A 115,343-nucleotide genomic window follows, 5' to 3' on the forward strand; every position below is an offset into this window, starting at 1 on the left:
GTCGGAGGACGAATCCGGCCGCAAAATCAAAATCGTTCGCGGCGGCGGCGCTTTTATACTCCCCGTGTTTCAGCGATCCGAATTCGTATCGCTCTTATCTCATAAACTGGATGTCATGACGCCGGAAGTGTACACGGAGCAAGGCGTGCCGGTTATGGCGGATGGGGTGGCCATCATTAAAGTGGGAAGCTCGATCGAAGATGTGGCGACCGCAGCCGAGCAATTCATGGGCAAGCCCATTGAAGCGCTGAAGGGTGAAGCCCAGGAGGTGCTGGAAGGCCATCTTCGTGCCATTCTCGGTTCCATGACCGTAGAGGAAGTATATCGTAACCGCGACAAGTTCGCGCAGGAAGTTCAGGGGGTTGCAGCAAGAGACCTGAAGAAGATGGGTCTGCAGATCGTCTCCTTTACCATTAAGGACGTTCGCGATAAGCACGGATATCTGGAAGCGCTTGGTAAACCGCGGATCGCTACGGTCAAACGGGATGCGGAGATTGCCGAAGCCGAAGCGATGCGGGATGCGCGGATTCAGAAGGCGCGCGCCGAAGAAGAAGGACAGAAGGCCGAGGTCGTACGCGATACCAATATCGCGGAAGCCGAGAAGGAACGTGAGCTGAAAGTCGCGTCCTTTAAGAAGGAGCAGGATACGGCGAAGGCCGAAGCGGACCAAGCTTATCATATTCAGGAAGCCCGAGCCAGACAAACGGTGGTTGAGGAGCAGATGAAGGTTGAGCTCGTTCGAAAGGAACGCGAAATCGACCTGCAGGAAAAAGAAATCATGGTTCGCGAGAAGCAGTATGATGCGGACGTGAAGAAAAAAGCCGAAGCGGATCGCTATGCCGTTGAGCAGGCCGCCGAAGCGGATAAAGCCCGGAAGATGCGCGAAGCGGATGCTGTGCAATACTCCATCGAAACGCAGGCCAAAGCGTCTGCCGAGCAGAAGCGCCTAGATGGTATGGCGGTTGCGGATGCCGAGCGCGCGAAAGGTACGGCCGAAGCCGAAGTCATCCGTCTGCGCGGTATTGCCGAAGCTGATGCCAAAGAGAAGCTGGCCGAAGCGTTCCAGAAGTTCGGCGAGGCTGCTGTGCTCGATATCATCGTGAAAATGCTGCCTGAGCTTGCCGGCAAGATTGCTCAGCCGATCTCGTCCATCGACAAGCTGACGGTTGTCGATACGGGCAAGGGCGAAGGAGCGGCTCGCGTGAGCAATTATGTGACCGAGCTGATGTCCACGGCGCCTGAGATGCTGAAAAGTGTGTCCGGGATTGACGTGGAGGATCTCATTAAGGGATTAACAACGAAGAAATCCGCCACGGCTCAAAAGCCGGTGTCAATCGAGCAGGAACTTGTACCAGTCCCTGTAGAGACAAGTGCCGCTAAGGAAGAGTAGATCAAGCCCTAGGCAGGGCCGGAATACATGGTGGCAGGCAGCGGTACGGCACCTTGAAGACTTTGGCAACCACAAATGATTTTGCCGCGCTCTTATATTTCTGATAAGATATCCGAGTATACGCGTATGAATCAAAAAGAGGTGCGAACGTGAGCAGCTTACAAGTGGCTAAAGTGTTGAACAATAATGTAATCATAGCGAAACATCCTCAACATGGCGAGGTTGTTGTTATCGGCAAGGGCATTGGCTTTAACCGGAAGAATAAAGACCGTATCCCTGCCGCCGCTGCCGAGAAGATGTTCATTTTGACCAAACCGGAGGAGCAGGAGCAGTATAAGCAGCTGGTGCCTCACATCGATGAGAAGCTGATTGAGGCGATGAATGATATTATTATGAATGCCGCCAAGTCCAGCGACGCTCCTCTGAATGAGCATATCCACATTGCCTTGACGGATCATATCGCATTTGCCATTAAACGCCATGCCCAAGGTCTCTATATCCACAATCCTTTTTTATACGAAACCAAAGAGATGTACCCAGAAGAGTACGAGATGGCTGAATATGCCGTCCGTACCATTCGGGAGAAGCTCGGTGTTGACTTAGGCCAAGAAGAAATCGGATTCATTGCCCTGCATTTTCACGGTGCCCTTACGAACCAGCATATCTCCGAGGTCCGCAAGCACTCGGAACTGATCGCGGACCTGGTTTATACCGTCGAGCAGCAGCTGGAGTACGCCATCCCGAGGGATACGCTGGATTATTCCCGTTTGCTGACGCACCTCCGATTTGCCTTGGAGCGGATACGGCGGGGAGAAGCGGTGAACGAGACGAGTTCGCTTGACGGCCTTCTGAAGCGTGAATATCCCGAGACCTATTCCTTGGCATGGAAGTTGACCAAGATGATGGAGCAGCGGCTGAAGAAACCCGTCTATCCCGCTGAGGCCGGTTATTTGACCATTCATTTGGAACGGTTGGTCCAGCGTAAAGAGCAGGGCGAGCAAATGTGAAGATTTTATTAAGTCCATTACCATGTGGTTGCAACGATAAATGAACGGTGTTACAATACGAACAGTTACGAACCATAAAACTTCAAATCCAACGTGTAACTGATTCGATCAGGCATGAGTATTGCAGGAATTTGGTTGTTATTACCCATTTTTGGGTAATCTAATCCATGAGATTAGCCATCCATTTACCTGTGGTTGCTCATGCCTTTTTTGATTTGATGGTTTTATGATGATGCTACCTACAGCTTGTGATAACAACTAGAGACAGAGGGTGAGAATTTTCATGTTTAAGCGGCTTTTTGGCGTACTGCAAAGGGTCGGTAAAGCTCTGATGCTGCCAGTGGCCATATTGCCGGCGGCCGGACTATTGCTCGGTCTTGGAAATATGCTGGTCAACCCCGATTTCCTGCAATATGCACCTTGGCTGGATGCGGCCTGGGTTCAAGCGGCTGCCACGGTCATGATGAATGCGGGACAAATCGTATTCACGAACCTATCCTTGCTGTTTGCAGTGGGGGTTGCGGTCGGTTTGGCCGGAGGTGAGGGCGTTGCGGGACTGGCCGCGATCATCGGTTACCTTGTCATGAACGTCACCATGGGCAGCGTGATCGGCGTGACGCCGGCCATGGTCGGCACGAATTACGAATATGCCAGCGTGCTTGGCATTCCGACGTTGGCTACCGGGGTATTCGGCGGAATTATCGTCGGTATATTGGCAGCCAGCATGTACCGACGGTTTTTCAAAATCGAGCTTCCGTCCTATCTGGGCTTTTTTGCAGGAAAACGTTTTGTTCCGATTATGACGGCCGCAACGTCCGTTTTGCTTGGTCTGTTGATGGTGTTTATATGGCCGCCGATCCAGTCGGCGCTTAACACGGCGTCGCATTTCATGCTGGAACAAAACCTGACGCTGTCCGCTTTTGTGTTCGGCGTCGTGGAACGCGGATTGATTCCGTTCGGTCTGCACCACATTTTCTATTCCCCGTTCTGGTTTGAATTCGGGGAATATCTGAACCAGGCAGGACAATTGGTTCGAGGGGACCAGAACATATTCATGGCCCAGCTTCGGGACGGCGTCGAGTTTACGGCAGGCACATTCATGACGGGTAAGTATCCATTCATGATGTTCGGTCTCCCTGCGGCAGCGCTTGCCATCTATCATGAGGCAAGACCGGAGAACAAAAAGTTCGTGGCCGGCATCATGGGGTCTGCGGCGCTGACTTCCTTCTTGACCGGGATCACGGAACCGCTTGAGTTCTCGTTCCTGTTCGTAGCACCGATCCTGTTCGCCGTGCATGCGCTGTTTGCCGGTCTGTCCTTCATGACCATGCATATTTTGGGCACCAAAATCGGCATGACCTTCTCCGGCGGCCTGATCGACTACATGATCTTCGGTGTCATTCCGAACCGGACGCCATGGTGGAATGTTCTCATCGTGGGTGCTATTATGGCTGTAATCTATTACTTCGGCTTCCGGTTTGTCATTCGGAAATTCAATCTAAGGACGCCGGGACGCGAGGAAGCTTCGACGACCGAGCCGGAATCAGGCGCCGGGGCAACGGGCGCTGGCAGTAAAAATGATCTGCCGCATAATATCCTGACTGCACTGGGCGGCCAGCCTAACATCGCGCATCTGGATGCATGCATCACTCGTCTTCGCGTAGAGGTAAAAGACAAGGGCCATGTCGATAAGGCAAGGCTGAAGCAGCTGGGTGCGTCAGGCGTGCTGGAGGTGGGGAATAATATCCAGGCGATATTCGGAACCCGTTCCGATACGATCAAATCGCAGATTCAAGACATCATGTCGGGAATCACGCCGACCACTGCACCTCAAGCAGCGGCTTTGGAGACGATGCCGACGGCTCAAGAGGAACTGCAGGCCGGACAGGACGGGGAAACGCTCGTTAAGGAGGAAATCGTATCCCCGGCCGATGGAGAGCTTATGGATATTTCCCATGTGCCTGACCCCGTGTTTGCCGAACGGATGACTGGGGACGGATTTGCGATCGTGCCTCATAACGGAACGATTGTGTCTCCCGTTAACGGCACCGTGTTCAATGTGTTCCCCAGCAAGCATGCCGTCGGCATTATGTCGGATGGCGGCAAGGAAGTGCTTGTCCATATCGGCGTCAATACCGTTAAGCTGAAAGGGCAAGGATTTGAAGTCCTTGTGCAAGAGGGGGACCTGGTCTCCACCGGTCAACCGATCATGCAAGTGGATCTGGATTATGTGAAGGAGAATGCCAAATCGATCATTTCTCCTATAATCTTCTCGAATCTGCCGGAGGGAGCTTCCGTGAAGCTGAACAAGACCGGTGAAGTAAAAAGCGGCGAGGAAGGGATCATTACCCTATTGAAACCTTAACCTCGCGATGGTTTCCAGGATTCTAAAAATTAAAATATACGAAAGTAGGATGATGAACATGCAACAAACATTCAGAATTATTGACGAAGATGGAATTCACGCACGCCCGGCAACCGCATTGGTGAATACGGCTAACAAATTCCAGGATACCAATTCTTTTGCCGAAGCTAACGGCAAAAAAGTAACGCTGAAGTCGATCCTGGGCGTTCTGTCCCTCGGATTGGAGCAAGGCGACACATTGACACTGATCACGGAAGGCAGCAATGAAAGTGAAGCGCTGACAGCATTGCAAGAAGTGATGGTGAACGAAGGGCTAGGCGAGCTTCATGAATAATCTGAAAGGTATCGCGGCTTCTGCAGGTATCGCGATAGCACGTGCTTTTAAGCTGGAGCATCCGGATTATTCCGTCACGGAGAAGCAGGTAACGGACACGGATGCGGAGCTCGCGAAGCTGGATGCCGCGCTGGCCCAGTCCCAGGCTGAGCTGGAAGCGATCAAAGCCCGCACGCTTCAGGAACTCGGGGAGAAGAAGGCTGAGATTTTCGAATCTCACCTTCTCATCCTGAATGATCCCGAATTGATTGAACCGGTCAAGGCGAAAATCGCTTCGGAATCGGTTAACGCGGAATATGCGCTGAACGAAACGGCAACCCAGTTCATTCAAATGTTCGAGAACATGAAGAGCGCCTACTTGCAGGAGCGAGCAGCGGATATGCGCGACGTCACCAAACGCATCCTGAAGCATCTGCTCGGCTTGAATTATGTCAGCCCTTCGGAGATCAGCGAAGAAGTGATCGTGGTTGCAGAGGATTTGACTCCGTCGGATACGGCGCAGCTGAACCGGAACTACGTTAAGGGTTTCACGACGAATATCGGCGGACGTACCTCGCACTCCGCCATCATGGCCCGTTCACTTGAAATTCCGGCTGTCGTCGGGACCAAGAACGTGCTCTCTGCGGTCAAAAACGGGGATATGATCATCGTTGACGGATTGGAAGGGGATGTCATCGTTAATCCTACGGAAGCCATCGTAGAACAATACCGTGCGAAGCAAGACGCCTATGCCAAGCAGGTGGAGGAGTGGAAGAAGCTGCGCTCCGAACCGACGGTTTCCAAGGACGGAATCCATGTGGAGCTGGCTGCCAACATCGGGACGCCGAATGATGTGGCCGGCGTGCTGGAGAACGGCGGAGAAGCCGTAGGATTGTACCGTACGGAATTCCTGTACATGGGCAGAGACAAACTTCCTTCCGAAGAGATCCAGTATGTTGCTTACAAATCGGTTCTGGAGAAAATGGAAGGCAAGCCGGTTGTTGTTCGCACGCTCGATATCGGCGGGGACAAGGAGCTGCCGTATCTGGATCTTCCCAAGGAAATGAATCCGTTCCTCGGATTCCGTGCCGTCAGATTGTGCCTGGAACGCCAGGATATTTTCAGAACACAGCTTCGGGCACTGCTGCGTGCAAGCGTCCACGGCAACCTGCGTATCATGTTTCCCATGATAGCGACACTGGGCGAGTTCCGCGAAGCCAAAACGCTTCTGGAGGAAGAAAAGGCTAAGCTTATAAGCGAAGGCATTTCGGTTTCCGAAGACATCCAGCTGGGCATCATGGTGGAGATTCCATCCACTGCCGTGCTTGCCGATCAATTTGCCAAAGAGGTGGATTTCTTCAGCATCGGAACCAATGACCTGATTCAATACACGATGGCCGCCGACCGCATGAATGAACGGGTGGCGTATCTATACCAGCCATACAATCCGGCGATTCTGCGACTGGTTAAAATGGTCATCGATGCCGCCCATCGCGAAGGCCGCTGGGTAGGCATGTGCGGCGAAATGGCCGGCGACGCGACTGCTATTCCGATTCTGCTCGGTCTGGGGCTGGATGAGTTCAGCATGAGCGCCACCTCCATTCTGCCGGCTCGCAGCCAGATCGGGAAGCTGTCCCGCAGCGATATGCAGGCACTTGCAGCCAAAGCGCTTGAAATGGGTACCGCAGAGGAAGTAGTGGCTCTGGTGGAATCCATTGAGGCTGCAGCCGAGTAAGAAGGAAGACAACGTACAACTTGATCGATCCCTGCAGTCGTATTACGTTTGTTTCTGGGGACTCTACCAATCTTTTTCCACGATAGCATCACATTGACAACATCTGTCCATAGCGGACAGATGTTTTTTTGTCAAAAGAAAGACACCGGGCATATTTGCTAGTATAATAGCCTAAATATATAGTGAATTGGCTTGGAACCCAAACCAATTCAGGGCTTTTGGCATACCATGATATATGAAAGCGTTCTAAATTCATGTGCTAGAGGTCTGTCTTATGATTCAGGCGCCCATACTAGGAAGTAAATCTACTATAAGTGACGGTGACGATGAGTATGGACATGATCAAGAGCTGCACAAGCGTTAAGCTGGGAGTGACCTACCGAAGAGAGGGAACGGCCTTTCAGGTATGGGCTCCGGATGCGGTTAATGTAAAGCTGGCTTTATATGAGGGTCCGGGAGAGTATAACGAGCAGGGTCTTGTGACGGATCACGAGGGCGGTACGCTGTATGCGATGGTCCGGAATGAGGACGGCGTATGGTCGGCTCAGGTAAACCGTGATCTCCATGGAACTTATTATATGTACCGAATCGAGTCTGCAGAGGGGGGCGTCTGTTATGCCGTTGACCCTTATGCAACCGCTGTGTCGGCGAATGGCTGCCGCGGCGCGGTTGTCGACCTGGCGAAGAGCAATCCGCCGGGGTGGGAGCAGGATGTTAGACCGAACCTGCTAAAGCCTACGGATTCGGTGCTCTATGAGCTGCATGTACGCGATTTCTCGATCCACACGGATTCGGGAATGAAATATAGAGGAAAATACAAGGCATTTACGGAGGTCGGTCTGCGAGACTCCGAAGGAAACGCCCTTGGTCTGGATCATCTTGAAGAATTGGGTGTGACCCATGTGCATCTGCTGCCGGTATTTGATTTCCGGACGGTCAATGAGCTGGACGGATATGCAAGCGGGCGCTTAAGCCGCGAGTATAATTGGGGCTACGATCCGCAGAATTACAATGTGCCTGAAGGTTCGTATGCAACAGATCCCATGGATCCGATCGTGCGCATCCGGGAGCTGAAGGAGATGGTTTTGGCCCTCCATGCAAGGGGAATCCGCGTCGTCATGGATGTGGTTTATAACCATACGTATACGGTGGACGACGGCCCGTTCGAACGATTGGCGCCGGGGTACTTCTATCGCAAGGACGGATACGGGAATCTATCGAACGGTTCGGGCGTAGGGAATGAGCTGGCCACGGAGAAGCCGATGGTGCGCAAATACATCAAGGATTCGTTAAAATACTGGGCCGAGGAATATCATATCGACGGATTTCGGTTCGATCTGATGGCACTGATCGATACAACGACGATGAAAGAGATCGTAAGCGAGCTGCGCCGAGAGGTCGACCGTTCTCTCTTGTTCTATGGTGAGCCATGGACGGGAGGAATGAGCCCGTTAACGGAACAAACCGTCAAGGGAAGCCAGAAGGGCCAAGGCTTCGCCGTATTTAATGATCATTTCCGGCATGCCATTAAGGGGGACAATGACGGGCGCGGCCGAGGGTTTGCTACGGGCGAGCCATGGTACGAAGGGGCCGTCGTTGAAGGAATGATGGGCTCGATCCATGATTTTGCGCTCCACCCGGAGGAAACGGTGAATTATGTCACCGTGCACGACAATTTGAATCTGTGGGACAAAATTTTAGTGGCACAAGGCATGGAAGAGCAGGCAGGGCTTCTCCGTTTGACGGATGGGAAGCTGGTTAACGAAGGAGATGTATGGCAGGCAACCGCTGCGTCCACACCCTATGCCGGCATACCCGATGAAGATGTGATGTCGGCTGCGGCCGTGCGCCGGAGCTTGCTGGCTAACGGCATCGTGCTGCTCTCCCAGGGGATTCCGCTGCTGCATGCGGGCGATGAGCTGCTACGCACGAAATACGGCGATCATAACAGCTACCGCAGCGGGGACGCCATCAATGCCATTCGCTGGTCCAATAAGCGACGCTTCAAACCGGTGTTTGATTATTACAGAGGTCTTATCGCCCTGCGAAAAGCCCATCCGGCGTTCCGGATGGCATCAAGAGAAGAGATCGAAGGCCATATGGAAGTGCTGCGAAGCAGCGATCGGATCATCGCTTACCGCCTTACGAAGCCAGCCGAACAAGGCAGCTGGGGCCAAATCGTCGTCATCGTTAACGGCAATGAACATGAAATGCCGGTGGATCTGCCGCCTACCCCTTACCGCTGGAACATCGTGGTGAATGATCGTCAGGCGGGGACGGATACGATCCAGACGCTGGATCAAGGGAAGGCAGTCATTCCAAGTCTGTCGCTGATGGTGTTATATGAGGATCTGGCCCATATGAAACAGGGGCTGACGGCCGTTGAGATCGAATATGAGAGACGCGACCAAGCATACGAGGGATGGAACGTATGGGTATGGGGAACGGGCGTGCAGGATGGCAGCATTCCATTCTCCCGCACGGACAGCGGCAGGGCACGGGCCGTCTTCTACGCGGCTTCCGGAACCGATCGGATCGGCTGTATCGTCAGGCTGAATGAATGGGAGGACCGGGAAGGCGAGAACGATTGGTTTATCGATATTCCGCCGGATGAAGCAGAGGTTCGGATAACGCTGCGAAGCGGCCAAAACGAAGACAGCGACACTAAAGAGCAGCGGGATATCGCCAGTTAGAATAGGATGAAACAACAAGGAGCCCTTTCCATGGTGGAAAGGGCTCCTATTTACATATTTTCAAAAGGGGTACTCTTTATTACCCGCTGCATTGTCATTTAAAACATCGAAATTCCATGATTAGTTAGCAGGTAAATAGGGTAATAATGAGATAGACTTTGTTTTCGATAAAGGAGGATGTCACTCATGTCAAAAGGAAACACAGTTCAACTGAAAGCCAATGTGCGTGATGAATTTACCCGGGCTTCTCGCCGAGAGCTTCGCGAAAGCGGCGGACTTCCCGGTGTTGTATACGGTGCGGGCGAGGAAAGCATCCCCGTAGCTGTTGATTTCAAGGATACGGCGAAGCTGTTCCACACCGGGCGTTCCGAGGTGTTTCAGCTAGATATTCCGGGCTCTGGCAAAGTGCCGGTGTTGATTAAGGATATTCAGAAGAGACGCGGCAACGTATCCCATGTGGACTTCCTGCGCATCTCCATGAACAAGCCGGTTCGTGTCAGCATCCCGGTGGATTATCAGGGCACTGCTGCCGGAACGAAGTCCGGGGGCATCCTGCAAACCCAGGTCACGGAAATCGAAGTGGAGGGTTTGCCGGGCGATCTGCCTACTACCCTGGAAGCGGATGTATCCGCGCTGGAGATTGGGGACAAGCTCACGGTAGCTGATCTTAAGGTGCCGGAGGGTATCACATTACACGCTTCGGAAGAGGAAATTCTCGCCACGGTCATCGTGCCTCGCGCGGTGGAGGCGACGGAGACCGAGAGTGAAGCGGACGCTGAGGAAGCGAATGCGGAAGAGGCCACAACCGAAGAATCATAATAAGCATGATAAAAAGGCGCTTGCTTTGCTGGTATCCAGCAGAGCAAGCGCCTTTTTTTGGCGCAAGGCAGGAATGGCTTTATTTAACCTTGCGGTCATGAATGCCTTTGTAACTGATCGGAGCGTCCCCGAAGTATTTGTTCCATATGGTCAAATACGTTCCGTCCTGCTGCATGGTAGCCAGGGCATTATCCACGGCCGCCACGAGATCCGGATTCCCTTTGACGAAGGCCGCGGAAATCTCGGATACTTGATCGGCGGATTCGGCGGCAGCGACCGGTATATCCGGGAACTGCTGCTTTAGGTTGGTGACGGATAGCTGGTCCGAAATGACGGCATCCAGGTCTCCATTTGCGAGCTTGTTAGCGGCGTCGGATATATATTTAATCGGGACCACTTCCGCTCCGTACCGCTTGGCCATATCCTTATAGATTCCGGTTGGGTTCAGGCCGACGCGCTTGCCCTTGATATCCGAAAAGGTACGGATCTGAGCTTTGCCCGAGGAATGAACCAGGAGGACGGGGGTAGAGGATAAGTAAGCGACGGAAAAATCATAGAGCGCCCGCCGGTCCGGCCGGTCTTCGATCTGGTTGAAGACGGCGTCGTATTTGCCTTCCGTCAGCCCAGGCAGCAGATTCTCCCACCCGGTCTCAACGAATTCGGCCTTTAGCTCCATATGACGGGCAACCTCTTCAGCAATTTCCACATCGAATCCCGTAAGTATTCCGCCTGTACCATGGTAACTGAAAGGGGGATAATCCCGTTCCGTGGCGATTCGCAGGGTTCCGCGTTCCACGGCATTCCGAAGCAGGAAGCCGGTGTTCACCCGGTATGGATTAACGCCCATGTTCGGGGACGGGACCCGGTCGTTGCTGTTCACCGTACATCCGCTAAGCACAATGGAACCGAAGAGAGAAAGCAAGCAGGCAAGACTGACATAACGTATCGATTTTGTTCCGCGCATGACTCCAAAAACCATCCTTTCTTTATTCACGGTCCTTCGAGGCCCATTTCGTAAAGTTAGCATGTCCCAAAGGATGGTTCGTATATTCGCGAAATGTCAGTGCCCGGCCATAATAAAGTGTACTAATTCAACGTAAGAGTAAACGAACAAAAAGAGGCCATGCCTCCTCCGGCTGCGGCAGCAGCAGAAAGCGCAAGGCCTCTTATCGCTAGAATCGGTTGGAGCTCACTCCGGCAAGACTTAAAGCTAACGCCGTTTCTTGGTTAACGGGCCATCCATCCGCCGTCCACGCATAACACATGCCCGTTCATGTAATCCGAAGCGGGGGAAGCGAGGAACACGGCAGGGCCTCCGATATCCTCGGGCTTGCCCCAGCGTCCGGCCGGAATGCGGTCCGTAATGGATGTACGGCGATCCTCGTCCTGACGGATGGCTGCCGTGTTATCGGTTTCGATGTAACCGGGAGCAATGCCGTTCACCTGGATGCCGCTGGCTGCCCATTCGTTGGCCAAAGCCTTGGTTAAGCCGGCAACGCCATGCTTGCTCGCCGTGTAACCAGGCACATTGATTCCGCCTTGGTAGGACAGCATGGAGCAAATGTTAATGATCTTGCCGCTGCCGCGTTCAATCATATGTCTTCCGGCCAGTTGGGACAGCAAAAAGACGGTGTTCAAATTCAAGTCGATCACGTCAAGCCAATCCTGCACGCCGTGATCCTTGGCCGGGGTCCGGCGGATAATGCCGGCATTGTTTACCAGAATGTCCACATGCCCGGTCAGCTCCAGCGCTTGATCAAAGGTCTGCTGAAGTTTGCTTTGGTCGCTTAAATCGACCCGAATCTCGGAGGCTTTTCTGCCGAATCCCTTGATGGCTTCAATCGTTTCGGCGCTTGTATTCATGGACACGGCAACGATATCCGCGCCGGCCTCGGCCAGCGCTATGGCGATGCCTTGCCCCAGTCCGCGGGCCGAGCCGGTGACGATCGCCGTTTTGCCTGATAAATCAAACCTGTTCATGCTCCGTTATCCCCTCTCATATGTTCGCTAAATGGATGCAGTACGAAACTAGGCCGTTCGTTATAGAGGTAAGAGTCTCAAGCGGGCGGTTACAGTAGGGTAACGCCGGCTCCCTCGTATTGCTTTACCGTCTCGGGAGACAGTCCCGCATCGGTCATGATGCCGCTGATCTCCTGCAAGGATGAAAAAGTCCGTAAGGCCGTCTGACCGAATTTATGATGATCGACGACGGCATAAACCTCCGCCGAGGTTTCGATTAAGGCCCGTTTGAACGGAATCAAATCCCCGGTATAGATGGACAACCCATGGTCAAGATGGACGCCCGTGGCGGATATGAAGGCTTTTTGAATGTTCAGCTGCGTTACGTACGCTACGCCTTCCGGGCCTGCGAGCATGTTCCGCACCCGGTAGCCCCCCGGAACGACCAGCCGGATATGATTCTTGGTTGCCAGCTCGCTGATGATATAGACATCGTTCGTAATGACCGTTAACGGCATATCCTCCAGCCTGCGGGCGATCTCCAGCGTGGTGCTGCCGCCGTCAAGGGCAATGATGTCGTCCGTGTTGATATGCTTCAGTGCCTTCTGCGCGATTTCGGTCTTCTCATCCGGGTGCTTGGCCAGCGGTTCTTTTGAGGGCAGGATGCCGAATTGGTCGCTGTGTGCCAGCACGGCTCCGCCGTGCACGCGGACGATCAGACCCTGCTCCTCGAGCTTGGTCAAATCCTCGCGTATGGTTTTTCCGGTTACCTGAAGCTGCTGGCTCAAATCGGCGACGGTCACTTCTTTATGGGTTAGAAGGTACTCCATTATTTTTTCATAACGTCGTAACGGGTTCATATGGTTCTCAACTCTTCCGTGGGTTAATGGATATTCCCCTCTATTTTAAATCCTTCATGGACACGGGGTCCATATCATCATAACGTTTGTTGTCCCCGGCCATGCCCCAGATAAAGGTATAGTTGCTTGTGCCCACTCCGCTGTGGATCGACCAGCTAGGCGAAATCACGGCCTGTTCGTTGCGCATGACGATGTGGCGCGTTTCGCTTGGTTCACCCATCAGATGGATGGCGACCGCATCCTCCGGCAAGTCAAAATACAGATATGCCTCCATGCGTCTTGGATGCGTATGGGCAGGCATCGTGTTCCACATGTTCCCTTCCTTCAGCAGGGTCATGCCCATGACAAGCTGGGCACTTTGAATGCCTTTTTGATGAATGAAGCGATAGATCACGCGATCATTGGAATTTTTAATGTCGCCCAAAGCGCTGGAATCGGCTTCTTCAAGGGTGGCTTTGGCCGTCGGGAACGATTGGTGGGCCGGGGCCGAATTCAAATAGAATTTGGCAGGATTGGCCGGATCGGTGCTTTGGAAAATGACCTCTTCGGTCCCCATGCCAACGTACAGGCATTCTTTGTTGTTCAGCTCATGCTCCGTCCCGTCAACCAGGACGGTACCGTGTCCGCCGATATTGATGATGCCAAGCTCACGGCGCTCAAGGAAAGAGGAAACGCCCAGCTCTTTAAGGTCGGTATCCAGCTTGACCTGCTCCCGTACGGGTGCGGCACCCCCGATAATCAAACGGTCTTCATGCGTCAGGACCAGCTCCAGCTTGTCGGGCGTAAACAGGACGGGAATATGGAATTCCTTGCGAAGCCGTTCCGTGTCAAATTGTTTCACTTCATTCGGATGTGAGGCATAACGTCTTTCCATTGCATGTCATCTCCTTAAGAGTCATTTTATAATCCATTCATAATGTTCATATAAGTACAAATTACTCCATTTACGTTCATATTACAATAGCCAAAATTCAAAATGAACGGATTGTTGAGTCTTGAAAAGCCGTTTTCCTCCATTTTTACCGACTGAAAAGGGGGAGGAAAGGGAAGAATTAGCTTGAGAAGATATGACAAAGGATGAGCGGACGAACGCTAGTTAGGAAGTTATAAAGCGAACAAAGCAGGACTAGGAGATGGGAAGCCCTATGAAAAGAATGATGGTTATCTTTGCTGCTCTGCTGGCAGTAACCGGTTCCCAGACGGCAGCCGACGTGCCTCATTATCCATTTCATCATGCCAGGGAACGAGAGGCCTGGATCAGGTCCGGGGATGAACGCGACGAGTCCTGGGTCAATATCGCCCATCGGGGGGCGTCGGGTTATGCGCCTGAGAATACGATGGCTTCGTTTGTCAAAGCGTTTGACATGGGAGCGGATATGCTGGAGCTGGATGTTCAGCTGAGCAAGGATGGAGAGGTCGTGGTGATCCATGATTCCACGGTTGAGCGAACCACCGACGGGCAAGGTGAAGTGGGCGGCCTAACCTTGGAGGAGCTGCGGCGGCTGGATGCGGGTTCGTGGTACGATTCGTCGTTCAAAGGAGAAGTCATTCCGACATTGGCGGAAGTGCTTGAGCATTTCGGGGGACGGATCGGATTGCTGATCGAATTGAAATCGCCCTCCCGGTACCCGGGCATTGAGCAAAAGGTTGCTGGCGATTTGAGAAGATATGCCGCCCAGACTGATGGATTAAGGTACAAGGACCTGATTATCGTTCAGTCTGCCGATATGGACTCGCTGGTTCGGTTCCGCCAACTGATGCCCGATATCCCGCTTGGCGTGGTTATCACCAGTGCGGGCGACTTATCCAAGCAGCGGCTGGATAATATGAAGGCGTACGCGGACTACGTGAGTATATCGATGAGGCTCGTCTCCAAGGGTCTGGTCCAAAAGATCCATCAATCGGGGATGAAAACGATGGTGTGGACCATTCGGGATATGCTGCAAATACCTTACGTGCTTCAAATTAACGTGGACGGTATCATTACGGATTATCCGGACCGGGTGCCGATTACGATTTCGAACAGGAACATGACCAGATGAATAATGAACGACGGCAGTCTCTTGAGAAATCAAGGGCTGTTTTTTATTTTACGTCAATAAAAATAACACATCATAAAGAAAATTCATTCTATCATGATATAATCACAAACTTAATGTTATTTTATATAACACAAAATAGGGGATTCACACGTCGATTTTACTAAAAATGAAAAAATGAAATAAAATTATGTAAGAATTATTGACACAGGAAATATAAGGCAACTATAATGTGGAATAACGAACAGAGTAGAGAGGTTATAGACGGAATGTTCGGAAACGGAAAAAGGGAGTGGGGAACCAATGAAAAAACAAAGCGTAATCGTTAAAGGATGGGCCTCGTTTGTATTATGCGCCATTTTAATGTCAGGCTGCGTGACGGAAAAGGAAACCGCTCCAACCGCCGGAGCAGGTAACGGGAGCCCACCGGTAGAAGCCGCAGGCGATTCGATCAAGGTCGGCATTCTTCACTCGCTCAGCGGAACGATGGCGATCAGCGAGGTATCCGTTAAGGATGCCGAGATGCTTGCGATCGAAGAGATCAATGCGGCCGGCGGCGTGCTCGGCAAGCAAATCGAACCGGTGATCGAGGACGGTGCCTCGGATTGGCCGACCTTCGCGGAGAAGGCGGGCAAATTGCTGCAGCAGGATAAGGTTGCCGCCGTGTTCGGAGGCTGGACCTCCGCCAGCCGGAAAGCCATGCTCCCTGTTTTCGAACAAAACCACGGTCTTTTGTTTTATCCGGTTCAATATGAAGGGTTGGAATCCTCACCTAACATTTTCTATACGGGCGCAACAACCAATCAGCAAATCGTGCCTTCGGTGTCCTGGCTGCTCGAGAACCGCGGCAAAAAAATGTTTCTGCTCGGCTCCGATTATGTGTTCCCAAGAACGGCCAACAAGATCATTAAGGCCCAGCTGACGGCCGAGGGCGGCGAGCTGGCGGGAGAGGAATACACGCCGCTGGGCCACACCGATTTCAGCACGATTATAGCCAAGATCAAAGAGGCGAAACCCGATATCGTCTATAACACGCTGAACGGCGATAGTAATGTGGCCTTCTTCAAGCAGCTGAAGGATGCGGGCATTACCTCCAAGGATATGACCACGCTGTCCGTAAGCGTAGCGGAGGAGGAAATCCGCGGCATCGGCGCCGATATCCTGGAGGGCCATCTGGCAGCCTGGAACTACTATCAGTCCACGGATACTCCGGAAAACAAAGCTTTTGTTGATAAATACAAAGCGAAATACGGCGCTGACCGGGTCACGGCCGACCCGATCGAGGCTGGTTATACCGCGGTGTATTTGTGGAAGGCTGCGGTAGAGAAGGCGGGAACCACGGACGTGGAGAAGGTGAAGGAAGCGGCCAAAGGCATTGAGTTCGCCGCCCCCGAAGGCAAAGTGACCATCGATGGCGACAATCAGCATATTCATAAAACGGTGCGCATCGGCGAAGTGCAGGCTGACGGACAGTTCAAGGAGCTCTGGAACTCGGGCGAACCCGTCAAACCGGACCCCTATCTGAAAACATACGATTGGGCAAAAGGTTTGAGCGGCGAATAAAACTTCATCTCATGCATGAAAGGCCTGCGGGCCTTTCGTGAAAGGAGGTTCACCCCGGATGGATATGACGATCCTGCAGGTGTTTAACGGACTGAGCGTCAGCTCGATATTATTATTGATCGCGCTCGGTTTGGCGGTAACGTTCGGCTTAATGAATGTCATTAATATGGCCCATGGCGAGCTGATTATGATCGGCGCTTATTCCACGTACGTTACCCAAGGTTTGTTCTCCGCTTATATGCCGAAATCGTGGTTCGATACCTATTTCATCGCCGCATTGTTAGTATCCTTCATGGTTGCCGCCGCGGTCGGCTGGCTGCTTGAAACGGTGCTTATCCGCCATTTGTACGGCAGACCGCTGGATAGTCTGCTCGCCACATGGGGCGTCGGGATGATGCTGCAGCAGATCGCAAGGTTCATCTTCGGCGCACCGAACGTGGCCGTAACCAGCCCTTCCTGGCTGAACGGCGGGCTTGCGATCACCTCAAGCATCATCCTTCCTTACAAGCGGCTGTTCATTGTATTGCTCGTGGCCGTCGTCCTGACGGCGATGTATCTCTATATTTACAGAACGGTTCAAGGCCGAAGAATGCGGGCGGTGATGCAGAACCGAAGCATGGCCGGTTGTCTCGGCATTTCGACCCGGCGCGTGGACGGACTGACGTTTGCGATCGGCTCGGGCATCGCCGGTATTGCGGGCTGCGCATTGACGCTGCTCGGCCCGATCGGACCCTCGATCGGAACCTACTATATCGTCGATGCTTTCATGGTGGTGGTGCTGGGCGGCGTCGGAAAGCTGGTCGGCACGGTTGCCGGAGCGCTGGGCATCGGCGTGTTCAACACGCTGTTTGAGACCTATACTTCGGCATCCATCGGCAAAGTGCTGGTGTTCGCCTGCATCGTGGCTTTCCTGCAGTGGAAGCCTCGCGGGCTCGTCGCGCTGCGAACGCGCAGTTTGGATTAGAGAGGAGGGGAATGCATGGTGCTGAAATGGTTGACAGGAAACCCCGGCGGCCGATCGAAACGGATTCTATGGAGCGCGGTGCTGCTCCTGATGTGTTTGGCCCCCTTGTTCACGACGCCTTTTCGCCTCGGATTGCTAACGAAATTTTTGGCTTTGGCGATCCTGGCGGTCGGGCTTGACCTGATCTGGGGATACGGCGGCATTCTGAGCCTTGGACATGGCGTGTTCTTCGGGCTGGGCGCTTATGCCATGGCCATGTACCTGAAGCTGGACGCCAGCGGCTCGGCCCTGCCTGATTTTATGGGATGGAGCGGGGTGGCGTTCCTGCCCTGGTTCTGGGAGCCGTTCCGATCGTTCCCGGCGGCCTTGATACTCGGGATGCTGCTGCCTGCCCTCTTAGCGTTGATACTCGGATTCTTTACGTTCCGCAACCGGATCGTCGGCGTGTATTTTACGATTCTGACGCAGGCCCTGGTCATGATCGTGGTTACGCTGTTTGTCGGCAAGCAGGAGTGGACGGGGGGCACGAACGGGCTTACGGGCTACAGCTCCATTTTGGGATTTAACCTGAATGCGCCCTCCACGAAAATAGGATTGTATTTTATTACGCTGGCCGCTTTGGCAGGAGCCTATATTCTATGCAGAAGAATTGTGAACAGCCGCGTGGGCCAGGTGCTGGAAGCGTCGAGGGATGGGGAGAACCGGGTACGGTTTCTGGGATTTGATCCTTCCCGCTACAAAACCTTTGCGTTTGCCGTATCGGGGGGCCTGGCCGGGCTAGCAGGCATGCTGTTTGTCCTTCAGGTCGGCATTATTTCGCCGTCCATGATGGGCATCGTCCCGTCTATTGAAATGGTGCTCTGGGTCGCGCTTGGCGGCAGGGGAACGCTGATCGGCGCCATAATCGGCGCCGTGCTGCTGAACGCGGCCAAGACCGGGATCAGCGAAGCTTATCCCGAAGGGTGGCTGCTGGTATTGGGCGCTTTGTTTGTCATTGTTGTGGTCTTGATGCCGAAAGGGTTGACCGGGTTGTGGAGCAAGGCGGCTTCGTCATTATCCAAAAGAGGAGGGACTGTCCATGCAGCCGTACGCAAAGAGAGCTGATGTTTCGCTAGCCGCACATGGGGAGGTCAGGGGCATCGGCATGTCGCCCACCGTGCTGTCCGCGGAAAATATAACGGTGGCCTTTGGCGGGTTTGTAGCGGTAAACGGCATGAATCTGGCGCTTCGCCAGCATGAGCTGCATTTTCTGATCGGCCCGAACGGGGCAGGGAAGACGACGATGCTGGATGTGATCTGCGGAAAGACTAAGCCTGGGGCGGGGCGGGTGCTGCTCGGCGACGGTCTTGAGATTACGAGGAAGCGGGACTATGAAATCGCGGGTCTCGGCGTGGGCCGGAAATTCCAGGCACCGTCGATATTCCCCAACCTGAGCGTCAAGGAAAACCTGGAGCTGACCGTCGATTCGGACCGAAGCGTGCTCCGGGCGCTGAAGGTCAGGAGAAATCGATGCACTACGTTTGAGATGAAGAAGGTGCTGGAATTGATCGGACTTCCCGATCGGCTTCATGTTCGGGCAGGGTCCCTGTCGCATGGAGAGAAGCAGTGGCTGGAGATCGGCATGCTGCTGCTTCAGAAGCCGCGGCTGCTGCTGCTGGATGAACCGGTAGCGGGAATGACGGACGAGGAAACGATGAAGACCGGCGAGCTCCTTCAAGGCATCGCTAAGGAATGCTCAGTCGTTGTTGTCGAGCACGACATGGAGTTTGTACGCTCTTTTGCCGCCAAGGTTACCGTCATGCATGAAGGGAAACTGCTGAAGGAAGGGTCCATGCAGGAGATTCAGCGCGATCCGCTGGTGGCCGAGGTTTACCTTGGAAAAAGGAGGGAGGCGAATGCTCAAGCTGCAGGGCATTGAATCGGGTTATGGGGAGAGTACCGTCCTGCGCGGCGTGTCCATGGTCGTGGACCCCGCAAAGATCGTATGCCTGGTTGGGCGTAACGGAGTCGGGAAAACCACGCTGATGCGAACGATAACCGGGCAATTGAAAATCCGGCAGGGGCGGATGAGCCTTGGCGAGCAGGAGGTTACCGGCTGGGATTCCGTAAAGAGAGCAAGAGGCGGGATCGGGTATGTCCCGCAAGGGCGCGAGATTTTCCCCCAACTCACTGTAAAAGAGAATCTGCTGCTCGGCCTTGAGCCATGCGTGCCTCGTACGAAGACATTCCCGGAGGATGTGTTAGCCTTGTTTCCTGTACTGCCGCAAATGTATCACCGCCAAGGCGGTGATCTAAGCGGAGGACAGCAGCAGCAGCTTGCTTTCGCGAGGGCGCTTGCCTCCCGGCCCAAGGTGCTGCTGCTCGACGAGCCGACCGAAGGAATCCAGCCTTCCATCGTGGAGGAAATTCAAGACGTCATCCGCGGGATCAAAGCCAAAGGAGAAACGTCGGTCATTCTGGTGGAGCAGAGCATCGAATTCGTCCGAAGCGTGGCCGATTATATCTATGTCATGGATAAAGGGACGATCGTAGCCGAAGGGGTGCAGGATGCCATCAATATAGAGCAGTTCGAGCATTATTTGACGGTCTAAAGAGTTTTCATGAAAGCTGGTTCGCATTTGGAGGTAGACCGTCAATGAGATTTGAATGATAGAGGTTGTCTCTATGGGTTCGTTGTTACCTATAGGGGCAGCTCTTTTTTTATTTTATTTTATTTTGATCTTGCTATTTTGGAGATGCGGGGGTAGAATGTGAGTGATTCAACTTGTACGTACATGTATTTGATTCACATTCATTTATATGTAAAGGTATGTACAAGTTAGTGAGCAATCATTCGTACAGGAGGCGTTATAATCATGAATTTGAAACCGCATTCTTTTTGGTTTGTCACCGGAAGCCAGCACTTGTATGGTCCCGAAACGCTGGAGCAGGTCGCCGAGCACTCCCGCATCGTGGCAACGGAGTTTGACAAAGATCCTGTATTTACGTACCCCATTGTATTCAAGCCGATCGTAACGACACCCGATGAAATATACAACCTGATTCTTGAGGCTAACAACGATGAGTCCTGCGCAGGCATCATGACGTGGATGCACACGTTCTCCCCGGCAAAAATGTGGATCGCGGGCCTATCCCAGTTGCAGAAGCCGCTTCTTCATTTCCATACCCAGTTCAACCGGGACATTCCTTGGGAAACGATTGATATGGACTTTATGAACCTGAACCAGTCCGCTCACGGCGACCGCGAGTATGGCCATATCGGTGCTCGTCTGGGCATCGCACGCAAGGTCGTCGTGGGCCACTGGGAAGACGGGGAGGTTCGCGGCAGCATTGCCGGCTGGATGCGGACTGCCGCGGCCTATGCCGAAAGCCGCAGGCTGAAGGTGGCCCGCTTCGGCGACAATATGCGTCAGGTAGCGGTAACCGAAGGGGACAAAGTGGAGGCGCAAATCAAGCTTGGCTGGTCCGTGAACGGTTACGGCATCGGCGACCTTGTGCAGTCCATGAACGAAGTCGGCGATGAAGAGGTCAAGGCGCTCCTGAACGAATACGCGGAGTCGTATTCGATTACCAAAGAAGGGCTTAGCGACGGTCCCGTGCGCGATTCGATTGCGTACCAAGCCCGGATCGAGATTGCGCTTCGCCGTTTCCTCGAGGAAGGCGGCTTCGGTGCATTCACGACGACCTTCGAGGATCTGCACGGAATGAAACAGCTCCCGGGACTCGCCGTGCAGCGCTTGATGGAGTCCGGTTACGGTTTCGGCGGGGAAGGCGATTGGAAAACAGCGGCCCTGACACGCGTGTTGAAGGTGCTTGCAGACAATAAAAGCACATCCTTCATGGAGGACTACACCTATCATTTCGAGCCGGGAAATCATATGATTCTCGGATCGCACATGCTGGAGGTATGCCCGACCATCGCGCTGAATAAACCCACGCTTGAGGTTCATCCGCTCGGGATTGGAGGCAAGGGGGATCCGGCGCGACTCGTGTTTAACGGCCAAGACGGCCCTGCCGTCAATGCTTCCCTGATTGATCTCGGGCACCGCTTCAGACTGCTGGTGAATGTGGTGGACGGCGTCAAGGTGGAGCAGCCGATGCCGAAGCTGCCGGTGGCCCGCGTGCTGTGGAAGCCGCAGCCATCCCTTCGCGAATCTGCGGAAGCGTGGATTTTGGCCGGCGGCGCGCACCATACCGTTCTCTCTTATGCCATGACGGCCGAACACTTAAGCGATTGGGCGGAGATGGCCGGCATTGAAGCGGTCATTATCGACAAGGATACAACGATACCGCGCTTCAAGAACGAGCTCCGCTGGAGCGAAGCCGCATACCGTCTGCGGTAACTGGTTCTGTCGGCATTCGCCTGGCCTGTGTTACAATAGCGAGATAGCTTAGGATTGTAGGGGATCCTAATATAATGAGTGCGTGAGGCTAGAGGTGAATGATGAATAATAGACGGATACCCAAATATATTGTATTAAAAAACGAACTGCTCTCGTGGTTTGAATCCGGCCGGCTTCAAGCAGGCAAACAGGTTCCTTCGGAGCATGAAATCGCGGACCAGTTCGGCGTAAGCCGCCAGACGGTCCGCCAAACCTTCGGCGAGCTGGAGAAGGAAGGCTGGCTCGAACGGATTCAAGGCAAAGGAACCTTTGCCCGCAATCCGGAGCGGCGGGAAAGCGAGCAGGTCAAGACGATCGGCATCATGACGACGTACATCTCGGATTATATTTTCCCGCATATCGTCAGGGGAGCGGAGGCGGAGCTGCGCAGCAAGGGATACCGCCTGCTGCTCTCCAGCACCGACAACAACAAGGAGAAGGAGATGGAGAGCCTTCAGCTCATGACCAGCCAGCCGCTGAGCGGGCTGATTATCGAGCCGACCAAGAGCGCGGAGGGCAATCCGAATCTGACATATTTCCTGTCCCTGCAGGAGAAGGGGATTCCGTTTCTGATGATCAACGAGAAGTATCGGGAACTGGAATGCCCTTGCCTTAAGCTGGACGATGAGCTTGGCGGTTACAAGGCCACGCGGCATTTGATCGAGAACGGCCATTCGGCGATTGCCGGATTCTTCAAGCGGGACGACCTTCAGGGCGTAAACCGGCTGAAGGGCTTCTTGCGGGCGCATCGGGAGGCGGGCATCCCCGTTTCGCCGGAACGGGTGGTTACGTATACAACGGAACAGAAGGGCCGTTTCCCTTATGAACAGGCCGTCCAATTGCTGAAGCAGCCGATCGGGCAGCGGCCGACGGGATTCGTATGTTATAACGACGAGCTGGCCGTGTCTTTGGCGGAGGCGGCCGGGGAATGCGGGCTGCAAATTCCGCAGGACGTGTCCATGGTCGGTTTCGATGATTCCACCCTAGCCGTTGCTTCCGGCGTGAAGCTGACGACGATGACCCACCCGAAGACGGAGATGGGGATCATGGCGGCCAGGCAGTTGATCAGCATGATCGAGCATCATACCGTATTTGAGGATACGGTTTATCAACCGGAGCTTGTGGAGAGAGAATCGGTGGACAAACGATAGAGAATAGGGAGTTTAAGGTCCGATATTTCGGACCCTTGCTTGCCAACTTGTACGTACAACTATATTTTCAAAGGCTGGAGAGGAGCGGTTGTTCATGTTGGAGGATTTGAAGCAGCAGGTGCTTGAGGCGAATCTGGAGCTTCCGAAGTACGGGCTCGTCACCTTTACATGGGGAAACGTCAGCGGCATCGACCGTGAACGGGGACTGTTTGTCATTAAGCCGAGCGGCGTGCCGTACGAGGATTTAAAAGCGGACGACATGGTCGTGCTGGATTTGAAGGGAAATGTCGTTGAAGGGGATTTGCGCCCTTCCTCCGACACCCCGACTCATCTGGTGCTGTATCAGAACTTTAAGGAGATCGGCGGGATTGTGCACACCCACTCGCCATGGGGAACGAGCTGGGCTCAGGCGGGTCGCGCGCTGCCTGCTTACGGAACGACGCATGCCGACTATTTTTACGGGGAGATTCCGGTTACGCGGCCCATGACCCGGGAAGAAATCGAAGGGGCCTACGAGCTGGAGACGGGCAATGTCATCGTTGAACGATTCACGGATCTGGATCCGAACATGGTGCCCGGGGTGCTTGTGCATTCCCATGCGCCGTTCGTGTGGGGCAAGGATGCCCATAACGCCGTGCATAATGCGGTGGTGCTGGAGGAGTGCGCCAAGATTGCAGCCCGGATGCAGCAGATCAATCCCGAAACCGAACCGATGGATCAGACGCTGCTGGATCGCCATTTTTTGCGGAAGCATGGAGTTAATGCTTATTACGGTCAAAAGTAACGCATATATTCATCATTCATGATTTCATCGGTAGGAGGAAATGAGATGGGGAATAAATACACCATTGGTGTCGATTACGGAACGCAGTCCGGACGTGCGGTATTGGTTAATCTGGCGAACGGGCAGGAAGTGGCGGATCATGTAACGCCTTATCGGCACCATGTTATTGATGAGTTTCTGCCGGGTTCCGGAAAGCGGCTGGAGCATGACTGGGCGCTTCAGCATCCGGGGGATTATCTGGAGGTTCTGCAGGTATCGGTGCCTGCCGTCATCCGGCAATCCGGCATTGATCCGGCGGATGTGATCGGCATCGGCATCGATTTTACGGCTTGCACCATGCTGCCGGTTGACGAGCTTGGCGAACCGCTCTGCTTCCACCCGGAGCTGGCCGATCAGCCGCACAGCTGGGTTAAGCTGTGGAAGCATCACGCGGCCCAGCCGGAAGCAGACAAGATCAACGCGATCGCCGCTGAGCGCGGAGAAGCTTTTTTGCCCCGTTACGGCGGGAAGATCTCATCCGAATGGATGATAGCCAAAGTCTGGCAGATTCTTGACGAGGCACCGGCCATCTATGAACGCGCGGATCGGTTCCTGGAGGCCACGGATTGGGTCATCTCCCAAATGACCGGCCATATTGTCCGCAACAGCTGTACGGCTGGTTACAAGGCGATATGGCATAAGCAGGACGGATATCCAAGCAAGGATTACTTTAAAGCGCTGGATCCCAGATTGGAGGATCTGGCCGATACGAAGCTGCGCGGAGAGGTCCGTCCCCTCGGGAGCAGCGCCGGCGGCTTGACCGAGAAGATGGCGGAAATGATGGGCTTAACGCCTGGCATTGCCGTGGCCGTCGGCAACGTTGACGCGCATGCCGCGGTACCGGCGGTCGGCGTCGTAACACCGGGCAAGCTGGTCATGGCCATGGGGACCTCGATCTGCCATATGCTGCTCGGCACGGAAGAGAAGCAGGTCGAAGGGATGTGCGGCGTCGTCGAGGACGGCATCATTCCCGGATTATACGGTTATGAAGCCGGGCAATCGGCAGTAGGCGATATTTTTGAATGGTACGTCGAGGAAGCACTTCCCGCGTATGTAAAAGAAGCTGCGTCCGAGGAAGGAATCGGCGTGCATCAATGGCTTGAGCGAGAAGCGGCTGCCTATAAGCCGGGTCAAACCGGATTGCTTGCACTGGATTGGTGGAACGGCAACCGCTCGGTGCTGGTGGATACGGATCTGACCGGGTTGATGTTAGGGATGACGCTGTTGACGAAGCCGCAGGAAATCTATCGCGCCTTGCTGGAGGCGACGGCTTTCGGCACGCGCAAAATCGTGGACGCCTTTCACGAGAACGGCGTGGCTGTGGACGTTCTTTATGCATGCGGCGGACTGCCGCAAAAGAATCGTCTCCTGATGCAGATTTATGCGGACGTTACCAATCGCGAAATCTATGTGGCTGATTCCAAACAGACGCCGGCGCTTGGTGCCGCGATGTTCGCCGCAGTGGCGGCGGGTCAGGCGAAAGGCGGATATGATTCCATTATCGATGCGGCCGAGAAGATGGCACGGGTGAAGGAAGAGACCTTCAAGCCGATACCGGAGCATGTGGAAGTGTATGAGCAGCTGTATCAGGAATACAGCAAGCTGCATGATTATTTCGGCCGCGGGGAAAACGACGTCATGAAACGGCTGAAGCGGGTTAAGCAGACGGCAGAATAGGCTGGCGGGGCAAGCGCAAGACCAGAAGAGGACCGGACCGCCCAGCATATAGAGGGCGGGACGTCCTTCGAGACAAATATAGACCAGATGCTTGGATCGTCAACATGGGATGGGATGAAAGGGGAGGAGCTGCATGACGGATTATTTGAACGAAGCAAAAGGTTTAATGAGCCGAATGAGGGAAGTCCGGCCGGCGTTCCGCGGACTTGAAACGATGGTGCTGGAGCCCGGCGCTATTTCAGCTGTGCCCGCGTACCTTAAACGGCAGGGCCTCAATTCACCGATCGTGGTGGCCGATGCGAATACGTATGAAGCTGCGGGTCAAACGCTGATGGAGCGGCTGGAAGCGGAAGGTCTGCAGCCCCGGCTGTGCTTGATCAAGCCTGATGAGTTAGGCGACGTGGTGGCGGATGAACGCTCGCTGACGCAGCTTTTTATCGAGGTGGAGCCAGAGCGGACAGGATGCCTCATCGCTGCCGGATCCGGTACCCTTCATGACATTACCCGCTTTGTCGCTCATCGGTGCGGGAAGCCTTTCGTCTCTGTACCTACGGCACCTTCGGTAGACGGCTTTACTTCGGCCGGCGCGCCGATCGTGGTTCGGGGGGTCAAGCAGACCTATGCGGCAACGGCTCCCATCGCCATATTCGCCGACCCGGATATCCTTGCGAAAGCGCCGCAGCCGCTTATAGCGGCGGGGTTTGGCGATATGCTAGGCAAATATACGTCGCTGCTGGATTGGAGATTCTCCTCGACCACGGCCGGCGAGCCCTATGATGGCCAAGTGGCAGAAATCACGGAGCGGGCACTGGAATCTTGCATCCAGCACGTGGAGGCCATCGGCCAGCGCACGGAGGAAGGCATCCGCATTCTGATGACGGCTTTGATTGAATCCGGGATCGCGATGCTGCTGTTCGGGCAGTCCCATCCTGCCTCCGGGGCAGAGCATCATTTGTCGCATTACTGGGAGATGGAGTACTTGCGCCGCGGCAACCGGGCGCTGCTTCATGGCGCCAAGGTAGGGGTTGCCTGCAGCGAGATATCGAGCCTTTACCATGCTGCGGCTGATCAAGGAGTGTATCCTTATGCCGAGCCCAAGCTTTGGGAGACGTATGGAGATCAGGTTCGGGAGTGGCTTCGGAAGGTTCCTTCGAAGGAGGAGATCGCCGGGCTGCTGCGGCAAGCGGGAGGTCCTTCCAGCCTGGAGGAGCTTGGCATTGATGAGGAGCTGTTCGGGGAGTGCCTGCGGGAGGCGCATAAGCTGCGCGACCGTCATACCATCCTGAGGGCACTGAACGAGGCTGACGGGGCAGGACAACCTGTGACTTCATACAGATAGCAAAGCAGAGAGCGGGCCATGTCCGTCCGCCGCCCTAAAGAATGGGCTTGCTGATAAGGTTATAGAAGGTATTCCGTTTAGCTAAAAAAGGCCTCTACATGATCGAATGACCATAGAGAGTCCTTTTTTGCGTTCGTTCCCTTATCCTTCCTTCACATCATACAGCACGCGGGCCAACAGATCTTGACTGTAGTTTCCGAAATGCTTGCCGTAAATGGTTAAGCCTCGTTTATTCACCGACTGCTCGTTAACGGCAATCCTGAAGGTAAGCTCGCTCTTGTAATCGAGCTGTATTTGGTCCAAACCGACATCCGAAATGCGGCACCCGTCGATAAAGCTGCCTTCTTTATTAATTCGGATGAGCTTCAGCATGCCGTATTGGTTCAAGTGGGGTGGCCACCATTCAGGGTTGAAGGTACCGCGTTTGTCCCCGAAATCCCCCGGACTTGTCCAGCTGCCGATTTCGATCCCGTTGACGTAAAAGAAAATATCCGACGGGTAATTATCGCAATGTCCCGGTGCTTCTGACCCCAGCTCCAAGGAGAATTGGATCTCGCGGAACGATTGGTTGGATTTCAAATAATTCGGGATCCGATATTCCAGGAAACCTTCGGTCAGCCAAATAATCTCCGAATTGATGCGCTCCGGATCGGCGAAATAGCGCGGATCGTCGAAATCCCCGATGATGCTGTCCTTGGTCGCAAGTCCGCAGGTCGGGATGGCTTGGTAGTCGCTGTAATGGCCGACCCGAATTTCCACCTCGTACAGATTATTGATATCCTTGCTTCGCAAATCGACCATCAAGGTGTCTTTATTCAGATAGCAGATCTTCTGGATGCCATGCTTCCCGCCCGTGGTATGGATTTCGATCAGGCCGCTTTCCTCCAGCTTCTTGATATGCATGGTAATGGCGCCATTGCTGAGGTTCAGCCTGTTTGCGAGATCATTCAGGTTCAGGCTTTGATTCTTGGCCAGCAGCTCCAAAATTTGAATGCGGATCTCGGAGCTGAGCGCTTTAAAGATATCAAGTCCGCTCATTAAATCTTTAATGTAGATCATCTTATTTCAAACCTTCTTCCGATTAAGGGATTTATAAGGATGGGATGTTTGCAAACGTTTATTTCAAATAATTATAAATCAATATGAGCGTGAAATAAAGATGCGTTCAAAATCTTCAGAAAACTTGTGCGTGTAACAATAAAATCGATGCTGAAAACGCTTTTATTTGAGGATTATATTAAATTAGGATTGCGAAAAACAAGTAATTTCGGCTATTTCCGACAGAAAATGCACTGTTTTTTTTGATCATGAAAATTTATTTTTTATTTATATAAATCATTTTACATTTGTATATTTACAGAGACCCCCTCATATGATATTTTAAATCTGAAAACGAATTCATTTAATTATATTTGAATTGTTTTACAATTATATCAAACGGAAGGTGAAGAACTTGGCAGCTGAGAACATGAAAGCACGAATGATCGTGGATAAGTCGTTTTGGATCGCGCAAGTTGATAACCGCATTTATGGTTCATTCATTGAACACCTAGGCCGCGCAGTATATGGCGGGATTTACGAGCCAGGCCATGAAACCGCGGATGCGGATGGTTTTCGGAATGACGTAAAGGAATTGATCAAGGAGCTGGACGTCCCGATTATCAGGTATCCCGGCGGGAATTTCGTTTCGGGGTATAACTGGGAAGATGGCGTGGGGCCTGTTGCCGAACGGCCAAAACGGCTGGAGCTGGCTTGGAGAACGCTGGAGCCGAACGATGTCGGCACGAATGAGTTTATATCCTGGGCCAAGGAAGTAGGCTCGGATGTCATGATGGCCGTGAATCTGGGGACGCGGGGGATCGATGCCGCCAGAAACTTGCTGGAATACACCAACCATCCGGGAGGCACGTATTGGAGCGACCTGCGTCGCCGCCATGGTTATGAACAGCCGCACAAGATCAAGACCTGGTGCCTCGGCAACGAGATGGACGGACCTTGGCAGATCGGACACAAGACGTCCGAAGAGTACGGCCGGCTTGCGCTAGAGACGGCAAAAGCCATGCGGCTCGTCGACCCGACCATCGAGCTGGTTTCCTGCGGAAGCTCGAGCACGGGCATGCCGACATTCCCTGAATGGGAAGCCGTAACGCTGGATCATACGTATGAGGCGGTCGATTACATATCCCTGCATCAATATTACGGCAACCGTAATAACGATACCGCCAATTACTTGGCACTTACGCTCGATATGGACCACTTTATTCATACGGTGAAATCCACCTGCGATTACATCAAGGCCAAGAAACGCAGCAAAAAGACGATGTATCTGAGCTTTGATGAGTGGAATGTTTGGTATCATTCTAATGACGCCGACAGGCAGATTGATCCATGGAGCATCGCTCCCCCTCAGCTGGAGGATGTATACAACTTCGAGGATGCGATTCTTGTGGGCAGCATGTTGATCACGTTCCTGCGCCATGCGGACCGGGTCAAGATGGCTTGCCTGGCGCAGCTCGTGAACGTGATCGCTCCGATCATGACCGAGAACGGGGGACGTTCTTGGAAACAGACGATCTTTTATCCGTATCTTCATGCTTCAAAATTTGGCCGGGGCGTATCCCTGCTGCCGATCGTCGACTCGCCGAAATACGATTCCAAGGACTTTACCGACGTTCCTTATCTGGACAGCGCGGTCGTTCATAACGAAGAAGATGAAGAAATTACGATTTTTGCCGTGAACCGCCATCTGGAGGAAGCCTTGGAGCTCGAATGCGATGTTCGCAGTTTTGAAGGTTACCGGCTGTTGGAGCATATCGTGCTGGAGCATGAGGATCTGAAAGCGGTGAACACCGCATCCGAGGAAAAAGTAAAGCCTCATCATCAAGGGGGAGCGAAACTCGATAACGGTATGGTTAACGCTAGGCTTGCCAAGGCATCATGGAACGTCATCCGCTTGAAAAAAGCCTAATAACAGCAAGGGGGCGGTTCTCGATTTGGGCTGCCCCGTCTCCCAAACACTCATATCAAATTACACATAATATGAAAGCGCTTTATTTCTGAGGAGCAGCAGAAGTACCGATGTTCGAAGTGTAGGTTTGTATGAACGAAAATTAAGGGAGGTCCAGTAAGATGATGAAAAGATGGATGATTGTATTCATGGTGTTATGTATGACGCTCTTCCTGTGGGGATGCGGCAAATCGAACAATGCCGGCGGCGAAACCTCGGTCCTGGACGGGGGGGCGGGAGAAAGCGCTACGGAGCTGTCGTATTGGACGTTTGTTGAGCTGCACGGCCAGCACTTCGAGAAAATGCTGGGCAAATGGAACACGGAGAATCCCGATCGCCAGATCAAGCTGAACGTAACGGTCATGCCTTATGACGACATGCATAACAAATTATCCATCGCGGTTCAATCGGGGACGGGTGCCCCCGACATTGCGGATATCGAGCTTGGGAAGTTTCCGGATTTCCTTGCCGGCACGCCGCAGCTTGAGCCGCTCAACGACGTCATTGATCCATACCGGGATACCATCGTGAAATCCCGTATCGACCTTTACAGCAAGGAGGATGTGAATTACGGCATCCCGACCCATGTCGGAGCTTCCGTCGCCTTCTACAATACCGAGATTTTGGAGGAGGCCGGGGTCAATTATCAGGATATCGTGACTTGGGAGGATTTTAAGAAGGCCGGTATCCAGGTGTATGAAAAAACAGGCAAGTATATGGGGACGGCCGATACAAGCGCAGCTTGGCAAGCTTCCATGCTGCTCGCGCAGCAAGGCGCGGATCTGACCGACGATTCCGGCAATCCGATCGTGAATTCGGAGCCGATGGTGAAGGCCATGACGCTGCTCAAGGATCTGCAGGACAGCAATGTCATCGCGACCATCGCCGGCGGTCAGCCTGACACCGAAGAGGCCTACGGCGAGTTTAATGCAGGAAATTATGCCACGGCTTTCATGCCGTTATGGCAAATGTCCAGATATACCAATTACATGTCCGATTTGTCGGGGAAAATAGCCATCGCGCCGATTCCGGTCATCGAAGAAGGAATGCCCCGGTCGGTTGGCGGCGGCGGAACCGGCACGGTCGTGACCAAGACGGCAAAAGACGTGCAGCTGGCAAAAGATTTTCTGGCCTTCGCCAAACTGTCCCTGGATGCCAATAAAGAAATTTGGAACACGCTTGGATTCGATCCGGTCAATATGGACGTCTGGGATATGAAGGATGTTACGCACAATGCCGAGAATCAGTTCGTGAAATATTTCGTCAATAACCCGTTCGATGTCCTGAATGAGATCCGGGATGAAATCCGGTTAATCAAATCGACCTCCGCATCGCCCACCATCAACAACGTCCTGTGCACAACCACCTTCAACGAGATTTTTGAGGACGGCAAGGACATTACCGAAGCCTTGAATGACGCCCAGAAGCAAATCGAACAGGAATTGAAATAACGTTCGCTTATACGGTACAAAAACGAAGAGCTGCTCATGGATCGTCGGTGAGCGGCTCTCATTCAAAGGAGTCGAATCATGATTAAAAAATTTCTGTACTCTCAAAAGGTTGCTCCTTACGTGTTTGTCCTGCCGTTTATTCTGGTATTCCTCGTATTCTGGGTGTTTCCGCTCGGCAGCTCATTCAGCATGAGCTTTCAGAAAACGCAGCTGGGGCAGGAAGCGGATTGGGTCGGCTTAGCTAATTACGGGAAGCTGATGGGGGACGGCGTCTTTTTGAAGGCAGGCACGAACAGCGCGATTTACATGGTGTTGACGCTCCTGATCCTGATTCCGTTTCCGATGCTGTTCGCGGTGCTGATCAACAACAAGTTCATGTGGGGAAGGGAGTTTTTCAAGTCGTCTTTTTTCTTCCCTGCACTGACGTCGGTCGTTGTGGCAGGCACCATCTTCCGGCTCATGTTCGGCGAGATGGAAGGATCCCTGATCAACAGCATCCTGGGGTGGTTCGGGATCGATCCGGTGAAGTTTCTGAAGGGACAGGTCACCGGCTTTATCGCGCTGGTGGCTCTCGCCACTTGGCGGTGGACGGGGGTCAATATGCTATATTTTTTATCGGGACTCAAGAACATTCCGGGTGAATATTACGAGGCGGCATCCATCGACGGTGCCTCGGCCTTCCAGAAGTTTACCAAAATCACGATGCCTTTGTTGAAGCCGACCACGATTTATGTGTTAACGATCAGCATTTATGCGGGGCTTGCCATGTTTATCGAAAGCATGATGCTCTGGAACGGCAACAACTCTCCGAAGAATATCGGCCTCACGATCGTCGGTTACCTGTACCGTCAAGGCATCGAGAAGAACAATTTGGGTTATGCCGCCGCTGTAGGGATCGTGCTGCTGGCAATCACCATGATCATTAACCTGACGCAGCTGAAGCTCTCCGGCATGTTCAAGAAGGAGGATTGAGGATGAGAAGAGAAACGCTGGTCAAAATAATCCTCTTGATTTTGTTCTCCATACTGTGCTTTCTGATCCTGGTGCCATTTTATGCCGTCACCATCGCTTCCTTCAAACCCGGCGAGGATTTGATCCGGTATGGCCTGAATTTGAAATTTGATCTGTCGGTGATGAGCTTGGACAATTTCGCCTACCTGTTTACGGGCGATCACTCCTACTTCATGTGGTTTTTTAACTCCTTGCTCCTCACGGTGGTGCAGGTTACGTTAACCCTGTTAGTCAGCGCAACCGTTGCCTATGGGTTTGCAGCCTATGATTTCATCGGCAAGAACTTCTTGTTTATCTGCGTGCTTTTGATTATGATGGTTCCTTTTGAAATTCTTCTTCTTCCGTTATACTCCCTGACGTACAATCTGGGCCTCATGAATACGTACTCGGCGATTGTGCTGCCGGGGATCGCAAGCGCGGCCACGATTTTCTTCTTCAGGCAGTATTTAAGAGGGGTTCCAAAAGAAATGATTGCGGCAGGTCGGGTCGACGGGGCCAGCGAATACGGGATCTATGTACGGTTGATCCTGCCCGTGATGAAGCCGTCCTTTGCAGCCATGGCGATTCTGAACGGCATGAACAGCTGGAACAATTTCCTGTGGCCGTTCATGGTGCTCAGCGATGATCGCAAGTACACGCTTCCGATCGGGTTGAAAACGCTGTTGACTCCTTACGGGAACAACTATGATTTATTGATCGTCGGCTCCTTTTTCTCGATCATCCCGATTTTCATCTTGTTCATGGCCTTCCAGAAATATTTCATTGACGGGATGACAGCGGGGGCGGTGAAAGGCTGATCGTTCGGTCGGTATGACCGGTCCTGCCCTTGCTGTCGGCACCTCAAATCCATTATGATACAAGGAAACCTGCGTATTCTGATGAATGAGGTGACATATCGTGCATCCTGTGACAAAGGCTCTACTATGGATTGGCGGCGCTCTGATCGTGATCGGGCTGCTGTGGCCTGTCATCGGCCGATTCGTCGGCCGGCTGCCGGGCGACATCGTCGTGGATAAACCCAATGTCAAAATTTATTTTCCGATCGTAACCTGCCTCGTCATCAGCGTGGTGGGCTCGTTGATTCTGTTTCTGATCCAGCAGTTTCGCAAGTAGTCGGGATTTCATAAGAAAAACGTCTATCGACGTACTTTCTCAGAAGACAGACCGCGGTTAGGGGATGTTTTTCTTGCGATATCAGGAAGGCCTAAGCTTCGGAGTTTATACTTTCTGATATCAAAAAAAACAGGCCGGTTAGGGGAAACCCTTAACCGGCCTGTTTACGTGGAACAGCCGTTTTATTTTTGGATGATGGTGATTTCGGCATTCGGATCCAGGCTAAACACGATGGATTTGAACCTGGGCATTTCCAGAATGTGAACCCGGTAGACCAGCTGCTGCGAATGGGGGGCGTCACCGTGGTTCGCGCCTTCACCCTCGGCATGTGCCGATTGGGGATCATACCCCATGATGGCTTTCATGGTGTGCCGGATTTCCGCTTCGCTGATGCTTCGAATCCGTACCTCCCGTTTAAGGGGAAGGCTTGAAGTCGTAACGCGCCCCGTCTCCAGTGCCATCAGGCACGCGATGGCGGAATACATCGCCCGCTCCCAGCCGAGGAGGAGCCCCGCCAAAGTCAGTACCAACAGATTGATCATGATATGGACGTAGGGCAGCTTCAGCCGGGTCAGCAGCTGCGATAGCTGCTGGGGGATCTTCGGCATCTGGAGCGTATCCAGGACGACGCCGTAACGAAGGCCGATGCCGATGCCGAGACCGAGGAAAATGCCGCCGATGCCTGCGCTCCCGATCTTGCTGTCGATGAGAGCGGGGATCGGAAAGAACAGGATCGAGCATACGGAAAACGTAAGCAGTCCGACGGTTGCGATGACGGCTTTTTCCCGGTTCGACCGGCGATAGGCCAGCAGAAGCAAGGGCAGATTTAATGCAAACAAAAACATGCCCGTATGAAGTCCCGTCAGATGCGAAGCGAGCGCAGAGATTCCTGTTACGCCGCCCGCGATGATTCCGCTAGGAACAAGAAATAAATCCAAACCGAACGCTGCGATCAGGCCTCCGATGGCAGCCATGCTCAGTCTTCTTCGTGTACTTGCCTTGCTTGCGGCCTCTTGTGCACCGTTCGTTGTCCGAACCGGGGCTTGAACCATAGGCAATGTACCCTCCTTTATCCGCTGGCACTTTCATCCTTTAGCTTCGGTTTAACCGGTTTCTTCTCCTTATGATCTTTAAATTTAAATATTTTGTTCAAGAAGTTATAGACGTGCTTGGACTCCTTGGTCAGCAGCGGTCCGAGTATGGCGAGTATCAGTACATACAGGGCCGCGAACGGTTGAATGAAGGTTGCAAGCCCGCCGGCTTTCCCCATATTGGCGAGAATGATGGAAAACTCCCCGCGGGATACAATCGTCAGACCGATATTGGAGGATGCTTTCGAAGACAATCCGGCGCTGCGGCCGGCAAGCATGCCTGCAATGAAGTTGCCAAGAAGCGTGATGATCACGGCGATCAGCGATAACCACACAGCTCCGCCAAGCTCGGACGGTACTATCGTTAAACCGAAGCTAAAGAAGAATATGGCTCCAAAGAAATCGCGGAATGGTAATATCAAATGCTCAATGCGTTCACGATGCTCGGTCTCGGCCAGAACAAGCCCGACGAGCAGCGCGCCGATGGCCTCGGCAACATGAATCGTTTCAGCGAATCCTGCGAGAAGGAACAACGCGCCGAATACGACCAAGGCAAACAATTCGTTAGACCGTATATTCAATGCTTTATTCAGAAGCGGTACGGCTTTACGCCCGACAATAATGACTAGCAGCATAAATCCAAGAGCGATCACGGCAGATATCAGGACGCCGCCCAGCGACGAGGAGCCGCTCAATACGAGCCCGGAAAGAATCGAGATATATACAGCGAGGAATACATCCTCAAACATGATGATCCCGAGGATCATCTCGGTCTCCGGATTCGCCGTTCTTCTCAAGTCGACCAGCACCTTGGCCACGATAGCGCTCGAGGAGATGGTCGTTATGCCTGCGACAATGAGCGTCTCCGCCAAGGGAAATCCGGCAAAGATCCCGATCATCAGTCCAAGCGTAAAGTTAATGGCAATGTAGATGCTGCCACCCACCACGATGGATCTACCCGATTTGATCAATCGGCCGACCGAGAACTCGAGTCCGAGATAGAACAGAAGGAAGAGTACGCCGATCCGCCCCATAAAGTCGATGAGCGGAGCACTTTCTATAAAACGAAAATCGAAAGATCCAAAATGAAAAGCATGAGGCCCAACCGCCATCCCCACCAGAATATAGAAAGGGACGACGGAAAACCGGAGTTTAGCTGATAGCAACCCCGCCAGGGCGATCAAGGCAATCGCCAATCCTACTTCTAAAACCAAATGATCCATTCATCAACCACGTCCGTTCATCAAGATTTGTTTAAATAGCCGCTGTTGTTGACGTTCACCCACGACGACGAGCGTCGAATCCGGTGTAATGATAACGTCAGGCCCGGGATTGATTTGTTTGCTGTTTTTGTCAACTCTTGCAATGATGGTTGCGCCTGAGGCTTGGCGTACGCCCAGATCGCCAATCGATTTACCTGCCCCGTAATAGTGGGGCTCGATGCGGTACCACTCGATGATCAATTCATCCAGCGCCATGTCGATCGTTTCGAGCGCCTTCGGTTTATACGTGAGACCGCCGACGATGGCCGCAATTTGACGGGCCTCGTCATCGTCCAGGGAAATCATGGAGATGCTTTCGTCCGGATCGTCATATTCATAATGGTACATTTCACGGCGGCCGTCGTCATGAATGATGATGACCAGTTTATCGCCACCGCGGGTATCAATTACGAATTTCTTACCGATTCCAGGCAAATCTGTTTCGCGAACATGCATAGATTAGAGTCCTCCTAAGAAAATACACTTTTTAGTTGTTTTGCACACCGATCACACGGATATCAAAAATACACGCAGCCAAATAAAACAATCCATTCACGATGAAATTGCACAGTCTTTAATAAACCCTGATGCACAGGTCAATCCGCACAGGCTTTATGTTGTTGCATGGGAAAAGAAAAATTGGCAAATTTAAGAAACCGCAGTCAGTTGGAATGCGAAAAAGTGTGGAGGACTAGACGAACTTCGATGTGTATTTAATGGGGAATAATACTAAAAGCCGGAGTCGAAGCGGAATAATCGGCCGATAGGGCAGACGTGTTTTGGGAGCCTGCTGCATCACAATGGCCGACATCAATAAGAACAGCGCTATGGTATTGCCGGCTGCCTTAAGTTTGGAGAGAATTTGAGAGTGTTTCAGAACAGCCGCTTTCAGATGATGGTCATGCTTGTAAACATACCGCTCATCTTGGGTTTCGTTGCTGTAATACTCCTGGACGGGAATGTACAGGGCAAATGCCGTAACCAGAACAAGCACCAGCATCCATGCAATTCTTGCCGTTTTTAAGAAACAGTTCACGGTTACTCCCCCCTTCGTCCCAAGCTTCTATGTTAATCATAACATAAAAATAATCGTTCTCAAAATGAGAACGATAAATTATTTTTGAACACTTTTACAGATCGATTCAATTTTTTACATTATATAGAAGCGATGCTTCTTCTATTTTTTGCGAAGCTTATCATAGTTTTCCGTATCGGGCCCGATATCGGCTTTCGCTTGATCCTTGTCTTCCAAAACGCCGAGTACAAGATCGTCGAGTTTATCGGTTGCGGCCTGATCCGGACGGTCGGGCTCGGGAATCGGGTCCACGCCGGGGAATTGACCGTCAAATTCAGGTTTCTTTTTGCTCATTAGGCTCTCATTCCTTTCTGGCAATATTGTGGCACAAAAGGATCTGTTATATGTAACGAATAAACGCGGGAGATGGAAGTGAAACAATGCAGGAACGTCGGCCTGGTAACAATTCATAACAATTCACCTTCTATATAATGTAACTCTATATATCAATCAGCTATATAAGAATATGCTAGAATAGTAGAGGAATATTATACCAGGGGGTTATTTAGGCATGAAGAAAAAATGGATAGGCTGCACCCTTGCTTTATTGCTTGTATCCGGCTCTGTCGTATCTGCGCATCCGGGACGAACGGATGCCAACGGAGGGCATACCTGCCGAACCAATTGCGAACGCTGGGGTCTGTCATATGGCGAGTATCATTATCATAACGGCGGTGGGAGCTCTTCCGGAAGCAAGTCGTCCCCATCCGCGCCTAAGTCGAAATCATCGCAAAAGAGCACGGTTAAGCCTGCAGCGCCGAAGCCTGCGGCTCCGGCTTATGCTAAGTCCGGCCTTAAGGTTTACGTCAACGGCAGCGTGGTGAAATTTGATAGCGAGCCATTGGTGTATAACAACATCAACCTGGTGCCGCTGCGGGAAATTGCGGAGGGCATGGGGGCTAAGGTCAACTGGAATCGCGATGCGGCCAGCATCGGCGTGCAGAGAGGCAATCATAAAGTCACGCTCACGATCGGAAGCAAAACCGTTTATTATAATGGCAAATCGGAAACCGTTGCGGTCGCTCCCAAAGTGATGGACGGCGTGACGTATGTTCCCGTTCAGGTGTTTGCACGGGGGCTGGGCGCTGGCGTGAACTATACCGAGCATGATAAAATTCTGAGAATATCGTTTAAGGAATAAAATAAACACGGGTTCCATTTTGCGAACAGAGAGGGGAAGAGTTTGCTTTGAGTTTTTTTGATAAATTTAAAGCCGGCGTATCGGACGCCGGAAACAAAGCTAAAACGCTGGTGGAGATCAATCGCTTAAAGCTGCAGAACAACGGCAAAAAAAGCGATATCGACGAACAGCTCCTGGAAATCGGCAAGGTTGTATTCGCTTCAACCGAAGCAGGGAAGTGGCCGCCTGATCAGGAGAGCATCCAAGACTACGTGGCCAAGATTCACCAATTGAATTTCGAAATCGAACAAAATCTGCTCCAGATTGCCAACCTTACGGATGAGAAAATATGCCGAGGGTGCGGGAACAGTTCAGCCGTGAATGCCAAATTTTGCGCCCACTGCGGCCGTACGTTCGAAGTGATTCAAGTTCAAACGGAAGAGCAGCGCAAAGAGGTTCCGCTGCTGGAGGATGGCGGCGACCAAGAGGAGCCGAAATAGAAGCTGTTTGCTTCATGAATAGCCGTACCCTGGTTCGCGAATGACCAGGGTCGGCTTTTTCTTTTTGTCCGGGGTGAAGGAAGCAGCGCTTTATTAGGAGAATGATTATTAAGGTGATCTTACTCACGACATCATCTTTATATAGTAATATTAGCTTACTAGCTGGAGGGAGTGAGGACATATGCCGAAGAACAAGGCCTGTAATGATGAATTTAGTCAACATGGGGATCGAGGGGTGTCAAGGCTGCTTAAAGGTAACGTTCTATTGCTTCCCGTATGCGTAATTTTGATGCTCCTTGCTGCCGGGTGCAACGGCCCGGGGTCTTCGGAGGAGGAGAATCCGCCGGAGAACCTCCCCAAGGGCGCATCCATCAACATCGTCATTTCCAGTCTGGGGATGACGTTCCCTGCAGGATTGGACGAGAATGACAATCCGTACCTGAATTACATTGAAGAGCGTACGGGGCTCGAGATCGGAGTCAATCTTCCTCCGCCCGAGGTATACAACGAGAAGCTCGACGTCATTATGTCCTCAGGCAATTTGCCGGATATGCTCCATACGTACGAGCCGGTGTGGTTCGACAATTACGTTAAGCAGAAGGCATTTATGCCGCTGGATGAATTAATCGACGAGTACGGCCCCCACCTGAAAGAAAAAATTCCGCCGGAGGTCTGGGATCGGGTCCGATACGGCGGTAAAATCTATGCGGTTCCGAGCTTGAATGAGGTGACGGGAGCCGAATTGATGTATGTCCGGAAGGACTGGCTCGATCGGCTCGGCTTACAGCCGCCCGAAACGCTGGAGGAATATTACGAAGTCATTCGTGCCTTCACCCTGGATGATCCTGACGGCAATGGCGTCCAGGATACGATCGGTTTAACCTTGACCTCGAGCCTGGGAAGGTCCTCGCCGTTTTTCGGCGCTTTCGGCACGCAGCGAAATACGTGGTTTGAACGGGACGGGCAGCTGGTGAACGGAAGCATTTTGCCGGAAACGAAGGAAGCCCTCGCCTTTTTTGCCAAGCTGTATCAGGAGAACCTGCTCGATCGGGAATTTCCTTTAAACCTGCAAAACAATCTGTTCGAAAAAATAGAAAACGGCACGGTCGGCCTGTTCTCCGCGGCTTGGTACGATACGCGCGGACCGATTGCGGCCAATATGAGCAAGGACCCCGAGGCCGAATGGATGCCGCTTCCGTATCCGACGGGACCGGACGGATTTAAAGGCGTTGAAGGGAAGGACATCATACGAGGTTATAACGTCATACCGGCCGAATCGGAGAAGGCTGCCGAAGTGATCCGGTTTCTGGACTTCATTGCCAGCGACTACAAGACGTTGAAGCTCGGCTTCGAGAACGAAATCTGGCGCTGGGAGGACGGGGCGATCGTTACGGATTTCGCGCTGCACGACAAGCATTTATACCGCGGCATTTACCAGTCCCTTGTCGACGTGCCGGATCAATTGCTGTTCAAGGAACGGCTTGACTCGCTCGGAGACTTCAATCTTTACAACAATCTGCAGCTGATCAATCAGCATATTATTCCGAATGCATTCTACGGAGTTCCTACCCCCGGGATGACGAAATACAACACGAAGCTTAAAAATCTGGAGGATGTGTTCACGAAAATCATCATGGGGCTAGAGCCGCTGGACGCATTCGACGACTATGTGAAGACCTGGAAGGAAGAAGGGGGAGATGAAATCACGAAGGAAGTGAATGAATGGTACTCCAAACAATAATGCTGGCGGCCAAGAGCGCGGGGGACAGAGTGATCGACTTGTTTCGCTGGATCCGGGATCGGTTTTCCCAGAACATTCAAACCCGCTTGACCGGTTATTTTCTGCTGATCCTGCTGCCGCTGGTCATTATCAGCCTCTTCGCCGTAGAGCGGTCCCGGGATATTCTCTACGAGCAGGCGGTGGGGAGGACGGAGATGGCGCTGTCGTCGGCGATGAATCATTTTGATCTGGCGCTGCAAAACGTGGAGGAGATATCGACCCTGATTGCAGGGGATCCAGGAATGAACGAGCTTCTTAACAAAAACAGCACCAACTTCTCCCCTCAATCGATCGTGGATTTCTCGCACATTTTGGAGCAGCTGTCGAATTCCGTATCGGTAAACCGGTTCGTATCCCAAATCACGGTGTATCATCGGGCTTCCAACATGTTCATTTCTACCCATTACGGCGGCAAAAAGCTGACGGGCGAGACGCAGCAGGAATGGCTGGTGGAAGCAGCGCGACGGAACGGAACGGGGATTTCCTACGTCATGTCGGAAGCCCCAGTGGCGGAGGGCATTACGTTTGGCCAGATGACCAATACGGACAGCATCTCCCTGATTCGGGCCATGGACCTGTACAACAGCGAACGGCAGTCGAACCTGCTGGTGGTGTCTTTTAATAAAAGCAAGCTGCTGAATATCATCAAGACGCTGCTTCCGTCCGAGAACAGCCGCATCGCCCTGCTGAACGAAAGGGGAGAAGTGGTGGTGGAGACCGGAAGAGTGTATGAGGAGGACATTACCGAGAAGGATATGACCGTCACGATTGATTCGGATTACTCCACATGGCGTCTTGAGCTGGTTCAGCCGAAAAGCGAGCTGTACAAAGAGACCGATCAGCTGCGCCTGTTCACGGTTGCGATCATCGGGCTGAGCATCCTGCTGGCCATTATCATTTCATGGGTGGTGTACAGCGGGATTGCCTCACCTGTGTTGAAATTGTCGCGCGGGATGAAGCGGCTCAGCAGCGGAGAGCTGAACATTCATGTCGACACCAAGCGGAAGGACGAATTCGGTTTTCTCATCCAGTCGTTTAATAAAATGGCTGTCGTGCAGAAGCATCTGATCGAGGATCATTACGAGCAGCAGCTGCGATTGACGACAACGGAGCTGAAGTTCCTGCAATCCCAGATCAATCCGCATTTTCTGTATAACACCCTCGATTCGATTTATTGGACGGCCAAAAACTACGATGCGGATGAGATCAGCGAGATGGTGATGAACCTGTCGAAGTTTTTCCGGTTGAGCCTGAACAAGGGCAGGCAGGTGTTTACGATTGAGGAGAGCATTACCCACCTGCACTACTATCTACGAATCCAGCAGCTTCGTTTCATGGACAATTTCATCGTGGATTATCAAATTTCGGAAGAGAGCAAGGGGGTTCCGATTCTCAAGCTCCTGCTTCAGCCTTTGGTGGAAAATGCCATCATTCACGGCATGGAGGGCAAATCCTCGGGAGGGAGCCTGGTCATCTCCAGCCGGATTGAAAAAGGGCATACGGTGGTTATCAGCGTACAGGATAACGGGCCGGGGATCAGCGAAGAGCGGCTGCGCTACATCCAGCATGAGCTGGAGATGATGGGCTCGCGCAGCGTGCCCGCGTCTTCCCAGGATGAAGAGCATGTGAAGGATCTGTTCGGTCTTCGGAACGTGCTTGGCCGAATGAAGCTGTATTATGGCAGAGAAGCGGATCTGACGGTACACAGCGTGGCAGGGGAAGGCACCACCGTCACGATTTCCATCCCGCTGGATCGCTGCAAGGAATTTAACCTGAAATAGACACTTATATAGAGATGCTCGAAAGGGGAACAAACCGAATGAATCTCATGATCGTGGAAGATGAACCCCGGCTGCGCAACGCACTGGCTTACAATATCCCATGGGACAAGCATGGGATTGAAGTTGTGGGCATGGCATCCAACGGCATCGAAGCCCTTGAGCTGGTTGGCCGAAAAAAACCCGATATGATGCTGATCGATGTGCAGATGCCTGAAATGGACGGGCTGACGCTCCTCGGCGAGCTGCGAAGCCGGCAAGACATCAGCCGATTGACGAAAATGATCATCCTGAGCGGACATGACAACTTCGAATTTGCGCAGCTGGCGCTGGAATACGGGGTGTCCAAATATTTATTGAAGCCCGCCGGCGAGGAAGACATTCTCGAAGCGGTGCTTGAAGCGAGGCAGCAGCTGCGGGAGGACTTGGAGCAGTGGCAGCGCAAGGCGGCTTTGGAGCAGAAATGGAAGGACAATCTGCCGCATTTGCAAAATCTCTTTTTTATCCAATGGGTCAGCGGCAAATATACAAAACAGGACGTCCTTACCAAGGGCAGGGAATTATATATTTCATTGAAGGAGAATGACCGCATCGCCGTCGCCGTGGTGGATCTGGACCCCTTGCCGGAGAGCGAGACCCGCTTTCAGCGGGGGGATGTCGAGCTGCTGCAGTTTACGATGCAGTGCCTGGCCAAGGAGCTGCTGTCCCATCCATCGCTCTGGATCACGTCGGATTCAGGCAATATGCTCCTGATGGTCCTGATCCTGGAGGAAAGCCAGGATGCCAAGGAAGCCATGCTGCGGCTGAATGCGGACGTATCCAAGCTCCTCTCCCAAACGAGGGAGGTGCTGAAGATAACGGCCAGCGCCGGCATCTGTGCATCCACCGGGACGATCGAGGAGATGAGCCTCTTGTATGCGCAGGCTTGCCGGGCGCTTCAGGAGCGCGTCGTGTATGGACACGACCTCGCGATTCCTTACCGGGAGCAGCTCCAGCGGGATATTCAGGGCGTGATCGTGCAGCAGAACCTGGAGAAGACGCTGGAGATCGCGCTGGAAACGGCGGATGAAACGAAGGCGCTGGAGGCGTTGAAGGGATTATGGGAGGAAGCCTTCTCGAGGTCCGAATCCTCGGACGAATTCCAGGAGGCGGTGCTTTACATGAACAGCTTCTTTACCCGCATGATCCAGAAGCAGGGCTGGACGGTAAAAAGAGTCGTCGGCGACGATATCGAATATTTCCACAACGTCAAGCTGCTGAGCACCAAAATGCAAACCTGGTCGCTCCTGGAGCGAACGGTGAAGCATATCATCACGTTTATGGGCGAACAGCGGAAAACGACAAGCAATCAGGTGGTAAAGGACATTCTGAACCTGCTCGAGGAGGAGATGGACCAGGAAATTACGCTGCACACGGTAGCGGACCGGCTTTACGTGAATTCTTCCTACCTCAGCCGGCTGTTCAAGCAGGAAATGGGGGTCGTCTTCTCCGCTTACGTGCTGGAACGCAAAATGGAGCGGGCCAAGTCGCTGCTGCAGGACGGTCTCAAGGTGTACGACGCCGCCCGGCTGGTCGGGTACCGCGATGTCAGTTATTTCACCAAGGTGTTTCGGAAGTATTGGGGCGTGAACCCGGGGGAATTCAAGGGATAAGGATATGGGAGAGGCCGTACGGCACTGCTGCACACATCTGAAAGCCCGCTGCGGGGCCGTATCGTTCCTCCAATCGCTGTTGTCGCCGAATTTCAGGAATGATGATGACAGCGGAAGAAATTCGGCTCCAAAGGCAACCGCTTCGCTTTTCCGGAATCGATTCGCCCTCTCCGCTGGTCCGCGTGGGGTCCAACCCCCTCCATATCCTCTCCCAATTGGTCGGGGAAGGGAGAGAGGTGGAAGCCCGCTGCGGGGCTGTATCGTTCCTCCAATCGCTGTTGTCGCCGAATTTCCTGGAATGATGATGACAGCGGAAGAAATTCGGCTCCAAAGGCGACCGCTAACGCTTTTCCGGAATCGATTCGCCCTCTCCGCTGGTCCGCGTGGGGCACCCCCCTCCATATCCTCTCCCAATTGGTCGGGGAAGGGAGAGATGTGGAAGCCCGCTGCGCGGCCGTATCGTTCCTCCAATCGCTGTTGTCGCCGAATTTCCTGGAATGAATGTTACAGCGGAAGAAATTCGGCTCCAGTCAATGCTTTCGATGGGAGTTTTCCGTTGGAAAACTTTCGGGCGAGCGCTAACGCTTTTCCGGAATCGATTCGTCCGCTCCGCTGATCCGCGTGGGTCCCCCATCCTCCCCCTATTAGGATGGGGGAGGGGGCAAAACGCAGCGCAGCAGAGCGTGCGCAGTTACATAAACCATGCAAACGAGCCGTTCGGGGCATACATCCCGAACGGCTCGTTTGCATTTACCCCCAGCCCCAACCATCGGCAGGGCGGAAGTAATCACCCGCGCGAATGGTTGAGGCTATGGAGGCCACGCTCGGCGCAGAGCAGAGGAGGCCTCGCTTGGCGACGAAGCACGGCATTGCCGTGTTTCGAATGCCAACGCCATGATTGAATCAGCTTCAACGGAGCAGGCGGAATTGTTCTGGAGAAGCGGCAGCGGTCCCCTTTATCCGCGGATTTCCACATTGTCTATCCATTCGGATGAAATCCGGGGGTAACAGGGATCGGAAGAACAATCCGCATGCGGAGTGATGTACAACCCTCTTTTTTAGCAGCGTATGCTTTGAAATCCAGTTATGAATTTCGTTGCCAACGGTTCGCCGATCATCACAAGTTAACATCCCATGAAACACCCACCGCAGCCCCATGGCATAATTACTGACGTCCGTGCCCCAACACAACATCAGATTACCATAAATAGTAATGATCCTCGCCTACTCAGTCCCTGCGCAGGGAATTACAATTTGTAATAACCAAGGAGATTGAATCAATAGAAAGGGGGAGACGAGTCGATGAAACCCACGTTAGAACCATCGCCCGCACCGCATAGAGAGATGAAGCCAAAACGAGGGTATTGGGGGCGTTTAGGGTCCGATATATGGAAAGAGTGGGATCTTTATCTGCTGCTCGTGCCGGGCATTTTGTTCATTTTACTGTTCAAGTACACGCCGATGTACGGGATCACGATCGCATTTAAGGATTTCAACATCTTCACCGGATTTGCCGACAGCCCGTGGGTAGGATGGAAGCATTTCGAGAAGCTGTTCACGTCGCCGGATTTTGCTCAGGTATTCAAAAATACGGTCATCATCAGCTTCCTGAAAATCGTGATCTTGTTTCCGCTCCCTATCATTATCGCACTGATGCTCAATGAGCTGAGGCATATGGTATTTAAACGCACGGTGCAAACCGTCATCTATCTTCCGCATTTCTTGTCCTGGGTCATCGTTGGCGGATTGTTTATCGATTTGCTCTCAACGAATGGAGGAATCGTCAACAAATTGCTGGTGTCGCTGGGCATGGAGCAGATTGCGTTCTTCCTGGACAACAGCGTGTTCCGCAGTGTGCTGATCACGTCGGCCGGCTGGAAGGAAACAGGCTGGAGCACCATCGTATACTTGGCAGCGTTTACAATGATCGATCCGATGCTGTATGAAGCGGCGAAGATCGACGGGGCCGGACGATGGAAGCAGCTGTGGCATATCACACTGCCGGGGATTGCTCCAATCATTGTCCTGATGTTTATCCTGCGGCTGGGGAATGTGCTGGAAGCGGGAACCGAGCAGATTCTGGTCATGTACAATCCTGTGGTGTACCAGGTGTCGGATGTCATTGGTACCTATGTTTACCGGCAAGGCCTAGGCAACCAGGATTACAGCTTCTCGACCGCGGTCGGCTTGTTCGAAGCGGTGATATCGTTCACGTTGGTCATCATCGGCAATGCCATGAGCAGAAAATACTTACAGCGCGGGATCTGGTAAAGAAAGGGTGGCATAAATGGATCACAAAAAAGCTTTGGAAGGAACTAACACCACCCGAGGTGTCATCAAAACGTCGTTCTCGGAAAAATGCTTCTCGGTATTCAATTATACGTTCTTTATCGTGATGGGTTTAACGACCCTGCTGCCTTTCCTGAACCTGATCGCCAAATCCTTGAGCAGCGAGGGGGCCGTCATATCGGGCAAGGTGGGGCTGCTTCCGGTCGGGGTTCAATTCGAAACGTACAAGTACGTGCTGCAGGATTCCATGTTCTTGAATTCGCTCAAGGTGTCCATCTTTCTGACGATCATCGGAACGGCTTGCAGCTTGTTTTTGACCACGCTGACGGCTTATCCGTTGTCCAAATACCGGCTGCGCGGACGGAAAGGCCTTCTGTTGATCTTCGTATTCACGATGCTCTTCAGCGGCGGACTGATTCCGACTTACCTGCTCATGCAGAATTTGAATCTGGTGAACTCCTTCCCGGTGTTATTCCTGCCGGCGATGGTGAACGTGTACAACATGCTGATCATCAAAAACTATTTCGAGGGTCTTCCGGATGAGCTGGAGGAATCCGCCAAGCTGGACGGCGCGGGGAATATCCGGATCTTGGTATCGGTCATCGTGCCGCTCTCGCTCCCCGTCATGGCAACGATCGGATTGTTCTTTGCGGTCGCTTTCTGGAACGACTATTTTGCAGCGATGATCTACATTACCGATCCGGCGATCAAGCCGATGCAGCTGTACCTGAAGGAACTGTTGGTTTCGTCCAGCGGGGATTTCCTGAAGGATAATGTAGACGCCGCGATCAACGCTACTCCGCAGTCCATACAAGCTTCCTCGATCCTGCTGGCAACGATCCCGATTTTGCTGGTGTATCCGTTCCTGCAAAAGTATTTTGTCAAAGGCGTGCTGGTGGGTTCGGTAAAAGGCTAGATTCATCAGGTTTTCTGAAGATATCAGAAAGTATAAACTTTGGAGGATCTGCCGCTTGAATATCGCAAGAAAAACTACCGCTAAACGCGGTCTATCTTCTTTGAGAGTACGTCGATAGACGTTTTTCTTAACATGATTATAATTTCCGGGGTCCCCGCAAAGTACCTGAATGGACTTCGGAGCAAGGCCCCGCTTTGTGGGGTTATCTTATAAAGGTGGTGATGCGCTTCGTATTGCTCAGCTGGCAGAATTCATTGAATTTCTCAATCACAAGGAGGGTTATCCATGATCAAGATTAAAAAATCCGCGGTACTGGCCGGGATTCTCGGATTCACGCTGGCGCTGTCCGGATGCGGCGGCGGGGGAGGCGGCACAACGAACACGCCGGCGGCTCAACCATCGGACACACCGGCAAGCACCCCGAAAGACGACGGGAACAAAGACACAACGGCTGAAAAACCGGGGCTGCGCATGATCATGCAATATGGATTGTTTGATCCGAAGACCGAATATGTAGCCAAGTACATCCAGGAGAGAACTGGATTTAATGTGGAATATGAACTGCTACCGGCAGAGAACGCGGATGAGAAGCTGAACCTGCTTGTAACCGGTAAAAATAATTATGATATCGTGAAATTAAATGCAATGCAGTTTTATAATCTCGCATCTGCAGGAGCCCTGGAGCCAATCGATGAGCTTCTTGAATCTCATGGGAATTATATCAAACAATCCATAAAACAAGAGTCCTTTGGCAGTGCAACGATCGACGGGAAAATCTTTGGTATCCCAGAGACAGGGGCAGGCGTAAGCATCGGCGAGGCACTGGTGGTCAGACAGGATTGGATGGATGAATTAGGCCTAGCTACACCTACAAACACCGATGAGCTTTACAATGTGCTTAAAACAATTAAAGAGAAGAAGAATGTTATTCCACTCACAGTGAGCAATAAGGCTCCAGCTATCTATGGCAACATTGCCGCAACATTTGGCGTTTTCACCGATTGGAAGGAAGTCGATGGCAAATTGGTGCATCGGGCTGAACTGCCTGAAATGAAAGAATATCTTACTTTTATGAACAAACTGTACAAAGAAGGATTGCTTGATACCGAGACCCCAATTAATACCGCACAGAAATCGATTGAAAAATTTTCGGGTGGTAAAGCTGCGATGTATGAACTGCCTTGGTGGAGCGCCGGGACAACGATTGAGGCACTGACGAAAAATTCCCCGGAAGCAAAAACATCCATTATCCCATACCTGAAGGGCAAAGATGGTAAGGCTGCTATTGGAGTTAAAACGAATACAACTTGGTATGTGGCTATCCTGAAATCTTCGAAGAACAAGGAAGCTGCCATGGATTTCCTCAATGCGAAGATGGAGCCTGAGACATTTAAAGGCATAGCGCTTGGTAAGGAAGGCGTACACCATGAAGTTAAGGATGAGAAATACTATCCGATTCTGCCGATATTTAACGATGAACTGAATAATGCAAGCAACTTCCTAACCGGGGTAGATGAAGAAAAGTATCCGATCTACTGGCAAGCACGTGTACGTAAAGATCCTGTTCTTCAGGCGCATTTCGAAGAGTATCAGAAAAATGCCGAAGGAATTATGGTTGTAGATCCTATGTCGACAGCTCCGCCTATTGATGCCGTATCCAAAAACCAGCTGAAATTGTCGACCATGCTCGATGACAATGTGCTGCAATTCATTTCCGGAGCGAAGCCGATTGATGCTTACGATCAATTCCTGGCTCAATGGAGAGCCGAAGGTGGAGCCGATATGGTGGCCGCAGCAAATGAATGGTTTCAATCCACGAAGTAAATGACCTAAACGAAAAAGCAGTCTGCGCAAGCAGCTGCTTTTTCAAAATTCGTAAAGGGGGTGACTGTTGAATTTATATTCACGTGATCGTTCATTCTGAATAAAAGAAGGGTGGTATTCCTTGATGTATCGTTTATTTCGCAGGCGGATCGCGCTGCTCCTCAGTTTGTCGCTGATCGTATCGCTCATCGTGCCGATTGGTTCCTCCGCGTTCGCGGATAACGAAATTCCCCCGGCTCAAAGCGCGGTTCCCGAACCGGTTACGCTGGTCTCCCAAGGCGGAACCAGTCTGGAATTCACGGATATCAACGTGGCAGGCGACGCGCTGGAGAGCAAAAATGACTACTTGGCGCTGTACACGAGCGGTGCTTCGGTTACGGGCTCCGTGTACACCGATGAGGTATGGGTTCCCATGCTTCATGTCGCGGTATCGGTGGATGCCGGCGGTCAAGTGCTGGACATTCTCGGACCGGACGTCGATCCTCCGACGGCCTGGGATCCGGGCACGCTGCTGCCGATTCCGGCCGGCGGTTATGTCGTCGTGGCAGGCGGGACGCTTCCGTGGGAGCAATCCGCTTTTCAAAAGCCTCTCTTTAATCAAAACAAAACAGGAGATTCGGTGAAGCTGATGCGCGCGGGCGTCGAAGTGAAAGCAGCCGATTTCCTGCCGGATCAGCCGGGGCCAGGGCCGGATCCGCTGCCGCCGGAGCTGCATCTGCTTACGCCAAACGATGCGACCGTGGATATCCCGGTCATTGAGATTGCGGGTTTTGTGGCGAACTATGCCGAGGACCTGGATTTAAGCGTGACCGTCAATGGCGATGAAACAGCGCTTACGGCGGATGGCGTGTTCCGCACGAATGTGTATTTGGAGCCGGGTCCGAACGCGGCTGAGGTAAAGCTGATTAAGGGAGACGGCGAATTGGCCGCCCAAACGCTGAACATCGTGTACGAACCGATCGAGAACCAGGATTATATTGAAGTCGAGGCGGCTCCGAAGGATATTACGATCGACATCGAAGGTCCGCGCAAGAAGCTGGATTACGTCGATAAGGATGTCACGGGCGTGCCGAACATCGTGGCGGTATTTACGAGAGATTACGGCAGCTCCATCACGATTCCAAAGACCAATGTGGCCGTGCAGGTGGATGCCAACAACCGCGTATTGCTGGTGGTCAATCCTTCGATCAACGGCAAGCCTCCGGTGTGGACCGGTCCGACCGATCTTGAAATACCCGAAGGCGGTTATGTGCTGATGGCACAGGACAACAGCTATGCAGGCAACAACATCAAGCGGTATTTGGCCGAGAACTTCAAGGTCGGCGACATGATCAAGCTGCGCAAGAACGGGGAAGTGGTTCAGGTGCGCGACATCATGAGCGGCAACGGCCTTATTGCACGGCTCACGCTCGATAATCAGACGATGTACACCGTAACGGAAGGCAGTACCGCCATCACGGGGCGCATTGACAACATAGACGATGTTGCGGCGATCAAGCTGCTGGTGAACGGGAACGAGATTCCGTTTGAAGCGGATGGCACCTTCACTCATAATTATACGTTGACGAACGGTACCAACTATATCGAAGTGAAAGTGATGAAGAATGACATCGAGCAGGATGTGCGTCATTTGGCCGTGTTTGCCAGACCTGGTTTTTCTCCGGAAAAAGAAGTCATTCTCTGGGTGGACCAGGCATCCAATGCAAGAAAGTTCAAAACCAGCGAGGATGTTTTGGCATTTCTGCAAAAAGCTAAGGAAACGGGCGTGACTTCGGTCGCGTTTGACGTGAAGGGCGTTGAAGGCTATGTTTCGTACAAAAAGAACGATTTGACGGGCAGACCTTACGTCAGCGAGATCAAGGCACCCGAAAAGGCGGGGGCAAGTCCGGATCTGGACCTGCTGCAGGAGTTCATTGACCATGGTCATGCCCTGGGATTAGAGATCCATGCGGCGATCAACGTGTTTGCCGAAGGATCGATCGCCCATAACGAGTATGCGGTTCTGAACGACCACCTCGACTGGGAAGAACGCGTGTATTTCCCTGAAAACAACGGCGAGATCAAGCGTCTGCGCGAAAGCAAAAAGCAGGGCCTGGTAGCTTTCGTCAACCCGTCCAATGACGAGGTCCGCGATTACCAGCTTAGAACGTTCGAGGAAATCATCAAGAATTACGACGTGGACGGGGTTGTACATGACCGCAGCCGGTATGACAACGAAGGGGCCGATTTCAGCGACGAAACCCGCGTGAAATTCGAGCAGTTTTTGCAGGCCCGGGGCAAGCAGCTTGTCAATTGGCCAAACGATATCTTCTCCTATGAAAACAATGTAAGGGTATACGGCCCGCTGATTCAGGACTGGTGGGAATTCCGCTCGGGCACGATTCAGAGCTTCTTCGGCGAAGTGAAGGCGCTGGTGGATTCCTATGAAGTCTCAGAAGGCAGAAAGATCGAGGTATCCTCTTATGTAGGATCCTGGTATGAGACGTATTATCTAAACGGCGTCAACTGGGGCAGCAAGAACTTCCGGTTCAATCCCGCACTCGGCATGCCGGACGAGTCGGTGTATACGGAGGAATATTACCAAACCGGATACATCGAGTATTTGGATTTTCTGATGATCGGGGCTTATCAAACGACCAGTCAGGAAATCCAGAAATACATTACGCTTGGCAATATCGTAACGAACGGGGAAATTCCGCTGTATGCAGGCATTGCCATGAACAACGTGCAGGCGCCAGCCGTTCAACGCGAAGTATTCCAGGCGGGGCTGAAGTCCACGAACGGCCTGATGCTGTTTGACGCATCCCAGGTCAACTGGCCGATCGCGGCTGCCGCTCTCCAAGATAAGGAGTGGGTGAAGGACTACCAGCTCGGCATGAGCTTGCCGGGAAGCCCGAATTCGTTCCTTGAAGGCAATTTCTATAATATCAACCGGATCGAGGGCAACGTTAACGTGATGACGGAAGCCTTTGGATACTCCACGGGCACGAACCGCTTCGGGGTTGAAGTGGTTGTGGATAACTCGGGTCACGTGACGCGCGTAGTCAACCGGAACCAAGCGATCAACTGGAGCTGGGGAGCCCCGGAAGAGAATAACAGCGTCATACCTGCGGGAGGTTTTGTCATTTCTGCTCTGGATCCGTCAGGCACAAGAACGCTCCGCCAGCTCGTGGCCAATGCTTACAATACGGGCGACCAGGTTCGTTCGGCCGTATTAAGCGGGCTGATGGACGACGAAGGCAAGGAAACGCGCGCCAGCCAGCTTGCGTTGACAGGGCTGGTCGAAGTTCTCGGACCCGGCCAAGCGGCCGTGAAGGTGAACGGTGCCGATGCGACCCTGTCGGCGAAAGGTGAATTTACAGCGAACGTGCCGCTGCAAACGGGGGCCAATTCGATCACCGTGGACGTATTCGTTGACGACTTCAAAACAAACAGCAAGACGTTTGAGGTCATCCGGACTTCTACGGGAGACGGCGGATCCGATCCGGGAACTCCGGGCGGAGGATCCGGTTCACCGGGTGGAGGAACGACGCCGCCACCTCCAAAACCGACCGAACCCGAGCGCTTGAACATCAAGAAAGAGACGGCACCGGACGGCAGGACGGTCATCATAGCGGATGCAAACGAGAAGTCTTTGCTCGATGATGTGGCACGGCTTAGCAAGCTGCCGGCGGCTTCACGCTTGCTTACGTATACGGTAACCGACGCTTCGGATTCCGTCGTTCTTCACTTGCCGGTTCAAGGGCTGAGCGCTGCCGTGAAAGACCTGCCGGGGGGCTCCATCGTGTTGGAATCCTCCCAAGGCCGATTGGAAATTCCGCTCCAGTCGCTGACGGAAGCTATGCAGCAGCGAGGGACGGCGGAAAGCTTGCAGATCCGCGTCGGGTTTGCTTCGAAAGAAGAAGAGGACCGGATGAAGGCAGCACTGGAGGATGGAGCCTCCATGCTGGATGCACCGCTTGCCATAACCTTGGCGTGGAAACAAGGTGACAAGTTGTCGACTCTTCCGGCACTGAAAGGACCTTACGCAAAGTTTACGAAGGTTCTATCCCGTGTCGCCAGTCCATCCCAAACGACGGTGCTGCGGATGGATCCGGCATCCGGCAAGCTGGTCTTCGTACCGGCGTTCATTCGCACATCGAACGGTACCTCCCAAGCGGAGTTCAAATGGAGGGAGAGCGGGGTTTATTCCGTTGTCTCCCATGCGAAGACATTTGAGGATTTAAGCAGTCATTGGGCCCGCGAGGACGTATCGCTGCTGGCCTCGAAAAAATTGATTGAAGGACTGAGCGATACGCGTTTTGGTCCGAACGAGCCGATCACGAGAGCACAGTTCACGGCGATGCTCGTCCGTGCGCTCGGGTTGAAGGATCAGGGAGCCGACACGGGCTTCCAGGACGTGAAGGCAAACGATTGGTTTGCGTCCGCTGTCGCTACGGCTGTGGAGAATGGGCTGATCGAAGGCTTCAGCAATGGCACATTCCGTCCGGACGAGGAGATTACCCGTGAGCAGATGAGTGTCTTGCTGCTCCGGGCGCTGAAGCTTGCCGGCAAGGATCTGGAGACAGGAGACTCCGGCTCCATATTGGAAGGGTTCAAGGATCGTGACCGCATCGCATCCTGGTCTGAAGAGGCCGTGTCGGCCATCGTCCATTCAGGTCTGATGGAGGGACGTTCTTCTGACAAGTTCGTTCCAAAGGCACATTCTACCCGTGCTGAAGGAGCGGTCGTATTAACCAGAATGCTGCAATTGGCAGAATTTATTAACCGTTAAAGCCAAAGACCCGTTCGATCCTATCGAACGGGTCTTAGTTATGTACCAGGGAGTCGCACATAAGTAACGACCTATTTAATACGGATAGATTATTATCGATCCGTATAATAGTGATTATTTTTTATTCTTTATTCTTAAGTAAACCCATCTAACTATCAACAGAATCAGTAAGGAGGTTGTTACGTACCAAGGAGTTGCGTTACCAACGAATCTGCCGAGCAAGAAAACACCGATAAATAGAAGGATGAATATAACAACGGCCAGAGACTTAACCATTATGATCGTTAATTTATCCATAAGAAACTCTCCTAGAAGAACCAATTAAATCTAATTCCAACAGCTATAAATAAAATGATCCAACCCCACAGAACCCATAATCGAAAAGGACGCGGGATAATTAAATATTCCGAATACAGTTTGAGTATAATCTTCAACCGTTTCCCCCCCTGTTTGAGCGTGAGACTATAACAGACTTTCTAAATCTAAGTGGGGTTTTAGTGCATCGCTGCGGCTATCGACCCAGCCTTCAGTTGAATAGCTTCATCATCAGTCGCGGGATATATAACACGGTATCAGATATGAGGGTAACGATGTTTGCCCAGTTTTCTATACGGGATCTTCCAAACCTGAATTTTTTCATATTAAGCACCTCGCTTCAGAATCAGATCAGCTTCTTAAAGTAAATAGTACGCTGGAATCTGTACAAAGTTCCAATAAATAGGAGGTGAGCGGATGTACCGAAACCTGCTTCGTGCATGCAGGAGGCTTGGCATGGTATGCCATGGATATTGGACTAATGCACATTCTGATCATCATTGCCAAAATGCCCTGTCTAAGGGCATCCGTTTACATAAACTGTACCATACCATCACACAAGGAGGTTTATATCGATGAGCTACGACAAATGCTGCTACGGCGGCGGGTACGGATCTTCGGTGGGCATTGTTCTGGTATTGTTTATCCTGTTGGTGATTGTATTAAGCACCTTTTGGATTTAAGTCATGGTGAGCATCCTCGTCAATCATAATGCCTTTCGGATTCGCTCCAGCATGTCGCCGGCAAACGCGACGAGTCCATCCGGTGCGGATTCCGCGGGTTTCCCGGCTCCGCCGGTATATTGATGCAGGGCATGCTCGATCATCGGGTGATACTGCGAGGGAAGTGCGCGAAGCCCCCATTCGCCTCCTTCTTTTTTGGAGGACACCACGCCTTCCCTCAGATAGTACAGCACCCGGCAAAGGTTCAGCGTGTAATACACAGGAGAGGCGGTAATATCCTGTACCGCACTCTCTACATCCTCGAGGACGGCTTGGACGTAATAGGAACGGTCCACGGGCGGGAAGACCTCGCGAACGGGTTTGCCGTACAGTGCAATGCCCCGATGATAGATCACGGTATAATGGGCGGCCAGGTCCGCGTCTTGGAATCCGCCGCATAGGTAATCGTCATCGGCCAGATACCTCTCGCGATGGAAGGCGGAGTAGTGGAATTCGAATGGTGGCGGATAAACGAGCTCCCGGAGACTGGACTCCAGGACCAGGCTCAGTTCCAATCCCTGCTGATTGGCCATTCCATCGTGGAGGGCTATGAGTTTGTTGGCAAGCCGCCTTAATTGATCCCGGGACGGCTGCCTTGCTGCCACGACCAGCAGATCCACGTCGCTTGCTTCCGGGTTGAAACAGTCCATAGCCAAGGAACCATGCAAGTAAACGCCGACCAAATGGCTGCCAAGCTCCTCCGTAAACAAGTCCACCGCTTGATCCAAAACCGATTGCGTGTCCAATCGTACCCCCACCTTCATTTAAACGATATTTTTATCCATTATGGTAGGGTGATCTTTCCGTTGTCAATGATCATTCCTTCCCCCGTATTATGAGGAAAAGGCAGCAGGAGGGCGGAAAGAAGCAGGGGAACGGAACGTACATATCGAAGTGAACACGGGACTATGTTTAGAGAAAGGGCGGAGTTATGGGCACTTTTAATGAGAATCAGCCTAGCGCTGTGGAGATCTACGCGATCCGGAATTCGGATCATATGCGCGACGAAACGTTTCGGGCCTTGTTCCAGACGCTGTCCCCTGATCGACAGGAGTATGTGTCCAAGTTCAGAAGGGCTAGCGATTACCAGCGTTCGGTGCTTGGCGATGCCTTGGCCCATCGCATGCTTCGGGATAAGCTGGGACGGGAACGGACGAATATGGAAATCATCAGAAACGCTTACGGCAAACCATTCTTGAAGGATCATGATAACCTGCATTTTAACGTCTCCCATTCCGGGCAGTGGGTCGTGTGCGCCGTCGGCTATGAGCCGGTCGGGATCGACGTCGAGAAAATGGAGAACATCGATATGGATATCGCCAAACGTTATTTCCATAAAACCGAGTTTAACGCGCTGCTTAACTTCCCTCCATCCGAACGGCTTTCCCGCTTCTTTGATTTATGGACGCTAAAAGAAAGCTACATCAAGGCCGTTGGCAAAGGCTTGCATTTGCCGCTGGATTCTTTTGTAATGGAGCGGCAAGGCGGTGAATGGGAGTGGGCACCCGTGGTTGGCGAGAACGGAGGAACCTACTATTTTAAGCAATATGCGCTGGAAGAAGGGTACAAGCTGTCGGTGTGCAGCATGGACCGCCATTTCCCCGATCAGATTCAATACGTAACGGCTGATGAGTTATAAAATGGAAAAACCAAAACCAGCTAGAGGCGTTGCCCTTGAGCTGGTTTTTGCAGCGGTTCTATAGCGGCGGCGGATCAGACGGGCCGGAGTGCCGGCCATGCCAGCTCGATGCCTTCGCTTACGAGCTTCTGCTGGAAGCTGGCGAGTCTATCTTCGTCGTTCCGAACATCCGTCGGCAGAATGTCATGATCCAGGCAATGGCTGATGCAGTATCCGGCGGCCTCGCCGATGTTCCATTCTACAGGATGCAGCCGGTAGCAGCCGTTCGTAATGTGGGTGACCCCGATGTTTTTGCTGGCCGCCAGCACATTCTTCATCCGCTTCGGTATTAAGCTGCCCAGCGGAATTTGGAATGGCAGGGAAGAGATATCAATGTAAGGACGCTCACCCGTGCTCGGGTGCAAATCGATCCGGTAACAGCCGATACCGACGGAATCGTGGAACGTTTCGGCAACGCCGTCAGGGCGCGATTCGGTTGCCACATGCTGTTCCAGGACCGTGAACTCGGCCTGAATTCTTCTGGACTCACGGATGTAAGGGTACATGGCCATTCCGTCTTCCGTTCCAACCACATCGGGACGCAGACGCAGTCCGGGATAACCCTGTCCGCCATCCGGCCGGGGCACCTCGGTTTGAAGCCAGTACAGCAGGGACAAGCTGAGCTGTTTGGCTTGATCAATATGATGGTCGGCCTCTTCCTTCGGCACATCGATAATGGAGCCCAGCCAGTAGTCGTTCTGCGGCCAGTTCACTAGCGACACCGAACTGTCGAACGTACCTTCGGCAAAATGCTTCGGGTCCAGGATTTGACGGTATTGATAAAGCGGGAACTTGCCGTGTCCCGGGAAAATCTCATACTCGATCGGCTCATTCGTCGACGGCTTGACGGCGGTCAGGCTTAACAGCTTATCCGGCCAGAAATCAGGTTTATACTCCCGCCAAAAATCATAAAGCGCGGGCTTCTCAATCGTATGGTCTTCACCCTCCAGATAGTCGACGGCAAAACAATACGTAAAGCCCTGCATGTCCTGCGGCAGCGGATCGCCGTCGACGGCGTGCGGCTCCCCTGTCTGGGATTTGGACTCCGCACCGGTGACATATTCGATGCCTGCCAGCGGAAGCAGATCCCCGAGCTCGGTGGCATCCACGAAGAACGGGGCGCGGAGGACGATTTGATCCTCGGTTTCAAGATGACGCACGGTTACGCTGTCCACGCGATCCCCTGAAACGTCGGCAGACTCCGCCGCATATTGATACAGGATCGTCAGCCGCCCGCTGTGAATGTACGGGGCCAGCATTTGGTGCAGCACGGCGAGCGCCGTGCGGGGCTCATGGCATAGCCGGCTGACGATGCCGCTGCCGGGATTCAGCTGCACGTTGGATCTGGCCTTTGGCGTCATGGGAAAATTATCGCGATAGTACTGGCGGACGCCTTCGCGGAACTGCCGGTAGCTGCGCGTGCAGCCAAAGGATTCAATCCACGGATGCTCGTCGGGCGGAACCGCCTGGCTGGTCAGCTGTCCCCCGATCCAAGTCGTTTCCTCGGTCATGATGACGGATTTTCCTGATTTGGCGGCGGCAAGCGCAGCGGCTGTTCCTCCTGTCCCGCCGCCGAGAATGACGATATCGGCCTGCATTTCTCGTATCATGGCACAGATTCTCCTTTTGGGATGGTTTCGTAAATGATCAACAATCGGCACAAAAAGTGACTATTCTAATTGTAGATGCTCATCCTCAGGAAAAGTACGGGACAGAGGTGACCTTTTTTGGTAATCTGATGCCGTTTTACAAGGCTTATGATCCGGTTTTGTATTTGCTGCGATATTGCCCGGGCGTCATCCCCTCCAGCTTGCGGAAGGACCGGATAAAGTTCTGCGAATTGTTGTAACTCAGCTTCTCCGCAATATCCTTAATGGGCATATCGGTTTCGACAAGCCATTTCTTGGACATCTTGAAGCGGTATTGGGACAGGTATTCGCTGAAGGACATGTTGGTTTCTTTCTTGAACACGCTGCTTAGATAAAAATTGTTGTAATGGAGGCGCGAAGCACATTCCTCAAGCGTAATGTTGCGGTCGAATTCCTTGCGGATCATCTCGATCATCTGCTCGGAGAGATTCTGGTATTGAGAGTCCTGGCGATCCCGGAAAACACTTACCATCGGCCGGATGATCCGGGATTTAAACCAGCTCTCGATATCGGGATTGGTGTAGAGCCGAAGAAGCTCCTCCACGAGGGAGCTGTCCCGGATGTCGAGCTGCTCCAGCATGATCCCGTTCTCCTGCATCACGATCATCAGGTCATTCAACAGACGGATGAGCGAGATTTGATACTCATGCGGCGTCCGGTCCTTGCGAAACACCTCGTCCAGCCACTGCTTCAGGAGCTCCACGGCCCGTTCCTCGTCAGCCAGTTTGATGGCATCGATCAGCTCGTTCTCCACCTGCATCGGATAGAAATAGACCCGGGTATGCTTGCCGGAGTTCAGACTGAAATAAGGGACGATGACGCCGGTTCCCAGCTTGATGCGGTGTTTCAGGGCTTCGAGTCCTTCCTGGTAGGCGCGCGACGTTTTGGACAGGTTGTCGTAAGGCAGGCTGATGCCGATGCTGACCTCCAGGTCCAGGAAATTTCGCGTCGTCTTCTGGATTTCCTCCGATAGGGTATACACATAATCGTTGAATGCCTCAGGCGTAATGCCGCCTCGTCCGATGAGCGTAACCTGCGTAAGATCGATAATGACGGAGGGGAGCCGGTGGGAGGAGGGGATCATCTCCTCAATAATATTGTTGACGGCAAACAGCAGCAAATCCCGATCTTTGCGTTCATAGCGGGTTTCGTCCAGCATGTCGATCTGGAGGGTGAAAACCGCCAGCTGTTCCCATGCGGATACTTGCTCCTTGAAGCCGAACATCTCGATCTGTTCCATCGCTTCGGGCGGATTGATCTTGCCCAGGAACAGTTTATGGAGGAAAAAGGTGCGCACCTGTTGGCTCGTCTGCCGAAGCTCGCTGCGGAGCTTGGTATTCGAATTGAACATATCCCGGATATGTTCGTCGATGACTTGCAGCTCGCTCTTTTTGTTCGCTTGGATTTCCGGGAGACGCTCCACGATATTTTCGAAAATGTGACGGATCGGCGTATACATCTTCCGCGTTCCAAGCCATACAATCAGGACGCTGAAACCGATCATCAGCAGGCAGATATACAGCGTGAACCAGCCGATGGAACGGGACTCCTTCGTGATGGCGGACATTTCGGTGAAGGAGGCATACAGCCAGCCGTTAAAATCGGAACGGACGTACGTAACCGACACTTGCCTGTTGTCGATCTTCGTCTCGAACTGCCCCGATTTGCTGTCAAAATGGTCCAGCTCCGCCTCCGCATACCCGGTATCGGTCAGATATAGTCCTAGTTTCCTTTGCTCCGGATGCACAACGATCCGGTAATTGTGGTCCAGCACCATGACCTCCCGGGATTCGGAAGGGCTGTCCATCATGGCGGCAAGACTGCAGCTGGGAATGGTGGCAAGCGCGACGCCCCGGGCGCTGGAGGAGGAGAGCGGCATTTTCTTCACAAGGGCGATCGTATAAGGGCAGGCATAACTGAGCGTATCGCTGGAGCCGAGGGATTCGGTCTCCAGCATCATCCAATTGGAGTTTCCTTGCAGCTCGAGAAGCTTCTGGAGCGTCTCTTTGGAAGCGTATTCATTAAATTCGTACATGCCCCGGTTATTGATCAGCCAGTTGCTTGTCGCATTCGCAAGAATGACGTCCGTTACTTTGGTTTCGGGAGACTGCAGCAGACTCATCTCTTCTCTCAGTTTGTTATACAGCTGGAAGTCATAATAGGACAGGGGACGATATAAGGCGCTTTGCAGCATGTTGGAATTGATGACGTAATTCAGTGTATAGTCTACGGTCCTCAGCACCTGTTCAAGATTGCTGTTCGTTTGATTCATGATCTGGATGTTGCTGCTGTTGACATGGTTTTGTACGGAGGTGGATGATTTCATGAACGAGAAGAAGCCGAGGGCCACAAGAGGAATGATGCTGATGAAGCAGCCGAACAGGACCATTTTAGAATAAAAGCTACTTTTTGGATGCAATAGGTACACCTTCCTGTTTAACAAAGTGTATAATCATTGTATGGGCAACCCCCGTTACATTCAATAATCATTTCAAAATGAATAATCACTGGATTTGATCATCCTGGTTTGTCATGAAAAAAGATGTACATATGATATGATCGTCTCAGTCACTTGGGATCCGCAAGAAACATGGGGGAACGGAGGTAGAACGGATTGATGACCCGTCTGTCAAACTATGTTGTGCTTACGCTCGCTATCCTATTGGTATCGGCTGCTTGCATCACCATGGCCCGCTCATCGGGGGCGGATGGCGGAAATGCGTCTTTTGAACGCAGTACCCGCATTTCGATGATGGCCAACCTGCACACCACCGAGATTCCATCCGATCGGATCGAGAAAGAGATCGAGGAAAAAACGGGCGTTCAGCTGGACATCCAGTGGGTGCCGGACGGCAGTTATGATGAAAAAGTGTTTGCAGCGCTTGCGACAGGGACCTTGCCGCAAGTCCTCTATCTCAAGAATGCCGCATCCTTGTCCTACTTCAGGGATGAGATACGAAGCGGGCTGTTCTGGGAAATCGGCCCGTACCTTGACGGCTATCCGAATTTAAAGCGATTGAAGCCCGAGGTTTTAAGGAATACCGCTATTGACGGGAAGCTGTACAGCCTATATCAGGAGCGTGCCTTGGCCCGCTCGGGCATCATTTACCGGAAGGATTGGGCGGATCGGCTGGGGCTTCCGGCGCCGGAAACGCTTGACGATTTATACGAAATGCTGAAAGGGTTTACATTTAACGATCCGGACAACAACGGCATCGATGATACCATCGGCTTAACGGACCGCAACGACTTGATTTACGGGGCTTTCAAGACGATCAGCTCCTATTACGGAACGCCGAATCATTGGGGATGGTACAACGATTCGTTGCAGCCGGAATTCGTCTTTCCCCAGTATATGGAAACGATGAGATTCTTTAAGAAGCTGCATAGCGAAGGACTGGTGAATGAAGATTTTCCGATTACCAGCAAGACGGACCAGCAGGAGCTGTTCATTACGGGGAAAGCCGGGGTCTATATCGGCGCGATGGGGGACGTCCTGTCCCTGCAGTCGAGGCTGCTGGCGAATGACCCTGAGGCCGTACTCGATGTTCAGAATCGGGTTCGCGGGCCGGAAGGGTTCGGGATATGGGCTTCGCAGGGATACGGAACGGTCATCTTGTTTCCGAAGTCCGCGATCGCCACGGAAGAGGAATTGAAGAATGTGCTCTCCTTCTACGATGCGCTAATGAGTCCCGAGCTTGCCAACCTGATGTATTGGGGAATCGAGGGCACCCACTATACCGTACAGGATGGCAAAGCGGTGGCGGTGGATGCTTTTGAGCTGAGGGAGAAGGACGTGAAGCCTTACCAGGCTTTGATGGCCGGAAGCTTCAGCACCATCCCGGGCATGCTGGAGCCGGTTAACACGAATAAGGTCAAGGATAAAGCCGAGCGGCTGATTTATGATAATGAAAGCTTCCTCATCTATGATCCTACCGCACCGTTGGAATCTCCGCTGTATAACGAGATCGGCGTCCGATTGAATGAACGCATGCGGGACGCCACCTATCAATTCATGCTGGGAATGATCGATGAGAAGGGGTTCGAGGCGGAGATCGACCGTTGGCTTGAAGAAGGGGGCAGCCAGATTATCGAGGAATATGAAACTTCGTATCGAAGCACGGTGGGACCGTATCTACATGAGAAATACCGCTAGGGGATTAATTTCCCCGGCGGTTTTTTTTGTTGCCGTGCCTTGCCTGGTGATCCCATTGCCTATGTAATCATTAGATTTGATTCCCCCGGCTCCTTATGCCGGGCGCGGCCGAACTCCCCATATCCAATCGAAGGATTATATACGCACCGAGCTTCCGTCATCTAAGCTGTTTCTTGTCAGTCCCTAACCCAATTATAACGGAGGTCAGATGATGAAGAAGAAAAAAGCCAGTACCATCCTGGCAATTGTAACCGCTTTATCCGTGTTGGCGGGCTGTGGAGGCGGCTCCGCCCCTGCAGCAACCGGCAGCACAAATGGAGGTCCGGCGCAAGGCGAGAAACCAAGCGAACCGGTTGCCATCTCGATCATGGCCAACCTCCACACCCCTGAAGTTCCTTCCGACATGATTGAGAAGCTGCTCGAAGAGAAAACGGGCACCAAGCTTGACATTCAGTGGGTGCCGGACGGCACTTACGACGAAAAGGTCAATGCATCCTTCGCAACCGGAACGCTGCCGCAGGTGACGTATCTGAAGAATGCCGCTTCGCTAGTGAATATGCGGGACGCGATCCGCAACGGGCAATTCTGGGAAATCGGGCCGCTGCTGGATCAATACCCGAACCTCAGCAAGCTGAAACCCGATGTGTTAAAAAACACGGCGGTGGACGGCAAAATCTATGCGTTATACCGTGAAGTGCCTTTGTCGCGCCAAGGCATCATTTATCGCAAGGATTGGGCCGACAAGCTTGGGCTCAGCGCTCCGACCAATATTGACGAGTTCTATAATATGCTGAAGCAGTTCAAGGAAAAGGATCCTGACGGCAACGGCCAAGACGACACGATTCCGTTGACGGACCGGAACGACCTGATCTACGGGGCATTCAAAACGGTAAGCTCATGGCTCGGGACACCGAATAACTGGGGCGAGAAGGACGGCAAGCTGGCCCCCGAGTTCATGTTCCCCGAATATATGGAGACGATGAAATTCTTCAAGAAACTTCATCAGGAAGGGTTGATCAATCAGGATTTCCCGGTAACCAGCAAAACCGATCAGCAAAATTTGTTCATTACCGGCAAATCGGGCGTTTATATCGGAGCGATGGGAGACGTATCGAGCCTTCATCCCAAGGTCGTCGAAGTGAATCCGGATGCGGAGCTCGATGTTCAGAATAAAATCGAGGGAGGACCGAACGGCTTTGGAATCTGGTCGGTTCCCGGCTACGGCTCGGTGATACTCTTTCCGAAAACAGCCATCAAATCGGAGGAAGAACTGAAAGGAGTGCTTGCCTTCATGGATCAGCTGATGAGCCCTGAGCTCGGCAACCTGATCTATTGGGGAGTGGAAGGACAGCACCACCAGCTGGAGGAAGGCAAGGTCGTTCCTTCGGAGGACACCAAGCTGACCGATCGTGAAGTGAAGCCTTATCAAGCGATGCAGGTAGGCGGGCCGCTAACGATCGAAGGATTCTATGAGCCGAAGCACATGCTGCCTGTTAAAGCGAAGGCCGAGGAAATGATCGTGGAGAACAATGAATACCTCATAGAGGATCCTTCGGCTTCCCTGGACTCCAAGACGTTTAACGAAAAGGGCGTGCAGCTGCAGGAGATGATCAAGGACGGCACGTATCGGTTCATGCTCGGAGATCTGGACGAGGCCGGATTCCAAGCCGTCGTGGACAACTGGCTAAAGAGCGGCGGTCAGCAAATCATCGATGAGTTCAACGTTTCCTACGAATCTTCCAAATAACGAACATGCCAGCATCCCGAACGGCCGGAGACTGCAATGCTGCATTCTCCGGCAGGCTTCGGGGCAGAAAGGAAGTCTGAGATCATGAGCGAAACCGCAGTGAAGACCGGGATGCGCAAGGACGCCCCCACAATACCGGAGTCCGGTCGAAAGAGAAGAATCGTTAAAAACCGGGCGATCTATCTCATGATACTTCCGGGATTTTTATACTTCCTGATCTTTAAATACATCCCGATGTCGGGACTGATCATAGCCTTCCAGGATTATCAGGCTTATCTGGGCGTAACGGGCAGCCCCTGGGTGGGGCTCAAGCACTTTGAGCGGCTGTTTACCGAGCCGATGTTCTTCACGATATTAGGGAACACGCTGCTGCTGTTTTTCTTGAACCTGGCATTTTATTTCCCCGTGCCGATCATTCTTGCCTTAATGCTCAACGAGGTCCGGCGCGAAGCGTTTAAACGTTTTATCCAGACGCTGGTGTACATTCCCCATTTCATGTCGTGGGTCATCATCGTATCCATTTCGTTTGTCATGCTCTCGATGGATCGCGGCATCATCAATGAGCTGCTGGTTATGGCCGGATTCGAAAAAATCAATTTCCTGATGAGCAGCGAGTGGTTCAGGCCGATGTATGTCCTGCAGATCATCTGGCGTGAGGCCGGCTGGGGGACCATCATTTATTTGGCCGCCATGGCCGCGATTGATCCGGGTTTATACGAAGCATCCCGAATTGACGGGGCCAGCCGCTTTCGGCAAATGTGGCATATCACGCTCCCTTCGATTCGAAGCGTGATCGTCGTTTTATTGATTTTGAAAATCGGCGACGTGCTGGAACTTGGGTTCGAACATATCTATCTCCTCTTAAACTCGATGAACCGGGATGTTGCGGAGATTTTCGATACGTATGTCTACACCGCGGGTCTGAAGCAAGGACAGTTCAGCTTCAGCACGGCGGTCGGGTTCTTTAAATCGCTGATCGGTCTCATTCTGGTGATGCTGGCCAATTGGCTGGCCAAAAAGGCCGGAGAAGAAGGCATCTATTAATTATGAGAAAGGTGGACCGCTATGGTACAAGATAAAACGATATCGAGCCGAATCTTCGATATCGTGAACTACACGCTGCTGTCGATCATCGGCCTCGTTACCATTCTGCCTTTCCTTCACGTCATCGCCGGATCGTTCACGACGGTGACGGAGCTGGCGCAGAAGCAGTTTGTCCTGTTTCCGACCGTATGGTCCCTTGACGCTTACAAGTACGTGTTTTCGACCAATACGGTTTTTCGTTCGCTTGGCGTTTCCGTGGGCGTCACCTTCCTGGGCACTTTGTTCAGCATGCTGTTAACCTGCCTGATGGCCTACGGGCTGTCGCGCAGGGATTTGGATGGCCGAAATTTCATCATGTTCATGGTCTTGTTCACGATGCTGTTCAGCGGGGGGATGATACCGACCTTTCTCGTGGTGAAGGAAATGGGGCTCATCGATACGTATGCGGCCTTGATTGTCCCGACGGCGATCAATGCCTTCAACCTCATCATCATGCGAAACTTTTTTCAGAACCTGCCCGAAGGTCTGGAGGAATCCGCAAAAATCGACGGGGCCGGCGATTGGGGCATCCTGTTCCGAATCGTGATTCCGCTGTCGATGCCTGCCATTGCAACCATATCGCTCTTTTATGCGGTTACTTACTGGAATACGTATATGTCGGCGATTCTGTACCTGAATGACGCGGCCAAATGGCCAGTGCAGGTCATCCTGCGGCAGATCGTCATTCTTGCCAGCGGCTTGGCGGCCGATACCTCCGGCATGGACGAATTCGTCCGCCCGCCGGAGCAGACGGTGAAAATGGCGGTCATCGTCATTGCCACGCTGCCGATACTGTGCGTATATCCGTTCCTGCAGAAGCATTTTGCGAAGGGCGCGCTGCTGGGATCCATCAAGGGATAGAGAGGAGCGAAGGAGCGTGTTGGAAAAGAAACGGTGTGTACCGATCATGGCCGGCAATTATGCGGACCCGTCGATCATCCGGGTCGGCGAAGATTATTACATGACGCATTCATCCTACAAGCTGACGCCCGGGCTCGTCATCTGGCATTCGCGTGATTTGCTGAATTGGAGCCGGATCGGGGCCGCACTGCCCCATTACGAGGGAGATGTGTGGGCGCCGGATTTCGTCGCGCATAACGGGAGGTATTACATCTATTATCCGGCAGGGCGGACGAATTGGGTCGTTACGGCAGCCAGTCCGGCGGGACCGTGGAGCAAGCCGATCAATCTGGGGATCAAGGGAATTGATCCGGGGCATACGGCAGGACCGGACGGAAAGCGTTATTTGCATATGTCGGGCGGTGATTTTGTAGAGCTTACGGCAGACGGGCTCGCGGTCGCGGGCGAAGTGAGGCATGTGTATAACGGCTGGCGGTATCCGGAGGATTGGGTCGTAGAGGCATACAGCCTGGAAGGGCCGAAGATGACCGTTCGCGACGGATATTATTATCTGACGGTAGCTGTCGGGGGGACGGCAGGACCGCCTACAAGCCATATGGCCGTATCGTCAAGATCCCGAACGCCATGGGGGCCGTGGGAGCATTCGCCTTATAACCCGGTCGTTCATACGGAATCCAAGGAGGAGCCATGGTGGTCCAAGGGACATGCCTCGCTGATCGACAGTCCTGACGGCCAGTGGTGGATGGTCTACCATGCATATGCGGGCGGATTCCATTCTCTCGGTCGGCAGACGTTGCTCGAACCGATCGAATGGACCTCGGACGGGTGGTTTCATGCTGCGGAAGGCCATGAGAGGCTTGACCGGCATGTTGGGTCGCACGACGAAGAAGAAATCGATGCGGTAAATCAAAGCGTTTCATTCAGGGATACCTTTGCCGGATCTGAACTGGGCCTTCATTGGCAGTGCGAAGGCGTGGAGCCTTCCACCCGGTTCCGTCCGGGGAATCATGAGTTGGCAGCCGAAGCAGCACCCGAGGAAGCCAAAGCTTCTCCGCTGCTCTACATGGCGGGCCATAAGCGTTATTCAGCAGAGGTCGAGATTATCGTGGAGGGTCCGGCGGAGGGCCGACTGCTGCTCTATTACAACGATGCGGCATATCTCGGCATGGGAGTCAACGAGCGCGGAGTCCGGCATTTCCGGTCATTCAAGGGATATGGTACGATGCCGAACCATACTCGCAGGGCATTTCTGCGGTTGGTTAACGATGCGCATATCGTTTCGTTCTATTACAGCTTCGAGGGGACGCAGTGGATCCGGTACGACAAGGTCGCGGATGTTTCAGGGTTCCATCATAACACGTTTGGCGGATTTCAGAGTCTCCGCGTCGGATTGGATGCCATCGGTAAAGGCAGGGTGATTTTCCGGAATTTTTCATATAACGTCATAAGCAGCTGAAAGAAGGGGTAGAAATGGCACAGGAATTAGAGGATATTCTGGCAGGCGGCGACAGGCTGTTCGAAGGCTTCTTCGAATGGCTCGAGGGGCAATACGACGCGGCTTCCGGCGGTTTCTATTATGCCCGCAGTTCACGGGATTCCGGGGCGTTCGTTCCGGACATCGAGTCGACCGCGCAGGCATTGGGCATTATCGAGCGATGCGGGCTTCTGCAAAGACTGTCCGATGGCATCAAGGCGGGGCTTGTTCGGTTTTTTCAGTCCAAACAAGACCCCGCGACGGGTTACTTTTACGATGCCGATCCCAACATGAGAACAGACGATGTGATGGTGGGACGAGCGCTTGGGTACAGCGTGGGAGCACTCCGCAAGTTGGGTGCAGCCCCCTTGCACCCGCTGCCGGGCCATCGGCATATGGCTCCGGCATACTGCCGCTCTCCCGAGGAATACGCGGAGTGGCTGCGCTCGATCAGTCTGGTGAACAGCTGGCGCGGCTGCGATCGTCTGTGTAATTCGGCCCCTTATTTATCCCAAATGCCGCAGGAAGAGAGGGAGCCGTTTTTGCGTGAGGCGCTGTCGTATTTTGCGAGCATACAAGATCCGGCGACGGGGCTGTGGGGCGAAGGCACGCCTTATGTCCGAATATCGGGAACCTTCAAGCTGCTGACGTTCTATAATCGGTTTCAAGCTCCCTTGCCGCGGATATCGGAAATATACCATTCGTTGATGCGTGCGCTGCAAAGCGAGAAGGCCGTTGATATGTGTTATATCCGGAACCCGATCAGTCTCCTCACATCGATGAAGCTGCGCATCCCGGAGCAGGATGTTCGGATCATCACTGAAATCACCTTGCAGAATATGGCGCGTCTCAAACGCGCGGACGGCGGATTTTCACGGGAAATCGATCATTCCCCACCGGCGCCGAATGTGGCCCAGGTAAAGCCGGGAGAGTATTATCCCGACATGCCGGAGGCGGTTCCGCTGGGCAATGGAGAGATAGAGGGGGATATGAATGCGGGAACCCAGGCGATTCTGATCCGCTATTCGCTGCGGGAGCTGGGCGGGCTGCAGGAGCGAAAGCTGGATGCCGCCGATTCCGCATTCTCCAATCTTCGGGCAGCTGCAGATATATAGTTGCGGGTTTGAAGGCAAGGACCTTCTCATTAAGAAAGATCCATCTTCGTGCGGACATTTCGATTTTTTTGGTGATGGCCATAGGAAAATCCATGCCCTTCGCCGAAGAAGTAAAAGCTCGTTTACGGAAGAATCGATGGTGCGAAAATAAGGCGCTTGGCACAGGAGAGGAGAAAGAGGATGGCGGAGATCGGGGTTTGGGAGCAGGCGGAGCCCGGTGTGACGAGGAAGGTATTTAAACCTGGGGCCGGTCTGATGATGATGGAGGTTCACTTTGAAGCAGGAGCGGAAGGGGCACTCCACAGTCATCCCCATGAGCAGATGAGTTATTGCCTGAAGGGAGCCATTGAATTCTATATCAACGGCGAGACGACCCTTGTACGTCAGGGAGACACCATCGTCATTCCCGGCGGAGCGGAGCATGGCGTGAAAGCACTCGAGCCATCCGTTCTTTTGGATGCGTTTACACCGTTGAGGCTTGATTTGCTTGGACCCGAAGAGAGTTGCAGCTGAAAGAAATCGATTCAAAGGACAACGACAACATATGAAGTCGGAAAGGAATGGATAGAATGAAGCTTTGGGAACAGGATACACCAGGATATGCGTCGGTGGAAGAGTCGTTCACGCCTTATATGACACCTTATCTTCTACAAAAAGAAACACCACACGGAGCCGTGCTCGTTCTGCCGGGCGGCGGATATGGACGGCGGGCAGATCATGAGGGCGATCCGGTTGCCCTGTGGCTGAATTCGATCGGCTTATCGGCATTCGTCGTTCATTATCGGGTTGCCCCGTACCGGCATCCTTATCCGCTGTATGATGCCCAGAGGGCGATTCGGCTCGTAAGGCATCATGCCAAGGAATGGAACATCGATCCGGAACGCATCGGAATTCTCGGATTCTCTGCCGGCGGACATCTCGCGGCCAGTGCAAGCACCTATTTCGATGAAGGAAATCCGGAGGCCGAAGATCACGTTGAGAGGCAGGGCTGCCGTCCGAACGCATCCATTCTCTGTTACCCGGTCATTTCATTTAAGGACTACTACCATGAGGGCTCCATGATCAATTTGTTGGGGGAGAATCCGGCGGAAGACTTAAGGAATGCAATGTCGCTCGAATGGGCAGTAAAACCGGATACCCCGCCTTCCTTTCTGTGGCATACCGCGGATGACGGCGCGGTCCCGGTCGAGAACAGCCTGATGTATGCCGGATCGCTGAGCAAGCAGCAAATTCCGTTCGAACTGCATGTTTTCCCGGAAGGCCGGCATGGCCTTGGCCTTGCGGAAGAAGATGCCAGTGTTTCGCAATGGACGCGCCTGTGCGAGGGTTGGCTGCAGAAGATTGGGTTCCTGTCGCAAGCCGTCGTGCAAGGAAGGTAGAACAAATCATATAACTTGAGAACGCTTGAACGCTCGATAAAAAAACAAGCTCATCTGAAGAATCCTTCAGATGAGCTTGTTCGTATAGCCTGAAGATCAGGACCGGCCTCGAATCTCCTGGCGGAGGAACAGGACGTAGGAGATGGCAAAGCAGATTAGCGTGGCTGCGGCCAGCCCGATAATTTGCGGCCAGACGAGCAGCAGGCTTTGGCCGAACGGCAGCGGACTGGCAATGGCTCCATACACCTGCTCCTGCGTGAGCGGACCGAGATTGCGGATGGATGGCATCAGCAGGGTGGTCGTCGCTTCATTGAACAGGGTATACGGCGACAGCCGGCCTAGCCACAGCATCAGATTCTGATAGCTCATGACATCTTGGACCGTCGCCGAGGCAGTACTGGGAGCCAGTCCCCGCGACAGCAGCTGCAGGATCATGTCAAAGAAAAAGCTGAAGAACAGCCAGACGGCGATGCTCGACAAGGCGGAGGTGGCCGGCTGTCGGAACCTTACGGAGAACGTAATGGACAGATTCAGCCAGAAGCCGACGTAACAGATCGTCACGACCAGAAAACTGATGATCCGTAAAAATTCCTCAAAGGTAGGCGGAATGCCGATAATCAGGGTGCCCAGTGCCATGGTCAACAGCCCGAGCGTGATAAACATGATGCTGATGACGATCAGGGAAGCCGCGAATTTCGCATTGAGCAGATCGTCGCGATGAATCGGCTGGGCCATGATTCGGCTGAGCGTGCCTTTGTTCCGTTCACTGTTGATGGCATCAAAACCCATGCCGATTCCGAGCAACGGACCCAGGAAACCGACAAACCCGATGAAGGTCGGAAGGGTGCCGTCCGAGATGGTGAACAGCTTCAGAATGACAAAATCATGGACCCCGTTCTCCGATCCGAGGGCTTCCCGTATGCTGTTCATGGCGGTATACAGCGAGGCTACGCAGGTTAAGGCAATGATGCCTAGCAGCAGGATGAAGCGCCAGCTGCGGATATGGTCCGCTATTTCTTTGCGGACAAGCACGCCGAATGCCGAGGGCATGGAGGGTTGGGCGGATTTTTCGGCTGCCGTTTCTCCGGGGGCCCGGGCGGGCTTGGCAGATCCCTTTTTCCTGTTTTCGAATAAGGCTTGCAGCCGGCGGCCCATGCCGGTCAGCTTAGCCGGTATGCTTGGCGTCGTTCGTTCTGCCATGCTCCTCACCTCCTGCAAAATAACGGTGGTAGATTTCGTCCAGGCCGTGCTGCTGGCGATTCAGCGAGAACAGCCGAACGCCTGCATTTACGACCGTTCGGGCAATCTCCGGGCTGCAATCCCTATCGGCCCGAATCAGAACCTTAATTGGCAGGTCTCTGGTCAGCGTGTCGTTTGATTCAGCCGGACCGCTCTCGGCAGGCGGAACTTCGATCTGGTGAACCCCTGGGATGCTGCCGATGGCATCCCGCAGTTCGGGCACAAGCTCATCCAGCTCCGCCGTGATCATAATGGGATCGTCCGCAAACAGAGTTCGGGACAGACTCCCGACATCGCCTTCGGCGAGGAGCCGTCCCCGCACGAACAAGCCGACGCGGTCGCAAATCTGCTGAACCTGGTGGAGCTGATGGGACGATAACAGCACGGTCAATCCTTGCTCGCGGCTGAGCTTCCGTATCAACCGCAGCAGCTCTTCCATACCCGTCGGATCGATGCCCAGGGTCGGTTCGTCAAGAATGATGATTTCCGGGGATTTCATTAAGACGTCGGCAAGTCCGAGCCGCTGCCGCATCCCGCGGGAATAAGCCCCCGTCTTCTTGTGGGCAGCATGCGTGAGCCCTACCTGCTCCAGCAGCTCCAATGCCCTTTCGCGGGCTTGGTTATCCGGAATTCGATTCAACCGCGCGGTTAACATCAGGTTTTCCATGCCGGTACGGTCCTCGTAAAAGCCGACGTCATCCGGAAGGTACCCAACCCGCCGCTTCACCGGAATCGGCTCTCTTGTCGGATTGATGCCAAGCACGCTTATCGATCCCGAATCCGGTTCGCTCAGCCCCAATAGCATCAGGATCGTGGTGGATTTGCCCGCACCGTTCGGACCGAGCAGGCCGAAGATCTCACCCCGCCTAATTTGAAGGGATAAACGGTCCACCGCTCTCGTGTCGTGGTAACTCTTCGTCAGTTCCTGAATGTCAATGACCGTATCCATCAGGGTCATCTCCTTCCGTATTTGCGAATGAGGACATAAATGCCTCCCAGAATGGCTAATATGACAAGCACGCCGATCCAGCCCCATAGCATGGAACCTTTGACGGCTACGCGGAATTGGGCGTCGGAGCTTGCTTCGGCCGCAGCGGCTTTCAGGCTTGTGACATAATCGCCGGCGATGGCTTTGTCGCTTGAAGTCAGCTTGGCTTCTACCGTTGTGGATTTGCCTGCAGGCAGATTCTCGATCGTTTTCGGATTAAAGCTGACCTCCCAGTCCACCGGCGTATCGGCGCTGAGATTAATGTCCGAGAGTGGTGCGGTGCCCGTATTCTTCACCAGCAGCTCAATGGTTTTGCTTCCGCCTGCATTGACATTCGTGCTGAGCAAGCCGCTTGGCGTTGTAAGCTCCAGTCCGTAAGACCCTGTAATGACGGCTTCCAGCGCAAGCTCGGAGGACGTCGATGAATTGGAGGCGCGGATCGGTATGGAAAAGGAGCCTTCCGTCACCTCCGCAGGCGGCTTGACATCGACGGTAATGGATTGGCTTGCGCCTGCCTCGATTTCGACGGAGGATACCTGCTTGCCGCCTGACGTGAACGTAACGTCCCAACCCGCCTGGGCATCGGCGCTCAGGGCATAGTTTTGCTTATTGGCCGTTCGGTTTTGCAGATTCACCGTGTAGGTGAACGTGGAATCGGCGTGGCCCTCCAGATTGGCCTGATCGGTTGTGAGCTCGGTTTGATAGGTCCCTTTTTCCGTGATATCCACGGTTAACTGCAGACTGGCCATCGAACCCGCGGATAATTGAAACCGGTAGGAGCCTTTATCTACCTTAAGCGGCACGGTTACCTCCAGGGTCACCGATTCGGATTCGCCGGGCTTCACCGATACCTCCTTCAGCTGCCAGCCTCCACCGTTTAGCTTGGTGCTCCAGCCGCTCGGGAGGCTGTTGATTTGCAGCGGAACCGTAATGACGCTATTCGTATTGTTTTTGACCTCTAGCGGGTAATTGATGACTTCTCCAGGCGGAACGGAAATCGACGTATATGGCGTGTATAACGTGATTTCTCCGGCCGCTAACGCGGTGTTCCCCCCGCCGTACAAGCAAGCACCCAGGATGAACAAGAGCATCAGGCTCAGTTGCTTGGCTCGTTGTTTACATGATTTCATGACACTACCCCTCCTAAATTTTTTTGTCACAAAGAGTACGTTGGAACGGCCGGGATTGGATTTATCGGAAAGATTAAAATTACCTAAAAAATTCATTAAAGGAACCTGAAAAGCGTCCCGGTTTATTCAAAAGCCAAGGACGGTTTGCTAAAATATTGAATCGAAAACGGCCGTATGCAGGCGAGCCATCCTTCATTTTTGGAGAGGAGATCAGGTTAGGGGGGAGTTGTGGGAATGAACGATCATTCCGCGTTATGGTTGGAGGAGATTGCCGAGGGCTCCGCCGCAGCATTCAGACGCTTCTATGATGCCTATGCCCGTCTGGTGTACCGGTTGGCTTTACAGATGACGAAGGACCCGGCCGAGGCGGAGGATGTATGCCAGGATATCTTCATGGAGGTGCTGCATAAGGCGGATCAGTACGATCCCGCCCGCGGAAGCGTCGAGGCTTGGCTGGCGGTGAGAACAAGGTGCAGGGCGATGGATCGCCTGCGCAAGCGGCAGCGCATCGCTGCGGCCGAATGGAACGGGGAGGCGCTGCCGGAGACGGTATGGAGCGAAGAGCAGGAGTCGGTTGAGCTGGCAGCCTTGCGACGGGTGGAGCTGGAGCAGGTAAAGGAGGCGCTGCAAGGCATTCCGCCCCTTCAGCGGATGGCGGTTTACGGAAGCTACGTCGAGCAGCGGTCCCACCGGGAAATGGCGGAATTGTTAAACCGGCCGGTCGGCACCGTCAAATCCTTAATCCGGTACGGGATCCTCAATGTCAGGCGGCGGCTCGATGCGATGAACGGGAAGGAAGGGGGAAGCGCGCAGCATGAAACTTTCAAAGCATAACCTTGAACATCTTGTTCAAGGTGACATCGGCTGCACGGCCTATCCCGAGGAGAAGCTTGTCGATTACGTGATGAAGCGTTTGCCGTACGCGGAGAGCAGGAATCTGGAGCTCCATCTCAAGGCATGCGAGGCGTGCTCCGGCACGGCGGCGGAATGGGCCGACCTTATGGGAGCAGAAGATCTCGCAATGCCATTCCATGAATCCGATGTCTTCGGGCAGGAGCTGTTTCGAAGCCGTGATATGGACGGCGAACAGCTCGGATCGACTCAGCCGGCAGGTACGGAGCCGGCCATACGGGGGGCCGTGCAGGATCAGGCTCTGAAGGATGGACCCGTGCCTCCCGATCGGCTGCGCCACAGGCTCATGCGAGCGGCTTATATCCGGTCCTTCCGAAGCAAGCTCCGAATCAGGAAGCATGCTGCCATGCAGGCGATATCCGGAGCGCTGCTCATCCTGTTGATAGCCGGTTTATTCACCTTGAAAGGGAACGACGTCCAGACCCAGGCGGCCTTCGAACATACCGTGAGCCAGCGGATTGCCGATATGCAGAGCGAAGATACCGAGCGGTACGTCATACAGCCCGTAGAGCCGTTTTACGGCAGCGGCTCGGTATGGCTCAAACGCGGTTCGGGAGAAATGCTGATCGTTGTGAACGGCCTGCATTCCTTGCAGGAAAAAGACTATCAGGTATGGCTGCAGGATGAGGAGCGGATGTCGAGCGCCGGCTTTATGCTGGTTCAGGGTCCGCAGGGAAAGAGTTATTATTACGGATTCGGCGCGGAGAACGCGAAGCGGATCGTGGTCAGCATGGAACCCAAAGGGGGGAGCCAGAGTCCGACCGGGCCCGAAGCCGTCCTGGTGAATATGGGGCCTTGATGCCCTGAGGTCGAGGTGCAGGGAAATGAGATGATCCAAGGAAGCACCTGGTCTACAATAGTGACTTTATCGAAGGGGGTGAGTTTTCGGATGTGGCGTGCAGATGCTTTTCTGGAATCCATGTATAACGAGGCTGTGAAAAAAACGAAAGACAGTCAGGCTGCCATGAGCGCCGAAGAGCGCAATCGGTATTTGAAGCATGCGCTTCGGCGATTGATCGGCGAGTTCGAAACCAACGAAAACCACAAGCCTGTCCTGCTCGAACGGGAATCATGCGACGGTTATATTCGCGAAAGGGTAGAATTATCAGCCGTACCGGGCGTATCCTTTGCGGCATATATCCTAATCCCGGAAGAGCAGGGGAAGCCGATGCCCGCAGCCGTCGCCGTTCATGGCCATGGATATGGAAGCCGGGAGATCGTAGGGCTGAGACAGGACGGATCCAGTGATCCGGATCCACCGGGTATTCATCGGCATTTCGCGGTTCAGTTGGTACAGCGGGGCATGGTGGTGATCGCTCCGGATGTGGCCGGTTTCGGAGAACGTCGCCTAGCCGCGGATCTTGCACGAAACGCGGAAGCCGCGAATTCCTGCCACCGGCTGTCCACCCAGCTGCTGATGCATGGCAAGACGCTCGCCGGTCTCCGCGTGGCCGAGACGCTAAGGGCATTGGACTATCTGGCTGAACGTCCCGAAGTCCAGCCGGACAGAATCGGCATCATGGGTTTTTCGGGAGGCGGCCTGATTTCGTTCCTGTGCGCGGCGCTGGATGAACGGATACGGGCTGCGGTGCTTGCAGGTTATCCCAACACCTTCAAGGACAGCATTATGGCGGTGCAGCACTGTATATGCAATTACATTCCGGGTATGCTGAATCATGCCGAGCTGCCGGAATGGATAGGCCTGATCGCTCCCAGACCCTTGTATCTGGAGTCGGGAGCCGATGATCGGATATTTCCGGCTGCGGGTTTTAACTCGGCGGTTGAACAGCTCAGGGAGGCCTATCGGCGCGCCGGCGCGGAGGAGAAGCTTCAAGCCGACCTGTTCCCAGGAGCACATGAAATTAGCGGCCGGTATTCGTATGATTGGCTGTTCGAACGGTTAAGCAGACCGGAGAATTGAGGATTTTCCCTGCTGGCCGCTGATCAGCACAGAAATAGAGCTCGATCTTGCATTTATTGAGGTCTGAACTTGGAAGAGTGGCGCATGCGCAGGAAATAAAAGCCGAAAAAGATGACTCCCGTGTGATCGGGAGTCATCTTTTTTACATGTCATCAGGGGGGTTAAGCGCTTCCGGTTTACTCCAAGTCATCCTGCCAATCCTGGATCAGAAAGTCGGCATCCGTATTCAACACCGCCTTGGTTTGGTCGCTGACATGGCGTCCCATAGCCTCTTTATTCAGGTGCTTGGCAAAATTCTGCATATGTTTCGCGGCCTGATCCCGTCTTCCCTTATCCAGATGATGCTGGGCTTGATTAAGGGCATTGCTCAGCTGGGGAATGAGTGGACCGCGTACATCGCCTGAATCCGCGAATCGCTCGACTAATTGTTTCATGGAATTCACGCTGGTAATGACCCGGAACCGGAGGTTTTTCTGAAGCTTGTTTCCTGAGCGGTCCTCGGTCGTAATCGTGGCGGTTTTATCGCCCAAGTTGCCGGCCAAATCAATGTCGATAGGATCCATGGTCATCGGATCGAGGGTGTATGCCTTTCCGTCGATGGTGATTTCGGCAAAACGAATGGAAGAGTCCAGGATTTTAAAACGGAGGGGCGTATAATCCTCCACGGAATCGCCGTCTTGCAAGCTCTTGCCATTCACAGTCAGAGAGAAGGCAGGCGAGTCGGTTACCTCGAGGGTGATCCCCTGCGAAACATTGCCGGATAGATCCTTGGACCGGATGAAAAGCGAATAATCCTTGCCCGCTTCGATTCCTTGTATTACTGCTGTTTGAATTCCGCGATTGACCTCGATGACGTCTCCGACCTGCTGCCCATCGCTCAGCAGCGTAATTTGCACTTTTTGAGCATCGATATCGTAAGGACCGTCCCAATACAGCGTCATACTGCCCTCTCCGCGCTTCACCTGCACGTTCTCTACTTCGCCCGGAGCAACGTCGTCTTCTTCGGGTATGGTAGGAGGGGCAGGCTCCGTGAATACGGCCGGATCGCCAAAGGTGAATTTATCGAAGTTGTATAACCAGTCCCCACCTTTAAAAGACATGAATACAATGTGTTTTCCCGTTACGGGAGTCGTTACGTCCGCCGAGAAAACCTTGAAATTTTGCCAGCCCCCGGTTCCAGAGACGGTTCCGGCAGCAATAACCGGCCCGTTAAGGCTATCCAGTCGGACTTCAATTGTCCCGCCGCTAGTGTCGCTGGCCGCATTGACATGGAACTGGGTTGGGCTTTCGCTGCCGAAATCGATGTAATTGTACATGGCATAAGGATTATTCGGTCCGAACATGCCGGCCAGGTAGGTTTCCCCTCCCCCGGTTTCGTTGCCGAAGCCTACTCCGTTCGTATAGTTTTCGGCCTCCAGCTTGCCGTAAGCATCCCTGGCTTTTCCTTTCATGGTTGTAAAGGTGAACCACTCCAGATTAAGGGGATAGTCACTGCCGTTCGCTCCCTTGAAAACCAGGTAAACATCGTGCACCCCTACGGCCAGGGTGTCATCGATATTCGCCATAATATCGACCCAACGATCCCAGCTTCCAAGCGCCGGAATTGGGATTACGCCTGCGGTAGGTCCATCCAGGCCGTCCAACCTGACTTCGATCGTGCCGCCCTGATTGCCGCTCGCCACATGGACGGTCACGCCTGCCGCGCCCGATCCAAAGTCGATTCCTTCATAAGCCGCATAAGCATTGTGATGGATACCGTCTAAGTACCCAAGCTCGGCATGTTTGCTGAGACCTTCGCTGCTGTCGTAATTTCCCGCTTTAAGCTTGGCATAGGCATCGGTTTCGGTCGGATCGGTCGTCGTGAATTTAATCCAGTTCAAATTGAACAAATAATCGTCATTCGTTTTGGTGAAGACAAGATACACATCATGGACGCCGGTAATGGAGCTTGGCGATCCCTGGTCGTCCTTAAGTAGGGTGACGGCATCGATATAATTATTCCAGCCGCCCGTTCCCTCTACGTTTAAGGTCCCGACCTTGGGGCCGTCTTTGGAGTCGAGCCGGATTTCGATATGGCCTCCGCCCGTTCCGCTGGACGCCCTGGCGATGAAGCCGATCGCCCCTTCTGATCCGAAATCCACATTTTTATATGCGGCATAAGATCCGTGCTGAATTCCGCCCAGTTGGAGCGAGCCTTCAAACGCACCCTCGAGCACGAATCCGGAACCGATATTATAGCGTTCCGCCTCGATTTTATCGAAGGGATTCTTAACGCCATAATGAAGGTCGGCTTCCATCGGCTTGATGACGTTCAGAGCTTGAACGGCAGCAGCCGAGGACCAGGACTCATAGGTTCCGGACAGCAGCTGTCCTGCCCAGTTTCCATCCACGATCTGATTCGGATTGCGGTGGCTCCAGGCCATTTCGGTATTGAAGGCAAGCCATTCGTCGAAATCAGCGCTGAACTCCGGGTGCTGCCCGGTCTCATCCAGTGTTTTTTGAAGGTGGGCCAAATTGCGCATCAGGATCGTTTTGCCGCCCTTCAGATCCCCGTTGGGACCTTCATAGTTCAACACGCCGTTTGCATCCACCAGACGGCTCTTGGTAAACTTCGCGGCTTTGACCGCGTCGTCGAGATAAACCGCATTCCCGGTCGCTTTATACAATCCGACGGCCGCTCCGATGTATGTACCCTGGTTGTAGTGAGTGGCGTCCGGAACCGCGCCGCGTTCGAGCTCGATCCGGTCGAATACTTTTCCGTTTCCGTCCGTCAGCATCGTTTTGCCCCATCTGAATATTTGGGTTGCCGCGTTTAGATAATGCTCATCCTTCGTAATATCGTAAAGATACAATGCCGCTTGAGCGGCCGGGAAATTGATGCACGCGTTCTTGGTGTTATGGTCGCTGTTCAGCCACCAAATGCCGCCGCTCGCGAATTCTTCGTCCCACTGCGTGTCGTACACGAAATCGAAATGATGCCTCGCTGCCTCCAAGTATCTTGGGTTCCCGGTGATTTGATAGGCTCTGGCGCTGCCCATCGCCCACCACATGATATCGTCATTGAACGGATTATTCGTCCAATCTTCGCCATACTTGGCTACGGTGCCGTCATAAACATCGTCGATCTGTGTTCTGAGCTCAGCCTTCAGAGCAGGATCGGAGGTGTGCTGATACGCATCCATGACCAATTCCCAGAGCTCGGCCTCCACCCAGAAGTCCTGATGCTTGTCGCGTTTGGTATCCTTCCAGAACATCTTGGCGTTCGGATCCCAGAATGTTTCGTTATAAGCTTTCATCGCCGTATCCCCATCCGATGCGGTATAGGCATAGGCTTGGGAAGATCCGATCCCCGGCATGGAGCCAAGCAAGAAAGAGAGGGCCAAAGGCACCGCCAAAAACCTGAACCATTTGCCTGATCTTCGTGACATGAATATTCCTCCTTCATTTTCAATTGGAAGCCGATCCGGGCAGATTCGCGATCGGCTTCATGAGCGCTTGATGCTTCCGGTTATTTGCCGGTAGTGATCACGTTATTGATTTTTTCAGCCATCACATCCAGTTCGGTGATCGGGGCTTTGCCCATCAGTATGTTTTTCCATGATGCTTCGATGAACGGGTACGCTTTGCCAGCCCACGTCGACAGGAAACGAACCGGCTGCGTATTCGGGGATTTCAGAATATGATCGAGGCCTTCGCCCACTTCCGGATGGCCCGCCGCTTTCAGCGCATCGTAATAAGCTGCGGAAGATGCCTGATAAGCCGCAGGAGCGACCGGGGTCGATGGGAGAACCTCTTCATACATTTTGGAGTCCAGGTACTTGAGCACTTTCCATACCGCCTCGGGATTTTTGAGCGTTGCCGGGCTGGACCAGCCTACGGCGTCATAAATCTCGGTCTGGCTGTTCACCACCGGCATTGGCGCGTAGCCCCATTCCAATTCCTTGGGAGCCGTGCGGATCAGATCGTCCGCTACCCACTGTCCTTGCAGGGTCATCGGAACTTTGCCTTGTTTGAACGAGCTCATGGCATTCGTTAAATCAAAGGTAGGGGGATTCATGTAGCCGTTTGCAATCGCGGACTTGTACTTTTCGACGCCTTCCCGGAATTGGTCGCTGATTTCCACCTTCGTCGGGTTGATGATGGCGTCGGCGAAGGGAGCACCGCCCGCGGAAACCGAATAGAGTGAGACGTGGAAGGGATCAAGGGGGGCATAATAACCGAATTGCTGCACGCCGCCTTGATTGCTCGAAAGCTTCTCCATCGCCGCAAAGAATTCGTCATAGGTCCAGCCGATTTTCGGTTCCGGAAGGCCTGCCTCCTGGAAGGATTTTTTATTGTAAAAAATGCCGTACGTGTTCAAGAGACCCGGTAAGCCAACGAGCTTGCCATCATAGTACCAGCTGTCCACCACGCCTTCGTAAAAGCCCTCCATGAACGCTTTGTCCTGGGTGGCAAGCTCCGTCCAGTCGTAGAGAAGTCCCTTGCCGGCATTATCGAGCAGCATGTCGTTGCCGGTCATGAAGATGTCCGGCGCTTTCTTGGCCGTGATCATCCCGTTGATCTTGACGCCGTAATTATCCAATGGCGTAGGGATGAGTTTTACTTTGATGTTGGGGTTTTCCTCTTCGAATTTTTTCATGGATGCCATGATTTTTTCGTTCATGGCCGCCGACTCCCAAGTAATCATCGTGACTTCGACGGGTTTGCCGGATCCCGCGTTATCTTGTCCGGACGGCGCGTTCCCGGTGTCTGCCGAACCGGAGCCTCCGCCGCCGTTCCCGCCGCAAGCGGCCAGCAGACTTGAGAAGAACAATAAAGCGATGATAGCGCTGGCCCACCCTTTTGCACCCTGTCTCATTGAAAGACCTCCCCAAAGGTAAATTTAATGATCTGAACATCACCTTGTTTTCGCTTCAGCCAACCCGGTCTGCATCACCTCCCATCCGTGAGGACGACTTACTTCAAGCCTGCGGAATTCATGGAGCCGAGCCCCTGCATAAAAAATTTCTGGCCAAAGAAGAAGAGCAGCAGCATCGGCAGTATATAAATCAGATCCGCGGCCATGAACAAATTCCAGGCTGTCGCATAGGTGCCCGTATAGGTAGCCATTGCCAGAGACAGCGTCCATTTGCTTGGGTCGATAATATAGAGCAGGGGTTCCAGATATTGATTCCATGCGCCTTGGAACGCAAAGATCACCATGGTCATGATCACCGGCATCGACATGGGCACCAATACTTTAAGCAGCACATACAGGTCCGAAGCCCCGTCGATTTTGGCCGCCTCGTCAAACGAAACGGAAATCGTTCTTAAATACTGGACGAACAGGAACGAGAACGTGGCGTTTCCAAAAAAAGCGGGCACGATGATGGGCAGCCACGAATCGTACCATCCGATGCTGGTGTACAGATTAAACATGGGAATCATGCCTACGAATCCGGGAAGCATGAGGCTTCCTATAAATAGCGAGAACCACAGCTTCCGGCCCGGGAACTTCAGCCGTGCGAGCCCGTACCCGACCAGCACCGAGCTGATAATCTGCCCGATCGTGCAGGTGATGGCAATGAACAGGGAGTTCCCGAATGTTTGCCAAAAGTTGATTTCCTTCGTTCCGGTCACGAAATTGGACCAATGAAATTCCCGCGGAAACCATTCGGGCGGAATTTTGAACACGTCATTGTTGCTCTTCAGCGCAATGGTGACCATCCAGAAGAGAGGGAACAGCATTGCTATGGCGCCGATGGCCAAGATCATAAATCGAAAGGCGTCAATCCAATTGAACCTTGCTCTCCGCTTCACGCGAATGTCCGCTGGATTCAGGTTTCCTCTTAGTTCCGGCCGTACTTCCGCTTGCATCGCTTCTTACCCCCTTATTTGTCGCTTTCGTAATAAACGAACCGGTTGGAGTACCGGTAAGAAATAACGGTAAAAATCATGATGATAACGAAGAGAACCCATACCTCCGCGATGGCATAACCAAACATTCTTCCGTTGAAGGCATCGGTATAGATTTTGTAATTCAGCAAGGAAGTGGAGAAATTCGGTCCGCCTCCGGTCAGCACCTGAACCTGGTTAAACGCCTGGAATGCGCCGATGATGCCGAGTATAAGCTGCAGAAACAGGATGGGCGTGATCATCGGAAGCGTAATATTGATCGACATTCGCCATCGGGAGGCGCCGTCGACTTCGGCGGCTTCATACATGTCCTGCGGAACGGACTGCAGCCCGCTCAGAAAGATGATGACGCTGGAACCGACCTGCCATAAACCGATCAACACGATGGATGGAAGCGCTGTCGTTTCGCTCGTCAGCCATGTGCCCGGCGCCAGCCCGAACTCCCTTAGCAGGGAATTCGCCAGCCCGTATTGCGGCTCATATATGAATTGCCACAACGTGAGCGTAGCGATGGAGGGAACGACGACCGGAAGATAAAAGATGGTACGGAACCATTTGATGCCGGTCAGGTTTTTGTTCAGCATCATCGCCAACAACAAACCTAGGACCAGCGATAACGGAACACTCAGGATCACGAAATAAAACGTCGCGCGGATCGATGGCCAGAAAGCCGGATCCTCCGTGAACAGGTATCTAAAGTTCTCGAAGCCGATAAAACGGGGGGTGTCGTATCCGCTCCATTCCGTCAAGGCATAATACATGGACGAAAGCAGGGGATATCCGACAAAAACACTGAAACCGATAATGGACGGCAAAATGAACAGATAGCCGATGACCCAGCCGCGCAGCTTTCTATTGGTTCCCATGATGATCCCGATGACCTCCTAGGCGTTCATTCGCTTTGACCCGAATGTCGTTATAGTCCATGATCAGCTCGCAGAACATCATATTTGCCCAAGAAAACCATGGGCGGGTATAACGGGCAGGGTCGTCGACCAAAAATCCCTCATGCATCATGCCGGTGCCAGCATCGGTATCCGCCATTAACCGAAGCAGCCGAAGCTTCTCCTCTTGATCGGTGGTCGTCAAGCCCTGAATGGCCAGCCCGATCGGCCATATATAACGAGCCGGCGTATGGGGGCTACCGATGCCGGAGGCGGCAGTGCCCTGGTAATAATACGGATTGGCCTGGCTCAGCACGAACCTGCGGGTATTTTGATAGACCGGGTCATCGGCGCTTGCATAACCCAAATAGGGGATGGACAGCAGGCTGGGGACGTTGGCGTCATCCATAAGCAGGTGGTTTCCCATTCCGTCCGTCTCATAGGCGTAAATTCTTCCGTATTCGGGATGGTCGAGCACGCCGTACATCTCGATGCCATGCCGGATTTCATCCGCCAGTTTCGCCGCTTCCGCCTCCATCTCGGGATCTCGCAGGACGTCTCGGCAAATTTCCGCCAGATAACCGAGCACGACGACGGCGAACATATTCGACGGAATCAGGTATCCATAGGAGCAGGCGTCGTCGCTCGGACGGAAGCCGGACCAGGTCATTCCCGTATAAGCCACTTCCGTGCCTTTGCCGCCGCGGGGCAGCGTGTCGCTTGGAGGACAGTTAAAGCGTTCGAAATAATACGGCGATTTCGATTCATGATGCTGTTCGGTTCGCCAAAGGGCCAGAATCGCCTTGGCAGCTGAATGGAATGTGTGATCGAGGTGAGAGGTTCTGCCGGTTTCTTTCCACAACAGGTAAGCAAGTTGGAGGGGGTAACACAATGAATCGACCTCATATTTGCGCTCCCAAAGCCAGGGGTTCATGGCGGTGCGATCGTTCTGATGGCCTTGACCGGAAGGCGAATCGTTAAACGCATTAGCGTAAGGATCCAGCAGGATGAATGCCGACTGCCTCCGTACGAGCCCTTCGATCAGATCGGCCAGTCTGGGGTCTTGGCCTGCCGGAACGAGGAACGGCCGGATTTGCGCCGCCGAATCCCTCAGCCACATGGCCGGAATATCGCCGGTAATGACAAAGGTGGTGCCGTCTGGCTGTCTTCGGATGGTCGATCCCAGCGTGTTGTCCAGCATGCTCCTGAACATATGTCCAAGTTTCGGATCATCCGGGGTGCCTTCGGATATCGCGCGGTGCAAATCGTGCAAAACAGCAAAATAGTCCAACGTAAACATGTTAGCTCTTCTCCCTTCCATAGTTCCGGGTGTCGATCGTTGCTGTCATGCCCATATATAAAACGCTTACATTCAATATAATTACATACCAATTTAATGTCAATATATTATATTTAATAAATTTTATGCTGTTATATTATTTTGTTGTTCTGCGCGAGTTAATGGTGGTTCTTTGGATCGTTTACTTTGGTTTGAAGTGAGATCTCTTTGTTTTCAAGATGTGAATTATGCTGATTATTTTAATTATATCATGTTATATTGATATGGGTCGTACCTCTGGATTTTCGATTTTTCGGATCGTTTATGTTTGGCAGCCGGATCCATTAGATCCGCAGAAACTCCATTGGCCCAAGACTGCGACTGGCGTTTGGAATTTACGGGAAAGTGATAGCGCATTTAACGATTTTGCGCATCAGTTTCCCCCGTACAGGCACTTCTGGGCCGCTGCCTACATACAATGAGAAGACCGAGAAACCGAGCGCGATAAGGGCCGGTTGCATTGTAACTTCGCAGGAGGTGTCCTAAAGTGCCTGGATTGTTTACCGCAATTGCTTTGTTCATTAAAGAGTTGACCCTGCTCGTTTCGTATGTGAAAAACAACGCGTTTCCCCAGCCTCTGACCGAGGAGGAGGAAGCTAAACATCTGCAGCGAATGGCCGAAGGCGATCCTCAGTCGCGGAATAAACTGATTGAGCATAATCTTCGGCTGGTCGCGCACATCGTCAAAAAGTTCGATAACACCGGCGAGGATCTGGAAGATCTCATATCCATCGGCACCATCGGTCTGATCAAAGCCATTGAAAGCTTTCGGCCCAACAAGGGGACGAAGCTGGCGACGTTTGCTGCCCGTTGTATAGAAAACGAAATATTGATGCACTTGCGTTCGCTTAAGAAAACGCGCAAGGACGTATCCCTGCATGATCCGATCGGAACGGATAAAGAGGGGAATGAAATTACTCTAATCGATATCCTCGGGACGGAAGCGGATGACATTGTGGATGCGGTGCAGCTGAAAATCGAGAAGAGCAAAATTTATCGAAATCTGGACATATTGGACGACCGGGAGAAGGAAGTTGTCATAGGACGGTTTGGATTGGAAGCCGGGGGAGAAGAACGGACGCAGCGGGAAATCGCCAAGGAACTGGGAATTTCGCGCAGCTATGTGTCGCGCATTGAGAAGCGGGCGCTGATGAAGCTGTATCATGAGTTTTATAAGCAGAAACGATAAGAAGCGGCTGTTCTCACATCAAAAGGATCGAAGAGGATTGTCTATATAAAGAAAGATAAAGCCACTTCCACATGATGGAAGTGGCTTTATCTTAGTTGTTTCAGTTAGAAAAAACGATGCTCGGCAAGAGGCTTCGGAAATTAGGAGTGCTTAGTCAAAACTATCATGATGCACGGTGTTATGTAGGGTTCGGCGCGCTCTGCTTGAAGAGTGAGCGCAGATCCAGGCGCGCATGACGCTCGGATTTGAGCTGCTGCCATAGCAGCACGCGGCGGATCGCCATCGGGGCGATGATGCTGCCGATCATGCCGAGCAGATCGGATTGAAGCGCTCTTTGAGCGATGATGTAACCGCAAGAACCGCCGATAAATTCGATGGACATGTAGCGCTTGACGCTCGATAACGTGACGACATAAATCACGAATTCATCCTTCTCTTTCTTAATGGGCATGGTATACTCCCCCGCTCCCTCATGTCTTTTAACACTGCAGCCAACGGTGTTTCTTCCTGGGGATCGTGTGTTAGATGCGCGTTTTTCACATGCCATTTTATGTATTTTTATAGGTCATTATGCATTCGGTGTCGGGTGAATACAAGCCCTGTTACGACAAAAACCAACCGTCTTGTCCAAAGAACGACGGTTGGTTATAAACTCCTACTCAGGTTTCTTTTGTCCCGGATCTGCTTGCATGCTCTCGTCTTCGCCGGGATACTCCCGCTCGATGCCCATGTGCAGATTGCGATCCTCGTAATCGAACCGATTCGGAGGCCGCTGATCCTTGCGCCAAGGCGTGCTCTTGCCGAGGGAATCGCTGCGAAGATCGGAACCGTAGGGTCCCTCGGGAAATTCCTCTGCCACCAGATCGTTCCGTTGGGACTCAACGGTAGACAAATCCGTGGACTCCGCTCGTTTTTCTTTTTCAAACCCGTTCATGCTAAAGACCTCCCGAAAAGGTACTTAACGTACCCTTTCAGTGTTCCCTGTATTAGAGGAATCATTCCGATATGTGCGCGGCACCGACTGTGCAAACTAAATATTACAGACCTGCAGCGCCGAATACGCTGTTGAAGGCTTGGCGCGATTTGGCAGCCAGCTCCTCTGGAGTACCATCCGGTGTGGAAGGCGTTAAAATTTCTTGCGTTACCGGGCCCTTATAGCCGATATCGTTCAGCGCCTGAAGGAAGCCTGGCAAATCAATCACGCCCTCACCCGGGTAAAGGCGGTCATTATCGAGTACGTCCCGAATTGGAATGTCCTTGGCATCGTTGATGTGGACATGAACAATCTGGTCTGCGCGCAGCTGCCGGATATCGTCGGTTGTCATCTCGTTGGTGTACCAGTGATAGGCATCATACAGCAGCCCGACATTCGGCTCCCCGATGGCATCGATCCAATCCAACGTCTCTTGTACCGTCCATATGAACGGGTTCTTCCATTGGGTGCGCAGATGGTGCGGACCGACGAACTCCAGGCCCAATCGGATTCCGTATGCTCCCAGAATGCTGGCGCAGGCCCGCAGCCTGGAAGTGGCCAGCGCCATGAAATGGGCTGCAGGCGCGTCCGTGGAAGGAAGAATGTATGTACAGCAGCGGGTGCTGCCAAGCGCCTTGGCGGCGGCCGCGGCGGCCGGCAGCTTCTCGAGTCCGCTTAGGAACTGCTCGTTCGACCCTCTCCATTCCACCGGGAGACCGATCGCCCCGATTTCCAGTTGGCGGGATTGCAGCATTTCGGCAGCCGCTTCCGCGCCAAGCCGGTCCACAAGACCTTTGGCATCGATATCGACGCTTTGGAATTCATATTTGGCCGCAAGCTCGATAAACTGTAAATCGCTTTCAAGTTTTCCGAGCCCTGCGCTTGTTAAACCTTGCAGCATATTCATCGTCTCCATTCGCTATATGATGTCGTATTGCTAGAGGCGGGTGCTTGTTTATATCAACCCGTTTGGCATTTCATAGTTTCTATTATGATATGTTCAACTCTATAAATCTATGATCGCTTTTTAATTTTTTGAAGAAAGATAACGATGGTGGCCGCAGTCGATCGTTGTTTTGAGAGGATTTTGTTATAAACCGGCATGAATTCCATTCGTTTCGAAGGGGATAAAGGACGTTATGCCGAAGTAACCATGTCATATGAACTTTCACTTAACACGCGAAAAGGAGATTTAACACAGAATGAATACCATTGAGCAGCGTAAGAAAGAGCTTGGCAACTTGCGTCCGGAACCAACGATCGATGAGCAGGTTTTGAATGTTTTTTGGGAGGGAGTGCTAAAGTCGCATGGGGACAGACCGCTTCGCATGGTTAGTAGACCGGAAGCTACGCCTTATCCCCATATGGAGGTATCTCGGGTAACCTATCATGGATATGATGATACTCCTATCAACGCTTGGCATATAGCGCCGGCTAATCATTCATCGAAAGCAGAGGCCAGGCCGTGTATCGTAACCTTCCCGGGTTATACCGGAGACCGCGGATTTCCTGAACGGTATGCTCATTGGCTGATGCTGGGGTATACGGTGTTTGCCGTCGACGTCAGGGGTCAGGGCGGGGAGACGGGGAATTTGCTGCCGCTGGACAGCGGCGTGGTTAAAGGCTGGGTGTCGCAGGGGATTACGGATATCCATCGCTCCTATTACATGGCCATTGCCATGGATGCCGTGAGAGCCGTGGATGCGGCATCACGGCAGCCGGGAGTAGACCCTGCAAAAATCGCCGTGGTTGGCGGGAGCCAGGGCGGCGGCCTGTCGATGCTGGCAGGGGCGCTGAACCCCAAGGTTGCGGCCGTCGTAGCCGACATTCCCAACATGTGCAGGATGGATTACGGCATTTTGTATTCGGTCAGCTCGTTGAACGAGATCGCCCAATACATAAAGCGGTACCCGGAGCAGCTGGATCAGATTTTGGCACATCTCGCGCATTTTGACATGCTGAATCTCGCGCCGCGAATCCAGGCGCCGATCATGGTGTCCGTCGGATGGAAGGATACGGTTTGCATGCCCGAGACCATCTATGCGGCTTACAACCGGATCGAGGCGGCAAAAGAAATCAGGGATTATCCGTTCTCCGGCCATGAAGTCAGTGAGTATCAGAAGCGGGAAGGCGTTTTGTTCCTGGAACGGGTATTTAATCGGAGATAGACAAATGAACGGAACGGGAAAATAGGGCTTTGTCCCGTTCTAAGGATGTGTAAAAATGTGAAAAGAGATCACGCACGAACGGTATATCGCAAGTCATTGTGTGATATATATGTCATATAAATTAACATAAAACTAAATCTTGTTAACTTTTTTGACGTTAATGTATTGACAATCCTCAGTGTTGGCCTATAATTAAACCCAAGGACACAACGAACTCGATAAACACCCTATACCTACCCCGGTCAATGTAATAATAATTTACACAAAGGGATGTTGAACCATGATGACAGCAGGCGAACTCAAACAGGATCTTTTGAGGGTTTACAACGCGATAAATAAGAAAATATTTAACGTGGGTGTAAAGCAGCAAAAAGTCGATTTCGTTGGCAACAAAATCATCATTGTGTCGAGGAATAGTAGAGTCCCCGTCCTAAAACTGCTGGATGAGAATTACCCCCTCTCTACCCGGCAGTTGGACCACCTTTTATTCCAGGTGTTCAAGCAGGAGATTAAAACCAGCCTGGAAGAAAAGTTTCCGTTTAAAATCATCTCCATTCTTAAAGACTATGATGCAGAGACCGAGTTCTCCGGTACCATCGTATTCTTGGAGAAGGAGATAGAAACATATCTGAACGACATGCCGGAACTCGGGTAGAGAGCGGGCCGATCGTCAGTTTGGTACCAAGGTACACGTTGGTGTGCGGCTTGGGGCTGGACTGGCGATTTTTTGTTACATCCGCTTTTGAAAATAAATGTGTGTTGTTACTGAAAAAACATGAAAAACAAAGAAGAGGAGGAAGGGCCATGACTCACAAAATCGAAATTTCGGGCGTCAGCAAGTGGTTTCGCAGAAACGGGGAAGAGATTCCGGCCATGCGGGAGACGAGTCTGGCGATCGAGGAGGGGCGTTTTGTCAGCATAATCGGTCCCAGCGGTTGCGGCAAATCCACCCTGTTCAACATTATCGCCGGCCTGATGCCTCCATCCACGGGCAAAGTGATGGCCGACGGAAAGGATATCGTCGGTACGACCGGTTATGTGGGCTATATGCTGCAAAAGGACATGCTTCTGCCATGGCGCACCATTCTCGATAACATCATTCTGGGCATGGAGGTTCGGGGCGTTCCCTACAAGGAAGCCGTGGAGAGGGCGCTGCCCTTGATGGAGAAATACGGTCTGAAGGGCTTTGACAAGCATTATCCGAAGGAACTCTCTGGGGGGATGAAACAACGTGCCGCGCTGCTGCGGACGCTGCTCTACGACAGGGACATCATTTTGCTGGACGAGCCGTTCGGTGCGCTTGATGCACAGACCCGGTTGACCATGCAGAACTGGCTGCTGCAGATCTGGGAGGACTTTGGCAAAACGGTGCTGTTTGTCACCCACGACATCGATGAAGCGATTTACCTGTCGGATGACATCTACGTATTCTCATCCAGGCCCGGCCGGATCAAGTCCAAAATCACCGTGACGATGGAGCGTCCACGCAAAACGGAAGACATGACGTCGCCGGCATTCATGGAGCTGAAGCATCATCTCATGGACCTGCTGTCGGCTGGGCATGAGGAAGAGCAAATATCGTAAAGCGAGAAGAACGAAAGGAGAGGGAGCCTGATGGAAACTGCACGCAAAGAGGCTTTTATCGTACATGCCGTGACACCCGCGGAGTCTGCCGCGGGTTCGTCCAAGCGGCCGGAGGTCGTGCCGTACATATTGGATGAAGAGGGACTGGAGCGCCGCAGGAGCCGGCGGATCGTTTGGGGAAGGGCCGCTGTAGCCGTGCTTGTTTTTCTGGTGTGGGAAGTGTTCACCCGAATCGGCCTGCTGGACTCCTATTATTGGAGCAGCCCCAGCGCGATCCTTCGCACAACCTGGACCCAAATCACCGAGGGGACCTTGTTAAGGGACATTACGTACACGTCCGGTTCAACCATACTCGGGTTTGTGTTCGGCACCTTCCTCGGTGCACTGCTCGGGCTATCATTCTGGTGGTCGAAATCGTATGCAGGGATCAGCGAGCCGTACCTAATCATACTGAATGCATTGCCCAAACTCGCCTTAGCGCCCGTACTCGTCATTCTGCTCGGAATCGGATTCTTCTCGAAGGTGGCTCTGGCGTTCTCCATGACGGTTGTCGTGTCGGCCCTGTCGGCATACAGCGGCGTAAAGAGCGTGGACCCGGACATGGAAAAGCTGATGTACTCCCTGGGCGCCAAGCGGCATCAGGTCTTTACCAAGGTCGTTGTACCGTGGTCCATGCCCTGGATCATCAGCAGTTTACGGATCAATATTGCCCTTGCGCTGGCAGGTGCCATCGTGGGCGAGTTCATCGCCTCAAGCCAGGGCGTCGGCCGGATGATTATGTATGCAGGAACGATACTGGATATCAACCTCGTGTGGGTGGGCGTCGTCGTCCTGTCGCTGCTGTCCATGGTGATGTACTTGGGCGTGGTCGTACTGGAGAAATGGTTATCCAAGGGCTTGACCAAGCAATAGCACTGGACACATCCACCCAAAACGAACTATTTCTATTAAAAAGGGGAATTCATATGAACAAAAAAATGAGGAAACGTTCACTGCTGTTCGCACTGGTCATGGTCACCGCCCTGCTTGGCGCCTGCGGCAACGAGAAAAGCGACGGCAGCACCGTCTCCGCTTCCGGCGACGGGAAGCTCAAGAAAATCGTGATCGCCGAGCCGCTCCACTCCACGGGCTATCTTCCCCTGTACGTCGCACAGCGCGAAGGCTACTTCGAGAAAAGAGGGCTGGATGTCGAGGTTATCCAAGCGGCAGGGGGAGCGCACGTAACCGCCGTGGTCAGCGGTGATGCCTGGGGCGTTATCGGCGGGACGGAGTCCAATGCCTTGGCCAACAACAACAATTCCGACCCGATCATCTCGGTCGTCAATGTCGTCAATCGGGCGAACGTGTATTTAATGGCTAAGAAAGGCACCGCGCCTGCGGGCGATTCCCCCGAGGACCTGAAGGCATTTTTGCAAGGAAAAAAGATTAACGCCGGCCGCCATGGCGGTACGCCGAATCTCTTAACCCGCTATCTGCTGATTCAGTTGGGGCTCGATCCGGAGAAGGATGTGCAGCTGCTGGAGCCGGCCGACGGCTCCACGGTGGTGACGATGGTTCAACAGGGCGCAGCCGATATCGCCAATGGAGCCGAGCCGCAAATCAGCGACGGAATTTCGAAGAACGTGTGGGAGGAGCCGTTTTACAAATTTCATGATCTCGGGGATTTCTCGTATTCGGTGCTCAGTGTGAAGAAGTCTACCATCGAGAAAGATCCGGAAGCCGTTCAAAGCTTTACCGATGCCATCATCGAAGCGCTTGAAGTCGTCCAGTCGGATAAGGAGCTGGCCAAGAAGAATCTGAAAGCCGAATTCCCCACATTATCCGAGGATGCGATACAAGCTGCGCTGGACCGTGCCTATGCAGACAATCTGTGGAGCTTGGACGGGATGATTTCGGAAGAAGCGTTGAAGCATGATATGGATGTCATGATAGAGACTGGAATTTTTAAGGGGGATTATACCTATGATGCCCTGGTGGATATGCAGTTTGTGAACCAATCCAAGAAGTAAGCATTAGAACATGATTCCAAATATACGTGCCTGAAGGGGAGAGTTACGATGAAATCTTTGAATCAACTGATGCTGGGAAGCAAAGCGGCGGTGATCGTGGTGGATGTGCAAAACGATTATTGCCATCCGGACGGGGCATTGCCTAGAGCGGGCTGCGATGTTAGCGGGGTGGCAGAGATGATGCCGCAGCTGCATAAGCTGCTTCATTCCGCCAGGGAGCTGAATGTGCCGATTATCTTCATCCAAACGCTGCATGAGAGAGCGACGGATTCCGAGGCCTGGACGACCAGGTCCTCCGGACGCTCGGCTCATGTGTGCCGGAAGGGAAGCTGGGGAGCGGAATTTTACGAGATCACGCCCGAGGCGGACGATATTATTGTCAATAAACATCGATACAGCGCATTTGTGAATACTAGACTGGATTCGGTATTAAAGACGCTGAAGATCGAGACCTTGATCATGACGGGAGTCAGCACCAATGTGTGCGTGGAATCGACGGCCCGGGACGGCTTCATGCTGGATTATCATATCGTGCTTGCTGCGGATGCCTGCGCGTCGTATTCGCAAAAGGCCCATGACATGACGCTCGAGAATATCGAGGGTTATTTCGGGAAAGTTAGTGAGGTGGCACATCTTATCGATATTTGGATGGATAAAAAACCCGAGGAACCGGTGCGGCCGAAATCGGCGGCGCAGCCGGCCATCGGTTAGCTTGCAAGGTATTCTGGTTCAAGCAGAGTGAAGCTCTCCGCATGGGGGAGCTTTTTCTCTGAGCGGCACCGAAATTCATGAATAAAGCGGGTGAGTCCTGCATGAACAGCAAATCAAGGATGATTGTTCAATACACCATATGTTTAGGGGCATTTCTGTCCAATCTGTCGGCCGGCATGTTCAACATCGCGCTTGTAGATATCGCAAGAACATTCGATTCCTCTATCCCCGCGGCACAGTGGATCGTGACCGCATATTTGCTCGTCATCTCCATCCTGCTCCCGGTCATGGGTAAGCTGGGGGACATGCTGGGCAGGCGGAAGATCCACAATATCGGCTATTTCGTGTTTATGGCCGGTGCGCTATGCTGCGCATTGTCTCCTTCCTTAAACGGTCTGATATCTTCCCGGATTCTTCAAGGCATCGGAGCGGCCATGTATCAAGCCACGAATATGGCGCTCATCATCTCCGTGTTTCCGAAGGAACAGCGCGGTAAAGCGCTGGGATTAATCAGCACGTTCGTGGCTGCGGGCTCCATGATCGGTCCGAGCCTTGGCGGAATCTTGATTCAATGGTTTTCGTGGCGGAGCAATTTTTGGCTGCTTACGGCGATCTCGCTGGTTGCATGGATATTCGCGCAGCGTTTCATTCCGAAGGACGAGCCGGATCAAGGCGTGAGCCGGCTGGACGTGCCGGGGGCTGCCTTTTTTGCGATATCCTTAACCGGACTGGTTACGGCCGTGAATTTGGGGGCTCAGTGGGGATGGGGTTCCTGGCAGGTTACGCTGCTGTTCATGATGTTCGGGGCAGGAGCCGCCGCATTCATCGGGTGGTGCCTGTCTTCCCGCTGGGAGCGAAAAGGGAAGGGCCATCTTCCGTTTATGAAGCTGGATCTGTTTCGGGATGCAGGCGTTAGCGTCGGAATCATCATTACCATCATCACCTATATGGCCGCTTTCTCCGCGCAGCTTGTGCTGCCGGTGTTTTTGCTCAGCGAGCTGGGCATCGAACCTGCGACGGCAGGGCTGATCATGATGGGGTACCCGCTGTCGTTGATCATATTCTCCCCCTTAAGCGGAAGCTTGTCGGACAAGCTGGGGACGTTCCCGTTATTGTCTGCCGGCTTGCTGGCCATGACGGCGGCGCTAATCGTGCTGGGCTTTGTATCGCCTGCGTATCCGATCTTCTTCCTGATTCTGCTTATCGTCCTGCTCGGCGGTTCCATGGGCTTGATCACGCCGCCGAACAATTCCCTGGTGATGGGCAGGACGTCCAAAACGGACCTCGGACTGATCAGCAGCATTTTGGCGCTGTCGCGAAATCTGGGGATGATGTTTGGCACGGCGGCGGGAGGTGCCATGCTGGCGCTTCCGGGTCAAGCGGCAGGGGGGCTTATCGGTTTTCGCATGATATTTGTGCTGAATACGGCGTTGGTTGCCATCGTTTATGTCACGATGCTCATATCGTTTCGCTTCGCCAGGCATAAGGAAACGTTATCTTCGTAAATGCAGAAAGAAAAAAAGGGTATCCCGCGGTCTGTTCAAGACCTGCAGGATACCCCTTTCCATTTCCGTTTGGCTTACGCGCGGTCCAGGATCGTCTGGAGCGTCGTGCGGTCCAAGCCCTTGACGAGCTTGATCAGAAGCTCTTTGGCTGCCTCGTAGTCGTCCGTGTGGATGATGGACGAAGAGGTGTGGATATACCGGGAGCAAATGCCGATGATGGTGGACGGAACGCCGATGCCGCTTAAATGCACTTGGCCAGCGTCCGTGCCGCCCGGCGACACAAAGTATTGGTATTTGATTTTGTTTGTCTCCGCCGTATCCTGAACGTACTCGACCATGCCGCGATGGGTCAGCATCGTCGGATCGAAGATGCGAAGCAGCGCGCCTTGACCCAATTGGCCGAACTGGCTCTTGTCGCCCATCATGTCGTTCGCTGCGCTGGCGTCCAGACCGAAGAAAATATCCGGCTGAATCAGGTTTGCCGAAGTGCGGGCTCCGCGAAGGCCCAGCTCTTCCTGCACGGTCGCACCGGCGTATACCGTGTTGGGAAGCTTCTCGCCATGGAGCGCCTGGACCAGCTCGATGGCAAGGCCTACGCCGTAGCGGTTATCCCATGCCTTGGCCATGATTTTTTTCGGATTGGCCAGCGGCGTGAATTCGCAGATCGGAACGACTTGCAAGCCGGGACGAATGCCGAACGACTCCGCTTCGGCCTTGTTGTCGGCGCCGATATCGATATACATCGTTTTGATGTCGACCGGTTTGCTGCGCTGCGCTTCATCCAGCAGATGCGTAGGAATGGAGCCGACAACCCCGACGACCGGGCCGTTGTCCGTGATGATCTGCAGGCGCTGGGCAAGCACGGCTTGGCTCCACCAGCCGCCGAGCGGCTGGAAACGAACCATGCCCGCTTCGGTAATGCCGGTTACCATGAAGCCGACTTCATCCATGTGTCCGGCCACCATGACTTTCGGACCTTCATCGTTACCGCGAAGGACGGCGAACAAACTGCCCAGCCGATCCTGCACGAACTCATCTGTATATGGAGAGAGGGCATCCTTCACCCAAGAACGGAGTTCCCTCTCAAAGCCCGGTGCAGCAGGGAATTCCGTTAATGTACGGAATAATTCCAGTGTTGATTCATTCATGACGAAATCGCTCCTTTAGAAAAGGTATGTAAGAGTTTTTCCTTTTCTAGTATGCCCCTATACATCCGAAAAGTCTACAAAGCCGGCATCATCAGGCTGCGTTATATAAATGTAACTGGAACAAGCACCCCCTATCCTGGACGGGAATACGATATAGAAAAACATGTGGATGTTTGTTGTCAGCGGGAAGGGGCAGAATATGAACCGCCATGGGATTGATGGATACGACTATCATGCCGAAGTCCGAGAACTTCTGCTCATTATGGTCTTGTTCATCCTACTCGTCATTTTATTGAAATACATTCTTATATAACGGCCGGCTTCAAACGAATCAAGTCAGCGAGTTTAAATTTCAGCTTTCGGGATGCTCCTGGAAGCTGATTTTCGCGTTGACGTCACTATGGCCGGACAAGCCATGATGCGTGGGCGAGAAGGATGATTTTCCAAACATAAAGGGAGATCATTCAAAGCATAATGATATGTGAGTGATATCCATAGCGGCTTTTCAGCGTTTGTTCAAGGGATTCCATACTTAACCAATTGCGGAGGTGTATTGAAATGTCAGGCTCCAACCAAAAGCCTAAGTCTGATATCACCACAATGAGCTCGGCGGAATATCAGACGATTGCCAAAAAGCATGAGCCTCCCCGCGCTGTGCTTAAAAATTGCTTGCGCGCTTTTTTGGTGGGAGGCCTCATCTGTTTGATCGGCCAATGCATTCAGCGTTTTTTTATGTCCGTATTCGATATGAGCACCACCGAAGCGAGCAATCCCACGGTCGCCGTATTGATCATCCTCTCCGTCATTCTGACGAGCTTCGGCGTATATGACAAAATCGCGCAATGGGCCGGAGCGGGCAGCGCCGTGCCGGTCACGGGGTTTGCGAACTCCATGTGTTCCGCTGCGCTTGAACATCGTGCAGAGGGATTGGTCCTCGGGGTCGGAGCCAGCATGTTTAAGCTGGCGGGCTCCGTGATCGTATTTGGTACCGTGGCTGCGTTCATTATCGGTATCATTTACGCTATTTTCGGCATCGAGGGGAGGTAACGCGATCATGAAGGTGATCGGTCAAACATGGCAGTTCGAGAACAAACCCGTCATTATCGGCACGGGGACGATCGTTGGCCCTGAAGAAGGGGAAGGTCCGCTGGCCAACGATTTCGACTTTGTCTACGACAATATTGAGATCAACGAAAAAACATGGGAAAAGGCGGAACGGAAGCTGCTTGAAGACGCGTCGAGAAAAGCCGTCGAAAAGGCGGGCATCAAGGAAGACCAGCTGCAGTTTTTCGTGGGCGGGGACTTGATGAACCAGATCATCAGCAGTTCGTTTGCCGCCAGACAGATGGGCGTGCCGTATATCGGCGTGTTCGGTGCTTGCTCCACATCGATGGAGAGCCTCGCGGTCGCCTCCATGCTTGTCGATTCGGGCGGAGCCCAGTATGTCATGGCTGGTACGGCCAGCCATAACTGTACCGTCGAGAAGCAGTTCCGGTATCCGACGGAATACGGATCGCAAAAACCGCCTTATGCGCAATATACGATCACGGGAGCAGGCTGCTCCGTCGTTTCGGACAAGGGAGACGGACCTGCCGTGACGTATGCCACCATCGGCAAGGTGGTCGATCTGGGCATCAAGGATCCGTTCAACATGGGGGCGGCGATGGCTCCGGCGGCGGCCGACACGATCACGAAGCACTTTAAGGACACGGGCCGGCAGGCGAAGGATTATGATCTGATCGTGACGGGCGATCTTGCCTCGGTCGGGCTTCCCATTGCCAAGGACCTCCTGCAGCAGAACGATGTCATCATGGACGGCACGGTATTTGCCGATTGCGGCTTAATGATCTACGACATGGAAAAACAGAAATACGTCAACGCAGGGGGCAGCGGCTGCGGCTGCTCGGCGGTTGTCACCTACGGCCATATTTTGAAACGGATGCGCAAAGGCGAATTGAAAAAGGTGCTGGTCGTTGCTACCGGTGCCTTGCTGTCGCCCCTTTCTTACCAGCAGGGTGAGAGCATTCCGTGTATCGCTCACGCCGTAGCCTTAGAGATGGGAGGATAACAAGATGCAGTTTTTATGGGCGTTTATTATTGGCGGATTGATTTGCGTCATTGGGCAAATTATGATGGACGTTATTAAACTGACGCCGGCGCATACGATGAGCACGCTGGTCGTTGCAGGGGCCATCGCGGACGGCTTCGGATTGTACGAGCCGCTGGTGAAATTCGCGGGAGCGGGAGCCTCCGTGCCGATCACGAGCTTTGGCAACTCGCTTGTGCACGGCGCGTTGACGGAGCTGGGGAGGGACGGCTGGATCGGGGTCGTGACGGGGATATTCGAAGTAACCAGCGCGGGGATATCCTCGGCGATCATTTTCTCCTTCCTGGCAGCGCTGTTAGTTCGTCCGAAGGGATAACATCGTGAACATCCAGAAGCAAAAGATCTCGGCTTTATGCCGGGGTCTTTTTTTTCTTCCCTAAAGGGCTTGTAAGAAGGAGAACAACCAAAATATCTCTACGAATGTACTCCGGGACTTCGATCATGTACAATAGTACTAAATTAAGTATTTATTCCCTTACAGGAGGTTAGTCATACATGCCCGTAAGCCAAGAATCCATGAAAATCATTACCTCGGTACGAACCAATCTGGAGTCGTGCCTGCTAGGCAAAGAATTTGAGATCCAATTGCTCCTTACGGCGCTGCTCGCTGGCGGACATGTACTGATCGAAGATGTGCCCGGCACGGGAAAGACCCAACTGATCAAAGCACTAGCGAAATCCATGCAGGGGGATTACCGCCGCATTCAATGCAACCCGGATATCCTCCCGAGTGATATAACAGGCGTTTCCGTATTCCACCCTCGAGACGAAATGTTTTACTTCCGACCAGGTCCGGTCATGACCAATATTTTGCTGGCGGACGAAATCAACCGGGCCACAACCAAAACGCAGTCGGCCCTGCTGGAAGTGATGGAGGAGCGCAGCGTAACGGTGGACGGGGCTACCCACGAACTCCCGCATCCTTTCATGCTGTGCGCGACCCAGAACCCGATTGATTTTGAAGGCACCTATATGCTTCCGGAAGCGCAGCTGGACCGGTTCATGCTGAAGCTGAGCCTGGGTTACCCTGATGCCGCCACGGAGAAGCAGCTGATGTACCGTTCGCGCGACGGGCAACTGTCGGACAAGCTTCAGCCTGTGACGCATATGGATAAGATTTCATCCATTCAGCGCGAGATTCGCGAGGTATTCATCGGCGAGCCCGTTGCCGATTACCTGCTGAATATCACCCGCTCGACCCGTGAGCACCCTTCCGTTATGCTGGGCGCAAGTCCACGGGCCACCCTGTCCTTCATGAATGCGGTTAAAGCCTATGCCTTCCTGCAAGAGCGGGATTACGTTCTGCCGGATGACGTGAAGACGCTTGCTCCCTACGTACTTTCGCACCGGATCATGCTGCGTCCGGAAGCCAGGCTCGACAATGCGAGTCCGGAGTCGGTGCTTGAGTTTATACTCCGTCAGGTTAAAGTGCCTGTTCAGATGGGGAGATAGGCATGCGCCGCGCGGTTTCGTTATTTTTGAATGGCATGCAGCCGTCCAGACTGGCAGCGGTATTGGCGGTATGGTGCCTATGTCTTTTGTATGTTTTATTCCAGGGAGGGAAAACCTCGCTCATGCTCTTCTCCATGGTCAGCCTTCTGACGGTCTATCTGATCGGCGCGGGTTTTGGCGGAGTCAATCGCGTCAAAGCGCACCGGGTCGTCCTTGGGGGAACGGAGCGCGTTGGAGAACAGCTTCATGCCGGCGAGCAGGTGCGCGTTAAGCTAGAGGTCCATGTCCCAGGGTTGCTGCCGATGCCCTATATGATCGTGCGTGAAGTGCTGCAGAGGCATAACGGCGACTCCTGGTCCTTTGAAGACAGCGTCATTCCGAACCTCCGGGGGGCAGGCAAGCTTGTATTCCAGACTCCTCCGCTCGAACGCGGGCGATATGTTTTTTCCAAGACGGAATGCATAAGCGAAGATATCTTCGGATTGATGGAGCATAAGGGACGCATCGAGGTTGAAACGGATTTCCGCGTTCTTCCGAGAACCATTTATATTCCAAAGTGGCAGCGGAACATACGGAACTCCAGATTGGGCGGGACGCAAACCACGGTGTCGGCTGCAAGGCGGGAAACCACGCAGATCAACGGCGTCCGCGATTATGTGTATGGCGACCGGATCTCCCGGATTCACTGGAATGCAACGGCGAAGACCGGCTCTTGGAAATCGAAGGAATTCGAGCATGAGTCCTTCCCCAGAACGATGATCGTTCTGGATTGCGCCGCCGACGGGTACGACAATGCCCAGCAATTCGAGCTTGCCGTATCGGCAGCCGCTTCGCTGATCGAATACGGGGCCAAGGAGCATGCGGGGACGGGGCTGTTCACGGCTGCCCAGGAAACCCAAATGTTCGCTCCGGCCGATCACGCCGGGGAACGGATGCGCATGATTCAGCATCTGGTTGACGTGGATTATAACCGGAAGAGCAAGCTGATTGCTGCCCTTGAGAAATCCTATCGCCATTTCCCAAAAGGAGCCTTGTTCCTGCTGATCAGCCCGATGAGCGGCAAAGAGGCTTCAGAGATCATGCGCTGGGTGGAGACCAGAGGGATGAACCCTTGCTTCTTGCAAATCGCTCCTTCCAAAGAAACAACAAAACGCGATGAATCGATTTCGCTCCTGCAATCCCGGGGGATCTCAAGTTATTCGGTTGCTTCCCTCGATGAGCTTCCGGCTGCGCTGGGAGGTGGTGCATGATGAAGTTATGGTTGGACAAACTATCGACGACCTTCTTCAGCACGTTAACGATGCTGTGGATCTGGATCATGGGGATGCAGTGGGTATCCTTCACGGAAACGATATGGCTGTCGGAAACGACCGCCATCGTTATCGCGGCTTTAACGATAACGGCGGTTACCGAAGCGCTGCTGCCGATCAAGCAGGGTTACCGAGTGGTTCTCCAGTTTCTATTGATCCTGTATTGCGTATACAGTTTGCTGAAAATTTCCGGCAATCCGGTTCCTGTCTTCGGAGCGGAAAGTTTCCTGACCGAAGAACTCCTGTATCTCTTTCCTTATTTATGGTTTGCTATCGCTGCTTGGGCCATGTTCCTCTTTCTTGCCCGCTGGGCCAAAACCAAGGGACGCGTGCTTCTTGTAGTCGGGATCCACGTCATTAGTTTTGCCATTTTGGATTCCTTCACGAAAATCGTGCTGTGGGATGAGATTGCTTGGGTCGTCGGGGCCGGAATGGGCTGGCTCGTATCCAGCCACTTCAACCGGTTCCGCAGACGCTTTCCTCAAGGATGGGTCAATCTGTCGAAGTATCCGTTTAAGATTATCGCCAATATTCTGGTCATTTTCTCATTGATTATCGTGGCCGGCGTGAACATGCCCCACGTGAAGCCGACACTGACCGATCCTTATACGGCATGGAGAGAGTGGAACGGGGTACCGTTATCCGGCGTCGGCACATCGGGGACCGGAACCCTTATCGAATCGGCGTCCGAAAGCATGTCCGGTTACGGAAGAGAGGATAACGATCTTGGCGGCGGTTTTAATTTTGATTATTCGCCGGTGATGTCGATCACCTCGGAAGAACGCAGCTATTGGCGCGGCGAAACCAGAGCCGTGTACTCGGGCACGGGCTGGGCTGACGGAGCCAGCAGCCGTCGATCCGGGACGGGAGTCGACATCGGCGACTCCTTGGCGGGAGAAGCCGGCTCTTCCGTACCTACCAAAAAGCTGGAACAATCGGTAACGATGCTGAGCGACACGGTGTATCCGGTCTTGTTCGGGGCCTACAGCGTTCGTCAGCTGGATAGCCTGGATGAGGACATCGATCCGGACCGGCTCAGCTGGGTGACCGAAGGCGCGGAGATGCATTTGGACGACGTTCGCGATGCGGACTATCCGAAGAGTTATACCTTGACGTCGGAAGTTCCCGTCATCCCGATCGATGAGCTGAGCGCCAGAACTTATGATGAACTGTATTCCGGCTCGTTCGACGAAGCCTACGTCCAGATGCCGAGAAATTTCCCGGACCGCGTATCGGATCTGGCCGAAGAAATTACGGCGGACGGAGACACGCCGTATGAGAAGGTTATGCTTTTGCAACAATATTTAACGAGCAACTATACCTATACCAACACCCCCGACCTTTCGCTCAAAAAGAGCGACGATTTCGTAGATGCCTTTTTGTTCGAAATTATGGAAGGGTATTGCGATTACTTCTCCACGTCCATGGTGATGATGACTCGGTCGCTGGATATCCCTGCACGCTGGGTCAAGGGTTACGCCCCCGGCAGGATGACGGCTTCGGAATACGTTCCGGTCGACGGTCAAACCTCGATCGAGCCTGATAATTATACCGTTACAAACGCTGACGCCCATTCCTGGGTTGAAGTTTACTTCGGCGAGTACGGCTGGGTTCCGATCGAAGCGACTCCGGGATTCAGCATGCCGATTCTGACGGCCGACGCCGACGCTGAGCCCGTCATCGAAGAGGAAGTCGAAGAGGAAGAGAAGGCCGAGGACGAGGCAGCTCCTGCCCCAACTTCTGATAATCCATCATCCGGATGGGTTAAAATCATAGTAACGGCAGCGGTGGTTGTCATCGTGCTGTGGATTCTGTATATCTTGTGGAGAATGCGCATCAGCCTGCGCTTCGCCCGGGCACGGATTCGGGCAGGCAAGCCGCTGACGGCAGCGGATAAGGTGATTGCCGAGACGGAACGCTGGATCCGTTCCGTTCAGCGCAAGGGATTGGTAAGGCAAGAACATGAAACGCTCCGTGAATCGGTTCGCCGCTGGGCATATGCACATCCTGAACTGGAAGCAGAGCTGAGACCGCTGCTGCAGCAGTTTGAGGCTGCCCGTTACAGCCCTGCGGAAGTGAAGGAAGAGCAGTGGCGCTCGGTCCAACAGGATGCCGAGAAGCTGAAGAAGTCCATCAAGAAGGTCCGCATTGTGCCGGACAAACGTCTATCAACGTAATCCAAGAAGACAGACCGCGTCACAAGTGGTTGTTCTTGCGATATCAGGATAGCTTGATATGAATACGTTCTGATATCGGTCATTTCAAGACCGCCCGGTCCGCTTCGACGGCTGCCGGGTGGTCTTTTGCTGGTAAAGATTGCAATCCGGAAAGAAGGAAGGCGCCGGCCGTGATTATTTTTACTAAGGAACCGGAATATGGTATAGTTTTTCGTATGAAATTGAGGTGACGAATTTGTTTGAAATGTTAATCCCAAAGCTCCGTGTCAACACGGTTTTTGATATTAACCTGGAGGAATTATATGAGCAGGGGTATCGTGGAATCATTACCGATTTGGACAATACCCTTGTTGGGGCCAAGGCGCCGCTTGCCACGCCGGAATTGGTCGTTTGGTTCAAAAGAGTGAAGGAGATCGGTTTCCAGCTCATCATCGTCTCGAATAATCAGCTCGAGCGCGTATCTAAATTCGCGACGCCGCTGGACATCCAGTATGTGCATGAAGCCCGCAAGCCAAGCAATACTCCGTTTCGCAAAGCGATGAACATGATGGAGCTCACTCCGGAGAAAACGGTTGTTGTCGGCGACCAGATGCTGACCGACGTATACGGCGGGAATCGGCTCGGCTTGTATACGGTTCTGGTTATGCCCATCGCCATCAACGATGAAGGATGGTTTACCCGCCTCGTCAATCGTCGGGTGGAACGCATCGCCTTGACCCGTTTGCGCAAAAAAGGATTATGGATGGAGGAGGAACCGAAATCATGACGTTGCCTACAGGCGGAGATGACATCAAGAAGTGCAGCGGCTGCGGCATACCGCTTCAGAGCGCTGCACAGGACAAGCCGGGCTATTTGCCGGAGAAGGCTTGGGACCGCGACCCGGTTATTTGCCAGCGCTGTTTCCGTATCAAGAATTACAACGAGGCTTCTTCGGTCGCCGTAGACCAGGATGAATTTTTACGGCTGCTCGGACAGATCGGCGGCAAGAATGCGCTGGTCATTCACATCGTGGATCTTTTCGATTTTGAAGGAAGCCTGATTTCAGGGCTGCAGCGGTTTGTCGGCAACAATCCGGTGATTCTGGCGGTTAACAAAACCGATCTTCTGCCGAAGGTGACCAATTGGAACAAGGTTCTGAATTGGGTGCAGAAGCAGTGCAAGGAGCATGGCCTGAGAACGGAAGACATCGTGCTCTGCAGCGCGAAGAAGAACCAAGGCTTTGAGCGGCTGCTGGAGACGGTTGCGCATTACAGGGGCGACCGGGATGTCTATGTGGTCGGCGCCACGAACGTGGGGAAATCCAGCTTGATCAATCGCCTGATCCGCGACTACAGCGATCTGGACCAGGAGCTGACCGTTTCCCGTTATCCCGGAACGACGCTCGATATGGTCAATATTCCGCTGGATGACGGCCGGTATATTATTGATACGCCCGGCATTGTGTACCCATGGCGCTACAGCGAGCTCGTGAGCCGTGAGGATCTGGGGACGGTCATGCCGGAGAATCCGCTGAAGCCGATGGTATACCAGCTGAACGAAGGGCAGACCCTCTTCTTCGGAGGTTTCGGCCGCTTTGATTTTCTGCAAGGGGAGCATCAATCCTTTACTTGTTTCATCAGCGGCCGGCTCGGCATTCATCGGACCAAGCTGGAACGGGCGGATTCGCTATTTGCGGAGCATGCCGGGGAGCTGCTGTCCCCGCCGACCAAGGAACGGCTTGAAGAGCTTCCGGAATGGACGAGGCACGAAATCCGTATTCCTAAAGGTGCGCGCCAAGACGTGTTTATCTCGGGACTCGGCTGGATCAAGATCAACGGTGAGCAGGGAGCGCTCGTAGCGGTTCATGTACCTAAAGGAATCAAAGTCCTGTCGCGTCCATCCCTGATATAAGTGATATATCCCAATGGTAACCGTCCGGCTATCATGGGAGAGGCAGAGGAGAAATGAAAGTGAATCCAATGAACGAGCGTGATTATTTGCTCCTTGGCGTAATGGGGGATCCGATCGGCCACTCGAAATCGCCGGCCATGCATGATGCGGCGATTAACGCCCTCGGTTTGTCAGGAGCGTACGTCCCCCTTCATATTCGTCCGCAGGGCCTGGGCGACGCCATCCAGGCCGTCAAAGCACTGGGATTTCGAGGGGTGAACGTAACGATCCCGCACAAGGTGGAAGTCATGAAGTATTTGGACGTCGTCGATGAAGGGGCGCTGCGCATCGGTGCCGTGAACACCATCGTCAATGACAACGGCAAATTGACGGGTTACAATACGGACGGCATCGGATATGTTCGTTCATTAAAGGATGAAGCCTGTCCCGACCTGAAGGGAAAGCGCATCGTTGTCATTGGTGCGGGCGGTGCCGCAAGAGGCATCATCTATGCCCTCATCGGCGAAGGGCCCGAGAAGATATCCATTGTAAATCGGACGTCCGCCAAAGCATTGGCGCTTGCCGAGGAGTGGAGCTCGCTTGCGGACTTGAGAGGGTACGGAGAGGAACATGCCGGAGAGGCGTTGTCGGATGCCGATGTAATCATTAACACGACCTCGGTGGGCATGTTTCCACGGGTTTCGGAGCTTCCCATTCCGCCGGAGTCCATACGTGAAGGGATCGTTGTCAGCGATTTGATCTACAATCCGTTGAAGACCGAGCTGCTGCGGCAAGGCAAGCTTCGGCGATGCACCATACACGGCGGGCTTGGAATGTTCATTAATCAAGGCGCCTATGCATTCGAATATTGGACGGGTCTGACGGCACCCGTGCAGGCCATGAAGGAAGCCGTTCTGACCAGCTTCCAATCCGAGTCTTAATATCTTTGTTTATTGATTAATGCTTATGCAAAAGCTACAATATAGCTTTCGACAAGCAGCAGGCTTTAATAATTGAATGTTTAAGGAGTAATGACCAAGCATGTTAACAGGAAAGCAAAAACGACATTTACGCTCGCTCGCCCATCATCTGGATCCGCTGTTCCAGGTAGGCAAGGGAGGCAGCAACGAGCATCTGATCCGTCATATCTCCGAGGCGATCGAGAAGCGGGAACTCATGAAGGTATCCGTGCTCAACAACTGTCTTGAAGACCCGCGCGAAATCGCCCAGGAGCTTGCTGAAGGAGCCGGAGCCGAGCTGGTGCAGGTGATCGGCAAGACGATCGTGCTTTATAAAGAATCGAAAGACCACAAAACCATCGAACTGCCGTAGGGGGGCCGGACGGCTCCAGCTTAGCGGATATTAATAACTCTCTTATTAGGGGAGGTGAACCCGGATGAAGGTGGGGATAATGGGCGGAACCTTCGATCCCATTCATATCGGGCATATGCTCGCAGCCGAATGCGCGCGGGACGCTTACGATCTGGAAGAGGTGTGGTTTATGCCAAGCCACATCCCGCCGCATAAGGAAGATGCCGGCGTTACCGGCCTGATGAGGCTGGAGATGACCGCTGAAGCCGTAGCTGACCACCCTTCGTTTCGCACGTTGGATTGGGAAGTGAAACGCGGCGGCGTCTCCTACACGGTAGATACGGTCAGAGAGCTGCGCGATGCGTACCCCGAGCATGACTTCTACTTCATTATAGGTGCGGATATGGTTGCGTATCTTCCCAAGTGGAACCGGATCGGCGAACTGGCGGAAATGCTGACTTTTATCGGGCTTAACCGTCCCGGAACCGAACTATCGGTGGATGATCTGCCTGATTTTCTGCAAAAGGCGGTTGTCACGGCCGAGATGCCGCTGATCGAAATCTCCTCCACCATCATTCGGAGCCGGGCGGCATCGGGCTCGTCCATCCGTTATATGGTGCCGGACCGAGTATACGATTATATTGTTAGGAGCGGTATTTATGGATTACAGCCGTGATGAACTCATAGAAGCCGTATCCTCCCAGATGCCGGCCAAGCGCTGGGAGCATACCAAAGGCGTCATGGAAACCGCGGTCATCCTTGCCGGCAGGTTCGGAGCCGACCCGGTTAAGGCGGACTTGGCCGCCATCCTTCATGACGTGGCCAAATACTGGCCCGTGCAGAAGCTTCATCAGATGATGGTGGAGCATAAGCTCTCCGACGAGCTGCTCCATTACGACAAACAGCTTTGGCATGCTGAAGTCGGGGCATTCGTAGCGGAACACGAATATGGCGTAACGGATGCCGAAGTGCTTGACGCCATTCGGTACCATACGTCGGGGCGCATCGGCATGACGCTCCTTGACAAGGTGGTCTGCCTGGCGGATTATATGGAACCGGGGCGGGATTTCCCCGGCGTGAATAATATTCGCGAACTGGCCAACCATAGCCTTGAAGAGGCGCTTGCAGCCGGTTTTGATTCGACGATTGGATATCTGCTCTCGCGCAGACAAATCATTTTTCCGTTGACGGTGCTAGCCCGCAACGATCTAATTAAGCAATTGGAGGCGAATTCATGACGTTGAAACCGAATGAATTGTTAAATGTGGCAGTAGCTGCCGCTGAAGATAAAAAAGCGATGGATATCGTGGTTCTGGATCTCAGAGGGATTTCCCTGATCGCCGACTATTTTGTCATTTGCCACGGTAACTCGGATACCCAGGTTCAAGCGATCGCAACCGAGGTCCGCAAACGGGCTCATGACGAGGGCGTGGCATTGCGCGGACTGGAAGGAATGGATGCTGCCCGCTGGGTGCTGATGGACCTTGGCGACGTGATCGTTCATATTTTTCACCGCGATGAGCGGGAATACTACAACATCGAGCGTCTGTGGTCGGATGCCAAAGTGGTGGAGAACGTATGAGTCTGATTGCCGGCACATTAACGAAACTCGTTGTATCCAGGGAAGTGTCCCCTTACGGTTATTTTCTGGATGGCGGAGATCGGGATGTGCTTCTTCACTATTCGGAGCTTACGGGTAAAATCGAGCTGGGGGATACGATAGAGGTCTTTATATTCTTCGATACGGAAGACCGCCTGGCCGCAACGATGAAGAAGCCGTACCTAACGCTGGGCGAAACGGCGAAGCTTGAAGTGGCCGACGTCCATCCGCGCCTCGGCTGTTTCCTTGAGATGGGACTTGGCAGGCAGCTGTTGCTTCCGATCCGGGAATTGCCGGAGATGCGGGAGCTTCACCCGCAAGTGGGAGACCACGTGTTTGTGATCATGGAGCATGATAAGCAAGGCCGGCTGCGAGCGAAACTCGCCGGGGAACAAGAGCTAGCTCCGCTTGCGTTCCATGCGCCGGATTCGTGGAAAGGCCAATGGTTTACTGCCCTGGTGTATAAACCGCTCCAGATGGGCACGTTTGTCATCATCGACGGCGGCGTGGTCGGCTTCGGCGCGATCGGCATGATCCATTCCTCGGAACGGACGCGGATGCTGCGTCTTGGCGAAGAGGTAAAGGTTCGGGTCAGCCATATCCGGGAGGATGGCAGGGTCAACCTGTCCATGGTTCCGCAAAAAGAGATCGGACGGACCGATGATGCAGACCGGCTGCTGGCTTTTCTGAAGGAGCGTCCGGGCCATGCGATGCCGTATTCGGATGAAACGCCGCCCGACATCATCAAGCAGCGTTTCGGCATCAGCAAATCCGCCTTTAAACGCGCGCTTGGCAAGTTGATGAAGGACGGTTTGGTTACGCAAAAGGACAGCTGGACGTATATGGTCAATCAAGAGGAGAACTCCGGTTCAAACGAATAACCCGGCAAGGTAGGGGAAGCTTCTAAGGAAAGTGGTGTCATCATGTTGTCTTACCGCAAGTTTGCTTACGTATATGATCAACTCATGGAAGACATGCCGTACCCGGACTGGATCCGCTTTGCGAGAACCGCCTGGGAGAAGCACGGAATGCCAAAAAGCGTCGTCGAGCTCGGATGCGGGACAGGCAGCATCACCATACCGCTCGTCAACTCCGGTTTTGAAGTAACGGGGATTGACCTGTCAGCGGATATGCTGTCGGTTGCCAGGCGCAAGCTGGAGGGCACGCCCCAGGGACATCGCTTGTTCCGGGAAGGGAGCGTCCGCTGGGTGCAGCAGGACATGCGTTCCTGGGAGCTGCCCGAGCAGGTGGATTCCGTCATTTCATTTTGTGATTGTGTGAACTACCTGCTGGAGGAGAAGGACATCCGCTCCGCTTTTGCAAGGACCTACAACGGTCTCAAGGAAGGCGGCACGTTCCTGTTTGACGTGCATCACCCCAATACGCTGCTGCGATACGACGAAGAGCAGCCATTTGTTCTGGATGAACGGGAAGTGTCCTATATATGGACATGCGACCTGGACGAACGCCGGATGGAGATTGAACACCATCTCTCCATTTTTGCACGGGATGACCAAGACCGAACGATCTACCGCCGCTTTGAAGAAACGCATATCCAGCGGGGATACGACCCGGAATGGATGAAGGTTGAGCTGATTAAGGCCGGATTCCGGGACGTGAAATGCTATGCCGATTTTGAGTGGACGGAAGCGGGTCAGGATGCATCCAGGCTGTTCTACGTTGCCGTAAAATAAACGAATACCCTAAGGAGAAGGCACGCTTCTTCGTCTATTCAGGACGGAGGAGGTGCCTTTTTAGGTTATATAAGAGTGCCTATACTTTGAGTCCGGGATTTTTCAAAAAAACGCTGCGGATGCGACGGCTCGTCGCGGTCTGTTCTCAAGAGAAACACGTCGATAGACTCAGTTCTTGCGTCAACGGGCGATTCATTATATTCAAAGACATTTCTTTTCGGCTTTATTTGACTGTGGTTAAGGTTCATGGGAAGGGATATGGGTTTGCTTTCGGTACTGTGCTACGATGGGGGATAGATAGGATGAGCAAATATGAGAGCGCTATCTTTCGGGAGGCTTTTAACCATCCGGAACGCACTGAATGACATCATATGAGTTCAACGTTGGTCAAATGATGCATAAGCTAATAAATTTGGTCGAGAGAGGATGAATGATTATGAAACTGTCCGTATTTACGGTCGCCACCCCTGATTTACTGCCGGAGGAATTGGCCCAAGCGGCGGCGGATGCCGGTATCGAAGGGATCGAGTGGCGCTTCAAGGAAATTCCGGCAGAGGCTGCCGAAGAGAAGCCTTCCTTCTGGGGGCATAACCGCTGCTCCATCGATCCGAACGGCACGCAGGAAGATTGGCTCAGGTTTAAGCAAGCAGCCGACAAGCATGGCCGGCGCAGTCTTGCGGTCGTTCCTTATCTGACCTGCGGCGACGTGGAAGCGACGGAGAAAGTCATGCAAGCGGCCAAGCTGATCGGAGCCTCTTTCATTCGTGTGGGGATTCCGGGATATAACCGAACGCGCAATTACAACGAACTGTACGACCAGGCGGTTCGTTACCTTCATGAGGTGCAGGATCTTGCTGCCGCTTACGGGGTTAAAGCCGTGGTGGAAACCCATCATCTTACGATCACTCCGAGCGCCGGACTGACGCACCGGCTCGTATCCCACTTCAATCCGCAGCATATCGGCGTGCTGTATGATCCGGGCAACATGGTCCATGAAGGTTACGAGAACTACCGGATGGGCTTGGAGCTTCTCGGTCCCTACGTGGCTCATGTCCATGTGAAAAACGGGGGTTATCGAAAAACGCCTTCCGAGGATGGAAGCTCGGCATCCTGGTCCGGAGAATGGGTCTCGCTTGACCAAGGGGCCGTCCCATGGAAGCAGGTCATTCAGGATTTGCAGTCGGTCGGCTATGAAGGTTACTACGGAATCGAGGATTTTAGCGGGACGTTTGAATCCAGGGAGATGCTGCTTCGTTTTGCCGAGCAGATGAACATGTGGGCAGACCATAAACAAAGCGTATAGGACACTTATGAAGGAGGCGATAGATATGGAACAGGTAAGAGTAGGGGTTATCGGACTGGGGATGGGTTTTTCGCATGCCAAATCGCTTGCCGCGGGGCGGATTGCGGGGGCGCGGCTTAGCGCCATATGCGACCTCAACCCGGCCAAGCAGGAAGAAGCGAGGGCTACGCTCCCTTCGGACGTGAAAATTTGGAGTGACACGGACGCTATGATCTCTTCGGGAGAGATCGATGCGGTGATTATTGCAACGCCCCATTATGCCCATCCTCAAGTGGCCATCGCGTGCCTGAACCAAGGACTCCACGTCCTGATTGAGAAGCCGGCGGGCGTGTATACGAAGCAGGTGCGGGAAATGAACCGCGCGGCCGAAGCAAGCGGCAAAGTGTTCTCGATCATGTACAATCAGCGCTGCAATCCGCTGTATAAAAAGCTTAGAGAGCTCATCGCGGCCGGCGAGCTCGGCGAGGTGCGGCGGATGAATTGGATCGTCACGAATTGGTACCGCTCACAGAGTTATTACGATTCAGGCGGGTGGCGCGCTACCTGGGCGGGAGAAGGCGGAGGCGTCCTGATTAACCAATCTCCGCACCAGCTGGATCTGTGGCAGTGGACAACCGGCATGATGCCGAAAAGAATCCGCGCATTTTGTTCGTTCGGCAAGTACCGGAACATTGAAGTGGAAGACGACGTGACGGCTTATGCGGAATACGAGAACGGCGCCACGGCCGTCTTCATTACGACAACGGGGGAAGCGCCGGGCACGAATCGGTATGAAGTGACGGGAGACCGCGGTAAAATCGTCATCGAGGACGGCAAGCTTACCTTCTGGCGTCTCCGGGTGCCTGAACCGGAGTTCAATCAGCAGTATACCGGGGGCTTCGGCGAACCGGAATGCTGGAAATGCGAGGTGCCGATTTCGGGGGACAATCCGCAGCATAACGGCATCATCCAGAACTTTGCGGACGCCATTTTGCACGGAACGCCATTGATTGCGCCGGGCGAAGAGGGAATCCACGGATTGACCCTGTCCAATGCCATGCATTTGTCCACCTGGACCGACAATTGGGTCGACCTGCCGTTGGACGAAGATCTGTATTACGAGATGCTGCAAGAACGGATAGCGAATTCGTCCACCCGGAAAACGGTCAAGGAGATCGGGCCGGTGGATATGAGCAAGACGTTTGGCGCTTATTAAATTACAATCGGGGAGGCTCTTGGTATGGACCGCAGCAATGGAATGCTCTATGCGCCGGTGGGCAAGGCCCAGCCGGTGTGCAAGCCCGGAGAATTTATTTTTGCAGCCATGTCGCTGGAGCATGGCCATATATACGGCATGTGCAACGGCTTGATTGAGGCCGGGGCGACGCTGAAGTGGGTGTATGACCCAGACCCCGCCAAGGTTGCTGCTTTTTGCAAGGCATACCCGGAGGCAGCCGTGGCTTCCTCCGAGGCCCAGGTGCTGGAAGATGCCGAAGTTCATCTGGTGGCGGCTGCCGCCATTCCTTCGGAGAGATGCGAGCTTGGCCTGAAGGTCATGTCGCACGGCAAGGATTATTTCACGGATAAAACGCCGTTCACCACGCTGGAGCAGGTGAACGCTGCACGCGCGAAAGCCGCGGAGACGGGCAAGAAATACATGGTCTATTACAGTGAACGGCTGCATGTGGAGAGTGCCGTCCATGCCGGGAAGCTGATTCAGGACGGGGCGATCGGGCGAGTGGTGCAAGTGATGGGAACCGGACCGCACCGTTTGAATGCGTCCTCCCGCCCGGACTGGTTTTTCCGTCATCAACAGTACGGGGGCATCCTGTGTGACATCGGCTCCCACCAGATCGAACAATTTTTGTTTTATGCGGGATGCCGCGATGCCAAGGTGCTCAGCAGCAAGGTGGGCAATTATGCGAATCCGGAATACCCCGAGCTGGAGGATTTCGGAGATGCAACGCTGGTGGGAGACAATGGAGCCACCAATTATTTCCGCGTCGATTGGCTGACGCCCGGAGGACTTGGCACTTGGGGCGACGGCAGAACCTTTATTCTGGGAACGGAAGGATACATCGAGCTTCGCAAATACATCGATATCGCAAGGCATCCGCAGGGGGATCATCTGTACTTGGTTAACGGTGAAGGAGAGTTTCATATGGAACTCCAGGGGAAAGTGGGCTATCCGTTTTTCGGGGAGCTTATCCTGGACTGCCTGGAACGCACGGAACATGCCATGTCCCAGGAGCATGCCTTCAAGGCCGGAGAATTGTGCGTGATTGCCCAAAATGAAGCCGTGCGCATTCCCTAAAATCATTTATAATAGAGAAAACCCCGTTACGTTGAGGGTTGGGGGTTAGACGACTCCAAAATCGCTAAAGGGGCGATTCTCTAAATGACCTCATCTGTCGATATGATGCCAGGCTTTGACCGCATGCAGCTTCAAGCGCCGTTCGATCTGACCTATTACAATGAACAGCCGCTGTCGGGAGGGCAGTTTCACTCGCATGCTTTTTATGAAATTTATTATTTCCATGAGGGACGCTGCACGTATTTGATCGGCGATTCCGTGTTCACCCTGAAACCGGGGGATCTGCTCCTGATGAACGGGCTTACGCTGCACTGTCCGAACGTTGAACCCGATTCCAGATATGTCAGGAGCATTCTGCATTTTGATCCGGCCTGGATCTGCAGGGGGCTTTCGGAGACGGCCAAATCGATATTGCTGGACCCCTTCGAAACGCTGCGGAATCATCGCATGACGCTGACGGGGGAGAACCGGGAAGAATTCGAAGGGATGCTGGCCGATATACACCGCTTGTCGTCCTCCACGGCCGGCTTTCGCCAAGAGCGGATGACCCTTCGAATCCAGGAGATGATGTACGTCATCGCCGACTGGTGCCAGGCCGCCGTGCAGGATCACGACTCGATCTCGGAGAAGGAGCGGCATGTCCAGCATGTCGTGTCGTTTGTCGAGGAAAATTATATGCTGGATCTGACGCTGGAGGGAATCGCCCGCGACATGCATATCACGAAACACTATTTATCCTCCTTATTCAAGGAAGTAACCGGAACGACGGTGTTCAAATATGTGTATCACCGGCGGATCAACCAGGCAAAAATCATGCTCAGGCTCCACCCCCATCTGAGCATAACGGAGATCAGCCAGGCGTCCGGTTTCAAGCATTTGGCCCATTTCAGCCGGATGTTCAAGGCCATGGTCGGGACCACGCCAGAACATTACCGCAAAAGCGGAGAAGAGCTTTCGTTGACTTGACCGCGCTTTTTGGGTATAATAGCCACATTAAAACGGTAATATGAACGCGATGATGAGGATCAATCGTTCCAATTTCGATCATGCAGAGAGCCGGTGTCTGGTGAAAACCGGTTGACGATAGGGATGAACTCGCCTCGGAGCAATGGTGTTAACCCGGCCGTCGGAGGGCTGTATTCCGACAGAATCGGCCGATGAAGCATCGTCGTCTTATCCGCGATAAGGATGCAAAGGGAGCGAAAGGCAAAGCATGCCTTTGGCTAACTAGGGTGGTACCACGGGAATCAAACCTCTCGTCCCTAGCGATCAACGCTATGGATGATGAGGTTTTTTTGTTTTTTTGGGCAATGGCGCAGGCCTTGCCTCTCGACTGTGAAGGAGGAGCAATGAAGTATGACGGACAATCAACCAACCAGCCACGGCTACCAGCCGCAGGCCATCGAACAGAAGTGGCAGCAATACTGGGATGAGAACAAAACCTTTAAAACGGAAGAAACCTCGTCCAAACCGAAATTTTACGCGCTGGATATGTTTCCGTACCCATCGGGTGCAGGCCTGCACGTAGGTCACCCGGAGGGATACACGGCAACGGACATCGTGTCCCGCTACAAGCGGATGCGCGGATACAACGTGCTTCATCCGATGGGATGGGACGCCTTCGGCCTGCCGGCAGAGCAGTATGCGATGGACACGGGCAAACATCCGCGGGAGTTCACCGTGCAGAATATCGATACGTTCCGCCGCCAGATCAAATCCCTCGGGTTCTCGTATGACTGGGACCGCGAGATCAGCACCACCGATCCGGAATATTACAAATGGACGCAGTGGATCTTTATCCAGCTCTATAAACGCGGCTTGGCCTATGTGGCCGAGGTTCCGGTGAACTGGTGCGAAGCGCTCGGCACCGTGCTGGCGAACGAAGAGGTCATCGACGGCAAGAGCGAACGCGGAGGCCATCCGGTCGTACGCAAGCCGATGCGCCAATGGATCCTGCGCATTACCGAATATGCGGATCGCCTGCTGGAGGATCTGGACGAGCTGGACTGGAGCGAAAGCCTGAAGGATATGCAGCGCAACTGGATCGGCAAATCCACGGGCGCCGAGGTCCGTTTTGACATCGAAGGGTATGATGGTCATCTGGAGGTGTTCACCACTCGTCCGGATACGCTGTTCGGGGCAAGCTACTGCGTCCTGGCACCGGAGCATGACCTCGTGGACAAAATTGCGACAGCCGATCAGCGTGAAGCGGTGAAGGCTTATCAGGATCAGGCAGCACGTAAAAGCGACCTGGAGCGGACGGATCTGGCCAAGGATAAAACCGGCGTATTCACGGGCGCGTATGCCGTCAATCCGGTAAACGGCGCCAAGGTACCGATCTGGATCGCGGATTACGTGCTTGCCGGCTACGGCACCGGTGCCATTATGGCGGTTCCGGGACATGACAGCCGGGACTGGGAGTTTGCGAAGCAATTCGGTCTTCCGATCATTGAAGTCGTTCAAGGCGGAAACGTCGAGGAGGAAGCATATACCGGCACCGGCGCGCACGTGAATTCCGGCTTCCTGAACGGGCTGGATAATGAAGCGGCTATTCAGGCGATGAATGAATGGCTGGAGAAAGAGGGCAAGGGCAAGAAGAAGGTAACCTACCGTCTGCGCGACTGGCTGTTCAGCCGTCAACGCTATTGGGGCGAGCCGATTCCGATTCTGCATCTGGAAGACGGAACGATGAAGACCGTGCCGGAAGATCAGCTTCCATTGCTCCTGCCGG

The 115,343-nt window shown here is 53.2% G+C and carries 99 protein-coding genes and 1 other annotated feature (2 of these 100 only partly in view); of the genes, 73 read left to right on the top strand and 26 right to left on the bottom strand.

From position 1 onward, the window contains the following. From MHH82_RS08495 to MHH82_RS08525, 7 genes are all read left to right on the top strand, one after another. Positions 1 to 1,390, top strand: the 3' portion of a protein-coding gene (locus tag MHH82_RS08495) for a flotillin family protein (RefSeq protein WP_009591831.1). It extends 140 nt beyond the left edge of the window; the window shows 1,390 of its 1,530 coding nt (coding positions 141-1,530); its start codon lies beyond the left edge, outside the window; its stop codon occupies positions 1,388 to 1,390. 149 nt (positions 1,391 to 1,539) lie between these two features. Continuing rightward, positions 1,540 to 2,397 carry a glucose PTS transporter transcription antiterminator GlcT gene (glcT, locus tag MHH82_RS08500; protein ID WP_015734082.1) on the top strand — a complete coding sequence of 286 codons (858 nt, stop codon included), beginning with the start codon at positions 1,540 to 1,542 and terminating at the stop codon, positions 2,395 to 2,397. A gap of 283 nt (positions 2,398 to 2,680) precedes the next feature. Next, a complete protein-coding gene (gene ptsG, locus MHH82_RS08505; protein ID WP_340965165.1) occupies positions 2,681 to 4,762 on the top strand; it encodes a glucose-specific PTS transporter subunit IIBC in 2,082 nt (693 codons plus the stop codon). Between the two features lie 58 nt (positions 4,763 to 4,820). Beyond that, the gene (locus MHH82_RS08510; protein WP_340965168.1) at positions 4,821 to 5,096 is read left to right on the top strand and encodes an HPr family phosphocarrier protein; all 276 of its coding nucleotides are present in this window, start codon (positions 4,821 to 4,823) and stop codon (positions 5,094 to 5,096) included. Continuing rightward, positions 5,089 to 6,810: a phosphoenolpyruvate--protein phosphotransferase gene (ptsP, locus tag MHH82_RS08515; protein ID WP_340965171.1), complete on the top strand. Its 1,722-nt coding sequence runs from the start codon at positions 5,089 to 5,091 to the stop codon at positions 6,808 to 6,810. Before MHH82_RS08510 ends, ptsP begins: the two co-directional genes overlap by 8 nt. Positions 6,811 to 7,142: 332 nt before the next feature. Beyond that, entirely contained in the window at positions 7,143 to 9,503 is a 2,361-nt protein-coding gene (gene pulA, locus MHH82_RS08520) for a type I pullulanase (RefSeq protein ID WP_340969861.1), read from the top strand. A gap of 186 nt (positions 9,504 to 9,689) precedes the next feature. After that, positions 9,690 to 10,322 (top strand): 50S ribosomal protein L25, encoded by a 633-nt coding sequence (locus MHH82_RS08525; protein ID WP_036666236.1) that lies wholly within the window; start codon positions 9,690 to 9,692, stop codon positions 10,320 to 10,322. Positions 10,323 to 10,401: 79 nt separating this feature from the next. Here the strand turns inward: MHH82_RS08525 and MHH82_RS08530 are convergent, their stop codons facing one another. The 4 genes from MHH82_RS08530 to kduI form a co-directional block, all read right to left on the bottom strand. Next, positions 10,402 to 11,286, bottom strand: a complete 885-nt coding sequence (locus tag MHH82_RS08530; RefSeq protein ID WP_015734087.1) for a transporter substrate-binding domain-containing protein — start codon at positions 11,284 to 11,286, stop codon at positions 10,402 to 10,404. Between the two features lie 263 nt (positions 11,287 to 11,549). Then, positions 11,550 to 12,302 carry a 2-dehydro-3-deoxy-D-gluconate 5-dehydrogenase KduD gene (gene kduD / locus MHH82_RS08535; protein ID WP_340965175.1) on the bottom strand — a complete coding sequence of 251 codons (753 nt, stop codon included), beginning with the start codon at positions 12,300 to 12,302 and terminating at the stop codon, positions 11,550 to 11,552. Positions 12,303 to 12,391: 89 nt separating this feature from the next. Continuing rightward, positions 12,392 to 13,141: a DeoR/GlpR family DNA-binding transcription regulator gene (locus MHH82_RS08540; protein ID WP_015734088.1), complete on the bottom strand. Its 750-nt coding sequence runs from the start codon at positions 13,139 to 13,141 to the stop codon at positions 12,392 to 12,394. A gap of 40 nt (positions 13,142 to 13,181) precedes the next feature. After that, positions 13,182 to 14,015, bottom strand: a complete 834-nt coding sequence (kduI, locus tag MHH82_RS08545) for a 5-dehydro-4-deoxy-D-glucuronate isomerase (protein WP_009591835.1) — start codon at positions 14,013 to 14,015, stop codon at positions 13,182 to 13,184. Positions 14,016 to 14,286: 271 nt separating this feature from the next. Between kduI and MHH82_RS08550 the strand changes: the two genes are divergently transcribed. The 11 genes from MHH82_RS08550 (at position 14,287) to MHH82_RS08600 (ending at position 27,079) form a co-directional block, all read left to right on the top strand. Further along, positions 14,287 to 15,183, top strand: a complete 897-nt coding sequence (locus tag MHH82_RS08550) for a glycerophosphodiester phosphodiesterase (protein ID WP_340965179.1) — start codon at positions 14,287 to 14,289, stop codon at positions 15,181 to 15,183. 300 nt (positions 15,184 to 15,483) lie between these two features. Further along, the gene (urtA, locus tag MHH82_RS08555; RefSeq protein ID WP_036666230.1) at positions 15,484 to 16,743 is read left to right on the top strand and encodes an urea ABC transporter substrate-binding protein; all 1,260 of its coding nucleotides are present in this window, start codon (positions 15,484 to 15,486) and stop codon (positions 16,741 to 16,743) included. Positions 16,744 to 16,801: 58 nt separating this feature from the next. Continuing rightward, positions 16,802 to 17,707: an urea ABC transporter permease subunit UrtB gene (gene urtB, locus MHH82_RS08560; RefSeq protein WP_015734091.1), complete on the top strand. Its 906-nt coding sequence runs from the start codon at positions 16,802 to 16,804 to the stop codon at positions 17,705 to 17,707. A gap of 15 nt (positions 17,708 to 17,722) precedes the next feature. Continuing rightward, on the top strand, positions 17,723 to 18,811 hold the full coding sequence (gene urtC, locus MHH82_RS08565; protein ID WP_340965182.1) for an urea ABC transporter permease subunit UrtC: 1,089 nt from the start codon (positions 17,723 to 17,725) through the stop codon (positions 18,809 to 18,811). Further along, positions 18,786 to 19,625 (top strand): urea ABC transporter ATP-binding protein UrtD, encoded by an 840-nt coding sequence (gene urtD, locus MHH82_RS08570; protein ID WP_041621949.1) that lies wholly within the window; start codon positions 18,786 to 18,788, stop codon positions 19,623 to 19,625. Before urtC ends, urtD begins: the two co-directional genes overlap by 26 nt. After that, a complete protein-coding gene (gene urtE, locus MHH82_RS08575) occupies positions 19,603 to 20,298 on the top strand; it encodes an urea ABC transporter ATP-binding subunit UrtE (protein WP_015734094.1) in 696 nt (231 codons plus the stop codon). Before urtD ends, urtE begins: the two co-directional genes overlap by 23 nt. 264 nt (positions 20,299 to 20,562) lie before the next feature. Further along, on the top strand, positions 20,563 to 22,050 hold the full coding sequence (gene araA, locus MHH82_RS08580) for an L-arabinose isomerase (protein ID WP_340965189.1): 1,488 nt from the start codon (positions 20,563 to 20,565) through the stop codon (positions 22,048 to 22,050). A 101-nt stretch (positions 22,051 to 22,151) separates the two neighbouring features. Further along, complete coding sequence (locus MHH82_RS08585; protein ID WP_340969864.1) at positions 22,152 to 23,240, top strand: GntR family transcriptional regulator; 1,089 nt, start codon at positions 22,152 to 22,154, stop codon at positions 23,238 to 23,240. Between the two features lie 94 nt (positions 23,241 to 23,334). Beyond that, positions 23,335 to 24,024, top strand: a complete 690-nt coding sequence (gene araD, locus MHH82_RS08590; RefSeq protein ID WP_015734097.1) for an L-ribulose-5-phosphate 4-epimerase — start codon at positions 23,335 to 23,337, stop codon at positions 24,022 to 24,024. A 45-nt stretch (positions 24,025 to 24,069) separates the two neighbouring features. After that, entirely contained in the window at positions 24,070 to 25,740 is a 1,671-nt protein-coding gene (locus MHH82_RS08595) for a ribulokinase (protein WP_036666222.1), read from the top strand. 133 nt (positions 25,741 to 25,873) lie between these two features. Then, on the top strand, positions 25,874 to 27,079 hold the full coding sequence (locus tag MHH82_RS08600; protein WP_340965194.1) for a sn-glycerol-1-phosphate dehydrogenase: 1,206 nt from the start codon (positions 25,874 to 25,876) through the stop codon (positions 27,077 to 27,079). Positions 27,080 to 27,220: 141 nt separating this feature from the next. On the opposite strand, the gene MHH82_RS08605 is transcribed toward MHH82_RS08600, so the two are convergent. Continuing rightward, the gene (locus MHH82_RS08605; RefSeq protein ID WP_009590874.1) at positions 27,221 to 28,138 is read right to left on the bottom strand and encodes an ArsR/SmtB family transcription factor; all 918 of its coding nucleotides are present in this window, start codon (positions 28,136 to 28,138) and stop codon (positions 27,221 to 27,223) included. A 409-nt stretch (positions 28,139 to 28,547) separates the two neighbouring features. On the opposite strand from MHH82_RS08605, the gene arfA reads away from it, so the two are divergent. The 5 genes from arfA to MHH82_RS08630 all read left to right on the top strand — a co-directional run bounded on the left by arfA (position 28,548) and on the right by MHH82_RS08630 (position 33,661). Continuing rightward, complete coding sequence (arfA, locus tag MHH82_RS08610; RefSeq protein WP_340969867.1) at positions 28,548 to 30,047, top strand: arabinosylfuranosidase ArfA; 1,500 nt, start codon at positions 28,548 to 28,550, stop codon at positions 30,045 to 30,047. 161 nt (positions 30,048 to 30,208) lie between these two features. Beyond that, positions 30,209 to 31,537, top strand: coding sequence for an ABC transporter substrate-binding protein (locus MHH82_RS08615; protein ID WP_145035239.1), 1,329 nt, complete (start codon positions 30,209 to 30,211; stop codon positions 31,535 to 31,537). Between the two features lie 78 nt (positions 31,538 to 31,615). Next, a complete protein-coding gene (locus tag MHH82_RS08620) occupies positions 31,616 to 32,509 on the top strand; it encodes a carbohydrate ABC transporter permease (RefSeq protein WP_340965203.1) in 894 nt (297 codons plus the stop codon). Between the two features lie 2 nt (positions 32,510 to 32,511). Continuing rightward, positions 32,512 to 33,345, top strand: a complete 834-nt coding sequence (locus MHH82_RS08625) for a carbohydrate ABC transporter permease (protein WP_015734103.1) — start codon at positions 32,512 to 32,514, stop codon at positions 33,343 to 33,345. Between the two features lie 100 nt (positions 33,346 to 33,445). Then, positions 33,446 to 33,661, top strand: a complete 216-nt coding sequence (locus tag MHH82_RS08630; protein WP_009591958.1) for a DUF2905 domain-containing protein — start codon at positions 33,446 to 33,448, stop codon at positions 33,659 to 33,661. Positions 33,662 to 33,843: 182 nt separating this feature from the next. Here MHH82_RS08630 and MHH82_RS08635 read toward each other — a convergent pair whose 3' ends face one another. The 5 genes from MHH82_RS08635 to MHH82_RS08655 form a co-directional block, all read right to left on the bottom strand. Further along, a complete protein-coding gene (locus MHH82_RS08635) occupies positions 33,844 to 34,713 on the bottom strand; it encodes a YitT family protein (RefSeq protein WP_340969870.1) in 870 nt (289 codons plus the stop codon). A gap of 17 nt (positions 34,714 to 34,730) precedes the next feature. Next, positions 34,731 to 35,975 carry a cation:proton antiporter gene (locus MHH82_RS08640; protein ID WP_015734105.1) on the bottom strand — a complete coding sequence of 415 codons (1,245 nt, stop codon included), beginning with the start codon at positions 35,973 to 35,975 and terminating at the stop codon, positions 34,731 to 34,733. A gap of 3 nt (positions 35,976 to 35,978) precedes the next feature. Further along, entirely contained in the window at positions 35,979 to 36,470 is a 492-nt protein-coding gene (locus MHH82_RS08645; protein ID WP_009591954.1) for a cation:proton antiporter regulatory subunit, read from the bottom strand. 235 nt (positions 36,471 to 36,705) lie between these two features. Beyond that, a complete protein-coding gene (locus tag MHH82_RS08650; RefSeq protein ID WP_015734106.1) occupies positions 36,706 to 37,050 on the bottom strand; it encodes a hypothetical protein in 345 nt (114 codons plus the stop codon). A 141-nt stretch (positions 37,051 to 37,191) separates the two neighbouring features. Further along, positions 37,192 to 37,383, bottom strand: a complete 192-nt coding sequence (locus MHH82_RS08655) for a hypothetical protein (protein ID WP_009591956.1) — start codon at positions 37,381 to 37,383, stop codon at positions 37,192 to 37,194. Positions 37,384 to 37,600: 217 nt separating this feature from the next. Between MHH82_RS08655 and MHH82_RS08660 the strand changes: the two genes are divergently transcribed. The 5 genes from MHH82_RS08660 to MHH82_RS08680 all read left to right on the top strand — a co-directional run bounded on the left by MHH82_RS08660 (position 37,601) and on the right by MHH82_RS08680 (position 43,919). Then, positions 37,601 to 38,230 carry a stalk domain-containing protein gene (locus tag MHH82_RS08660; RefSeq protein WP_015734108.1) on the top strand — a complete coding sequence of 210 codons (630 nt, stop codon included), beginning with the start codon at positions 37,601 to 37,603 and terminating at the stop codon, positions 38,228 to 38,230. A 47-nt stretch (positions 38,231 to 38,277) separates the two neighbouring features. Beyond that, the gene (locus MHH82_RS08665; RefSeq protein ID WP_015734109.1) at positions 38,278 to 38,709 is read left to right on the top strand and encodes a hypothetical protein; all 432 of its coding nucleotides are present in this window, start codon (positions 38,278 to 38,280) and stop codon (positions 38,707 to 38,709) included. 181 nt (positions 38,710 to 38,890) lie between these two features. Next, the gene (locus MHH82_RS08670; RefSeq protein ID WP_015734110.1) at positions 38,891 to 40,450 is read left to right on the top strand and encodes an extracellular solute-binding protein; all 1,560 of its coding nucleotides are present in this window, start codon (positions 38,891 to 38,893) and stop codon (positions 40,448 to 40,450) included. Further along, positions 40,432 to 42,270 (top strand): sensor histidine kinase, encoded by a 1,839-nt coding sequence (locus MHH82_RS08675; protein WP_015734111.1) that lies wholly within the window; start codon positions 40,432 to 40,434, stop codon positions 42,268 to 42,270. Before MHH82_RS08670 ends, MHH82_RS08675 begins: the two co-directional genes overlap by 19 nt. A 38-nt stretch (positions 42,271 to 42,308) precedes the next feature. Further along, positions 42,309 to 43,919 (top strand): response regulator transcription factor, encoded by a 1,611-nt coding sequence (locus tag MHH82_RS08680; RefSeq protein WP_015734112.1) that lies wholly within the window; start codon positions 42,309 to 42,311, stop codon positions 43,917 to 43,919. A gap of 92 nt (positions 43,920 to 44,011) precedes the next feature. On the opposite strand, the gene MHH82_RS08685 is transcribed toward MHH82_RS08680, so the two are convergent. Next, positions 44,012 to 44,311, bottom strand: coding sequence for a hypothetical protein (locus MHH82_RS08685; protein WP_144374213.1), 300 nt, complete (start codon positions 44,309 to 44,311; stop codon positions 44,012 to 44,014). 910 nt (positions 44,312 to 45,221) lie between these two features. On the opposite strand from MHH82_RS08685, the gene MHH82_RS08690 reads away from it, so the two are divergent. The 5 genes from MHH82_RS08690 (at position 45,222) to MHH82_RS08710 (ending at position 54,720) form a co-directional block, all read left to right on the top strand. Next, a complete protein-coding gene (locus MHH82_RS08690; protein WP_015734114.1) occupies positions 45,222 to 46,190 on the top strand; it encodes an ABC transporter permease in 969 nt (322 codons plus the stop codon). 16 nt (positions 46,191 to 46,206) lie between these two features. Further along, complete coding sequence (locus tag MHH82_RS08695; RefSeq protein WP_015734115.1) at positions 46,207 to 47,124, top strand: carbohydrate ABC transporter permease; 918 nt, start codon at positions 46,207 to 46,209, stop codon at positions 47,122 to 47,124. Positions 47,125 to 47,409: 285 nt separating this feature from the next. Beyond that, positions 47,410 to 48,948, top strand: a complete 1,539-nt coding sequence (locus MHH82_RS08700) for an extracellular solute-binding protein (RefSeq protein ID WP_340965219.1) — start codon at positions 47,410 to 47,412, stop codon at positions 48,946 to 48,948. A gap of 124 nt (positions 48,949 to 49,072) precedes the next feature. Continuing rightward, on the top strand, positions 49,073 to 53,722 hold the full coding sequence (locus MHH82_RS08705) for an S-layer homology domain-containing protein (protein WP_015734117.1): 4,650 nt from the start codon (positions 49,073 to 49,075) through the stop codon (positions 53,720 to 53,722). A gap of 890 nt (positions 53,723 to 54,612) precedes the next feature. After that, the gene (locus MHH82_RS08710) at positions 54,613 to 54,720 is read left to right on the top strand and encodes a YjcZ family sporulation protein (protein WP_139083963.1); all 108 of its coding nucleotides are present in this window, start codon (positions 54,613 to 54,615) and stop codon (positions 54,718 to 54,720) included. 23 nt (positions 54,721 to 54,743) lie between these two features. Here the strand turns inward: MHH82_RS08710 and MHH82_RS08715 are convergent, their stop codons facing one another. Next, complete coding sequence (locus MHH82_RS08715) at positions 54,744 to 55,505, bottom strand: aminoglycoside adenylyltransferase domain-containing protein (RefSeq protein WP_340965227.1); 762 nt, start codon at positions 55,503 to 55,505, stop codon at positions 54,744 to 54,746. Positions 55,506 to 55,690: 185 nt separating this feature from the next. Between MHH82_RS08715 and MHH82_RS08720 the strand changes: the two genes are divergently transcribed. Next, on the top strand, positions 55,691 to 56,398 hold the full coding sequence (locus MHH82_RS08720; RefSeq protein ID WP_049788677.1) for a 4'-phosphopantetheinyl transferase family protein: 708 nt from the start codon (positions 55,691 to 55,693) through the stop codon (positions 56,396 to 56,398). A 74-nt stretch (positions 56,399 to 56,472) separates the two neighbouring features. Here the strand turns inward: MHH82_RS08720 and MHH82_RS08725 are convergent, their stop codons facing one another. Next, positions 56,473 to 58,047 (bottom strand): FAD-dependent oxidoreductase, encoded by a 1,575-nt coding sequence (locus MHH82_RS08725; RefSeq protein ID WP_340965231.1) that lies wholly within the window; start codon positions 58,045 to 58,047, stop codon positions 56,473 to 56,475. 145 nt (positions 58,048 to 58,192) lie between these two features. Continuing rightward, entirely contained in the window at positions 58,193 to 60,505 is a 2,313-nt protein-coding gene (locus tag MHH82_RS08730; RefSeq protein WP_340965233.1) for an AraC family transcriptional regulator, read from the bottom strand. Between the two features lie 198 nt (positions 60,506 to 60,703). Between MHH82_RS08730 and MHH82_RS08735 the strand changes: the two genes are divergently transcribed. The 8 genes from MHH82_RS08735 to MHH82_RS08770 all read left to right on the top strand — a co-directional run bounded on the left by MHH82_RS08735 (position 60,704) and on the right by MHH82_RS08770 (position 69,901). Further along, positions 60,704 to 62,242 (top strand): extracellular solute-binding protein, encoded by a 1,539-nt coding sequence (locus MHH82_RS08735; protein WP_340965235.1) that lies wholly within the window; start codon positions 60,704 to 60,706, stop codon positions 62,240 to 62,242. Positions 62,243 to 62,453: 211 nt separating this feature from the next. Then, positions 62,454 to 63,989 (top strand): extracellular solute-binding protein, encoded by a 1,536-nt coding sequence (locus tag MHH82_RS08740; protein WP_036666144.1) that lies wholly within the window; start codon positions 62,454 to 62,456, stop codon positions 63,987 to 63,989. Positions 63,990 to 64,073: 84 nt separating this feature from the next. Next, a complete protein-coding gene (locus tag MHH82_RS08745) occupies positions 64,074 to 65,033 on the top strand; it encodes an ABC transporter permease (RefSeq protein ID WP_445661961.1) in 960 nt (319 codons plus the stop codon). A gap of 21 nt (positions 65,034 to 65,054) precedes the next feature. Next, entirely contained in the window at positions 65,055 to 65,933 is an 879-nt protein-coding gene (locus MHH82_RS08750; RefSeq protein ID WP_145035253.1) for a carbohydrate ABC transporter permease, read from the top strand. A 46-nt stretch (positions 65,934 to 65,979) separates the two neighbouring features. Further along, positions 65,980 to 67,389 (top strand): family 43 glycosylhydrolase, encoded by a 1,410-nt coding sequence (locus tag MHH82_RS08755; protein WP_445661992.1) that lies wholly within the window; start codon positions 65,980 to 65,982, stop codon positions 67,387 to 67,389. A gap of 14 nt (positions 67,390 to 67,403) precedes the next feature. Beyond that, entirely contained in the window at positions 67,404 to 68,522 is a 1,119-nt protein-coding gene (locus MHH82_RS08760) for a hypothetical protein (protein WP_251493545.1), read from the top strand. A gap of 180 nt (positions 68,523 to 68,702) precedes the next feature. Next, positions 68,703 to 69,035, top strand: a complete 333-nt coding sequence (locus MHH82_RS08765; protein ID WP_036666137.1) for a cupin domain-containing protein — start codon at positions 68,703 to 68,705, stop codon at positions 69,033 to 69,035. 56 nt (positions 69,036 to 69,091) lie between these two features. Then, positions 69,092 to 69,901 (top strand): alpha/beta hydrolase, encoded by an 810-nt coding sequence (locus MHH82_RS08770; protein ID WP_340965243.1) that lies wholly within the window; start codon positions 69,092 to 69,094, stop codon positions 69,899 to 69,901. Between the two features lie 96 nt (positions 69,902 to 69,997). Here MHH82_RS08770 and MHH82_RS08775 read toward each other — a convergent pair whose 3' ends face one another. From MHH82_RS08775 to MHH82_RS08785, 3 genes are read right to left on the bottom strand one after another with little or no spacing between them, the layout of a single operon-like run. Further along, positions 69,998 to 71,101, bottom strand: a complete 1,104-nt coding sequence (locus MHH82_RS08775) for an ABC transporter permease (RefSeq protein WP_145035255.1) — start codon at positions 71,099 to 71,101, stop codon at positions 69,998 to 70,000. Then, positions 71,067 to 72,089, bottom strand: a complete 1,023-nt coding sequence (locus MHH82_RS08780; RefSeq protein ID WP_015734133.1) for an ABC transporter ATP-binding protein — start codon at positions 72,087 to 72,089, stop codon at positions 71,067 to 71,069. Before MHH82_RS08780 ends, MHH82_RS08775 begins: the two co-directional genes overlap by 35 nt. A 5-nt stretch (positions 72,090 to 72,094) precedes the next feature. Then, positions 72,095 to 73,258 carry an NEW3 domain-containing protein gene (locus tag MHH82_RS08785; RefSeq protein ID WP_036666131.1) on the bottom strand — a complete coding sequence of 388 codons (1,164 nt, stop codon included), beginning with the start codon at positions 73,256 to 73,258 and terminating at the stop codon, positions 72,095 to 72,097. 234 nt (positions 73,259 to 73,492) lie between these two features. On the opposite strand from MHH82_RS08785, the gene MHH82_RS08790 reads away from it, so the two are divergent. From MHH82_RS08790 to MHH82_RS08800, 3 genes are all read left to right on the top strand, one after another. Beyond that, a complete protein-coding gene (locus MHH82_RS08790) occupies positions 73,493 to 74,092 on the top strand; it encodes a sigma-70 family RNA polymerase sigma factor (RefSeq protein WP_015734135.1) in 600 nt (199 codons plus the stop codon). Further along, a complete protein-coding gene (locus MHH82_RS08795) occupies positions 74,073 to 74,969 on the top strand; it encodes an anti-sigma factor (RefSeq protein WP_340965249.1) in 897 nt (298 codons plus the stop codon). The genes MHH82_RS08790 and MHH82_RS08795 overlap by 20 nt, the downstream gene beginning before the upstream one ends. Positions 74,970 to 75,059: 90 nt before the next feature. Further along, complete coding sequence (locus MHH82_RS08800) at positions 75,060 to 76,091, top strand: dienelactone hydrolase family protein (protein ID WP_036666129.1); 1,032 nt, start codon at positions 75,060 to 75,062, stop codon at positions 76,089 to 76,091. Positions 76,092 to 76,267: 176 nt separating this feature from the next. Here the strand turns inward: MHH82_RS08800 and MHH82_RS08805 are convergent, their stop codons facing one another. From MHH82_RS08805 to MHH82_RS08825, 5 genes are all read right to left on the bottom strand, one after another. After that, on the bottom strand, positions 76,268 to 79,519 hold the full coding sequence (locus MHH82_RS08805) for a carbohydrate-binding protein (RefSeq protein WP_340965252.1): 3,252 nt from the start codon (positions 79,517 to 79,519) through the stop codon (positions 76,268 to 76,270). 80 nt (positions 79,520 to 79,599) lie between these two features. After that, positions 79,600 to 80,949 carry an ABC transporter substrate-binding protein gene (locus MHH82_RS08810; protein ID WP_145035258.1) on the bottom strand — a complete coding sequence of 450 codons (1,350 nt, stop codon included), beginning with the start codon at positions 80,947 to 80,949 and terminating at the stop codon, positions 79,600 to 79,602. Positions 80,950 to 81,047: 98 nt separating this feature from the next. Then, a complete protein-coding gene (locus tag MHH82_RS08815) occupies positions 81,048 to 81,947 on the bottom strand; it encodes a carbohydrate ABC transporter permease (RefSeq protein ID WP_015734140.1) in 900 nt (299 codons plus the stop codon). 14 nt (positions 81,948 to 81,961) lie between these two features. Next, positions 81,962 to 82,852: a carbohydrate ABC transporter permease gene (locus tag MHH82_RS08820; protein WP_340965256.1), complete on the bottom strand. Its 891-nt coding sequence runs from the start codon at positions 82,850 to 82,852 to the stop codon at positions 81,962 to 81,964. Further along, complete coding sequence (locus MHH82_RS08825) at positions 82,839 to 84,170, bottom strand: glycoside hydrolase family 125 protein (protein ID WP_340965258.1); 1,332 nt, start codon at positions 84,168 to 84,170, stop codon at positions 82,839 to 82,841. Before MHH82_RS08825 ends, MHH82_RS08820 begins: the two co-directional genes overlap by 14 nt. Positions 84,171 to 84,696: 526 nt before the next feature. On the opposite strand from MHH82_RS08825, the gene sigK reads away from it, so the two are divergent. Then, on the top strand, positions 84,697 to 85,398 hold the full coding sequence (gene sigK / locus MHH82_RS08830) for an RNA polymerase sporulation sigma factor SigK (protein WP_006208952.1): 702 nt from the start codon (positions 84,697 to 84,699) through the stop codon (positions 85,396 to 85,398). A gap of 178 nt (positions 85,399 to 85,576) precedes the next feature. Here sigK and MHH82_RS08835 read toward each other — a convergent pair whose 3' ends face one another. The 3 genes from MHH82_RS08835 to MHH82_RS08845 form a co-directional block, all read right to left on the bottom strand. Next, the gene (locus tag MHH82_RS08835) at positions 85,577 to 85,849 is read right to left on the bottom strand and encodes a hypothetical protein (RefSeq protein WP_340965260.1); all 273 of its coding nucleotides are present in this window, start codon (positions 85,847 to 85,849) and stop codon (positions 85,577 to 85,579) included. A gap of 204 nt (positions 85,850 to 86,053) precedes the next feature. Further along, complete coding sequence (locus MHH82_RS08840) at positions 86,054 to 86,332, bottom strand: hypothetical protein (RefSeq protein ID WP_015734143.1); 279 nt, start codon at positions 86,330 to 86,332, stop codon at positions 86,054 to 86,056. Between the two features lie 103 nt (positions 86,333 to 86,435). After that, positions 86,436 to 87,272 carry a sugar phosphate isomerase/epimerase family protein gene (locus MHH82_RS08845; protein ID WP_340965263.1) on the bottom strand — a complete coding sequence of 279 codons (837 nt, stop codon included), beginning with the start codon at positions 87,270 to 87,272 and terminating at the stop codon, positions 86,436 to 86,438. 301 nt (positions 87,273 to 87,573) lie between these two features. On the opposite strand from MHH82_RS08845, the gene MHH82_RS08850 reads away from it, so the two are divergent. The 7 genes from MHH82_RS08850 to MHH82_RS08880 all read left to right on the top strand — a co-directional run bounded on the left by MHH82_RS08850 (position 87,574) and on the right by MHH82_RS08880 (position 94,348). Next, positions 87,574 to 88,539 (top strand): acetylxylan esterase, encoded by a 966-nt coding sequence (locus tag MHH82_RS08850; protein WP_340965267.1) that lies wholly within the window; start codon positions 87,574 to 87,576, stop codon positions 88,537 to 88,539. 280 nt (positions 88,540 to 88,819) lie between these two features. Next, a complete protein-coding gene (locus MHH82_RS08855; RefSeq protein ID WP_009592183.1) occupies positions 88,820 to 89,194 on the top strand; it encodes a DUF2294 domain-containing protein in 375 nt (124 codons plus the stop codon). Between the two features lie 149 nt (positions 89,195 to 89,343). Further along, on the top strand, positions 89,344 to 90,123 hold the full coding sequence (locus MHH82_RS08860) for an ABC transporter ATP-binding protein (RefSeq protein WP_009592193.1): 780 nt from the start codon (positions 89,344 to 89,346) through the stop codon (positions 90,121 to 90,123). A 30-nt stretch (positions 90,124 to 90,153) separates the two neighbouring features. After that, complete coding sequence (locus tag MHH82_RS08865) at positions 90,154 to 91,035, top strand: ABC transporter permease (protein WP_340965270.1); 882 nt, start codon at positions 90,154 to 90,156, stop codon at positions 91,033 to 91,035. 53 nt (positions 91,036 to 91,088) lie between these two features. After that, positions 91,089 to 92,132: an ABC transporter substrate-binding protein gene (locus tag MHH82_RS08870; RefSeq protein WP_145035264.1), complete on the top strand. Its 1,044-nt coding sequence runs from the start codon at positions 91,089 to 91,091 to the stop codon at positions 92,130 to 92,132. Between the two features lie 48 nt (positions 92,133 to 92,180). Next, on the top strand, positions 92,181 to 92,843 hold the full coding sequence (locus tag MHH82_RS08875) for a cysteine hydrolase family protein (RefSeq protein ID WP_015734148.1): 663 nt from the start codon (positions 92,181 to 92,183) through the stop codon (positions 92,841 to 92,843). Positions 92,844 to 92,944: 101 nt separating this feature from the next. Further along, positions 92,945 to 94,348 carry an MFS transporter gene (locus MHH82_RS08880; RefSeq protein ID WP_036666192.1) on the top strand — a complete coding sequence of 468 codons (1,404 nt, stop codon included), beginning with the start codon at positions 92,945 to 92,947 and terminating at the stop codon, positions 94,346 to 94,348. A gap of 74 nt (positions 94,349 to 94,422) precedes the next feature. On the opposite strand, the gene MHH82_RS08885 is transcribed toward MHH82_RS08880, so the two are convergent. Further along, the gene (locus MHH82_RS08885) at positions 94,423 to 95,496 is read right to left on the bottom strand and encodes a M42 family metallopeptidase (protein ID WP_009592187.1); all 1,074 of its coding nucleotides are present in this window, start codon (positions 95,494 to 95,496) and stop codon (positions 94,423 to 94,425) included. A 558-nt stretch (positions 95,497 to 96,054) separates the two neighbouring features. Here MHH82_RS08885 and spoVAC point away from each other — a divergent pair. The 20 genes from spoVAC to leuS form a co-directional block, all read left to right on the top strand. Beyond that, on the top strand, positions 96,055 to 96,543 hold the full coding sequence (gene spoVAC / locus MHH82_RS08890; protein ID WP_015734151.1) for a stage V sporulation protein AC: 489 nt from the start codon (positions 96,055 to 96,057) through the stop codon (positions 96,541 to 96,543). A gap of 7 nt (positions 96,544 to 96,550) precedes the next feature. Continuing rightward, complete coding sequence (gene spoVAD, locus MHH82_RS08895) at positions 96,551 to 97,564, top strand: stage V sporulation protein AD (RefSeq protein ID WP_145035268.1); 1,014 nt, start codon at positions 96,551 to 96,553, stop codon at positions 97,562 to 97,564. A 4-nt stretch (positions 97,565 to 97,568) separates the two neighbouring features. Further along, a complete protein-coding gene (gene spoVAE, locus MHH82_RS08900; protein ID WP_340965277.1) occupies positions 97,569 to 97,919 on the top strand; it encodes a stage V sporulation protein AE in 351 nt (116 codons plus the stop codon). A 179-nt stretch (positions 97,920 to 98,098) separates the two neighbouring features. Continuing rightward, entirely contained in the window at positions 98,099 to 99,055 is a 957-nt protein-coding gene (locus tag MHH82_RS08905) for an AAA family ATPase (RefSeq protein ID WP_009592163.1), read from the top strand. Between the two features lie 2 nt (positions 99,056 to 99,057). Continuing rightward, positions 99,058 to 100,305 carry a DUF58 domain-containing protein gene (locus MHH82_RS08910; protein ID WP_015734154.1) on the top strand — a complete coding sequence of 416 codons (1,248 nt, stop codon included), beginning with the start codon at positions 99,058 to 99,060 and terminating at the stop codon, positions 100,303 to 100,305. After that, on the top strand, positions 100,302 to 102,542 hold the full coding sequence (locus tag MHH82_RS08915) for a DUF4129 domain-containing transglutaminase family protein (protein WP_340965282.1): 2,241 nt from the start codon (positions 100,302 to 100,304) through the stop codon (positions 102,540 to 102,542). Before MHH82_RS08910 ends, MHH82_RS08915 begins: the two co-directional genes overlap by 4 nt. Before the next feature lie 235 nt (positions 102,543 to 102,777). After that, positions 102,778 to 103,308: a YqeG family HAD IIIA-type phosphatase gene (locus MHH82_RS08920; RefSeq protein ID WP_015734156.1), complete on the top strand. Its 531-nt coding sequence runs from the start codon at positions 102,778 to 102,780 to the stop codon at positions 103,306 to 103,308. Beyond that, the gene (yqeH, locus tag MHH82_RS08925) at positions 103,305 to 104,432 is read left to right on the top strand and encodes a ribosome biogenesis GTPase YqeH (RefSeq protein ID WP_015734157.1); all 1,128 of its coding nucleotides are present in this window, start codon (positions 103,305 to 103,307) and stop codon (positions 104,430 to 104,432) included. The genes MHH82_RS08920 and yqeH overlap by 4 nt, the downstream gene beginning before the upstream one ends. Positions 104,433 to 104,485: 53 nt before the next feature. Next, positions 104,486 to 105,352: a shikimate dehydrogenase gene (locus tag MHH82_RS08930; RefSeq protein ID WP_340965285.1), complete on the top strand. Its 867-nt coding sequence runs from the start codon at positions 104,486 to 104,488 to the stop codon at positions 105,350 to 105,352. Between the two features lie 100 nt (positions 105,353 to 105,452). After that, entirely contained in the window at positions 105,453 to 105,743 is a 291-nt protein-coding gene (gene yhbY, locus MHH82_RS08935; protein WP_009592173.1) for a ribosome assembly RNA-binding protein YhbY, read from the top strand. Between the two features lie 64 nt (positions 105,744 to 105,807). Continuing rightward, on the top strand, positions 105,808 to 106,398 hold the full coding sequence (gene nadD / locus MHH82_RS08940; RefSeq protein ID WP_145035272.1) for a nicotinate-nucleotide adenylyltransferase: 591 nt from the start codon (positions 105,808 to 105,810) through the stop codon (positions 106,396 to 106,398). Then, the gene (gene yqeK, locus MHH82_RS08945; RefSeq protein WP_015734160.1) at positions 106,382 to 106,960 is read left to right on the top strand and encodes a bis(5'-nucleosyl)-tetraphosphatase (symmetrical) YqeK; all 579 of its coding nucleotides are present in this window, start codon (positions 106,382 to 106,384) and stop codon (positions 106,958 to 106,960) included. Before nadD ends, yqeK begins: the two co-directional genes overlap by 17 nt. Next, a complete protein-coding gene (gene rsfS, locus MHH82_RS08950; RefSeq protein ID WP_009592160.1) occupies positions 106,957 to 107,304 on the top strand; it encodes a ribosome silencing factor in 348 nt (115 codons plus the stop codon). Before yqeK ends, rsfS begins: the two co-directional genes overlap by 4 nt. Then, the gene (locus tag MHH82_RS08955) at positions 107,301 to 108,203 is read left to right on the top strand and encodes a CvfB family protein (protein ID WP_340965291.1); all 903 of its coding nucleotides are present in this window, start codon (positions 107,301 to 107,303) and stop codon (positions 108,201 to 108,203) included. Before rsfS ends, MHH82_RS08955 begins: the two co-directional genes overlap by 4 nt. A gap of 42 nt (positions 108,204 to 108,245) precedes the next feature. Further along, complete coding sequence (locus MHH82_RS08960; protein WP_251493596.1) at positions 108,246 to 109,016, top strand: class I SAM-dependent DNA methyltransferase; 771 nt, start codon at positions 108,246 to 108,248, stop codon at positions 109,014 to 109,016. Between the two features lie 436 nt (positions 109,017 to 109,452). Further along, a complete protein-coding gene (locus MHH82_RS08965) occupies positions 109,453 to 110,319 on the top strand; it encodes a sugar phosphate isomerase/epimerase family protein (protein WP_251493599.1) in 867 nt (288 codons plus the stop codon). A gap of 25 nt (positions 110,320 to 110,344) precedes the next feature. Further along, entirely contained in the window at positions 110,345 to 111,514 is a 1,170-nt protein-coding gene (locus tag MHH82_RS08970; protein WP_015734164.1) for a Gfo/Idh/MocA family protein, read from the top strand. A gap of 24 nt (positions 111,515 to 111,538) precedes the next feature. After that, positions 111,539 to 112,612, top strand: a complete 1,074-nt coding sequence (locus tag MHH82_RS08975; RefSeq protein WP_015734165.1) for a Gfo/Idh/MocA family protein — start codon at positions 111,539 to 111,541, stop codon at positions 112,610 to 112,612. Between the two features lie 84 nt (positions 112,613 to 112,696). Next, a complete protein-coding gene (locus MHH82_RS08980; RefSeq protein ID WP_051425429.1) occupies positions 112,697 to 113,578 on the top strand; it encodes an AraC family transcriptional regulator in 882 nt (293 codons plus the stop codon). Positions 113,579 to 113,618: 40 nt separating this feature from the next. Beyond that, positions 113,619 to 113,879, top strand: a binding site (T-box leader). Positions 113,880 to 113,968: 89 nt separating this feature from the next. After that, positions 113,969 to 115,343 carry the 5' portion of a leucine--tRNA ligase gene (gene leuS / locus MHH82_RS08985; RefSeq protein WP_340965297.1) on the top strand. 1,067 nt of this gene lie beyond the right edge of the window, so only the first 1,375 of its 2,442 coding nucleotides appear in the window; the start codon lies at positions 113,969 to 113,971; its stop codon lies off the right edge, out of view.

The organism is Bacillus sp. FSL K6-6540, from assembly GCF_038007545.1.

Bases quoted from the DNA above. Each gene is read 5' to 3' on its own strand.
- spoVAC (WP_015734151.1), top strand. From the start codon at position 96,055: ATGTCAGGCTCCAACCAAAAGCCTAAGTCTGATATCACCACAATGAGC.
- urtE (WP_015734094.1), top strand. From the start codon at position 19,603: ATGCTCAAGCTGCAGGGCATTGAATCGGGTTATGGGGAGAGTACCGTC.
- MHH82_RS08540 (WP_015734088.1), bottom strand. From the start codon at position 13,141: ATGAACCCGTTACGACGTTATGAAAAAATAATGGAGTACCTTCTAACC.
- MHH82_RS08860 (WP_009592193.1), top strand. From the start codon at position 89,344: ATGACTCACAAAATCGAAATTTCGGGCGTCAGCAAGTGGTTTCGCAGA.
- urtC (WP_340965182.1), top strand. From the start codon at position 17,723: ATGGTGCTGAAATGGTTGACAGGAAACCCCGGCGGCCGATCGAAACGG.
- urtB (WP_015734091.1), top strand. From the start codon at position 16,802: ATGGATATGACGATCCTGCAGGTGTTTAACGGACTGAGCGTCAGCTCG.
- MHH82_RS08710 (WP_139083963.1), top strand. From the start codon at position 54,613: ATGAGCTACGACAAATGCTGCTACGGCGGCGGGTACGGATCTTCGGTG.
- MHH82_RS08615 (WP_145035239.1), top strand. From the start codon at position 30,209: ATGATGAAAAGATGGATGATTGTATTCATGGTGTTATGTATGACGCTC.
- MHH82_RS08525 (WP_036666236.1), top strand. From the start codon at position 9,690: ATGTCAAAAGGAAACACAGTTCAACTGAAAGCCAATGTGCGTGATGAA.
- MHH82_RS08790 (WP_015734135.1), top strand. From the start codon at position 73,493: ATGAACGATCATTCCGCGTTATGGTTGGAGGAGATTGCCGAGGGCTCC.
- MHH82_RS08805 (WP_340965252.1), bottom strand. From the start codon at position 79,519: ATGTCACGAAGATCAGGCAAATGGTTCAGGTTTTTGGCGGTGCCTTTG.
- MHH82_RS08720 (WP_049788677.1), top strand. From the start codon at position 55,691: ATGGGCACTTTTAATGAGAATCAGCCTAGCGCTGTGGAGATCTACGCG.
- MHH82_RS08795 (WP_340965249.1), top strand. From the start codon at position 74,073: ATGAAACTTTCAAAGCATAACCTTGAACATCTTGTTCAAGGTGACATC.
- MHH82_RS08840 (WP_015734143.1), bottom strand. From the start codon at position 86,332: ATGAACGGGTTTGAAAAAGAAAAACGAGCGGAGTCCACGGATTTGTCT.
- MHH82_RS08735 (WP_340965235.1), top strand. From the start codon at position 60,704: ATGACCCGTCTGTCAAACTATGTTGTGCTTACGCTCGCTATCCTATTG.
- MHH82_RS08770 (WP_340965243.1), top strand. From the start codon at position 69,092: ATGAAGCTTTGGGAACAGGATACACCAGGATATGCGTCGGTGGAAGAG.
- nadD (WP_145035272.1), top strand. From the start codon at position 105,808: ATGAAGGTGGGGATAATGGGCGGAACCTTCGATCCCATTCATATCGGG.
- MHH82_RS08870 (WP_145035264.1), top strand. From the start codon at position 91,089: ATGAACAAAAAAATGAGGAAACGTTCACTGCTGTTCGCACTGGTCATG.
- MHH82_RS08690 (WP_015734114.1), top strand. From the start codon at position 45,222: ATGAAACCCACGTTAGAACCATCGCCCGCACCGCATAGAGAGATGAAG.
- MHH82_RS08700 (WP_340965219.1), top strand. From the start codon at position 47,410: ATGATCAAGATTAAAAAATCCGCGGTACTGGCCGGGATTCTCGGATTC.
- yqeK (WP_015734160.1), top strand. From the start codon at position 106,382: ATGGATTACAGCCGTGATGAACTCATAGAAGCCGTATCCTCCCAGATG.
- MHH82_RS08970 (WP_015734164.1), top strand. From the start codon at position 110,345: ATGGAACAGGTAAGAGTAGGGGTTATCGGACTGGGGATGGGTTTTTCG.
- MHH82_RS08965 (WP_251493599.1), top strand. From the start codon at position 109,453: ATGAAACTGTCCGTATTTACGGTCGCCACCCCTGATTTACTGCCGGAG.
- MHH82_RS08755 (WP_445661992.1), top strand. From the start codon at position 65,980: ATGGCCGGCAATTATGCGGACCCGTCGATCATCCGGGTCGGCGAAGAT.
- MHH82_RS08855 (WP_009592183.1), top strand. From the start codon at position 88,820: ATGATGACAGCAGGCGAACTCAAACAGGATCTTTTGAGGGTTTACAAC.
- arfA (WP_340969867.1), top strand. From the start codon at position 28,548: ATGAAAGCACGAATGATCGTGGATAAGTCGTTTTGGATCGCGCAAGTT.
- MHH82_RS08915 (WP_340965282.1), top strand. From the start codon at position 100,302: ATGATGAAGTTATGGTTGGACAAACTATCGACGACCTTCTTCAGCACG.
- MHH82_RS08670 (WP_015734110.1), top strand. From the start codon at position 38,891: ATGCCGAAGAACAAGGCCTGTAATGATGAATTTAGTCAACATGGGGAT.
- yqeH (WP_015734157.1), top strand. From the start codon at position 103,305: ATGACGTTGCCTACAGGCGGAGATGACATCAAGAAGTGCAGCGGCTGC.
- MHH82_RS08910 (WP_015734154.1), top strand. From the start codon at position 99,058: ATGCGCCGCGCGGTTTCGTTATTTTTGAATGGCATGCAGCCGTCCAGA.
- MHH82_RS08595 (WP_036666222.1), top strand. From the start codon at position 24,070: ATGGGGAATAAATACACCATTGGTGTCGATTACGGAACGCAGTCCGGA.
- MHH82_RS08600 (WP_340965194.1), top strand. From the start codon at position 25,874: ATGACGGATTATTTGAACGAAGCAAAAGGTTTAATGAGCCGAATGAGG.
- pulA (WP_340969861.1), top strand. From the start codon at position 7,143: ATGGACATGATCAAGAGCTGCACAAGCGTTAAGCTGGGAGTGACCTAC.
- MHH82_RS08880 (WP_036666192.1), top strand. From the start codon at position 92,945: ATGAACAGCAAATCAAGGATGATTGTTCAATACACCATATGTTTAGGG.
- spoVAD (WP_145035268.1), top strand. From the start codon at position 96,551: ATGAAGGTGATCGGTCAAACATGGCAGTTCGAGAACAAACCCGTCATT.
- MHH82_RS08740 (WP_036666144.1), top strand. From the start codon at position 62,454: ATGAAGAAGAAAAAAGCCAGTACCATCCTGGCAATTGTAACCGCTTTA.
- kduI (WP_009591835.1), bottom strand. From the start codon at position 14,015: ATGGAAAGACGTTATGCCTCACATCCGAATGAAGTGAAACAATTTGAC.
- MHH82_RS08605 (WP_009590874.1), bottom strand. From the start codon at position 28,138: ATGATCTACATTAAAGATTTAATGAGCGGACTTGATATCTTTAAAGCG.
- MHH82_RS08845 (WP_340965263.1), bottom strand. From the start codon at position 87,272: ATGCTGCAAGGTTTAACAAGCGCAGGGCTCGGAAAACTTGAAAGCGAT.
- urtA (WP_036666230.1), top strand. From the start codon at position 15,484: ATGAAAAAACAAAGCGTAATCGTTAAAGGATGGGCCTCGTTTGTATTA.
- spoVAE (WP_340965277.1), top strand. From the start codon at position 97,569: ATGCAGTTTTTATGGGCGTTTATTATTGGCGGATTGATTTGCGTCATT.
- MHH82_RS08785 (WP_036666131.1), bottom strand. From the start codon at position 73,258: ATGAAATCATGTAAACAACGAGCCAAGCAACTGAGCCTGATGCTCTTG.
- MHH82_RS08835 (WP_340965260.1), bottom strand. From the start codon at position 85,849: ATGCCCATTAAGAAAGAGAAGGATGAATTCGTGATTTATGTCGTCACG.
- MHH82_RS08635 (WP_340969870.1), bottom strand. From the start codon at position 34,713: ATGGTTCAAGCCCCGGTTCGGACAACGAACGGTGCACAAGAGGCCGCA.
- ptsG (WP_340965165.1), top strand. From the start codon at position 2,681: ATGTTTAAGCGGCTTTTTGGCGTACTGCAAAGGGTCGGTAAAGCTCTG.
- MHH82_RS08585 (WP_340969864.1), top strand. From the start codon at position 22,152: ATGAATAATAGACGGATACCCAAATATATTGTATTAAAAAACGAACTG.
- MHH82_RS08725 (WP_340965231.1), bottom strand. From the start codon at position 58,047: ATGATACGAGAAATGCAGGCCGATATCGTCATTCTCGGCGGCGGGACA.
- MHH82_RS08745 (WP_445661961.1), top strand. From the start codon at position 64,074: ATGAGCGAAACCGCAGTGAAGACCGGGATGCGCAAGGACGCCCCCACA.
- MHH82_RS08750 (WP_145035253.1), top strand. From the start codon at position 65,055: ATGGTACAAGATAAAACGATATCGAGCCGAATCTTCGATATCGTGAAC.
- araA (WP_340965189.1), top strand. From the start codon at position 20,563: ATGAATTTGAAACCGCATTCTTTTTGGTTTGTCACCGGAAGCCAGCAC.
- MHH82_RS08695 (WP_015734115.1), top strand. From the start codon at position 46,207: ATGGATCACAAAAAAGCTTTGGAAGGAACTAACACCACCCGAGGTGTC.
- MHH82_RS08820 (WP_340965256.1), bottom strand. From the start codon at position 82,852: ATGGGAACCAATAGAAAGCTGCGCGGCTGGGTCATCGGCTATCTGTTC.
- rsfS (WP_009592160.1), top strand. From the start codon at position 106,957: ATGACGTTGAAACCGAATGAATTGTTAAATGTGGCAGTAGCTGCCGCT.
- MHH82_RS08645 (WP_009591954.1), bottom strand. From the start codon at position 36,470: ATGCATGTTCGCGAAACAGATTTGCCTGGAATCGGTAAGAAATTCGTA.
- MHH82_RS08975 (WP_015734165.1), top strand. From the start codon at position 111,539: ATGGACCGCAGCAATGGAATGCTCTATGCGCCGGTGGGCAAGGCCCAG.
- MHH82_RS08810 (WP_145035258.1), bottom strand. From the start codon at position 80,949: ATGAGACAGGGTGCAAAAGGGTGGGCCAGCGCTATCATCGCTTTATTG.
- ptsP (WP_340965171.1), top strand. From the start codon at position 5,089: ATGAATAATCTGAAAGGTATCGCGGCTTCTGCAGGTATCGCGATAGCA.
- MHH82_RS08625 (WP_015734103.1), top strand. From the start codon at position 32,512: ATGAGAAGAGAAACGCTGGTCAAAATAATCCTCTTGATTTTGTTCTCC.
- MHH82_RS08705 (WP_015734117.1), top strand. From the start codon at position 49,073: ATGTATCGTTTATTTCGCAGGCGGATCGCGCTGCTCCTCAGTTTGTCG.
- MHH82_RS08850 (WP_340965267.1), top strand. From the start codon at position 87,574: ATGAATACCATTGAGCAGCGTAAGAAAGAGCTTGGCAACTTGCGTCCG.
- MHH82_RS08640 (WP_015734105.1), bottom strand. From the start codon at position 35,975: ATGGATCATTTGGTTTTAGAAGTAGGATTGGCGATTGCCTTGATCGCC.
- MHH82_RS08905 (WP_009592163.1), top strand. From the start codon at position 98,099: ATGCCCGTAAGCCAAGAATCCATGAAAATCATTACCTCGGTACGAACC.
- MHH82_RS08530 (WP_015734087.1), bottom strand. From the start codon at position 11,286: ATGCGCGGAACAAAATCGATACGTTATGTCAGTCTTGCCTGCTTGCTT.
- yhbY (WP_009592173.1), top strand. From the start codon at position 105,453: ATGTTAACAGGAAAGCAAAAACGACATTTACGCTCGCTCGCCCATCAT.
- MHH82_RS08875 (WP_015734148.1), top strand. From the start codon at position 92,181: ATGAAATCTTTGAATCAACTGATGCTGGGAAGCAAAGCGGCGGTGATC.
- MHH82_RS08775 (WP_145035255.1), bottom strand. From the start codon at position 71,101: ATGGCAGAACGAACGACGCCAAGCATACCGGCTAAGCTGACCGGCATG.
- MHH82_RS08780 (WP_015734133.1), bottom strand. From the start codon at position 72,089: ATGGATACGGTCATTGACATTCAGGAACTGACGAAGAGTTACCACGAC.
- MHH82_RS08980 (WP_051425429.1), top strand. From the start codon at position 112,697: ATGACCTCATCTGTCGATATGATGCCAGGCTTTGACCGCATGCAGCTT.
- MHH82_RS08955 (WP_340965291.1), top strand. From the start codon at position 107,301: ATGAGTCTGATTGCCGGCACATTAACGAAACTCGTTGTATCCAGGGAA.
- MHH82_RS08680 (WP_015734112.1), top strand. From the start codon at position 42,309: ATGAATCTCATGATCGTGGAAGATGAACCCCGGCTGCGCAACGCACTG.
- urtD (WP_041621949.1), top strand. From the start codon at position 18,786: ATGCAGCCGTACGCAAAGAGAGCTGATGTTTCGCTAGCCGCACATGGG.
- MHH82_RS08865 (WP_340965270.1), top strand. From the start codon at position 90,154: ATGGAAACTGCACGCAAAGAGGCTTTTATCGTACATGCCGTGACACCC.
- MHH82_RS08815 (WP_015734140.1), bottom strand. From the start codon at position 81,947: ATGCAAGCGGAAGTACGGCCGGAACTAAGAGGAAACCTGAATCCAGCG.
- MHH82_RS08960 (WP_251493596.1), top strand. From the start codon at position 108,246: ATGTTGTCTTACCGCAAGTTTGCTTACGTATATGATCAACTCATGGAA.
- MHH82_RS08675 (WP_015734111.1), top strand. From the start codon at position 40,432: ATGGTACTCCAAACAATAATGCTGGCGGCCAAGAGCGCGGGGGACAGA.
- MHH82_RS08885 (WP_009592187.1), bottom strand. From the start codon at position 95,496: ATGAATGAATCAACACTGGAATTATTCCGTACATTAACGGAATTCCCT.
- MHH82_RS08760 (WP_251493545.1), top strand. From the start codon at position 67,404: ATGGCACAGGAATTAGAGGATATTCTGGCAGGCGGCGACAGGCTGTTC.
- MHH82_RS08930 (WP_340965285.1), top strand. From the start codon at position 104,486: ATGAAAGTGAATCCAATGAACGAGCGTGATTATTTGCTCCTTGGCGTA.
- MHH82_RS08510 (WP_340965168.1), top strand. From the start codon at position 4,821: ATGCAACAAACATTCAGAATTATTGACGAAGATGGAATTCACGCACGC.
- MHH82_RS08765 (WP_036666137.1), top strand. From the start codon at position 68,703: ATGGCGGAGATCGGGGTTTGGGAGCAGGCGGAGCCCGGTGTGACGAGG.
- kduD (WP_340965175.1), bottom strand. From the start codon at position 12,302: ATGAACAGGTTTGATTTATCAGGCAAAACGGCGATCGTCACCGGCTCG.
- MHH82_RS08620 (WP_340965203.1), top strand. From the start codon at position 31,616: ATGATTAAAAAATTTCTGTACTCTCAAAAGGTTGCTCCTTACGTGTTT.
- MHH82_RS08655 (WP_009591956.1), bottom strand. From the start codon at position 37,383: ATGAGCAAAAAGAAACCTGAATTTGACGGTCAATTCCCCGGCGTGGAC.
- MHH82_RS08660 (WP_015734108.1), top strand. From the start codon at position 37,601: ATGAAGAAAAAATGGATAGGCTGCACCCTTGCTTTATTGCTTGTATCC.
- MHH82_RS08825 (WP_340965258.1), bottom strand. From the start codon at position 84,170: ATGTTTACGTTGGACTATTTTGCTGTTTTGCACGATTTGCACCGCGCG.
- araD (WP_015734097.1), top strand. From the start codon at position 23,335: ATGTTGGAGGATTTGAAGCAGCAGGTGCTTGAGGCGAATCTGGAGCTT.
- MHH82_RS08550 (WP_340965179.1), top strand. From the start codon at position 14,287: ATGAAAAGAATGATGGTTATCTTTGCTGCTCTGCTGGCAGTAACCGGT.
- MHH82_RS08800 (WP_036666129.1), top strand. From the start codon at position 75,060: ATGTGGCGTGCAGATGCTTTTCTGGAATCCATGTATAACGAGGCTGTG.